The sequence below is a fragment of the Pseudomonas sp. p1(2021b) genome (genome assembly GCF_020151015.1).
Taxonomy (GTDB): Bacteria; Pseudomonadota; Gammaproteobacteria; order Pseudomonadales; family Pseudomonadaceae; genus Aquipseudomonas; species Aquipseudomonas putida_K.
Window position 1 is genome coordinate 1,716,919 of the sequence record NZ_CP083746.1, and the last position, 115,343, is coordinate 1,832,261.

Consider the following 115,343-nt stretch of genomic DNA (forward strand, 5'->3'; position numbering starts at 1 on the left):
GCCGACCCGTTCAGCCGTGAGGGCGGGCGTTTGTACCGTACGGGCGACCTGGTGCGCCTGCGCACCGATGGCCTGGTGGAATATATCGGGCGGGCCGACCAACAGGTGAAGATCCGCGGCTTCCGCATCGAGCTGGGCGAGATCGAGAGCCGCCTGCGGGAACATGCTGATGTGGCCGAGGCGGTGGTGCTGGCGCTGGACCTGCCGGGTGGCAAGCAACTGGTGGGCTACCTTGTCTGCCCACAGGCCGACGCCGACCAGGATGCCCAGGCCAGTCTGCGCGAGGCGGTCAAGGCCCATGCCCGGCAGCACCTGCCGGACTACATGGTGCCCACGCACCTGGTGCTGTTGGGCAGCCTGCCGCTGATGGGCAACGGCAAGCTCGACCGCCGAGCCTTGCCCATGCCGGACCTTGCCCTGGCGCATCAGCAGTACCAGGCCCCGGCCAACGCGTTGGAGCAGCAACTGGCGCAGGTCTGGGGTGAGGTGCTCAACCTCTCCCGGGTAGGCGTTCACGACAACTTCTTCGAGCTTGGCGGCGACTCGATCCTGTCGATCCAGGTGGTCAGCCGCGCGCGCCAACTGGGCCTGCATTTCACCCCTCGGGACCTGTTCCAGCACCAGACCATCCAGACCCTGGCCGCGGTGGTCAGCCGCAGCGAGCGCATTAGTCAGGTCGAGCAGGGCCCGCGCCAGGGGCGCAGTGCCTTGACGCCGATCCAGCACTGGTTCTTCGACAGTGGAGTCACCCAGCCCCAGCATTGGAACCAGGCGGTGTTGCTGGACATCCGCCAGCCGTTGCAGGTCGAGGTACTGGAGCGCGCCCTGGGGGCCTTGCTGGCGCACCACGACAGCCTGCGCCTGCGCTTCACCCAGGCCGGTGGCCAGTGGCAGGCCGAGTATGCCCAGCCGGCCACGCATCAGTTGCTGTGGCTCGCCACCGTGGCCGATCTGGATGACTGCCAGGCCCTGTACACCGATGTGCAACGCAGCCTCGACCTGGCCGAGGGGCCGCTGCTGCGTGCCTTGCTGGTCAGCGACGGGCAGGGCGCCCAGCGCCTGCTGCTGGTGATCCATCACTTGGTGGTGGATGGCGTGTCCTGGCGCGTGCTGCTCGAAGACCTGCAGGCGCTCTACCGAGGCCAACCCCTGGCCGCCAAGACCCACACCCTGGGCGACTGGGCCGCACGCCTGGCCAGCTATGCCAGCAGCGACTCGCTGCGTGACGAGCTCGATTGGTGGCAAGGCCAGCTGGGCACCGCCCGCCGTGAGTTGCCGTGCGACCACCCGCAGGGCGGCAATCTCTATCGCCATGCACGTACCCTGACCATCAACCTGGACGTGGCGCAGACCCGCCAACTGCTGCAGCAGGCACCCGCGGCGTACCACACCCAGGTCAACGACCTGTTGCTTACCGCCCTGGCGCGTACCTTGTGCCGCTGGAGCGGTTACAGTGAGGTGTTGGTGCAACTGGAGGGCCATGGCCGCGACGGGCTGTTCGAGGATATGGACTTGACCCGCAGCGTCGGCTGGTTCACCAATGCCTACCCACTGTGCCTGAAACCTCAGGCCGGCGACGACGACCTGGCCCGTGCCGGCTCCATCAAGGCCATCAAGGAGCAGCTGCGCCAGGTGCCGCACAAGGGGCTGGGTCATGGCGTGCTGCGCTACCTGGCCGACGATGCCGGGCGAGAGGCCATGGCCGCGTTGCCCCAGGCGCGGGTCACGTTCAACTACCTGGGCCAGTTCGACCAGCAATTCGACGACGCGGCGCTGTTCCAGCCGCTGGATGTACCGGCCGGCCTGGCCCACGACCTGGATGCGCCGTTGCCCAACTGGCTCGGCATCGATGGCCAGGTGTATGGCGGTGCGCTGCAATTGCGCTGGACCTTCAGCGCCGAACGCTACGAAGAGGCGACCATCGCCGCGCTGGCCGACGCCTATCGCCAGGAATTGCTGGCCTTGGTCGCCCACTGCCTGGCCGATGGCAACGGCAGCTTCACGCCGTCCGACTTCCCGCTGGCGCAACTGACTCAGGCTCAGATCGACGCCTTGCCGGTACCGGCGGCCAAGATCGAAGACGTCTACCCGTTGACGCCGATGCAGGAGGGCCTGCTGCTGCACACACTGCTGGAGCCGGGCACGGGTATCTACTACATGCAAGACCGCTACCGCATCGACAGCGCCCTGGACCCCGAGCGCTTCGCCCAGGCCTGGCAGGCCGTGGTGGCGCGCCACGAGGCCCTGCGCGCGTCGTTCAGCTGGAATGCGGGCGAATCGATGCTGCAGATCATCCATAAGCCGGGCCACACGCCGGTTGACTACCAGGACTGGCGCGGCCTGGATACGCCGGCACAGGAGGCGCGCCTGCAAGCCTTGCACAGGCAGGAGCGCGAGGCCGGCTTCGACCTGCTGCGCGAGGCGCCTTTCCACCTGCGCCTGGTGCGGGTCGCCGATGCGCGCTACTGGTTCATGATGAGCAACCACCACATCCTCATCGATGCCTGGTGCCGCTCGTTGCTGATGAACGATTTCTTCGAGATCTACCAGGCCCTGGGCGAAGGCCGCCAGGCCCAGTTGCCGGTGCCGCCGCGCTACCGCGACTACATCGGCTGGCTGCAGCGCCAGGACCCGGACGAGGCGCGCCAGTGGTGGCAGCGCAACCTGGCCGGCTTCGAGCGTGCCACGGCCCTCCCCAGCGACCGGCCACTGCGCCATGACCACGCTGGTAACGGCATGGTCGTCGGTGACTGCCATACCCGCCTGGACGTACGCGATGGGGTGCGGCTGCGCGAACTCGCCCAGGCCCATCAACTGACCGTCAACACCTTCGCCCAGGCGGCCTGGGCCCTGGTGCTGGCCAGCTACAGCGGCGAGCGCGACGTGGTCTTCGGCGTCACCGTGGCCGGGCGCCCGGTGAGCCTGCCACAGATGCAGCGCACGGTCGGGTTGTTCATCAACAGCGTCGCCTTGCGTGTGCAACTGCCCGAACCGGGCCAACGGCAAAGCGTGCGCCAGTGGCTGCAAGGCCTGCTGGCGTGCAACATGGAGCTGCGTGAGCATGAATACCTGCCGCTGGTGGCGATCCAGGACTGCAGCGAGCTGCCCAAGGGCCAGCCGCTGTTCGACAGCCTGTTCGTGTTCGAGAACGCACCGGTGGAAACGGCGGTGCTGGACCATGCCCAGCACCTCAATGCCAGCTCCGATTCGGGCCGCACCCACACCAACTTCCCGTTGACCGCGGTGTGCTACCCCGGCGACGACCTGGGCTTGCACCTGTCGTTCGACCAGCGCTATTTCGACTTCCCGACCGTCGAGCGCCTGCTGGCCGACTTCAAGCGCCTGCTGCTGGCACTGGTGGATGGGTTCGACGGCGAGGTGGCCGAGCTGGCGCTGCTAGGCCAGCAACAACAGCGCTTCCTGCTGGAGGACTGCAACCGTACCGAGCAGGCCTATCCGCTAGCGCAGAGCTACGTGGCGTTGTTCGAGGCGCAGGTCGCGGCGCACCCGCAGCGCACCGTTGCCCGCTGCCTGGACGCAAGCTACGACTATGCCGGGCTGAACCTTGCCGCCAACCGCCTGGGCCATGCCCTGGTGGCCGCCGGCGTGGGCATCGACCAGCCAGTGGCGCTGCTGGCCGAGCGGAGCCTGGCATTGCTGGGCATGATCATCGGCAGCTTCAAGGCCGGCGCCGGTTACCTGCCGCTGGACCCAGGCCTGCCCTCGGCGCGCCTGCAACGCATCGTCGAGCTCAGCCGCACGCCGGTACTGGTGTGCTCGGCGGCCTGTGTCGAGCAGGCCCGGCAACTGCTGGACGAGGTCGGCGGTGCGGTACGCCCGAAGCTGCTGGTCTGGGAGCAGGTGCAAGCCAGCCAGGTCGCCAGCCACAACCCGGGCATCCACAGTGCGCCGGACAACCTGGCCTACGTGATCTATACCTCCGGCTCCACCGGCCTGCCCAAAGGCGTGATGGTCGAACAACGCGGCATGCTCAACAACCAGCTGAGCAAGGTGCCGTACCTCACGCTCGACGCACGGGACGTGATCGCCCAGACCGCCTCCCAGAGCTTCGACATCTCGGTCTGGCAGTTCCTCGCCGCGCCGCTGTTCGGCGCTCGGGTGGAAATCGTGCCGAACAGCATCGCCCAGGACCCGCAAGGGCTGCTGGCACACGTGCAGGCCACCGGCATCACGGTGCTGGAGAGCGTGCCGTCGCTGATCCAGGGCATGTTGGCCAACGAGCAGCAAGACCTGGGCGACCTGCGCTGGATGCTGCCGACCGGCGAAGCCATGCCGCCTGAGCTGGCGGCCCAATGGCTGCAACGCTATCCGGGCATCGGCCTGGTCAACGCCTACGGCCCGGCGGAGTGCTCGGACGATGTGGCGTTCTTCCGGGTCGATGCGGCGTCCACCCAGGGCAGCTACCTGCCGATCGGCATGCCGACCGACAACAACCGCCTGTACCTGCTCGACGCGGTCCAGACGCTGGTGCCGGTGGGGGCGGTAGGTGAGCTGTGCGTCGCCGGGACGGGTGTCGGGCGTGGCTATGTGGGCGACCCGGTGCGCACCGCGCTGGCGTTCGTGCCGCATCCCTACGGCGAGCCGGGCGAGCGGCTGTATCGCACCGGTGACCTGGCCAGGCGCCGCGCCGACGGTGTGCTCGAATACGTGGGCCGTATCGACCACCAGGTGAAGATCCGCGGTTATCGGATCGAGCTGGGCGAGATCGAGGCGCGCCTGCATGAGCAGGTTGAGGTCCGCGATGCGGCGGTAGGCGTGCAGGAGGGCACCAACGGCAAGCACCTGGTGGGTTATTTGGTGGCGCACCCGCATGTCACGGCTGACGCTGCACTGCTGGAACAGCTCAAGCAACGCCTGCGCGCAGAGCTTCCGGAGTACATGGTGCCGCTGCATTGGGCCTGGCTCGATAGCCTGCCACACAACGCCAACGGCAAACTCGACCGCAAGGCCCTGCCAGCCATCGACATCGGCAGCCAGCACAGCCAGGCCTACCTGGCGCCGCGAGACGCGCTGGAGCAAACCCTGGCCGGGATCTGGGCCGACGTGCTCAAGGCCGAACGGGTTGGGGTGCGCGACAACTTCTTCGAGTTGGGCGGGCATTCATTGCTGGCCACCCAGATTGCGTCGCGGGTGCAGAAGCAGTTGCAGTTGAACGTGCCACTGCGGGCGATGTTCGAGTGCAGTACGGTGGAAGCATTGGCCGACTACGTGCGGGGGCTGGAGGCGCGCGTGCTGGACGATGACAAGGTCGACCGGCTCAGTGACCTGATGGCGGAGCTGGAGGGAGTGTAAGCGCCTTGTCCACCCTTGTAGGGGCTTGTCCCGCGATTGGGCGGCCCTGCCATTGCGGCTGCATGGCAAGGGCTTTGCCCTTGATCGCGGGACAAGCCCGCTCCCACAAGGGGCCGCGTTGAAGCGGATGGTCAGCGCTTGCCCAGGATTTGCCCCAGCATCTCCGGCCGTGGCGCCCCTTGCTGGCTCTGCAGGCGACCTTGCTCATCCTGGTAGAAGATCGCCGGCGTCGCCGCCAGGCCCATCTCTTCCATCAGCGCCAGGTTGCCCTCCAACTGTTTGCGCACCGCCTCGGGGATGTTCTCCAGCGGCTTGAGGGTGCTGGCCTTGCCGGCCTTCTCATGTTGCTGCAGTGCCTTGGCCGGGTCCTTGGCGGCCAGCAGCGCCGCCGACTTGCCAGGGCTGTCTTCGCGGATGATGCCGACCATGATGTGGCGCAGTTGCACCTTGCCCGACTCGACCCAAGGCCGTGCCTGCTGCCAGAACATGTTGCAGTAGGGGCAGTTGGGGTCGCTGAACAGGTACACCGTGCGGGGCGCATCGGCCTTGCCGTCGGCGATCCAGGCGGTCTTTTCCATCTTTGCCCAGATGGCCTTGCTCATTGGGGCGTATACCAGTTTTTCCAACGGTTCGGCGCTCAGGTCCTTGCCCTGTTCGTCGAACAGGCTGCCCACCAGTACGTGCTTGCCGTCGGGGGTCAGGTACAGGGCGATGCCGTTGTTCTGATAAGCGGCGGCATAGCCCTTGAGGCCATTGGGCGCATCGAAGCTGCCCTTGATCTCGGCGCCCTTGGCTTGCAGTTGCTGGATCGCCTTGGGCAGCGCCTCGGCGTGCAACGCGGGGGCGGCGAGCAGGCCAAGGGCCAGGGGCAGGAGGGCATTCAATCGCATGTCAGTTTCCTTGTGCGGCGGGGGCAGGCGCAGTGGCCTGCTCGAAAGGTTCCAGGGCGCGGTGCAGGCTGGCGCGAGATAGCTCGCCCAGGTGGCTGCCGATCAGGCGTCCGTCGGCGGTGTAGAACAGGGTGGTGGGCAAGGCCATGGAGCCGACCCGTTCGGCCAGCTGCCCGGTGCCGTCGAACAGCACGTGGGTCAGGCTCAGGCCGGTGGTGGCGAGGAAGGTGCTGACGTTTTCCGGCGTTTCGCCCTGATTGACGAACAGGAAGGTCACGTGCGGGTAGTCATCCTGCGCTTGTTGCAGCACCGGCATCTCGCGGCGGCAGGGCGGGCACCAGGTGGCCCAGATGTTGATTACCAGCGGCGTACCACGGTAGGCGTGCAAGGCCACGGATTGTCCGGCGGCATTGCGCAGGCTCAACGCCGGCAGCTCGGTGCCCTTGCTGTACAGGTGGCTGCCGAGGCTGGCCAGCCCCCAGAACAGGGCACCGCTGAACAATGCCCAGCCCAGCGGGCGGCGCAACCCAGGGTGGCGTCGGTACTGCCACAAGGCACCGGCAACGATGCCGGCCAGGCCGGCCCAGGGCAGGAAGCCGCCGTCGCGGATATCGATGATCTGCAGCGGCTCCTCGCGGAACATCGGCCAGTAGGCCATCACGAAACCGAGGCGGGCGCACACCAGCCCCAACAGGAACAGGTTGAACAACGCCGACTCGGGGTTTTCGCCACCGCGCCGGGCCACCCACCAGCCGACCACGCTGGCCACGCACAGGGCCGCGAGCAACAGCAGGTGGTTGAGGGCCATGGTCAGCGGCCCCAGGGTCACGCTCAGCATCAGCCTTGGCTCCTGGTCTGGGCCCAGTGTCGTTGGAATGCGTCGGCGTCCACCTCGCCGGTGATGCGCCGGGCCCGGCGCTCGTCGCCTTCCGGGCCGATCCAGATCAGGCTGGGCGGGCCTGGCACCTGGTAGCGTTGCAGCAGTTCGCGGCTGGCGGGTGTATCGGCGGTGACGTCCAGGCGTATCAGGTGTACCTCGGCGAGGCCGGCCAGGACATCAGGGCGGGCGAACACCTGCTTTTCCATCACCTTGCACGACACGCACCAGTCGGCATAGTAGTCCAGCATCACCCATTGGCCACGTGCCTTGGCGGCGTCCAGCTCACGTTGCAGCGCCTGGGGCTGGCTGACGGTGACGAAGGCATCCTCGGCCTTGGCCGCCGCGCTTGGCGTGCTGCCCCCGGCGAAGGGGTGCAAGGGTTGCCAGAGGTCATCGCCACCGGCCGCCGCACCGACCAGCAGCAGGCCACCCCAGAGCGCGCCGAGCAGCGGCACCGCACGCAAGGCCGGCAGGCGCTGCAGGGCCGGCCAGGCCGCCCAGGCCAGGGCGATCAGCCAGGCGCCGCTCAGGGCCAGCAGCAACGGGGCTGGCAACAGGCTGCGCAGGGTGTACAGGGCCATGGCCAGGAAGACGAAGCCGAACAGCCCCTTGACCCGATTCATCCAGGCGCCCGGGCGCGGCAGGTAGCGGTTGCCGACGGTGACCAGCAACAGCAACGGCGCGCCCGTGCCCAGGCCCAGGCTGAACAGCACCAGCGCGCCCTGCAGCACGTCGCCGCTCTGGGCGATGTACAGCAGCGCCCCGGCCAACGGTGCCGTCATGCAGGGGCCCATGAGCAGGCCGGACAGCGCCCCGAGCAAGGCCGCGCCATACACATTGCCGCCACGGGTGCCCTGGCCGGCCCGGTCGAGGCGGTCGCGCAGGGCGGTGGGCAGCTGCAACTCGAAGGCGCCGAACATCGGCAGGGCAAGGATGACGAACAAGCCCGCCAGGCTGCCCAGCAACCAGGGTTGCTGCAGCCAGGCCTGCAAGCTGGCGCCGAGCAGGGCGGCGACCACCCCGAGGGCGGCGTACACCAGGGCCATGCTCAGCACATAGACCCCGGCCAGCAGCCAGCCGCGGCGGGCGCTGGCACCATTGCCCAGCACCAGCCCGGCGAGAATCGGCAGCATCGGCAAGGAGCAGGGCGTGAAGGCCAGCAGCAGGCCCAGCCCGAAGAAGGCTGCCAGGCTCCAGGCCAGGCTGGCCTGCTGCAGGCCGCTGGCCAGGGCCTGGTCGCTGGCCTGGTCGGCTACCGGGGCGGCCTGGCCGCCGAGGTCGATGGCCGTGGTCTGCGGCGGGTAGCACAGGCCAGCGTCGGCGCAGCCCTGCCAGCCCAGGCGCAACTGGCCTTGGGCGCCTGCGGGTATCAGCAACTCGAGCTGGTGGCGGTAGACCGCGCTGTCGCCGAAGAACTCGTCGTGGTGATTCTCGGCGGCAGGCAAGGCGGGGTGCTGGCCAGGTGCAAGGCCATCGAACTTCAGGCGCTTCTGGTAGAGGTAGTAGCCGTCCTTGATCTGGAAATGCAAGCGCATCTGGCCATCGGGCAGGCGGTCATGGGAGAGGACGAAGGCCTCGTTGACCGGCAGGAAGTCGGGCTTGGTCTCGAAGGGGTTGGCCTGCAGAGGCCCCGCCAGGAGGAATGTCAGGAAGAGCAGGAGGACGCGCATGTCTTCGCCTTGGCAATGCATGGAATGGCGCCATGCTGGCCTGGGACGATTAACCCAAGGTTAACCCTGAGGTGGCGGGGCAGATTGGCCGAGCAGAAACAGAGGATAGCCTGCAATCCTGTAGGCGCGGGCTTGCCCCAAGCTAGTGCGCTTGCTCGTCGCCGAGTTCATAGGGCTCGAGCTCGCTTAGTTGGGAAAGCAGCACCAGATGTTCTACGGCCTTCAGCTTTTCAAGGTGCTCGAGGCGGCCTGGCCCTCCCAGCATCAAGGCAGGAACGAACCCATACATTTCGTCAGGCCTGAGAACGCCCAGCTTTTCCTTGGCCGAGTCGAATAGCTCATTGAAGTCAAGATACGCTTGGTCAAATGACAGGAGGAACGACCGAAAGGCTCTATTCATAGCGTGTGGCGATCTCTCGGCTGGATCATAAGTGTATCGAGAGACATTGCAGAAAATACAAAGTGATGGCCCCGATTTTTCGCCCCATAAGTACAAGTCGCCAAATGCGCTACGCGCGATGACATGATAGGTATCAGTCATTTCGAGCGCTGAGCTTTGCATCCAGCTGGTGAGTACGTTTTCGTACTCTTGAGGGTTGACCATCCACAGGATTCCCTCTCCGTAGCCACACCACCATGCTCTGCCCAGAACTGAAGTAGTTGGTCGGGTAATATACCTTCATACCGGCTGATGCTAGAAGGCGGAACCTCCTGTCGAAGCATCGGTTCGCCAGTGGTTTCAAGTAATATCGAATATATCTCGTCCATAGTGTTTCTTCGCCAGCACTTATGCGGTTTTTATATTCAGGAATGTTGGTTTCCCTTCTTGCTTCCGGCTATCAGGTCTGGGTTGTGGGGTGCTACCAGCGTGCTCATCGTTTCTTTTTGCTCTTTCGGCTGCAATACGGGGGTGTTATGTGATGACGGCTGCGTTCATTCGTTCAGCTCCTTGTTGTATGTTTAGAAGTCGGAGAAGCTGTAGGGCTCGATATTGCAAAGCTGAGATAATAGCACCAGATGTTCGATCGCTTTCAGCTTTTCAAGATTCTCGAAACGAATGGGGCCGCCAAACACCAAGGCTGGAACAAAGCCGTACATCTCATCCGGGCCCAGTATGCCGAGACGATGTTTGGCGGGCTCGAACATGTCATCAAAATCATTAGAGTCTAAGTCTCTAGAGTCGAAAAAATTCTGCACCTCTCTGTCCATGTCAGCTGCCGATTAACCTGCCTATCGCCAAAATCAGAGATAGCGTCCCGTCCACTCGCACGGAGGACAGGGTTTTGCAAGGCTGCGAGCGTTGACACCGTCTCCTTAGCTTGCATTTCTGAAAGCTTTCTTGCTTCACGCGGTCCCATCGTTTTCGAAAAATCCAATGCCTTTGCAAATCCAGCCCGATGAATCGCTCGTCTCGTGAGTGGAACGGAACGTCTATGTCGATTGCCAAGTGAGAAGGGAGGGATATTTGAACGACTCGCGACTCGCTAGTGCTCAAATCAATTGAGAATAAGGGGAGCGGTTCCAGAATCCCCTAAGAAGGAAGGCGAAGAGCCTACCTTCAATAGGGACGGATGAAGGCCTGTCCCAGAGAGACTGCAGTGTATCCATGCTGGGTCCTTAGTCATTCTGCTTTGTTAACTTGGTTTTGAAATCGGAAAGTAATGAGTCACCTTTTTGCGTTAAAGATTCGAGCGAAACCATTACTGGGAAGTCGTCGAAAGTTAAGTGAAATATCTCCTGTTCAATGGTGATCTCCCAAACTCTTATGTCGATAGAGTCCGATTTTTTTTCAAGCCTACCATTAAGCAGGTTAAGTATTTCTTTCGCATAATCTGGAAAGTCCTCCCAGTTTATGCTTGAGGTCAAATTCAGGCAGGCCCTGCCAGAATGCATTGTATCTATATTCAAGGCGTCCAGCTTAACGTTGTTCATTAAAATAGATCTCCACCGCCGGAGCGAGTTGCGCTCTCAATGATTTGTTCAGAAGATTTGCCTTTTTCAATAAGCCATTCAAATGTAGGTCCAAGTTTGTCTCCGTACTTCCCCATGTTGCGCTCGTCAATCACTTTTAATAGATCTTGGGGTGTGAATTCCCTGTATTTCAACTTGATGGCTGTGCGAGAGGAGTGGGCGAACTTAGCAATTGCTTCGATGTTCGTGTTTGACGCTTTCATGGCACCTATGCGTTGTTGTAGCTCGAATACTTCTCTTACATATAGCTGTCTCAATGCGGGAAGATTTCCGAAATCGCCATCAGCTCTAAATCGTACGTTATCCCATTTCGGAGCTTCTAGTCCACTTAGTGGTTTTGCTCTGATGAAGACCTGGCTGGAAGGTGGTTGCAGCTCTGGGTGTGCCAGTATTGCAGTCTGGTTCTTTTCTAGCCAAGTTATTAGCTCTCTGTTTTTTGCTTCGGATTTAAGCTTTAGGACTCTGGATGCAATGCTTTCCATGCTGTTGGAAATGCCTGAGCTTAATGAGCCGCGTAATAGATATGCAACGATCGCAGTAAGTAGCAGTTTTATTAGTTGTTCCTGGCCTCTGGCCAACTGGTTGGCAGCTTGGCTTACCATCTGCTCTCTGCGATTTGCAGAGCCTCCTGTCGGATCAAGTCCGCTAGGTATACCATCTTCGGAATGCCAAGCAGTAACAATGCCTTCCTGCAGTGTGGCGAGGCAACTGGGTATTCCCACGAGAAAATATTCAGTGATTGCTGATAAGCCTAAGCTAAGAAGTATAAGGCTGCCAATTTCCAGGCCAATCGCACCTCCTGCAACTGCGCCAGGCGCTGCTCCCACACCAAAAGCCATAGCGCCGAAAGCGCCACCTATAGTAGAACCAACTGTGATACTGCCACCAAGAATTAGCGAGACTTCTGTAGCAAGTTTTCGAAGTATATTGAGTATCTGGTCTATGTTAATGACAGACCAGTGCTGTCTGACTCTTTCTAGGAATATAGGTTCTGCGCGATAAAATGCCTCGCGCACAGCATCAATTCGATTTCCACCTAAGCTCCCGTAGGTTCGATCGAATTGATAACTTAGGCGGCGTGTAAAACCATTCCAATCCTGGCTGTTTTCGTGCCAGGAGGTCTGAATGCTTTGATTTAATTCGCCAAATTTTGTTTCCAGGTTTCGCTCTATTTCGTCCCATGTAGGAATTTGGTTCAAGAAGTCCATTTTAATCCGTCTTCCTTAAAGCATACTGGTTAAACTGATTGGCGCTTACCGAATCGAGTTTTAGTGCCAGTTAGAGATGGCTAAATCGTGGCTGATACAAATTTAAAGGCCCTCAATCTTTCAACCTTAAATCTAATGCGTATCCGTCAGGTGTGCAAATGTGTGCGTCGGTGATGCCCAGGGCGATTTCTCAGCGTGGCGAGAAGCTAACAAGTATTATCGACGGTGGTCATGCGCACAAGGTTCAATTTGGGGTAAAACTGGTAGGTCAGTCAAACGGCCGCTTCCATGCCCTTCTCTATGGGCGTGTGTAAGCGAGTTCCCAGTATTTCCTTGAGCGAACATTCCAGAGGGCCGCGGTAGGACCAAGCTCATTTCTCCCAGTGTATCCGTCGACATGTGTATCGGGCTCCGACTGCTTCGTTAGATGTGGGCCGAGGTCGCTGTCGAGCCGGGCAAAGTCACGCCGTTGCTGGTTGCGACAGTTTTAATTCTCTAGCGCTTGGCGCCAAAGCTGCATTTTTGCAAGTTGCGACAGCTTTGCGCTTCATCCAAACGAGGCAGGGGCCCGCGAAAACCGGGGGCGATTTGGACAGTTTTAATTCTCTAAACTCACCCATTTTATCGTTTATGCGACGTTCGATCTGCTGCCATGAGGGCACCCAATGCCACAACCCCATTCGCTGTCTCCCTGACAACCCGCTGTTCAGGGCGACATCACATCACGCATCCAAGGTGACTATTTCCGGGTTGTATGTAGGATGTTTCCGCTTTGTATTGGCAGGGAAATGATTCTTTACAGGCTGTGCTGGTTGCAGGCCCGAATGGGCATGGGCCTATCGTGTCGCCCGTTGCATAATCGTCTCTTAATCCACCCAGGGTGCAATGTCAGCCTCACCTACCGGGAGCCTCTCCAATGCACGTATTGCTCTGCGAGGACGACGACCTGATCGCCAGCGGCATCTGCGCCGGCCTCACTGCCCAGGGCCTGACCGTGGATCGGGTGGCCAGCGCCTCGGCTGCCCAGGCCTTGCTGCAGGCCGCGCAGTTCGACGTGATGATCCTCGACCTCGGCCTGCCCGATGAAGATGGCCTGAAGCTGTTGCGCCGCCTGCGCCAGCAGGGTGTGACGCTGCCGGTGCTGGTGCTCACCGCGCGCGATGCGGTCACCGACCGGGTCGATGGGCTGCAGGCCGGGGCCGACGACTACCTGCTCAAGCCCTTCGACCTGCGCGAGCTCGCAGCGCGCCTGCACACGCTGTTGCGTCGAGTGGCCGGGCGGGCGGTGAATGTCATCGAGCATGGCCCGCTGCGCTACGACCCGAGCAGTTGCGAGGCCACCCTGGCTGGCCAGGCCGTGGACCTGTCGCGCCGCGAGCAGGCGCTGCTCCAGGCATTGCTGCAGAACCCCGGGCGGGTGCTGTCCAGCGAGCAGCTCAAGGACTGCGTGTACGGCTTCAGCGACGAAGTCGAGAGCAACGCCCTGAACGTCCATATCCACCATTTGCGGCGCAAGCTGGGCAACAGCATCGTCGAGACCGTCCGCGGCCTGGGCTATCGTCTTGGCCCGGCCCAGGCCCCGCAGGGCGCCACACCATGAGCTTGCGCGCGCGCCTGACGCTGATCCTCGGCATCGCCTTCGTCATCATCTGGGCGCTGGCCGCCGCGTGGATGCTGCGCGACCTGCGCCAGCAGATGATGTTTTCCCTCGACCAGCGCCTGGTGGCTTCGGCACGCATGGTTGCCGGGTTGATCGAGCAATTGCCGCAGCCGCTGGCGAGCAAGGGCCAGGACGCGCATTTTTCCGCCGACCAGCTCAGTGTGCCGGACGGCATGGCCTGCCAGGTCAGTTCCCTGCGCGGCGAGATCCTGGCCAGCAATCACAAGCACGACGGTGCCATGGACGACCAGCGCAGCGGCTTCCGTGACCAGACCATCGACGGCGCGCTCTGGCGCACCTTCACCTACAACCACGGGGATGTGCGGATCACCACCGCCGACCGCCATCAGGAACGCGAGGCGCTCAACCGCTCGATACTGCTGGCTGCCTCGGCGCCGGTGTTGATGGCTTTGCTCGGCAGCCTGGGGTTATTGTGGATCGGCGTGGGCAAGGGCCTGGAGCCACTCAACCGGATGCGCGATGCCCTGCGCCGGCGCCGTGCCGACAGCGTCGAGCCGTTGCAGGTGGCTGGCATGCCCAGCGAGTTGCAGCCCTTGCTCGAAACCCAGAACCAGTTGTTCCTGCGCATCGCCCAGACCATTGAGCGCGAGCGCCGCCTCACCGACGACGCCGCCCACGAACTGCGCAGCCCGCTGACCGCGATCAAGACCCACCTGCAGGTGGCCCGCATGACCGACGGCGCGGTGCGCGAGCAGGCGCTGGAACATGCCGAGCAGGGTACCGACCGCATGCACCGCACCCTGGAGCAATTGCTGATGCTGGCGCGGGTGGAAGGCAGCCTGTCGTTCGACGATGGCGTGCAGTGCAGCGCCGAGCAGGTGGCGCGCCAGGCGGTCCAGGATGCCGGCGGTGGCGACAACCGGCGCATCGTGGTGCGCCTGCCGGAGGAGGCTACGCGCGTCTACCTGGGCATGCCAGCGCCGCTGGCGGTGGCGGCGTTGCGCAACCTGCTGGACAACGCCCTGCGCCATGGCGGCGACGCAGCCGTGGAACTGGAAGTGCAGATGGCTGACGGGCAGGTGGGCTTCATGGTCCGCGACCATGGGCCCGGGATCGCCGAGGAAGACATGCAGCACCTGACCGAGCGCTTCTGGCGCCACGACCAGAGCGGCGGCTGCGGCCTGGGGTTGGCGATCGTCCAGGCCATCGTCCAGCGTTGTGCCGGCAGCCTGCGTTTCGAAAACCCTGGCGATGGTTTGCGTGTCTGGCTGCAGGTGCCGGCGCGCCAGGGCAACTGAGCCCTGCCCGCAGTCTGTGGAGGATCACCCCAACCTCTGTGGGAGCGGGTTCACCCGCGAAGACCCACCCTGCAATCTCAAATCAACCGGTAAATCCTCGCCCCGCTGACGCGTTCTCCAAGCGACAACCACCCGACACACATCCGGTTACAGGGAGCGTGGCGGGGCATATTCGCTTGCTTGCGAGGATTTTCCGATGTCGACCGCTTCCAGACTTGCCCAGACCCTGCCGCCCAGCGCCCCGCAGGCGTTGTATGAATTCGAGGATTCGCCCCTGTTGTTGCGCCAGCAGCGACAGGAGTCCAACGCCCGCAGCTACCCGCGGCGCATCCCCTTGGCGCTCAAGCGTGCCCGTGGGATTCATGTGGAAGACGTCGAGGGCCGCCAGTTCATCGATTGCCTGGCTGGCGCGGGCACCCTGGCCCTGGGCCACAACCACCCGGTGGTGATCGAGGCGATCCAGCAAGTACTGGCCGATGAGCTGCCCCTGCATACCCTGGACTTGACCACCCCAGTCAAGGACCGCTTTGTCCAGGACCTGTTCGGCCTGCTGCCCGAGGCCCTGCGCCGCGACGCGAAAATCCAGTTCTGCGGGCCGACCGGCACCGATGCGGTGGAGGCTGCGCTGAAACTGGTGCGCACGGCCACCGGGCGCAGCACGGTGCTGGCGTTCCAGGGGGCTTACCACGGCATGTCCCAGGGCGCGTTGAGCCTGATGGGCAGCCTGGGGCCGAAGCAACCCTTGGCGGCCCTGCTGGGCAATGGCGTGCAGTTCATGCCGTACCCCTACGACTACCGCTGCCCGTTCGGCCTGGGCGGCGAGGCGGGCGTACGGGCGAACCTGCAATACCTGGAGAACCTGTTGTGCGACCCGGAGGCCGGTGTGGCGCTGCCGGCGGCGGTGATCGTCGAGGTGGTGCAAGGCGAGGGCGGCGTGATCCCGGCGGACATCCAATGGCTGCGCGGCCTGCGAGCCATCACCGAGCGGGCGGGCGTGGCGCTGATCGTCGATGAGATCCAGAGCGGCTTCGCCCGTACCGGGCGGATGTTCGCCTTCGAGCACGCCGGTATCGTGCCGGACGTGGTGACGCTGTCCAAGGCCATCGGTGGCAGCTTGCCACTGGCGGTGGTGGTCTACCGTGACTGGCTGGACACCTGGCAGCCAGGCGCCCATGCCGGAACCTTCCGTGGCAACCAGATGGCCATGGCGGCTGGCTCTGCGGTGATGGGCTACCTGGTCGAGCATCGCCTGGCCGAACATGCCGAGGCCATGGGCCAGCGCTTGCGCAATCACCTGTTGGGCCTGCAGCAGGACTATTCGCAACTGGGGGATGTCCGTGGGCGTGGCCTGATGCTGGGGGTGGAACTGGTGGACCCGGCTGGCGAGCGGGACGCGCTGGGGCATCCACCTACCAGCCGGGCCCTGGCGCCGAAGGTGCAGCGCGAATGCCTGAGGCGTGGGCTGATCCTCGAGCTGGGCGGGCGTCATGGCGCGGTGGTGCGCTTCCTGCCGCCGTTGATCATCAGTGCCGAACAGGTCGACGAAGTGGCCGGGCGGTTTGCCGAGGCGGTGAGGGCGGCGGTGGCTGTGGGATGAGTGAAGAGGGGGCCGCCGTGCGGCCCTTTCGCGGGGCAAGCCCGCTCCTACAAGGGGATTGCGCAGCGCTCTTTCAATCGAACGTCCTGCCGGCGCGCCAATACCCCATCAAGGCCAGGCAGTCGCGCCCAAGCCCTCGCTCCTTGACCAGGTAGCGGCGAATGTCCATGACCGCCGCTGACTCGCCGGCGATCCAGGCGTGGAATTCGCTTCCCTCGCTGCGGCCGTGCTCCCAGAGAAGGCTGCGTTCGATATTCACCTCTTCCAGTTTCACCGCACCTGCCGTGCCGCACGGTAGGCTGGCCAATTCGCGTATCGCGTGGCGTATGGCCTGGCCGTGCTCGCAACGCAGCAGGTCGCGAGGCAACCAATGCACCTGTGCTGTGGGGCTGTGGCGCAACGGCAGGCAGTCGGCCTCCAGCGGTACTTCGATGAAGGCCTGCACTGCCAGCGCCGGGCGGGTGTCGGCCAGTTGCTCGAGGATGCCGGCCAGGGCCGGCAAGGCAGTTTCGTCGCCCATCAGGAGCACGTGCCGGGCGCTGTGTGGTGGTTTCCATTCATAACCGCCGGGGTCGCCTTCATAGGCCAGGTTCGGCGCCACCATCTGCAGCCGATCGCCAATGCGCGCCTGGGTTGCCCAGGTCGAGGCCGGGCCATTGATGCCATGCAGGACGAAATCCACATCGACCTCCAGCGCGTCGCGGCGCAGGGCGCGTATGGTGTAGGTGCGCATCGGCGGGGTGTGCTCGGGCGCCAGCCCCTGGCGCGCCTGTTGCCAATGGCCATCCTTGGGTAACCGGGGCGGCTGCCCGGCGGGCGTGGAGAAGAACAGCTTGACGCGTTGATCGGGGGCCAGAGTCGTCATTTGCGCCACATCGTCACCGGTGAAGACGAACCGGCGCAGGGAAGGGCTCAGTGGCTCGATGCCCTTGAGTTCGATATCGAACAGTCGATAGGCCGTGGCCTTCGGTCGCAGCAGGCGGGAGAGGAGGGATGTCATGGTCGGTGCCTCTGGTAGACGGAGTCCTGGAAGGAACGAGCCGGCCTGGCCCTGAATTAAGGCAGTAAATTTCCCGTCCCAGGTTACGTCTTAGCTTGGATAGAAACCGCAGCGTGGCAGGAACGGATAGAGGCGCAATGACCATTTCCCGACGAGGATTCATCGCAGGCCTGGCAGTCGCGGGGGCGACCGGTGCGGCGGCCTACTATGCGCACAAGGCATTGAACCATGACCCCGATGACGACATCGTCACGCCAGGCGAGGCCAGCGTGGAACTGGCCGACTATGCCGGACAGGTGTTGGCCGACCGTCTGCGGGGCATTTGGGATCTTCGTTTCGAAGGCGCCGAGGCGGGCCTCGACGGTCTGCCGGTGGCTGGTGTCGAACTGTTCCTCGATGTTGCCACCAAGGGCCGGGGCCTGCGTGGTTTCGTCGACACCGGCGAGCGCTTGCGCGGTGAAGGGGTGGCCCATTACCGCGTCCTGGGCGACCTGGTGGGGGCGTCCGCTGCCCAGGTGCGCTGGCGCTTGCTGAACCGGCACGGTGGCCCGAGCTATGAATGCGTGGCCAGCCTCGACGAGGTCTGGGGCAGCTTCGCCAATGCCGGCAGCGGCACCCTCAGTGGCCGGCTGCAGCGCTTGGACCGACCTTTGACGCTGCCGGTCGCCGACAGCCGCTTCGTGGCGGTCAAGCGCCTGTTTCCCGAAGCGCGGGAGCGCATCGCCTATACGCCACAGATGCAGGCATGGGTGGTCAGCGCCGAGCACCGCCTGTTCCACCAGCTCTGGCATGCGACCCGGGACAAATGGCACCGGCTGTCCGACAAGCAGCGCGGTGCCTTGCGTGGCCTGGGCTGGCAGCCCGGCCCGCGTGACCATGAGCGCGATGCCAGGGGGCCGCACAAGCACCGCAACGGCTCGGGGGTCGATTTCCTGTTCATGCACCGGCACATGCTCGATGCGGCGCGTCGCCTGCAGGATTTGCCGTCCTGGTCGCACTTCCCGCTGCCGCAGCCGAGCGTGGAATTCGACCGTGTGGGTTTTGCCCGCTACCACGAGAACCAAGACGGCTGCTGCGTGCCACCCAGTTGGCAGGCACCGGGCGATGACGCCTATGGGCAATGGGTCTCGGCGATCAAGGCCAGTGAAACCTTCTGCAGCAATTTCCAGGTCTGGGAGTCGCAGTACCAGGACCCGCGGTACCTGTCGAAGCTGAGCCTGGGTGCGCTCGGTTCCGAGATGGAGATGACCCTGCACGACTGGCTGCACATGTGCTGGGCCTCGGTGCCGCGCGACCCGATCAATGGTGCCCCGGTGCCGTTCGCCCGTGACCCCGCCGATTTCGCCGCGCGCTGGTTCGGCGCCGAGAACGATTTTCTCGGCGACCCGTTCTCGTCCCATGTCAACCCGGTGTTCTGGGGCTTCCATGGCTGGATCGACGACCGTATCGAGGACTGGTACCGCGCCCATGAACGGTACCACCCCGGCCAGGTACGGCGCCTGGAGGTCAATGGCGTGAAATGGTTCGCGCCAGGGCGCTGGGTCGAGGTCGACGACCCCTGGCTGGGGCCGGACACCCATGGTTGCAGCACCCTGCCGGGCACGCGCCCTGGCAAGTCGGTGGAGATGGATGTGGAGACCATGAAGCTGGCGCTGCGCATCACCTTTGGCGAGGACGACAAGCTGGGTGAGCTGGTGCGCCGGGTGCCGCGTCGGCCCTGGTATGCGAGACACCTGTCGTTGAAGAATATCGTTGCTTGATGGCTGGGGGCGCTTTGCGCCCCTTTCGCGGGGCAAGCCCGCTCCTACAGAGTATTGTGTCGGCCTTGTGGAAGCGGGCTTGCCCTTATCGAACCTGCCAACCACCCCCCAGGGCTTTGTACAGCGCCACGCTGCCCTGCAGCCGGGCCAGGTGCAGCGCTGCCTGCTGGTCCTGGGCGTCATACAAGGTGCGCTGGGTCTGGAGCACGCTGAGCAGGGTCTCGGCACCTGCGCCGTAGCGTTGCCGGGCCAGTTCGAAGGCGATGCGCGCCTGGTGCACTTCCTCGTCCTGCCATTGGCGCTGGCGGTCCACGCCAGCGATGGCATTGAGCGCCCGCTCGACATCCGAGAAGCCGGCCAGGATGCTGCTGCGGTAGTTTTCCAGCAGCTCCTGCCGTTCGGCACGGGCCAGGTCCCGGGAGGCGCGCAGGCGGCCATTGTCGAAAACCGGTGCCAGCAATCCCGCGGTCAAGGTGTAGAAGGGGCTGCCGAGGATATCGGTGAAGGTCCGCGCACCACTGCCCAGGTCGGCACCGAGCGTGAACCTGGGCAGCATGGCGGCCCGGGCAACCTGCACGTTGGCATTGGCGGCCGCCAGGCGCGCCTCGGCGGCGGCGATGTCCGGGCGCCGACCGAGCAGGTCGCTGGGCACACCACTGCCGATCCGTGGCCATTGCAGGGCGAGGATCGACTCGGCACTGGCCGGCAGGCGCTGCACCGGGTCGCCAAGCAAGGTGGCGAGGGTCACGCGGCTGTCTTGCCACTGCTGCTCGAGCAGCGGCAACTGCTGCGCTTGGGCTGCCACCAGGCTGCGTTGCTGGGCCAGTTCGAGGCGGGTGGCCGAACCTGAACGTTCGCGCGCTTCGACCAGCCGCAGCACATCACGGGCGTTCTCCAGGTTCAGGCGGGCGATGCGCAGCCGCTCCTGCAAGGCCGCGCCGAGCAGGTAGGTGTCGGCCACCGCGCTGGTGAGCGTCAGCTCGACGGTCTGGCGATCGAAGCGGCTGGCGTCGAGCTCATGCAAGGCGCTGTCGCGTGCCGCGCGCAGCCCACCCCAGAAGTCGATCTCGTAGCTGGCGCTAAGGCGCGTGCCGAAGGAGGTGCTGGTACGCTCGCGGCTGCTGGCGTCGAGCGTGTCGTTGCCATCGCCGTGCAGCAGGTGCTGGCGACTGGCCGCCAGGCGCATCTGCAGTTCCGGCAGCAGCGGCGCGCCCGCCGCTACGGCCCGGGCCTGGGCCTGGCGTACGCGTGCGCTGGCGGCGGCGAGGTCGTGGCTGTTGTGACGGGCTCGCTCGATCAGGCGGCCCAGCTCCGGGCTGGCGAAGGCTTGCCACCAGGCTGCATCCGGCAGGGGCAGGGCGCTGTCGAAGGCCGCGGCCTGCCAGCTCGCCGGTGGGGCGATGCCGGCACTGGGCGGCGGTTGGGCGCTGCAGGCCGCCAGGGCCAGGCTCAGGGTCAACAGGCTGATGCGGGTTGGCAATGTCATAGGTCACACGCTGGTAAGGGCTTTGACCGGGTCGAGGCGGGCAGCCTTGCGGGCCGGCATGAAGCCGAACACCACGCCGGTGATGGCGGCGCAGGCGAAGGCGCCGAGGATGGCAGGCAGGGAGAAGGCCACGGCGATCCCGGCGAGCATCAACCCGCCGCCGATGCACAACGCGAGCAGGATGCCGGTCACGCCACCGACCATCGACAGCATCACCGCCTCGCTGAGGAACTGGCGCAGGATGTCGCGCTGGCGCGCGCCGGTGGCCATGCGGATGCCGATCTCGCGGGTGCGCTCGCGCACGGTCATGAGCATGATGTTCATCACGCCGATACCGCCTACCAACAGCGAGATGGCGGCGATGGCACCGAGCATCAGCGACAGGCTGTTCTGCGTGCGTGCCTCGGCCTGGATCAGTGCGGCATCGTTGGTCAGTTCGAAATCCCGCTTGCCCTGGTGGCGCTGGCGCAACAGCCGGTCGATGGCGGCCTCGGTGTCGTTGACCTGCGAGGAGTCCAGGGCGGCGATGGTGACGTACTCAGGCTCGTAGCGGCCGAACAGGCGGATGGCCGCGGCCGAGTAGGGCACCACGATGCGCCCGTCGCTGTCCTGATCGCCCGAGCTTGCGCCCTTGCCGGCGAGGATGCCGACCACCTGGAACGGCACGTTGCCGATCAGCAAATACTGGCCGAGCGGGTCGCGCTGACTGTCGAGCATCTTCTCGCGCACCTTCTGGCCGATCACGGCCACCGCCGCGCCGCTGGCTTCGTCGGCTTCGCTGAAGAAGCTGCCCTCGACTACCGGCCAGTTGAAGATCTCGGGGAACCAGGTGTTGTTGCCGCCGACGTAGAACTGCTGGCTGTTGTTGCCATGGCGCACCATCAGCTTCTCGCCGATCACCGGCATGATGCGCTTGACCTGCGGCAGTTCGCCGATCGCGGCAACGTCATCGAGGGTGACGACGCCCGCCGGTTCGCCCAGGCTCGCCGGCTTGCCGTTGAGGTAGAGGATGTTCGAGCCGAACGCGGCCATCTGCGCCATGACCTGGCGCTTGCTGCCTTCGCCCACGGCCAGCATCACCACCACCGAGGCGACGCCGATGACGATGCCGAGCAGGGTCAGGGCCGTGCGCAAGCGACTGATCCACATCATCCGCCATGCCGCCTGCAATGCCTCGAACAGTTCGCCCTTCCAGGCGCCACGCTGGGTGGCGCCGCAGTCCAGGCGCTGGCGCAGCGCCTCGGCCTGCAGCCCAGGGCGCGTATCGCCCAGGTTTTGTCCTGAGGCGCAGTCACTGGTCTTGAGGCCATCGCGGATCTCGATGACCCGGTGCGCCCGTGCTGCCACCTCGCGGTCGTGGGTAATGAGGATGATCACATGGCCCTGGCCGGCCAGCTCGTCGAGCAGCGCCATGACCTCGGCACCGCTGTGGCTGTCCAAGGCACCGGTGGGCTCGTCGGCAAGGATGATATGGCCGCCGTTCATCAGGGCCCGGGCAATCGACACCCGCTGCTGCTGGCCGCCGGACAGCTGGTGCGGGCGGTTGCCGGTACGGCTGGCCAGGCCCAGGCGTTGCAGCAATGCCGTGGCGCGCGCATGACGCTGGGCGGCAGGCGTGCCGGCATAGATCGCCGGCATCTCGACGTTCTCCTGGGCCGAGCCGGACGGGATCAGGTGGTAACCCTGGAACACGAAGCCGAAGGCCTCGCGGCGCAGCCAGGCCAGCTCGTCGCCGTCGAGCTCGGCGACGTCCTTGCCAGCGAAACGGTAGCAGCCGCTGGACGGGCGGTCGAGGCAGCCGAGGATGTTCATCAAGGTCGACTTGCCTGAACCGGAGGCGCCAACGATGGCGACGAAATCGCCCGGGTAGATGCTCAGGCTGATGCCGCGCAGTACCTCGACCTCAGGGGTGTCGATGCCGCCGTAGGTCTTGCGGATGTCGATCAGTTCGATCAGTGGCGTTGGCATTCAACCTCCGCTGGCCACTGGCGCGCCGATGACCAGGTGCTCGCCCTCGCGCAGGCCGTCGAGGATCTGCACCCGCAGGCGGTCACTCAGCCCCGTGCGCACCTGGCGCTGTTCGACCTTGCCGTCGCTGCCCAGTACCTGCGCCAGGCGCAGGCCATCTCCGTCGGTGTCGTCCAGGGCGGCCAGCGGTGCGGTAAGGACCTGCCGGGCCTGGCCTGCGACGAAGAACACCTGGGTGGTCATCTCTGCCATCAGCGCGCCATCGGGGTTGTCGACATCCAGCAGCACGGTGTACTGCACCACTTTGCTGCCGGTGGTGCCGGCGCCGGCGCTGGCCGGGCTGCCGCCGCCCTGGCTGGCCTGGTCCAATGGCTTGGGTGGGATCGGCAGAATCTGCCGGACGGTGCTGGTCCAGCGCCGCTTGCCGCCGGCCAGGGTGGTGAAATAGGCGGTCATGCCGGGCTGGACCTTGCCGATGTCGGCTTCCGACACCTGGGCCCAGACAGTCATCGGCGAGAGCTTGGCGATGCGCAGGATCAACGGCGTCTGCTGCTGGGCATTGAGTGTCTGGCCTTCCCGGGCGTCCACCGCCACCACGGTACCGGCCATGGGCGCATAGATGCGCGTGTAGCCCAGCTCGGCCTCGTCGCTGCGCAGGCTGGCCTGGGCCTGGCGGATCTGCGCCTGGTACCTGTCGATGCGGGCCTGGGTCACTTTGAGCTGGGCCTGCGCCGTTTGCAGGTCCTCGGCCCGGGTGGCACCGGCCGCGGCCAGGTCGCGTTGGCGCTTGTACTGCTGGCCGGCCAGCTGGTACTGGGCGCGTTGCTCGGCCAGCTGGGCCTTGAGGTTGTCGATCGAATAGCGCCCGGCGTCGAGCCGGGCCTGCTGGGTGGAAGGGTCGATCTCCACCAGCAACTGGCCCTGGCGCACCGCGTCGCCCACTTCCACGTGCAATTTGCGGATCTGCCCGGAGGCCTGGGCACCCACATCGACATAGCGCCGAGGCTGCAGGGTGCCCAGGGCGGTCACGCTGCTTTCGATGTCGGCGCGGGTGACCGCCACGGTGCTGACCGGCTGTGCGCCGAAGGGCAGGGACTTCCAGGCCAGCAGGCCGCCCAGGCCAAGCAGGCCCAGGCCACCGAACAAGATACGACGGCGGGTGGTGGTCAAACGTCTCATCGGAGCTTCCAGCCAGAAATAATGGCCATGCGCCGTCAATCAGGGAGCGCAAGGAGGTCACCGATAGACGAAGGCCACATGGCGGGATTTAACCGACCGGCTCACTGTTGCTGAGAATCATTATAATTTGTAAGATGCCGCGCTGATATCACGCTGTCCCGTGGGCCGGTCTACTTAGTGTCGAGCAGGGAAATGCCAGGTACCGTCGTGGAACATTACTATCGTGAGCTGGTGAGTTTCCTTTGCGCGCGCCTGGGCAATCGCCAGGCGGCAGAGGATGTCGCCCATGATGCCTACCTGAGGGTGCTGGAGCGGGCCGACGCCCAGCGCATCGAGCACCCGCGCGCCTTTCTCTATCGCACCGCCTTGAACCTGGTGGTCGATCGCCACCGGCGCCATCAGGTGCGCCAGGCCGAGCCGCTGGAAGTGCTCGACACCGATGAGCGCTGGCACGGCCCGGGGTTGTCCCAGCGTATGCAGTTGGACCAGCGCCTGGAATTGATGCAGCGCGCCCTGGGCGAGCTCAGCGGGCCGTGCCGGGACAGCTTCCTGCTGCGCAAGCTCGAAGGCCTGTCGCACCAGCAGATCGCCGAGCGCCTGGGCATTTCCCGCAGCCTGGTGGAAAAGCACATCGTCAACGCCATGAAACACTGCCGCGTGCGCATGCGCCAATGGGAATCCTGAGGGCGCGCCAGCATGCGTATCAGCCCTGTTACACCCTGGGAATGGCCCGAAAATTCCCCTGGCCGGCGACTTGATTTCTCTGCGTTTCACGACAACTATCAAGAAAGACCCCCACCAAGGCACCGCCCTGGCGGTTGCCTGCACTGGCGCAGTAATGGTCAGGGATGTCCCCCAACACCTTGTTGCCCAGGTCCAGACGATGCCAAACAAGACCCTGCGCATCCTCATCGCCGATGAGCACCCGTGCCAGCGCTTGCAACTGGAAAAGATGCTCAATGGCTTGGGCTATTACCGCATTGCCCCGGTGGACACCTTCGAGGACCTGCAACGCCTGGTGCAGAGTGCGCTGCAGCCGTTCCACCTGCTGATCGGCAGCATCGAGCTGGCCAGCCACGCCGGTGTCGACCTGGTGCGTTTCTGCCGTTGCAGCGCGCAGATCCAGCATGCCCTGCTGTACCACTCCCAACACCCGAAGCTGCCCGCAGTGCCCCAGGCGCAGCGCCAGGCGGTCAGCATCAGCCTGCCCCAGGTGCCGGACGACGAAGCCTTGCAATCGTTCATGGCGATCATCGATGAGCCGGCCTTGGTGGGGCAGGTGCCCCTGTCGCCAAGGTTGTCCCATGGGGCGCTCGGTTTCGGCCGGCGGATGAACTTCGGCCACACGGTATTCAGCCGCTCGACCTGAGTCGCGTGGGGCAGACGGCAGGCATTTGTTATCCTCTTGCCCTTTGCCGATCTGCGGAAACCTTGCCATGACTGCCATCGATACCGCCCGCCAGCCCCGGTTCAGCCGTGGCGACCACAGGACCCTGGGCCTGGCGGCGCTGGGCGGCGCGCTGGAAATCTACGATTTCATCATCTTCGTGTTCTTTGCCCTGACCTTGAGCCAGCTGTTCTTCCCTCCGGAAATGCCCGAGTGGTTGCGGCTGCTGCAGAGCTTCGGGATCTTCGTCACCGGCTACCTGGCCCGCCCCCTGGGCGGCATCCTCATGGCCCACTTCGCCGACCACCTGGGGCGCAAGCGGGTGTTCAGCCTGAGCATCCTGATGATGGCCTTGCCTTGCCTGCTGATCGGGGTGATGCCTACCTATGCCGATATCGGCTATGCCGCGCCGTTGATCCTGCTGGCCTTGCGGATCCTCCAGGGGGCGGCGGTCGGTGGCGAGGTGCCCAGTGCCTGGACCTTCGTCGCCGAGCACGCCCCCCATGGCCGGCGCGGCTATGCCTTGGGCTTCCTGCAGGCCGGGTTGACCTTCGGCTACCTGCTCGGTGCCCTCACCGCGACCTTGCTGGCCCGCGTGTACAGCGCGCAGGAAATACTCGATTACGCCTGGCGCTACCCGTTCCTGCTGGGCGGTGTGTTCGGCGTCATCGGCGTATGGCTGCGCCGCTGGCTGAGCGAAACCCCGGTATTCCTGGCCCTGCGCGAGCGTCAGGAACAGCCGGTGGCCTTCCCGCTGCGCAGCGTGCTGGGCGAGCATCGCCGGGCATTGGTCCCGGCGGCGCTGCTGACCTGTGTGCTGACCTCTGCGGTGGTGGTGCTGGTGGTCATCACACCGACCGTGATGCAGCAACGTTTCGGCATCGCTGCCGGGCACACCTTCGCCTTGAGCAGCGTGGGTATCGTCTTTCTCAATATCGGCTGCGTGCTGGCGGGGATGCTGGTCGATCGCATCGGTGCCTGGCGTGCGCTGATGCTCTACAGCCTGTTGCTGCCCCTGGGCATCGGAGCGCTGTACGCCAGCCTGGTCGGGCAGGCAGGTTGGATCTGGCTGGCCTATGCGCTGGCCGGTTTGTCTTGTGGCGTGGTAGGGGTGGTGCCGTCGGTGATGGTCGGGTTGTTCCCCGCGCAGATCCGGGTGTCGGGCATCTCGTTCACCTACAACGTGGCCTATGCCCTGTGGGCCAGCACCACCCCGTTGGCATTGATTGCGTTGATGCCGTGGAGCCCCTGGGTGTGTGTCGGCTTCTGTCTGCTGATGGGCCTGGTCGGTGCGCTCACCGCCTGGTATTTCGGGCGCCGTGAACTGCTGGGCTTTGCCGCCGAGCCGGTGCCGATCATGTGTGGTGACAAATGAGGCGCTAAGGGGGCGCCAGTGGTGAGGCAGACTTCCGGGTGCAGGCTATTGGAATAACCTATTAGCTAAAAACAACCTGGAAGGTTAATTTCTCATGGAAAAGAGAACGCCTCATTGCCCGCTGGAGCGGGTGAGAACACTGGTTGCTGCCGGCCGGGTAATGCCTACGGCGAGTGCATTGAGGGGCGCTCTGGCCCTTGGGCTGGATTATCAAGCGATGCTCGAAGTGATCCAGTCGTTAGAGCGTAGGGACTTCTTCAAGAGCATGACGAGCTTTGCCGATCACCGGATCTGGCAAGACGTATATCGTCCACGGACAGGCGTCGGCTACGTTTACCTCAAATTGTCAGTGATCGACGACGTGCTCATCGTATCCTTCAAGGAGCTTTAAAACATGAAATGTCCGATTTGCGGTGGAGCAAAACTTGTCCCGGGCACTCAGGACATGCCGTACCGTTACCAAGGCGCGTCGACCCTGATCGAGAAGGTGAGGGGTGATTACTGCCCAGCCTGTGGGGAGGCGGTGCTCAGCCATGGCGAAGCGCAGCGCGTCAGCGACGTGATGTCGGCCTTCAATCGCCAAGTCAATGCCGCACGTGTCGATCCGGGTTTCATCACCGCAGTGCGCAAGAAATTCGACCTGGACCAGCGCGAAGCGGGTGAAATCTTCGGCGGTGGCGTCAACGCTTTTTCCCGATATGAAAACGGCAAGACCAGGCCGCCGGTCGCCCTGGTAAAACTGTTCAAGTTGCTGGACCGGCATCCTGAACTGTTCGAGGAAATCAGGACGGCGTAGGAATGGCCTTGTGCCGCGAAAGGGACGCCAAGCGACCCTGGCGATCAGGCAGGGTTTTTGAACCCCCTGAGGCCGCGTTGCGACCCTTTCGCGGCCAGGCTGCACCTACATGATTGCGTCAGCCAGGTTCGAATGAAAAAGCCCCCGAAACCGGGGGCTTTTTCATTGCTGCGAGGGCAGGGCGCTTACATGTTCGGGTAGTTCGGCCCGCCTGCACCTTCAGGGGTGACCCAGGTGATGTTCTGGGCCGGGTCCTTGATGTCGCAGGTCTTGCAGTGCACACAGTTCTGCGCGTTGATCTGGAAGCGCTTGCTGCCGTCTTCCTGGGTGACCACCTCGTATACACCCGCCGGGCAATAGCGCTGGGCTGGCTCGTCGTACAGCGGCAGGTTGCTGGCGATCGGCACGTTCGGGTCGGCCAGCTTCAGGTGGCAGGGTTGTTCCTCTTCATGGTTGGTGCTGGAGAGGAACACCGAGCTGAGCTTGTCGAAGCTGAGCTTGCCGTCCGGTTTCGGGTAGTCGATCTTTTTCGAATCCGCCGCGAGCTTGAGGCAGGCGTAGTCCGGTTTGGTGTCGTGCAGGGTGAATGGCAGCTTGCCGCCGAACCAGTTCTGGTCGACATAGTTGAAGGCCGCGCCGAAGATCGGGCCGAACTTGTGCATGGCCGGGCCGAAGTTGCGGCTGGCGTACAGCTCTTCGTACAGCCAGCTGGCCTTGAAGGCGCTGACATAGCCGTTGAGCGTATCGCCACCTTCGCCACCGGCGAGCAGGGCGTCGGCCACCGCGTCGGCAGCGAGCATGCCGGACTTCATCGCGGTGTGGCTGCCCTTGATCTTGGCGAAGTTCAGGGTACCCAGGTCGCAGCCGATCAGCGCGCCGCCATTGAAGACCATCTTCGGCAGCGAGTTCAGGCCGCCCTTGCAGATGGCGCGAGCACCGTAGCTGATGCGCTTGCCGCCTTCGAGGTACTGGCTGATCACCGGGTGATGCTTCAGGCGCTGGAACTCGTCGAACGGCGACAGGTATGGGTTGGCGTAGGAAAGGTCGACGATCAGGCCGACCACCACCTGGTTGTTTTCCAGGTGATAGAGGAAGGAGCCGCCCGTGTTCTCGGCGCTCATCACATCCAGTGGCCAGCCGGCGGTGTGCACCACCAGGCCTTGCTCGTGCTTGGCCGGGTCGATTTCCCAGATTTCCTTCAGGCCGATGCCGTAGTGCTGCACGTCGGCTTCGCTGTCGAGGTTGAAGCGCTTGATCAACTGTTTGCCGATATGGCCACGGCAGCCTTCGGCGAACAGGGTGTACTTGGCGCGCAGTTCCATGCCCGGCGTGTACAGGCCGTCCTTGGGGTTGCCTTCGCGGTCGACACCCAGGTCGCCGGTGATGATGCCGCGGACCACGCCATTCTCGTCGAACAGCGCCTCCTGGGCAGCGAAGCCCGGGTAGATCTCCACGCCCAGGTTCTCGGCCTGCTGGGCCAGCCAGCGGCACAGGTTGCCCAAGGAAATGATGTAGTTGCCCTGGTTGTGCATGGTCTTGGGCACGAACAGGTCTGGGACCTTGGTCGAGCTGGCGGCATCCTTGAGCACATAGATGTCGTCGCGCTTGACCTCGGTGTTCAGCGGCGCGCCGAGTTCCTTCCAGTCGGGGAACAGCTCGTTCAGGGCGCGGGGCTCGAAGACCGCGCCGGAGAGGATGTGGGCGCCCACCTCGGAGCCTTTCTCGACCACGCAGACGCTGATCTCGTTACCGGCTTCGGCGGCCTTCTGCTTCAGGCGGCAGGCGGCGGACAGGCCTGCCGGACCTGCGCCGACGATGACCACGTCGAATTCCATGTATTCGCGTTCCACTGGTTCTCTCCTACTCAAGGCTCATCGCTGTTGCTTGTCTTGTCTTTTTGGGTGATGGAGGGTCATGCACGGCTGTGTAAGCTGTAGCTTCGTGGATGACGGACTACACCGCTTTGTCTTGGCCGCGCATTATATCTACACCACTTGGCGGGTCCAATACAAACGTTTGTTTGAATTTGCCGGAGCCCAGTAAAATCACTGGGACGCAGCTGGAGGCTGGCCGATTTGCCGTATTGACCGGATTGGGTGTTACGGTCAAGATACGAGCGGTTTTACGCTCGCCGTAGGCTGACCGCCGGGCGCAGGCGCACCCCTAAAGACCAGGCGTGGAGCAGGGTTTTCGGGCCGAATCCGGTTTTGTAGTGGAGTCTACACGCCACGACAGGAAATGACCCGTGGGTTTTGCCTGTGGAGTCGATACAAGACTGTTCGGTCATAGGAAATATCGTGCAGCCAGGAACGTTTTTAGAGGTGCCCTTGTACCCACGCGCAATCGCCGGGCCCGCCCCAGGCGACATTCTTTTCACCGGAGAGTAACGAGGAATCCATGAAGGTTCTTGTAGCTGTCAAACGAGTGGTCGACTACAACGTCAAGGTTCGCGTCAAGGCGGACAACTCCGGCGTCGACCTTGCAAACGTCAAGATGTCCATGAACCCCTTCTGCGAGATCGCCGTCGAAGAAGCCGTACGCCTGAAAGAGAAGGGCGTGGCCACCGAGATCGTCGCCGTTGCCGTCGGCCCGACCGCAGCCCAAGAGCAGCTGCGTACCGCCCTGGCCCTGGGTGCCGACCGCGCCATCCTGGTCGAAACCGCCGAAGAGCTGAACTCCCTGGCTGTGGCCAAGGCCCTCAAGGCCCTTGTCGATAAAGAGCAGCCGCAGCTGGTCATCCTCGGCAAGCAGGCCATCGACAGCGACAACAACCAGACCGGCCAGATGCTGGCCGCGCTGACTGGCTACGCGCAAGGCACCTTCGCCTCCAAGGTGGAAGTCGCCGGCGACAAGCTGAACGTGACCCGCGAGATCGATGGCGGCCTGCAGACCGTCGCGCTGAACCTGCCGGCGATCGTCACCACCGACCTGCGCCTGAACGAACCGCGCTACGCGTCGCTGCCGAACATCATGAAGGCCAAGAAGAAGCCGCTGGAGACTGTCACTCCAGACGCGCTGGGCGTCTCCACCGCTTCTACCACCAAGACCCTGAAAGTCGAAGCCCCGGCTGCTCGCAGCGCAGGCATCAAGGTCAAGTCGGTGGCCGAACTGGTCGAGAAACTGAAGAACGAGGCGAAGGTAATCTAAATGACTATCCTGGTTGTCGCTGAACACGAAAACGGAGCCGTTGCCCCGGCCACCCTGAACACTGTTGCCGCTGCCGCCAAGATCGGTGGTGATATCCACGTGCTGGTCGCAGGCCAGAACGTCGGCGGCGTCGCCGAAGCCGCTGCCAAGATCGCCGGCGTTGCCAAGGTGCTGGTCGCGGACAATGCCGCCTACGCCCACGCCCTGCCGGAAAACGTGGCACCGCTGGTTGCCGAGCTGGGCAAGGGCTACAGCCATGTGCTGGCCCCGGCCACCACCAATGGCAAGAACATCCTGCCGCGCGTTGCCGCGCTGCTGGACGTCGACCAGATCTCCGAGATCATCTCGGTCGAATCGGCCGACACCTTCAAGCGTCCGATCTATGCCGGTAACGCCATCGCGACCGTGCAATCCAGCGCTGCGGTCAAGGTCATCACCGTTCGCGCCACCGGCTTCGACGCCGTGGCCGCCGAAGGTGGCTCGGCTGCTGTCGAGGCTGTCGGCGCCGTCCACGACGCGGGCAAGTCCGCCTTCGTCGGCGAAGAGCTGGCCAAGTCCGACCGTCCGGAACTGACCGCTGCCAAGATCGTCGTGTCCGGCGGCCGTGGTATGGGTAACGGTGACAACTTCAAACACCTGTACGCCCTGGCCGACAAGCTCGGCGCTGCCGTCGGTGCCTCGCGCGCCGCGGTCGATGCAGGCTTCGTGCCCAACGACATGCAGGTCGGCCAGACCGGCAAGATCGTTGCGCCGCAGTTGTACATCGCCGTCGGTATCTCCGGTGCGATCCAACACCTGGCAGGCATGAAGGACTCCAAGGTGATCGTCGCGATCAACAAGGACGAAGAGGCGCCGATCTTCCAGGTGGCCGACTACGGCCTGGTCGCCGACCTGTTCGAAGCGGTTCCGGAGCTGGAAAAGCTGGTCTGATCCGCCTGCTTCACTTATAAAGAAGCCCGGCCCTTGCAAGGGGGCCGGGCTTTTTTTCTGGTTGCAAGGAGTAACGCATGGAGTTTCGCAAAGCGGGCAGGGCGCTGGCCTGCATGGCGGCGTTGTTGTCGCCCATGGCGCTGGCGGCAGGCAAGTGCGAACGCCTGGTGGCGACCGGCAGCCCGGATGCGCCGCCCTATTCCTGGCAAGACCCGAAGGACCCCAGGCACCTGATCGGTGCCAACGTCGACCTGCTGCGCCAGGTTGCCGGCGAGCTTGGCGTGTCGGTGGAGGTGCTGCACGCTGGCAAGCGCGACCAGGCCCTGGAGGAGGTGCGCAGCGGGCGCATGGACCTGCTGATCGACACCCCGATGCAGATCGACCAGCTCAGCGCGCTGGACTATATCCACCCGCCGTTGCAGCTCAATGAATACCTGGTCTGGACCCGGCACGACGGCAACGTGGTGTTCGATGGCCCTGCGGACCTTGCGCAATACCGCGGCAGCCTCTCTGAGCGGGCTCGCCTGACCCCGGCGTTCGAGGCGTTCGCCAAGGCCCAGCTCAAGCTGGAGCCTGCGCAGAACCTGACCCAGGCCTTCCAGAAGCTGGTGCTGGGCCAGGTCGACTACGTGCTGGCCGGGCGTTACGCCGGCATGGGCATGGTCCAGGGCCTGGGCATGGGCAACGAACTGATCGCCCGCGGCCTGCCTGTGGATCGCCCCGGCTTGTACTTGGCCGTGTCGCACAACTCGGCCTGCAATGACGCCTGGCTGCGCGGACAACTGGCGAAAAAACTGACAGAATTGCCGATCTCCGGGGCGTCCCAGACCGTGCTGCAGCGTAATGTCGAACGCTGGAAGGCGCAGATGCAGGCGCCGCTGGACGCCCCCAAACAGTAGGAAGACTGCGTGAGAACCCAACCCCTGATCCTTGCCCTGGCCGTGCTCGGCCTGGCTGGCTGTGCCAATGACCCGGCGCCCAACGAACAGATGCGTCTGTCCGAGCAGGCCCTCGAGCAGGCCCGGGCCGTCGGTGCCACCGAGCAGGTGGCGGAACTGAAGCTGGCCGAAGACAAACTGGCCCGGGCCAAGAGCGACATGCTCACCGAGGACTACCGCGATGCCCGCCTGCGCGCCGAACAGGCCGAGCTGGATGCGCGCCTGGCCGAGGCACGGGTGCTGACCCAGAAAAGCGAAGAGCAGCTCGATGTGCTGCAGTCGCGGGTCAAGCGCCTGCGCAAGCAACTGGAGGTGCAGCCATGATGCGCACGTCTTCGATGGCTGCGCTGGCACTGCTGGCGCTGGTCGGGTTGCAGGGCTGTGCCAGCCAGCGCAGCGAATCTGCGCTGAACGAGGCCAATGTCGCCTTCCAGAAGGTCAAGGACGATTCCGATGTACTGCGCAGCGCGCCGCGGGACGTGATTCGCGCGGGTGAGTCGCTGGCTCGCGCCGAGCGCCTTTCCAGCTACATCGGCACCGGCTCCGATGTGCGTCACTACGCCTACCTGAGCAAGCGCTACAGCGAGATCGCCAGTGAGCATGCCAAGCTGGCGTTGAACCAGGAGCGCCTGGCCAAGCTGGACCTGGAGCGTCAACGCCTGCAGTTGGCTCTGCGCGAGGCCAAGCTGGCCAGCGTGCAGCAGCAAGGCAAATGGGTCGAGGCGCAGATCGCTGCGTTGACCTCCGAGCAGAGCGACCGTGGCCTGGTCATGACCCTGGGAGACGTGCTGTTCGACACCGGCCGCGCAGAGCTCAAGACATCCGCCAGCCGTACCGTGCTCAAGCTGGTCCAGTTCCTCCAGCTCAACCCACGCCGGGTGGTGCGGGTCGAAGGCTATACCGACAGCACCGGTGCGCCCCAGGATAACCTCAAGCTGTCCCGTGACCGCGCCCAGGCGGTGGCCGACATGCTGGTGGACCTGGGTGTCGACGACACGCGCATCCAGGTCGAAGGCTACGGGGACCAGTACCCGATCGACGCCAATGCCTCCGAACGTGGTCGGGCGCAGAACCGCCGGGTGGAAATCGTCTTTTCCGACGACAAGGGCAAGCTCGCGCCTGCACGTTGATGCCGGCTCACTCCCTGTAGGAGCGGGCTTGCCCCGCGAACAAGGGCGCAGCCCTTGCCGTGCAACTGCGATGGCAGGGGCGCCCCAATCGCGGGACAAGCCCGCTCTCATAGAACAACGCATAACTCATTGATTTGACAAGGCCTGTAGGAGCGGGCTTGTCCCGCGATCAAGGGCGAAGCCCTTGCCATACAGCCGCGGCGATTGGGCCGGCCCAATCGCGGGACAAGTCGGACCGCCGCACCGCCACTCCTACAGAAGAAGGCGGCGCTAGCCACTTGTTCTCTGCGCGACAGCGCAGCCCAAAGGGCTGGGTGATCTCCCACAGGGACAGTGCTATCCGGTGGTTCTGTGCGTGGCGCAACCATTGGTCCGCAGCACTTCTGTCCCCGATGCGTTCGTCGGCGGCTGTTTGGTTCGTTGATTCTGTAGCTATTACTCGGCTGTACGGTTGACTATTCTGCAATCTGTCCCAGTACACTTGGCAACTGTTACGGTATTCTGACTCCGCTTTGAGTCGCACAAGAACAACGAACCCGTCAGCGTTTCGAGAGCTACCATGACCAACCTGCTGCTGTACCAGCGCATTGCCCAGCAACTGGCCGATGATATCCGTCGGGGCGTCTACCAGCCCGGCGAGCGCGTACCCTCGGTACGCAAGATGAGCGCCCAGCTCAACGTCAGCCATGCCACGGTACTGCAGGCCTATGCCAACCTCGAGGACCAGGGCCTGATCCGCGCGCGGCCGCAGTCAGGCTACTACGTGCACCAGACCCCCGCACTGACCGCGCAGACCCCGGAGATCGCCAGGGTCGAGCGGCCCGGGCTGGTCACCCGGGCGAGCATCATCCAGCAGGTACTGACCGAGGCGCGGCGGGACGGCGTATTCCCGTTCGGCGCGGCGGTGCCGCATGTAGACTACCTGCCGGTGCGCGCGCTGCATCAGCAATTGGCCAAGGTCACGCGCTTCCACAGCCCGCGGGCCTTCAGCTACATGTTCAGCCCCGGCTTCGAGCCGTTGCGTCGGCAGATCGCCATCCGCATGCGGGATGCCGGCGTGTTGGTCGACCCGCGCGAAGTGGTGGTGACCCATGGCTGCGTCGATGCCTTGCAGATGTCGTTGCGGGTACTGACCCGCCCCGGTGATCTGATCGCCGCCGAATCGCCCACGTATTATGGCCTGCTGCAACTGGCCGACCTGCTGGGGCTGAAGGTGATCGAAATTCCCAGCGACCCTTCCACCGGCATCAGCCTGGAAGCCCTGCAGTTGGCGGCCAACCAATGGTCGATCAAGGCGCTGGTGCTGACCCCGCGCCTGAGCAACCCCTTGGGCGGCACCATCCCGGAAGACCGGCAGAAACAACTGCTGCGCCTGGCATCGGACTTCGATATCCAGATCGTCGAGGATGATATCTATGGCGAGCTGATGTTCGAACAGGGGCGTACCAAGGCGCTCAAGGCCTTCGATCGGCTGGACCGGGTGATTTATTGCTCGAGCTTCTCCAAGACCTTGTCACCTGGGGTGCGTGTGGGTTGGATGATCGCCGGCCGCTACCAGGATGAGATCCAGCGCCTGCAGACCTTCACCACCCACTCGGCCTGTAGCGTGACGCAAATGGGCGTCGCCGCCTATCTGGAGAACGGCGGCTACGACCGCCACCTGCGTTACATCCGTCAGGAATATCGCAAGAACCTCAGTGCGTATCAGCTGGCGGTGCAGCAGCACTTCCCGGAAGGCACGCAGATGACCCGACCGACTGGCGGCTTCATCCTCTGGGTCAGCCTGCCTGGGCGGGTCAATACCCAGGAATTGCACGTGCGTGCGCTGGAGCAAGGCATCAGCATCGCGCCAGGGTTGATCTTCAGCAATACCGAGCAGTTCAACCACTGCGTGCGTCTCAACTGTGGTATCCCCTGGAACAAGGAATCCGAGCGGGCGGTGATGACCTTGGGGCTGTTGGCCCAGCAATTGTGCAAGGCGTCGACCGGGTCACTGCTGTAGGCTTGCCAGCTGTCACCGGAACAGGGAGCATAGGCATCTTTCCACCATGCTCTCGATGTCCATGAAAGCGCTGCGCTCTCTTGTCCTTTTGCTGTGCCTGGCGCCCCTGTGGCTGGCCAGTGGCCTGTCCCATGCCGCCCAGTCGACCGCCCAGCCCTCGGCCCATACGCAGGCCGCTTCGCCCAAGCCGGTGCGCAAGCAGGCGGCGCACAAGCCCAAGGCGGCGACCAAGGCGCCTGTCCGCGCCAAGTCGAAGTCCTCGGTCAGGGCGGCGCGCAAGAAACCTCTTGCCAAGTCGGTGACCCAGCCCCTGCCCAAGCCGAAACTGGACCTGAGCCTGCCGGCTTCGATGGTAGAGAACCTCGAGCCGGAGGTGGGCGACCCGGTTGCGCGACGCAAACCGTTGCTGCCTTCGATGTTTCCGAGCAAGCCTGTCAGCGATGACAGCCCGTTCCAGCTCAATGGGCGGCTGATCAACAACGAGATGCAGCTGCAGCTTCGCAACGACAGCCGTCATGACGTGGAAGGCGCGGCCATCGATTTCGAGTTTCGTCAGTAGCGCGTGCAACTGACTGCCGGGTCACGGCACATTTCATCCGTTTCGCAATTTCAAACGTATGTTTGAGCGGTTACTATCCAGGGACGTTCGTCCCGTTTTGCTCCTGGGAGTCCTGTTTTCATGAAATGCCGAGAGGGTTGTGGCGCCTGCTGCATAGCACCTTCGATCAGCTCGCCGATGCCGCGTATGCCCCAGGGCAAGCCGGCAGGCGAGCGCTGCCTGCACCTGACCGCGGCCAACCTCTGCGAACTGTTCGGCAAGCCTGAACGCCCGTCGGTCTGCGGTGGTTTCAAGGCCGATGTGGAGGTGTGCGGCAGCGATCGCGACGAGGCGATCAGGATTCTCGGCTGGTTGGAGCAGATGACGGCGGCGTGACAGGTTGGATCTTCGACAACAAGGAACAAGACGATGAGATCGATCAAGCGTATTGCACTGCTGTGTGGCATGGGCGTCCTGCTGTCGCCGGCAGCCTGGGCCGAGAACTGGCAGGTGGCCAAGGACGAGGACGGCATCAAGGTTTCCCTCAGTGAAGTGCCGGGCTCGAAATACAAGGCCTACCAGGGCGTTACCGTGATCAAGGCGCCGCTGGCCAAGGTCAAGGCATTGCAGGAGGACGTGGCCGGCGCCTGCAAGTGGATTCACGAATGCAAGGCGCAGAAGCTGCTCAAGCAGGAAGGCGACCAGAGCTGGACCTATACCCAGTTCAATACCCCTTGGCCGGTCACGCCGCGCGACTCGATCCTGCACGTGACCACCACCCAGCAAGCCGATGGCAGCCTGACCCGCACGCTCGAGGGGCAGCCGAAATACCTGCCTGAAGAAAAGGGTTTCGTGCGGGTGGCCCAGGTCCAGGGCTTCTGGAAGCTCGTGCCCAAGGGCGACAGCACCGAAGTGACGTACCAGGTGCATACCGAGCCTGGCGGCAGCGTGCCCTCGTGGCTGGCCAACAAGTTCGTGGTCGATGCCCCGTTCAATACGCTCAAGGGCTTGCGTACCTTGGCCGAGAAGCCTTGATGGCGCGTTGATAGCTTCCCATCGCCTGTTCTGGCCAATCGCCGGCAAGCCGGCTCCCGCACTATGGCGGTGGCTGTGAAAACAGCGCAGGGCAGGTGGGAGCTGGCTAGCCCTCGCGCAATACTGTCAGCGGGCTGGCATTGAGAGCCCGGCGGGTCCCGACCACGCCGGCTCCGCCTACCAGCAAGGCACCCGCCAGCGGCAACAGCAGCAGCCAGGGGTGTGGCGTCCAGGCCAGGTCGAAGGCGTACCGGTACAGCACCCCGGTAATCACCTCGCACCCCAGCGCCGCCAGCAATCCGCTCACCGCCCCGAGCAGGCCGAATTCGATCCGCCTCGCCTTGACCAGCAACGGCCGTGCGGCCCCCAGTGCCCGCAGCAACGCGCCTTGGCGAATGCGTTCGTCGAGGGTCGCCTGGAGCCCCGCGAACAACACCGCCAACCCGGCTGCGAGCACGAACAACAGTACATACTCCACCGCCAGGGTGACCTGGGCCAGGATGCTGCGCAGCTGCGCCAGCAAGGCATCGACCTGAAGAATGGTCACGGCTGGAAACGCCCGTGACAGGGCGACCACTTCGGCGTCATGCCCCTGTGCCAGATAGAAGCTGGTCAGGTACGTGGTGGGCAGGCCCTGCAAGGTGCCGGGCTGGAAGATCATGTAGAAGTTGGGCTGGAAGCTGTCCCAATGCACCGTGCGCAGGCTGCTGACCCGTGCCTGGCGCTGCTGGCCGCCGATATCGAAATCGAGGACATCACCGAGCTTGAGCTTGAGGCTTTCGGCCAGCTGCGCCTCCACCGAAACCCCAGGCAGCCCGTCGTTGTCCGGTGGGGCGTTCCACCAGGCCCCGGCGCTCAGGGCGTTACCCTGGGGCAGTTCGGCAGCCCAGGTCAGGCTGAGGTCGCGCTGCACGGCGCGCTCGCCGGCGGACTCCTTGCTCACCAACTGGCGTACCGGCTGCCCGTTGATCTGGGTCAGGCGACCTGGGACCACCGGGTACAAGGGCGCCGAGCTGGCATTGATCGCTTGCAGGCGCTGGGCGAAGGGTTCGCGCTCGCCAGGCAGGATATTCAGGGCGAAATGGTTGGGTGCATCCTTGGGCAGCTGTGCCTGCCAGGTGTCGAGCAACTCGCCACGCAGCAGGGCGACCACGGCCATGGCCAGCAGGATCAGGCCGAAGGCCAGGGCCTGGCCTGCCGCAGCCAAGGGATGGCGCAACAACTGGCCCAGGCCCAGGCGCCAGGGCAGTGGAGCACCGGCCAGCAGGCGACGCAGGCTGCGCAGGCCGAGCAACAGTAGGCCGCCGAGCAGCAAGGCGGCAAGCAGACCACCGCCGAGCAAAGCGAAGGTCAGCAGCAGGTCGAGGCTCAAACGCCACATGATCAGGCCCAGGGCGAGCAGGGCGGCGCCGTACACCAGCCAGCTGCTCGGCGGCATCGGCAACAGGTCGCGGCGCAGCACCCGCAGCGGTGGCACACGCCCAAGGGCGGCCAAGGGTGGCAGGGCGAAACCGGCCAGGGCCACCAGGCCGGTGCCGATCCCGGCCAAGGCGGGCGCGACGCCGCCGGGCGGTACCTCCCCCGGAACCAGGCCATGCAACAGTGCGAACAGGCCCAGTTGCGCCAGCCAGCCGAGCAGGGCGCCGACCAGGGTCGCCACCAGGCCCAGCATGGCCAGTTGCAGGCAATACAGGCCCAGCGCCTGGTGGCGTGACAGCCCCAGGCAGCGCAACAGTGCGCTGGCGTCCAGGCGGCGGGCGGCGTAGCGGCTGGCCGACAGGGCCACGGCAACGCCCGCCAGCAGCACCGCCACCAGGCTGGCCATGTTCAGGTAGCGCTCGGCCTTGCCCAGGGCACCGCCGATCTGCCGGTTGCCGTCGCGGGTGTCGAGCAGGCGCTGGTTGGCTGCCAGGCCTTTTTCCAGCCCTTGCCGGTACTGCATCAACGCTTGCGGTGTACCGCGCCACAGCTCGCGGTAGCTGACCCGGCTGCCGGGCTGTATCACGCCCGTCGCTTCCAGGTCGGCGATGTTCATCAGCACCCGGGGCGTCAGGCTGTAGAAGTTGCCGGCGCGGTCCGGCTCGTAGGTCAGTACCCGGGTCATGCGCAAGGTCTTGCTGCCGACATCGATGCTGTCGCCAATCGACAGCCCCAGCGCCACCAGCAGGCGCGCCTCTACCCAGGCCTCGCCGGGCGCGGGGCCGCCCCCCGGGGTTTGCGCGCCGTAGGGCGTGGCGGCACTGCGCAGTTGGCCGCGCAAGGGGTAGGCCGTGTCGGCGGCCTTGACGCTCGACAGCTCGATGCCGGAGTCCGCGCCGACCACGCTGGTGAATTCCACCACCTGTGCACGGTGCAACCCAGCGGCCTTGCCAGCGGCAATCTGGTCTTCGCGCGCCGGGGAGCTGCCTTGCAGGACCAGGTCGGCACCGAGGAATTCGCTGGCGCGCAGTTGCATGGCGCCGTTCAGGCGCGCCCCGAAATAGCCGATGGCCGTACTGGCCGCCACGGCGACCAGCAGGGCGAAGAACAGCACCCGCACTTCGTTGGCGCGGGCATCGCGCAGCAACTGGCGCAGGGCCAGGCCGACCAGGCGGGAAAAGGACAGGCGGGTCATCAGGGCTCCAGGGGCGCCACCAGGCGGCCGGCATCCAGGCGGATCAGGCGACGGCAGCGCTGGGCCAGGCGCTCATCGTGGGTGACCAGCACCAGGGTGGTGCCGCGTTCCTTGTTCAGTTCGAACAACAGGTCGCTGATGCGTTCCCCGGTGTGGCTGTCGAGGTTGCCGGTGGGCTCGTCGGCGAACAGCACGGCCGGCTGGGCAGCGAAGGCCCGGGCGATTGCCACGCGCTGCTGCTCGCCACCGGACAACTGCCGCGGCGTATGGCTCAGGCGCTTGCCCAGGCCAACCCGCTCCAGCAGGCTGCGGGCATGCTCGCGGGCATCGCGGCGGCCGTCCAGCTCCAGCGGCAGCATGACGTTCTCGAGCGCATTGAGGCTGTCGAGCAACTGGAACGACTGGAACACGAAGCCTACATGCTCGGCCCGTACCCGGGCGCGCTGGTCCTCGTCCAGGGTGCCCAGGTCGTGGCCGGCGAGGATGACCTTGCCGGCGCTGGGCCGGTCGAGGCCGGCGAGCAGGCCGAGCAGGGTCGACTTGCCGGAGCCCGAGGCGCCGACGATGGCCAGGCTATCGCCTTGCTCAAGGGAGAGGGAAAGCGCGTGCAGGATGGTCAGGTCGCCTTCCGCGCTGGGGACCACTTTGCTAAGGTGCTGCGCAACGAGAATGCTGGGGCCCATGGAGAATCCGATGCGAGTGTGGTGGTTGAGTGCCGGTCTGGCCCTGTATTGCCTGGCCCAGACTGCGGCGGCGGGTACACTGCTGGTCGTCGGGGATAGTATCAGCGCCGGTTTTGGCCTGGATACCCGCCTGGGGTGGGTGGCCCTGTTGCAGCAGAAGCTCAAGGAGGAGGGGTTTGACGATCGGGTGGTCAATGCCTCGATCAGTGGCGATACCAGCGCAGGCGGCCAGGCGCGGCTGCCGGCGCTGCTTGCAGCCCACCAGCCGAGCTTGGTGGTGCTGGAGCTGGGCGGCAACGATGGGCTGCGTGGCCAGCCGCCGCAGCAATTGCAACAAAATCTTGCCTCGATGATCGACCAGGCCCGCGAGGCCGGTGCCAAGGTGGTGTTGCTGGGCATGCGCCTGCCGCCCAATTATGGCGTGCGCTACACCCAGGCGTTCGCCCAGGTCTACGAGCAGCTGTCGACCCAGAAACAGGTGCCGCTGGTGCCGTTCTTCCTCGAAGGTGTCGGTGGCGTGCCGCAGATGATGCAGGCCGATGGCATCCATCCGGCCCAGGCTGCGCAGCAGCGCTTGCTGGAAAATGCCTGGCCGGCGATAAAACCGCTGTTGTGACGCTTTTATCGGGAGCGGGTTTCGGCTAATGTTGCGCCCCCCGTTCCGAGAGCCCCCGATGCCACGCCCCGCCTGGTCCTTGTATGCCTATCAACTGATCGAGCCCGATGAGCAGCTCGACCTGTTCGCCTGCCAGGAGGTTCGCGTTCACCTGGTGGCTCGCCAGCTCGAGCTGGGCGTGCCGGCCGACCGCACTTTGTGCGGCGGCCTTCTGCCTGCGCAACCGCGTTGGTCCGGGGTGGAGCGCTCGGTCTATCGCGATGGCCGCCTGTGCCCGTTGTGCCGGGCAATCCTCGATGCCCAGCGGCGCGGCATGCGCCCGGTGTGGCCGGAACTCTGAGCGCCTTCCATCATCTGAAGCGCAGACGCCTCCCGCTTGTACCAGCGCAGGTGTACAATCGATTCTCTTGACCTCTCTTTCGAAGGATTTACCGGATGTTGCCGCGCCTTCCCGCCGTCACCCGTAGCCTCTCCCTGGCCGCCCTGCTGGTAGCGGGGCCCACCGTTGCGCTGGAGTTGCCGTTGCCACCTCCCGGTGAAGACATCGTCGGTCAGGTGCAGGTGATCAAGGCCAAGTACGAGGACACCTTTGCCGACATCGGCACTGCCAATGACCTTGGCTACACCGAGATGATCGCGGCCAACCCGGGCGTCGACCCGTGGCTGCCGGGCGCCGGCACCGAAATCATCCTGCCGACCCGCTATATCCTGCCACCGGGGCCTCGTGAAGGCATCGTCATCAACCTGGCCGAGTACCGTCTGTATTACTACCCGAAAGGGCAGAACGTGGTGCACACCTTCCCGCTGGGTATCGGGCGCGAAGGTTGGGGTTCGCCGATCGCCAACACCAAGATCACTGCCAAGACCCCGAACCCGACCTGGACACCGCCGGCCTCGATCCGTGCCGAGCATGCCGCCGATGGTGACATCCTGCCGGCCGTGGTGCCTGCCGGGCCGGACAACCCGCTGGGGCCGTTCAAGTTCACCCTGGGCGTGCCGGGCTACCTGATCCATGGCTCGAACAAGAAGTTCGGTATCGGCATGCGTACCAGCCACGGTTGCTTCCGCATGCTCAATAACAATGTACTGGAACTGTCCAAGATGGTGCCGGTGGGCACGCCGGTGCGCATCATCAACGAGCCCTACAAGTTCGGCATCAGTGGCGGCAAGGTCTATCTCGAGGCCCACACGCCATTGGACGATCATGGCGATCCGTCGGTGGTGGATAAACACACCGCTGTCATCAATGCCTTGCTCAAGCGCGAAGACCTGGCCAACAACCTGCGCATGAACTGGGACATGGTGCGCGATGTGGTGGCAGCCGAAGATGGCATGCCCGTGGAAATCGCTGTACCGGTCAGCGGGCAAGCGGCGCCGATGGTATCGAGCATTCCGCCGGAGCTGCAGTAACGACGTTGTGTTTAACGCCGGGCCGGTGTCCGGTTAAACCCGCTCCAGCGAGGCCTGCCTTAGTGCAGGCCTTGTTCGTTTTTGCGCTGTGCTTTTCACCCCGGCAATAAAAAAGCCGACCCACTAGTGGGTCGGCTCCATAACAATCCGTGAGGATTATTACTTACGGCTGGCTTTGTCCAGCATGCGCAGAGCGCGCTCGTTGGCTTCGTCAGCGGTCTGCTGAGCCTTCTGAGCGGCAGCCAGAGCGTCATCAGCCTTACGGTAGGCTTCATCGGCACGGGCTTGAGCGCGAGCTGCTGCGTCTTCGGTAGCAGTCAGGCGAGCTTCGGTTTCTTTGGAGACGCTGCTGCAACCGGTAGCCAGAACTGCGGCCAGGGCCAGAGCAGAGAATTTCAGAACGTTGTTCATCGTGTTCCCCTTCAAGGACTTTCTATTAAATAGCCATCTCTCGGAAAAGAGAAACTGGCCGGCGTACATAGTACCCATTACTTGTAGTAAGTAAACTGACTGAGCGCAAGAACTGCAAAAAAAATGTTGCCGGAGGGGAGAAGGTGACAACCTTTGTATGGGCACTGTGAAAATTTTGCGCAGCCTTCGCAAATGATTGTGTTGCAGAAACTTTTTGTTGAACTAAAGGTGACTTTAACGGTCGACCAGCGTCTTAGGCCTACAACAAACCGGGGCCGTTGCAAAACGGCTCGAGGCACGCCTTGGGCATTTTTACCCGCTGCCACCTTGAGCAATCCTGCTTGTGGCGCCTACTATTTGTAGGTGCCCATGCTGCAGAACGATTCGGATCGCCTGGCGGTCCAAGGGGGCAGGGGTGGCGTAGAGGTTCCTCCGCCGGAAAAACCATCGGTAAAGGTAAGGGTCTGCCGACAAGACCTGCGAGGAGTAGTGATGAGTGAAGCGTTGACCATCCACCATGACCAGGCCGGTCATCAGTTCGAGACCAATGTGGACGGTCACCGGGCTTACCTGACGTACATGGACCTGGGCAAGCAGACGCTGGATATCTATCGCACCTTCGTGCCCAATGCCCTGCGTGGGCGGGGGATCGCCGCTGCCTTGACCGAAAAGGCCCTGGAATATGCCGAACAGATGGGCTACACGGTGATTCCGTCCTGCTCGTACGTGGAGCGTTACATGGAACGCCAGCAGCGCCATTCGAGCAAGGCCTGAACCAGGTTGGTTCCACGAATATGAAAACGCCGGGCATTGCCCGGCGTTTTCGTTGCAGCGAGGTGTCAGCCGCGTTGACGCTGGGGCAGGACGTCCTTGAGCTTGGCGCGCATGCTGCGCAGGGCCTTCTCGGTGGCGCTCCAGTCGATACAGGCATCGGTGATGGAGACGCCGTACTGCAGTTCGCCCAGGTCCTTCGGAATCGCCTGGCAGCCCCAGTTCAGGTGGCTTTCGACCATCAGGCCGATGATCGACTGGTTGCCTTCGAGGATCTGATTGGCGACGTTCTCCATCACCAACGGCTGCAAGGCAGGGTCTTTGTTGGAGTTGGCGTGGCTGCAGTCGACCATGATGTTGGGCTTGATCTTGGCCTTGGCCAGGTCCTGTTCGCACAGTGCGACGCTGACCGAATCATAGTTCGGCTTGCCGTTGCCACCACGCAGCACCACGTGGCCGTAGGCGTTGCCCTTGGTGGTGACGATGGACACGCCACCTTCCTGGTTGATGCCCAGGAAGCGGTGCGGCTTGGACACCGATTGCAGGGCGTTGATGGCCACGGTCAGGCCGCCATCGGTGCCGTTCTTGAAGCCGACCGCCGAGGACAGGCCCGAGGCCATTTCCCGGTGGGTCTGGGATTCGGTGGTGCGGGCGCCGATGGCCGACCAACTGATCAGGTCCTGCAGGTACTGCGGGGAGATCGGGTCGAGGGCTTCGGTGGCGGTTGGCAGGCCCATTTCGGCCAGGTCAAGCAACAGCTTGCGACCGATGTGCAGGCCGTCCTGGATCTTGAAGGAGTCATCCAGGTACGGGTCGTTGATCAGGCCCTTCCAGCCGACGGTGGTGCGCGGCTTCTCGAAGTACACGCGCATCACCAGGTACAAGGTGTCGGACACCTCTTCAGCCAGCACCTTCAGGCGCTCGGCATATTCATGGGCGGCCTTGATGTCATGGATGGAGCAGGGGCCAACCACGACGAACAGTCGATGGTCCTTGCCGTCGAGGATATTGCGCACCACTTCACGGCCGGCAGTCACGGTCTGCAGGGCCTGGGCGCTGAGGGGAAGTTCCTTCTTGAGCTGATCAGGGGTGATCAAGGTCTCGTTGGAGGCAACGTTAAGGTCGTCGATCGGTAAATCAGCCATCGTGTTACTCGTCAGGTCACGGGTGCCGGCCGCCAGCCCCGTGCGGCCCAGCAGCAAGATTGTTCGCAACGGGGAGCCGAACCTTAGCGCGTTACAAGGTGGCTCGACAATGGGCTGACCCCTGTCGTCACGGGGTTTTTACCGTCAAAGCGACTTTTCATCGCCAAGTGGCGCCCGACGGGCCTGCGCCACCCCCTTCCCATCCCCGGCCGCCCGTGGCGCCAGCGCGCCGGATGGCGCGGGCGGCGTTGTATGGCGCTGCTAAGCTGAACCTTGCTCTGCCGTTGCGGCAGTCGAGGAGGTCGAATGATCCATTCCATGCTGTATGCCACCGACCTCGGGGTATACGCGCCTTTTGTCATGCAACACGCCTTGGCCCTGGCGCGGACCTTCAATGCAGAGCTGTATGTGATCCATGCGGTCGAACCCATGGGGCAGTTCGCTGAGTCCCTGCTGCAGAGCTACCTCGACGAGCAGACCTTGGACGCCCTGCACAGCGAAGGCGTGAATACGGTCCTGGCCAACATCGAACAGCGGGTGCTGGAGAATTTTCGCGACGAGTTGGGCGAGGAGGCGGACCTGGCCTTGATCCGTGCAGTCAGGGTGCGCCAGGGCGACCCGGCCCAGGTGATCATCGAGCAGACCCGGCGGCTGAATGTCGATCTGCTGATCTTCGGCAGCCACAGCCAGGGGGCGGGGGTGGATGTACCGATTGGTCGAACGGCGGCGCGGTTGCTGCAACTGTCGCCTGTGCCCGTCTACATGGTGCCGCTGGCCCAGCATTTAGGGCGTAGGAAAGGGTGAGGACGGGGTGGGTCGAATCCGTGGCATGTAACAAAATAGTTCTAGATTTATTTCGAGAACCACTAATATAGTTATATCTCGTCGCTGCCAGCTGCCGGTGACCTACCGCTGATCCGAGGGAAACCTATGAAGCTTCAACAACTGCGCTACATCTGGGAAGTGGCGCACCATGACCTCAACGTCTCCGCGACAGCGCAGAGCCTCTATACCTCCCAGCCCGGGATCAGCAAACAGATCCGCCTGCTCGAGGACGAGCTCGGCGTCGAAGTCTTCGCCCGCAGCGGCAAGCACCTGACCCGCGTCACGCCAGCGGGGGAACGCATCATCAACACCGCAGGCGAGATCCTGCGCAAGGTCGAGAGCATCAAGCAGATTGCCCAGGAATTCTCCAACGAGAAGAAGGGCACCCTGTCCATCGCCACCACCCACACCCAGGCGCGCTATGCGTTGCCGCCGGTGATCAGCAACTTCATCAAGCAATACCCGGAAGTGGCCCTGCACATGCACCAGGGCTCGCCGATGCAGATCGCCGAGATGGCCGCCGACGGTACCGTCGACTTCGCCATCGCCACCGAGGCGTTGGAGTTGTTCGGCGACCTGATCATGATGCCTTGCTATAAATGGAACCGTTGCGTGGTCGTGCCCCAGGGCCACCCCCTGACCAAGCTGCCGAAGCTGACCCTCGAGGCGGTCGCCGAATACCCGATCGTCACTTACGTATTCGGTTTCACCGGCCGCTCGAAGCTTGACGAAGCCTTCAACCATCGCGGCCTGACGCCCAAGGTGGTGTTCACCGCAGCCGATGCCGACGTCATCAAGACCTATGTGCGCCTGGGCCTGGGTGTGGGCATCGTGGCCAAGATGGCCGTGGACACCAAGCTCGACAGCGACTTGGTGGCCTTGGATGCCAGCGAGCTGTTCGAGGCCAGCATCACCAAGATCGGTTTCCGTCGTGGCACCTTCCTACGCGGCTTCATGTGCGACTTCATCGAGAAGTTCGCTCCGCACCTGACCCGCGAGGTGATGGCCAAGGCGATCCAGTGTCATAACAAGCAGGAGCTTGAAGACCTGTTCGAAGGTGTCGAGCTGCCGGTGCACTGATCTGGCATTCCGGGGCTGCTTTGCAGCCCTTTCGCGGCACAAGGCCGCTCCTACACCTGTGGGAGCGGCCTTGTGCCGTGATGGGGCGCGAAGCGACCCCGCTGACTTATGCCTTGGTTATCAGGTTGCCGGCGTGCAATCCGCATTCCTTCTGGGTGGACTCTTCCCACCACCAACGCCCTTCGCGCTCGTGCTGGTTCGGCAGCACAGGTCGGGTGCAGGGCTCGCAGCCGATGCTGATGAAGCCGCGCTCATGCAGGCTGTTGTAGGGCAGCTCGAGCATGCGGATATAACCCCAGACTTCCTCGCTGGTCATCTGCGCCAGCGGGTTGAACTTGTACAGGGTGCGCTCGGGCGTGGAGAACGCCGAGTCCACTTCCAGCACGGCCACCTGGCTGCGGGTGCCTGGGCTCTGGTCGCGGCGCTGGCCGGTGGCCCAAGCGCTCACGGTGGCCAGCTTGCGACGCAGCGGCTCGATCTTGCGGATACCGCAGCACTCACCGTGGCCGTCCTTGTAGAAGCTGAACAGGCCCTTTTCCTTGACGAAGGGGTCGAGCTTGTCGCGGTCGGGGCTGAGGATCTCGATCGGCAGGTTGTACTGCTCGCGCACCTGGTCGATGAAGCGGTAGGTCTCCGGGTGCAGTCGGCCGGTATCGAGGCTGAATACCTTGACCTGCTTGTTCAGCTTCCAGGCCATGTCGACCAGCACCACGTCCTCGGCGCCGCTGAACGAGATCCACAGGTCGTCACCGAAGTGTTCGAAGGCGAGCTTGAGGATGTCCTGGGGGGACTTGCTGGCATAGGTCGCGGCCAGGGCGGCGACGTCGAAGGGTTGGCTCATCAGGCGGTTTCCATCGGGTGAGTGGCGCTGTGCGCTCGTAATGGGCTGATGGTAACAAAAAATGGCTTCGGCAGTGTCTGTCCAGGCGCTATCGCCGGCAAGCCGGCGATTGGGCCGGAGGCGTCGAATCACAGACGCTGCAAGGTTTCCATCAACACCCGCACCTTGGCGATGGATTCCTCGTACTCGGCTTCCCAGTCGGAATCGGCCACCACCGCGCCGCCGCCCCAGCAGCTGACCTGCCCACCCTTGACCAGCAGGCTGCGGATGGCGATGGAGCTGTCCATTTCGCCGCGCACGTCCACATACAGCAGCGAACCGCAATACAGCGCGCGGCGCGTGGGCTCCAGCTCGTCGATGATCTGCATGGCGCGGATCTTCGGTGCCCCGGTGATCGAGCCGCCGGGGAAGCTGTCGCCGATCAGGTCCAGAGCGTCCTTGCCAGCGGCCAGGCGGCCGGTGATGCTGCTGACCAGATGGTGGACATTGGGGTAGCTCTCCAGGCTGAACAGCTCGGGCACCTTCACCGAGCCGATCTCGCAGGTGCGCCCCAGGTCGTTGCGCAGCAGGTCGACGATCATCAGGTTTTCCGAACGGTCCTTCGGGCTTGCCTGCAGCTCGGCGGCGTTGCGTGCGTCTTCCTGTGGGTCGCTGGCGCGGGGGCGGGTGCCCTTGATCGGCCGGGTTTCTACCTGGCCCTGGCTGACCTGGATGAAGCGTTCCGGCGAAAAACTCAGCAGTGCGCTGCCGTCGGCCAGCTGCTGGTAGCCGGAGAACGGCGTGGGGCAGACCTTGCGCAAGGCCTGGTAGGCCCGCCACGGGTCGCCCTGGCAGGGGGCGCGAAAGCGCTGGGTCAGGTTGATCTGGTAGCAATCGCCGGCCTGGATGTACTGCTGGACCCTGTCGAACGCGCTGCGGTACTGCGCTGGCTGCAGATCGCCGCGCATGGGCGCCAGCAAACGGAAGTCGCCGCCTTCCACGGCGTTGGGGGCCTCGAACAGCTGGACCAGGCGTTGGCGCTCGCTGTTGGCAAGGCTTGGGTGGAACACCAGTTGCGTGGTGGCGAGCGTGTGATCGCTGATCAGCGCCCAGGCGTACAGGCCCAGCTGGGCGTCGGGCAGGCCGAGGTCGTCGCTGGCCAGGCTCGGCAGTTGCTCCAGGCGCCGACCGAAATCGTAGCTCAGGTAGCCGATCAGGCCGCCCGCGAAGGGCAGCTCGATGCCGCCTGGCAGCTGCGCATGGCCCAGCTGGGCCAGGGCTTCTCGCAGGCGTTGCAGGTAGGCCCGGCCGTCTTCCCTGGGCTGGGCTTGCAGGTGCTGCAATGGCCAGGCACTGAGCAGGTCGAAGCGGCCGCGCTCGGCGCCGGGGCGGGCGCTGTCGAGCAGGATCGCGCCGGGCGCCTGGCGCAGGCGGGCGAAGTAATGGGCGGGGTCGGGCTGGTAGGGCAGGGGGTGGAGCGTACAGGTTGGCATCAGAGTGGGCGGCGATGACAAAGCGAGGAGGGGATTGTATTCGCCTGGAAGGAAGCGGGCCAGCGCTGGCTGCGGCCTTTGTGGCAGAGAGAGCCAGTACAATCGCGGGACAAGCCCGCTCCCACAGGATCAGCGCAGCTTTCAAGCGCGGCGCGGTACCTGTGGGAGCGGGCTTGTCCCGCGATTGGGCCCTGGGGGTCAGTGCGAGTGAACGTGCCCGAACATCCCTTGCGATACCCGCACGCGCTGCTCGGCGTCTTCCTTCACGCCATCCTTGGCCAGCGCTTCCAGGTGTGCCTCGATGGCATGGGTGCGCTGGGTCAGGCCGCAGTCGTTGGCGATCTGGATGTTCAGGCCGGGGCGGGCGTTGAGCTCGAGGATCAACGGGCCCTTGTCCTGGTCCAGGACCATGTCCACGCCGATATAGCCCAGCCCACACAACTCATAGCAGCTGGCAGCCAGCTTCATGAAGCCGTCCCAGTTCGGCAACTGCACGCCATCCACTGCATTGGTGGTGTCCGGGTGCTTGCTGATAATCTTGTTCAGCCAGGTGCCGCGCAGGGTCACGCCGGTGGCCAGGTCCACACCCACGCCGATGGCGCCCTGGTGCAGGTTGGCCTTGCCGCCGGACTGGCGCGTCGGCAGGCGCAGCATGGCCATCACCGGGTAGCCCATCAGCACGATGATGCGGATGTCCGGCACGCCTTCATAGCTGATGCTCTTGAAGATCTGGTCCGGGGTCACCCGGTACTCGATGAGTGCGCGGTCGCGGTGCCCGCCCAACGAGTACAGGCCGGTCAGGATGCTGGAGATCTGGTGCTCGATCTCCTCGTGGCTGATGATCTTGCCCGAGACCGTGCGGTAACGGTCCTCGAAGCGGTCGGCGATGACCATGATGCCGTCACCGCCAGCCCCCTGGGCCGGCTTGATGACGAAATCGTTACGCCCGCCGATGATCTGCTCGAGCTTGTCGATTTCCTTCTCGGTCTCGATGATGCCGTACATCTCCGGCACATGGATACCGGCCTTGAGCGCACGCTCCTTGGTGATGATCTTGTCGTCGACGATCGGGTACAGGTGGCGCTTGTTGTACTTCAGGACGTAGTCCGCATTGCGCCGATTGATACCCATGATGCCCCGGGCCTCCAGGGCTTTCCAGGTCTTGATCAGTCCGAACATCAAGCGTCAGCCTTCACGAAAGCCTTGAAGCGAACGAGCTCGGTCAGGCGGTAGCCGCGGTAGCGGCCCATCGCCAGCATGAAGCCCACCAGGATCAGCAGTACGGCAGGGAAGGTGAAGACGAAGTACACCAGTTCAGGCACGCTCATCAGCAAGTGTGCGATGGACGCGGCGAACAGCGTGCCGATGGCCACCTTCATGGCATGGCCGCCGCCACGCTCTTCCCAGGTGATCGACAGGCGCTCGATGGTCATGGTCAGGATCACCATGGGGAACAGGGCCACCGACAGGCCGCGCTCCAGGCCCAGCTTGTGGCTGAACAGGCTGATGGCAGCGATCAGTACCACCACGAAGGTCAGCACCACCGACAAGCGCGGCAGCATCTGCAGCTTCAGGTGTTCAAGGTAGGAGCGCAGCGACAGGCCCAGGGCCGTGATCACCGTGAACAGCACGATGCCGAAGCCCAGCTGGGTTTCACGGAAGGCCAGGGCGACCAGTACCGGGGTGAAGGTACCGAGGGTCTGCAGGCCGATCAGGTTGCGCAGCACCAGGATGACCAGTACGCCGATCGGGATCATCACCATGATCATGAAGGTCTGCTGGGTCTGCAGGGGCAGGCCGTACAGCGAATATTCGAGGAAGTCGGCGTCGGTGTTCTCGTCGGTCAGCTTGGCCAGGCGGATGGCGTTCATCTCGCTGTTGTTCATGCTGAAGGTGACATTGGCTTTCTTGCCGCCATCGACGGTGATCAGGTTGTCATCGCCGGTCCACCACAGCAGGCGGTCGCTGGGCAGGCCCTGTTCGCCGGTGTCCGGGTTGAAGTACAGCCAGTCGTTGCCGTTGAAGCTGCGCAGCCACAGTTCAGGCGTTTGCGGGGTGTCGGCGACCAGGCGGATGGTGTGGACCTTTTCCATCGGCACGTGGGCGATCGACAGCAGCAGGTCGATGACCTGGGCCTTCTTCATGGACGAGGTGTCGCCGGCCAGCAGCAGCTTGACGTTGTCGTCGTTGAGGTTGTTGACCCGCTTGATGGTCTCGCTGACGAAGGTTTCGACGTCTGCCGAGTGTTGGCGGATCGGTGCCATCAGGGCTTCGGCGGCGATCTTCTCGGGGCCTTCCAGGGCCAGGCTGTCGCGGAAGGTCGGCCCTTTGACCGTGGCCTTCTCGCTGCTGTAGCGCTTGGTCAGCACCAGGCGGTAGTAGAGCGTCTGGTTACCACTGGCGCGGCGTGCCGACCAGGTCACCTTGCGGTTGCCGTCGGCCCGGTTGACGCTCACCCCGTAGTTGTTGGAGATGAAGCTCTCGTTGAGGCTCACGTAGTCACGGTTCAGCGGCGGCACGAACATCTGCACCTTGACCGGGTCCTTCGGGTTGGCGACGAATTCGACCTTGGCGTCGATGTTCCACAGGTCGTCGGTCGCGTCTTCGGTCACCGGGATGCCGAGGATGAAGATCTGGTAGGCCGTGACCAGCACGCCCAGGAGCACCAGTACGGTGATCAGGACTTTCAGGTGAAGGGTAAGAGAGCGCATCGGGTTTACTCTGCGGTGGGAGCTTTGGTGGCGCAGGCGGGTTTGCCGGCCGCGTATTTAAGGCTTGGATCGACCAGGGCGTCAAAATGCTTGAGCGCCTCGGAGCCGATCAACAGCGGGAACTGGAAGGCGCTGCGGTCGGTGAGGTTGACCTCGATGGTGCGCAGTGCCTGGCCCATGCAGATATCCAGTTCGATGACCGGGCGGGCCGTGTAGGCCTTGCCCTCGTCAGGATTGTAGTCACCGGCGCGCCGCTTGATCTTGCTGACGCGGGCCAATGGCCGTTCGATCGGGTGCGAATGGGCGGCGTCGATGGCCAGGTAAAAACGTACCCAACTTTCGCCGTTGCGCTTGAAGCGCTTGATGTCGCGTGCGCTCAGCGACGCGGTCTTGGCACCGGTGTCGAGCTTGGCCGCCACTTCCAGGTCGAGGTCGGAAAGGCGGGCGTATTCGTTCAGACCGTAGACGGTCTTTTCCGCCGCCTGGCCAAGGGCCGGCAGCAGGGCGAGGCAGAACAGCAATGAAGCGGGTGTAAGTCTCATAAATCCTGGCGCGGTGCTGTGCGGGTTCGGGGCAAGGCGACTGGCAAGTACTGCGCAAGCATCCTCGTTCATCTGTCAACACCTCAGGGGGTGGCAGACACACTATCCATACTCCCTTGGGAAGCGCGGCATTCTATCACGCCAACGTTTCGACGCCAGCGCGCCGCGATCTGACAGCGAGCGGGCTGTTTAAGTTCGTTCTTAGACAATTGTCGACAATGTTGATTTTGTCTTTGACTAAGCTCCTGCATTTGGCTAGCTTTTGCGCTATCGAAACACAAGGTGTCGACAATCATGCGGGATGCCACCCAGGCTGTGCTGCCCACGACGGATGATTCCGAAACGCTATCGGAGAACGTCTTCCGGCGTATCCAGGCCGCCATCGTAAAGGGCGAGATCGCCCCGGGCAGCAAGATCTCCGAACCGGAGCTGGCCCGTACCTACGGTATCAGCCGTGGCCCATTGCGCGAGGCCATCCATCGCCTGGAGGGCCAGCGCCTGCTGGTGCGGGTACCCCACGTTGGCGCCCGAGTGGTGTCGCTCAACCATGCCGAGCTGATCGAGCTGTACGAAATCCGCGAATCCCTGGAAGGCATGGCCTGCCGCCTGGCCGCCGAGCGCATGAGCCTGGCCGATATCGACGAGCTGCGCCGGGTGCTCGACACCCACGAGCGCGATGCCGCCTTCCAGGCCGGTGTTGGCTACTACCAGCAAGAAGGCGATTTCGACTTCCACTACCGGATCATCCAGGGCAGCGGCAACCAGACCCTGGTCAAGATGCTCTGCGGCGAGCTGTACCAACTGGTGCGCATGTACCGCATCCAGTTCTCCGCCACGCCCAACCGCCCGCACCAGGCCTTCGCCGAGCATCACCGCATTCTCGACGCCATCGCCGACCGTGACGGCGAGCTGGCCGAACTCCTGATGCGTCGCCACATCGGCGCGTCCAAACGCAACATCGAGCGCCACTACCAAGGCGTCGACAACAATAGCCCACGAGGTGAGTCATGACTGTGAAGAGCACGCCCGGCCAGCGTTTCCGTGACGCGGTTGCCGCCGAACATCCGTTGCAAGTGGTAGGGGCCATCAATGCCAACCACGCCCTGCTGGCCAAGCGCGCTGGTTTCAAGGCCATCTACCTCTCCGGTGGCGGTGTCGCGGCCGGCTCCCTGGGCCTGCCAGACCTGGGCATCAGCGGCCTGGATGACGTGCTGACCGACGTGCGCCGCATCACTGATGTGTGCGACCTGCCGCTGCTGGTGGACGTGGACACCGGCTTCGGTGCCTCGGCCTTCAACGTGGCGCGTACCGTGCGCTCGATGATCAAGTTCGGCGCCGCCGCCATTCATATCGAGGACCAGGTTGGTGCCAAGCGCTGCGGCCACCGCCCGAACAAGGAAATCGTCTCCCAGCAGGAAATGGTCGACCGCATCAAGGCTGCGGTGGATGCCCGTACCGACGACAGCTTCGTGATCATGGCGCGCACCGACGCCCTGGCCGTCGAAGGCCTGAACGCCGCCCTGGACCGTGCCGCCGCATGTATCGAGGCGGGCGCCGATATGATCTTCCCGGAAGCGATCACCGAGCTTTCGATGTACAAGACCTTCGCCGATCGGGTAAAGGCACCGATCCTGGCCAACATCACCGAGTTCGGCGCGACCCCGCTGTACACCACCGAAGAGCTGGCCTCGGTCGACGTCTCGCTGGTGCTGTACCCGCTGTCGGCCTTCCGCGCCATGAACAAGGCTGCCGAGAACGTCTACACCGCGTTGCGCCGCGACGGTACCCAGAAGAACGTGATCGATACCATGCAGACCCGCATGGAGCTCTACGATGCCATCGGCTACCACGCCTTCGAGCAGAGCCTCGATGCGTTGTTCGCCCAGAAGAAAGGTTGAGCCTGTGATGGCCTCATCGCCGGCAAGCCGGCGATAGGGCTGGACCGTCCACCTGGGTTTAGCCAGCAAGATTCGATAACAAATTCAAGAAAGGAGAACACACCATGGCCGAAGCAAAAGTACTCAGTGGCGCGGGCCTGCGTGGCCAGGTGGCCGGGCAGACCGCGCTGTCGACCGTGGGCCAGGCCGGTGCCGGCCTGACCTACCGTGGCTACGACGTCCGCGACCTGGCGGCCGGTGCCGAATTCGAGGAAGTGGCCTACCTGCTGCTGTACGGCGAGCTGCCGAGCCAGGCCGAGCTGGACGACTACAAGCGCAAGCTCAAGGGCCTACGCGACCTGCCCCAGGCGCTCAAGGAAGTGCTCGAGCGCATCCCGCGCGACGCCCACCCGATGGATGTGATGCGCACCGGTTGTTCGGTGCTCGGCACCCTGGAGCCGGAACTGACCTTCGAGCAGCAGCGCGAGAAGACCGACCGCCTGCTGGCCGTGTTCCCGGCGATCATGTGCTACTGGTACCGCTTCACCCACCACGGTGTGCGCATCGACTGCACCAGCAACGAAGACACCCTCGGCGGCCACTTCCTGCACCTGTTGCACGGCAAGAAACCGAGCGAGCTGCACGTCAAGGTGATGAACGTCTCGCTGATCCTCTACGCCGAGCACGAATTCAACGCCTCGACCTTCACCGCCCGCGTCTGTGCCTCGACCCTGTCGGACCTGTACTCGTGCATCACCGCCGCCATCGGTTCGCTGCGCGGCCCGCTGCACGGCGGCGCCAACGAGGCCGCCATGGAGTTGATCGAGCGCTTCCAGAGCCCGCAGGAGGCCGTGGCCGAGCTGCTGCGCATGCTCGAGCGCAAGGACAAGATCATGGGCTTCGGCCATGCGATCTACAAGGAGTCCGATCCGCGCAACGAGGTGATCAAGGGCTGGTCCAAGCAGTTGGCCGACCAGGTGGGCGACAAGGTCTTGTACCCGGTCTCCGAGGCCATCGACAAGACCATGTGGGAGCAGAAGCGCCTGTTCCCCAACGCCGACTTCTACCATGCCTCGGCGTACCACTTCATGGGCATCCCGACCAAGCTGTTCACCCCGATCTTCGTCTGCTCGCGCCTGACCGGCTGGGCCGCGCATGTCTTCGAGCAGCGTGCCAACAACCGCATCATCCGCCCGAGCGCCGAATATGTCGGCGTCGAGCAGCGCAAGTTCGTGCCGATCGAGCAGCGCTGAGCTGAAACCGCAGGGGCTGCCTTGCAGCCCTTTCGCGGCACAAGGCCGCTCCTACAAGGACGGCGCAATACCTGTAGGAGCGGCCTTGTGCCGCGAAAGGGGCGCGTAGCGCCCTCGTGGCCAGACCTGCATTCCGAACACCGTGACCGAGCCGGATAACGATATGAACACCGCATTCCGCAAGCCCCTGCCAGGCACCGACCTGGACTACTTCGATGCCCGTGCGGCGGTCGAGGCGATCAAGCCCGGCGCGTACGACGGGTTGCCCTATACGTCCCGCGTGCTGGCCGAGAACCTGGTGCGCCGTTGCGACCCCGCCACCCTCGATGCGTCCCTCGGGCAACTGATCGAGCGCAAGCGCGACCTCGACTTCCCCTGGTTCCCGGCGCGCGTGGTGTGCCATGACATCCTCGGCCAGACCGCCCTGGTGGACCTGGCCGGCCTGCGCGATGCCATCGCCGACAAGGGCGGCGACCCGGCCCAGGTCAACCCGGTGGTGCCGGTCCAGTTGATCGTCGACCACTCCCTGGCCGTGGAGTGCGGCGGCTTCGACCCACAGGCCTTCGAGAAGAACCGCGCCATCGAAGACCGTCGCAACGAAGACCGCTTCCACTTCATCAACTGGACCAAGAAGGCGTTCAAGAACGTCGATGTGATCCAGCCGGGCAACGGCATCATGCACCAGATCAACCTGGAGAAGATGTCGCCGGTGGTCCACAGCGACCGTGGCGTGGCCTACCCGGACACCTGCGTCGGCACCGACAGCCACACCCCGCACGTCGATGCGCTGGGTGTGATCGCCATCGGCGTCGGCGGGCTGGAGGCCGAGAACGTCATGCTCGGCCGCGCCTCGTGGATGCGCCTGCCGGAAATCGTCGGCGTCGAGCTGACCGGCAAGCTGCAGCCGAACATCACGGCCACCGACCTGGTCTTGGCCCTGACCGAATTCCTGCGCAAGCAGAAGGTGGTCGGCGCGTACCTCGAGTTCTACGGTGAAGGCGCTCGCGCCTTGACCCTGGGCGACCGCGCCACCATCTCCAACATGGCCCCCGAATACGGCGCCACTGCGGCGATGTTCGCCATCGACCAGCAGACCATCGACTACCTCAAGCTGACCGGCCGCGAAGAGCAGCAGGTCAAGCTGGTGGAAACCTATGCCAAAGCCACGGGCCTGTGGGCCGACAGCCTGGGCCAGGTCGAGTACGAGCGCGTGCTGCGCTTCGAGCTCTCCAGCGTGGTGCGCAACATGGCCGGCCCGTCCAACCCGCACGCCCGTGTCGCCACCAGCGACCTGGCCGCCAAGGGCATTGCCGGTGCCTGGGAAGAAGTGCCTGGCCAGATGCCGGACGGCGCGGTGATCATCGCCGCCATTACCAGCTGCACCAACACCAGCAACCCACGCAACGTGATCGCGGCAGGCCTGCTGGCGCGCAACGCCAACAAGCTGGGCCTGGCGCGCAAGCCTTGGGTGAAATCCTCCCTGGCGCCTGGTTCCAAGGCCGTGCAGCTGTACCTGGAAGAGGCGGGGCTGGAAAAGGAGCTGGAGCGACTGGGCTTTGGCATCGTCGCCTTCGCCTGCACCACCTGCAACGGTATGTCCGGCGCGCTCGACCCGAAGATCCAGCAGGAAATCATCGACCGCGACCTGTATGCCACCGCCGTGCTGTCGGGCAACCGCAACTTCGACGGGCGCATCCACCCGTACGCCAAGCAGGCCTTCCTCGCGTCGCCACCTCTGGTGGTGGCCTATGCCATCGCCGGCACCATCCGCTTCGACATCGAGAAGGATGTGCTGGGCGTGGTGGATGGCAAGGAAATCCGCCTCAAGGACATCTGGCCGAGCGATGAAGAGATCGATGCGGTGGTGCGTGCGGCGGTCAAGCCCGAGCAGTTCCGCAAGGTCTACATCCCGATGTTCGCTATCGAGGAGGACAAGGGGCCGAAGGTGGCGCCGCTGTACGAATGGCGCCCGATGAGCACCTACATCCGCCGTCCGCCCTACTGGGAAGGAGCCCTGGCCGGCGAGCGTACCCTGCGCGGCATGCGCCCGTTGGCGGTGCTGCCGGACAATATCACCACCGACCACCTGTCACCTTCGAACGCGATCATGGCCAACAGCGCCGCAGGCGAGTACCTGGCGAAGATGGGCCTGCCGGAGGAGGACTTCAACTCCTACGCGACCCACCGTGGCGACCACCTGACCGCCCAACGCGCGACCTTCGCCAACCCCAAGCTGTTCAACGAGATGGTGCGCAACGAAGACGGCAGCGTGAAGCAAGGTTCGCTGGCGCGCATCGAGCCGGAAGGCAAGGTGACGCGCATGTGGGAGGCGATCGAGACCTACATGCAGCGCAAGCAGCCGCTGATCATCGTCGCTGGTGCCGACTACGGCCAGGGCTCGTCCCGTGACTGGGCAGCCAAGGGCGTGCGCCTGGCGGGTGTCGAAGCGATCGTCGCCGAAGGCTTCGAGCGCATCCACCGCACCAACCTGGTGGGCATGGGCGTGCTGCCGTTGGAGTTCCAGCCGGGCACCAACCGCAAGACCTTGGAGCTGGACGGCAGCGAAACCTACGACGTGCTGGGTGCGCGCACGCCGCGGGCGACCCTGACGCTGGTCATCACCCGGCGCAACGGCGAGCGGGTCGAGGTGCCGGTGACCTGCCGCCTGGATACCGCCGAAGAAGTGTCGATCTACGAGGCGGGCGGGGTGTTGCAGCGCTTTGCCCAGGATTTCCTCGAAGGCACTGCCTAATCAAGAGCAGCGCGATCCTCTGTGGGAGCGGGTTTACCCGCGAATGCGTCAGCAGATACAACATTGTTTTCTGATCGGACGCTTTCGCGGGTGAACCCGCTCCCACAGGGGGCTGCGCAAGACAGGAATTGAACATGGCACATGTACCGCAAGTAAAGATTCCCGCCACCTACATCCGTGGCGGCACCAGCAAAGGCGTATTCTTCCGCCTGCAGGACCTGCCCGAACGTGCCCAGCAACCCGGGCCTGCCCGTGACGCCCTGTTGCTGCGGGTAATCGGCAGCCCCGACCCCTACGCCAAGCAGATCGACGGCATGGGCGGTGCCACCTCCAGCACCAGCAAGACCGTGATCCTCTCGCGCAGCACCCGTCCGGAGCATGACGTCGACTACCTGTTCGGCCAGGTCGCCATCGACAAGGCCTTCGTCGACTGGAGCGGAAACTGCGGCAACCTGTCAGCCGCCGTTGGTTCCTTCGCCATCAGCGCCGGCTTGGTGGATGCGGCGCGCATCCCGCACAACGGCATCGCCACGGTGCGCATCTGGCAGGCCAACATCGGCAAGACCATCATCGCCCATGTGCCGATCACCGAAGGCGAAGTGCAGGAGACCGGTGACTTCGAGCTGGACGGTGTGACCTTCCCGGCCGCCGAAGTGCAATTGGAGTTCCTCGACCCGGCCGCCGACGAAGACGGCGACGGTGGCGCCATGTTCCCCACCGGCAACCTGGTGGACGACCTTCAGGTGCCGGGCGTCGGGACGTTCAAGGCAACGCTGATCAACGCCGGTATCCCGACCATTTTCGTCAATGCGGCCGACATCGGCTATACCGGTACCGAGTTGCAGGACGCGATCAACGGCGACCCTGCCGCGCTTGCCCGTTTCGAGAGCATTCGCGCCCATGGCGCCGTGCGCATGGGCTTGATCGAACACATCGACCAGGCTGCCGGGCGTCAGCACACGCCCAAGGTGGCCTTCGTCGCGCCGCCGACCGCCTACACTGCTTCCAGCGGCAAGCAGGTCGAAGCCGCTGACATCGACCTGCTGGTGCGGGCGCTGTCGATGGGCAAGCTGCACCACGCGATGATGGGCACCGCGGCGGTGGCCATCGGTACGGCGGCAGCGATCCCCGGCACGCTGGTCAACCTCGCTGCCGGCGGGGGCGAGCGCAGCGCCGTGCGCTTCGGCCACCCATCCGGCACCTTGCGCGTCGGCGCCGAGGCGCGCAAGGTGGACGGTGAATGGACCGTGACTAAAGCGATCATGAGCCGCAGCGCTCGCGTGTTGATGGAGGGTTGGGTACGCGTACCTGGCGATAGTTTCTAACACGCACCTGGTGCTCGGCTTTTATTGAGAGGGGCCGCTTTGTGGCCCATCGCGGGGCAAGCCCGCTCCCACAGGTACGCTGCAGCCGTGAGAGTAGCGGTGTACTTGTGGGAGCGGGCTTGTCCCGCGATGGGCTGCAAGGCAGCCCCTCACTCCCAGGGAGCCAGACAATGAGCGCCAACGTAGACCTCAATGACCGCCCGGATTACGACCGGGTGCTGCAGACCATCGCCGACTATGTGCTCGACTACCGCGTCGAGTCGGTCGAGGCCCTGGACACCGCGCGCAACTGCCTGATGGACACATTGGGCTGTGGCTTACTGGCGCTGCGCTTCCCTGAATGCACCAAGCACCTCGGCCCGCTGGTCGAAGGTACCGTAGTCCCACACGGTGCGCGGGTACCTGGCACTTCCTACCGCCTGGATCCGGTCAAGGCGGCCTGGGACATCGGCTGCACCGTGCGTTGGCTGGACTACAACGACACGTGGCTCGCTGCCGAATGGGCGCACCCTTCGGATAACCTCGGCGGCATCCTCGCGGTCGCCGATCACCTTTCCCAGAAGCGCGTGGCCGACGGCGAGCCGCCCCTGACCATGCGTACCGTGCTCGAGGCTATGGTCATGGCCCACGAGATCCAGGGTGTGCTGGCGCTGGAGAACGCCTTCAACCGAGTCGGCCTCGACCATGTGGTGCTGGTCAAGGTCGCTTCCACCGCAGTGTGCGCACGGCTCATGGGGGCCAATCGCGAACAGATGCTCTCGGCCTTGTCCCATGCCTTCGTCGATGGCCAGGCGCTGCGCACCTACCGTCATGCGCCCAATGCCGGCTCGCGCAAGTCTTGGGCAGCCGGTGATGCTTCCAGCCGCGGCGTGCGCCTGGCCGATATTGCCATGCGTGGCGAGATGGGCGTGCCTGGCGTGCTGACGGCGCCGCAATGGGGCTTCTACGATGTGTCCTTCAGCCACACCAATAAAGACCTGGCGCTCAAGCCCGCCGAGCAGCGGATATTGCACCTGCCACAGCCGTTCGGCAGCTATGTGATGGAGAACGTGCTGTTCAAGATCAGCTTCCCGGCGGAATTCCACGCCCAGACGGCCTGCGAGGCCGCGGTGGCCTTGCACCCCCAGGTGCGCAATCGCCTGCATGAAGTCGACCGCATCGTCATCAATACCAACGAATCGGCGATACGCATCATTTCCAAGGTCGGCCCGTTGGCCAACGCGGCCGACCGCGATCATTGCCTGCAGTACATGGTTGCCGTGCCGCTGATCTTCGGTGACCTGGTGGCCGAGTACTACGAAGATGCCTTCCACGCGGTGCACCCGAGCATCGACCGGTTGCGCGAGAAGATGGAAGTCGTCGAGGAGCCGCGGTTCAGCCGCGAGTACCTGGAGGCGGACAAGCGTTCCATTGCCAATGGCCTGCAGGTGTTCTTCAAGGACGGCACCCATACCGAGCAGGTGGTGGTGGAGTACCCGATCGGGCATCGGCGTCGGCGCGGGGAGGGGATACCGTTGCTGGAGGCCAAGTTCCGGGAAAACCTGGCGACGCGGTTTGCCCGTCAGCGTTGCGATGAAATCTTTGCCTTGTGCAAGGATCAGGCGCGGTTGGAAGGGACGGCGGTGCAGCGGTTCGTCGATCTATTCGTCATTTGAGGGCGGCCATGCTGGCCCAATCGCGGGACAAGCCCCCACAGGTGCGGCGTCGCTCCCAGGTAGGTACTGACCTGTGCGGGTTTGTCCCGCGATTGGCCCGGCATGGCCCACAAAAAAGCCCCGGCATCGCTGCCGGGGCTTTCGTTTACAGCGTACTGCTCAGCTTACGCCTGGACCACTGGGATCTTGGCGTTGGCTGCCGCTTCGCGGAACTCGGCGATCTGGTCGAAGCTCAGGTAGCGGTAGACGTCGGCAGCCATGCTGTCGATGTCCTTGGCGTACTGCAGGTACTCTTCGACGGTCGGCAGTTTGCCGAGGATCGAGGCAACCGCGGCCAGCTCGGCCGAAGCCAGGTAGACATTGGTAGCGTCGCCCAGGCGGTTCGGGAAGTTACGGGTCGAGGTGGAGACCACGGTCGAACCGGTCTGCACACGTGCCTGGTTACCCATGCACAGCGAGCAGCCTGGCATTTCCATGCGCGCACCGGCCTTGCCGTAGATGCCGTAGTAGCCTTCCTCGGTCAGCTGGTGGGCATCCATCTTGGTTGGCGGGGCCAGCCACAGACGGGTCGGGATACCGCCCTTGACCTTGTCCAGCAGCTTGCCGGCAGCGCGGAAGTGGCCGATGTTGGTCATGCACGAACCGATGAACACTTCGTCGATCTTGTCGCCGGCAACGGTGGACAGCAGGCGGGCGTCGTCCGGGTCGTTCGGCGCGCAGAGCACAGGCTCCTTGACGTCGGCCAGGTCGATCTCGATGACCGCGGCGTACTCGGCATCGGCGTCGGCGGACAGCAGCTGCGGCTTGGCCAGCCAGGCTTCCATCGCCTGGGCGCGGCGCTCCAGGGTGCGGGCGTCACCGTAGCCTTCGCTGATCATCCAGCGCAGCAGGGTGATGTTGGACTTCAGGTACTCGGCGATCGACTCTTCCGGCAGCTTGATGGTGCAACCGGCAGCGGAACGCTCGGCCGAGGCGTCGGACAGCTCGAAGGCTTGTTCGACGGTCAGCTCGTTGAGGCCTTCGATCTCCAGGATGCGGCCGGAGAAGATGTTCTTCTTGCCCTTCTTCTCGACAGTCAGCAGGCCCTGCTGGATGGCGTAGTAAGGGATGGCGTGGACCAGGTCACGCAGGGTGATGCCAGGCTGCAGCTTGCCCTTGAAGCGAACCAGGACCGACTCCGGCATGTCCAGCGGCATGACGCCGGTGGCGGCGGCGAAGGCCACCAGGCCGGAACCGGCCGGGAAGGAAATGCCGATCGGGAAGCGGGTGTGCGAGTCGCCGCCGGTGCCGACGGTGTCAGGCAGCAGCATGCGGTTCAGCCAGCTGTGGATGATGCCGTCGCCTGGACGCAGGGACACGCCGCCACGGGTGCGGATGAAATCCGGCAGGGTGTGGTGGGTGGTGACATCGATCGGCTTCGGATAGGCCGCGGTGTGGCAGAACGACTGCATGACCAGGTCGGCGGAGAAGCCCAGGCACGCCAGGTCCTTCAGCTCGTCGCGGGTCATCGGGCCGGTGGTGTCCTGGGATCCGACGGTGGTCATCTTCGGCTCGCAGTAGGCACCCGGGCGCACGCCCTGGCCTTCCGGCAGACCGCAGGCGCGGCCGACCATCTTCTGGGCCAGGGTGAAGCCCTTGCCGGTGTCGGCAGGCTGCTCTGGCTTCTTGAACAGGTCGGAAGCACCCAGGCCCAGTTCGGCACGGGCCTTCTCGGTCAGGCCGCGGCCGACGATCAGCGGGATACGGCCGCCAGCGCGGACTTCGTCGAGCAGGACTTCGGTCTTCAGTTCGAAGGTGGTGACCAGCTCGTCGCTACCATGACGACGGACTTCGCCCTTGAACGGATAGACGTCGATGACGTCACCCATGGCCAGGTTGGTGCAGTCGAATTCGATCGGCAGGGCGCCGGCGTCTTCCATGGTGTTGTAGAAGATCGGGGCGATCTTGGTGCCGAAGCAGAAGCCACCGGCGCGCTTGTTCGGCACGTACGGGATATCGTCGCCGAAGAACCACAGCACCGAGTTGGTGGCCGATTTACGCGAGGAGCCGGTGCCGACCACGTCGCCGACGTAGGCGACCGGGAAGCCTTTGGCCTTGACCGCTTCGATCTGGGCCAGTGGGCCGACCGAGCCTGGCTGCTGGGGTTCGATGCCGTCGCGGGCCATCTTCAGCATGGCCAGGGCGTGCAGCGGGATGTCAGGGCGCGACCAGGCGTCCGGGGCAGGGGACAGGTCGTCGGTGTTGGTTTCGCCAGGCACCTTGAACACGGTCAGGGTGTACTTGTCGGCGATGGCTGGGCGGGCGGTGAACCACTCGCCGGCAGCCCAGGATTCCAGGACGGCCTTGGCATTGGCGTTGCCGGCCTTGGCTTTCTCGGCCACGTCGTGGAAGGCATCGAACATCAGCAGGGTGTGCTTGAGCTGTTCGGCCGCGACGGCGCCCAGTTCGGCGTCATCCAGCAGCGCAACCAGCGTTTCGATGTTGTAGCCGCCCTGCATGGTACCCAGCAGTTCGGTGGCGTGCTTGCGGTCGATCAGCGGCGACTTGGCTTCGCCCTTGGCGACAGCGGAGAGGAAAGCGGCCTTGACGTAGGCGGCTTCGTCGACCCCTGGGGGAACGCGGTGGGTGATCAGGTCTACGAGGAAGGCTTCTTCGCCGGCCGGCGGGTTCTTCAGCAGCTCGACCAGGCCTGCAGTTTGTTCGGCGTTCAGCGGCTGGGGCACGATGCCCAGGGCGGCACGCTCTTCGATGTGTTTGCGGTAGGCTTCAAGCACAGTTATTACCCTCATCAGTGGTCCCTAAAGGGAGTCCGGGACGCTCATCCAGCATTCCCCGCACCCATGCGCAATCACGGCTTTTTGGGCCGCCCAGCCAGGGTCGCGGAGAATCCTTACAGAAGCTGCTTTCAAAGTTTTACGCCTGTAGAACGGTGAGCTGATGAGGGCTGGCGCGGGCCATGCACGGTGGCATGCCCCGGCCAACGCCGTTCTACCGGATGAACTGTGCTCGTGACGCTTTGAAAACAGCTTCCAACGGACATTGGTGCCTTGAAAAGGCGGTGTGATTCTACGGTAAAAACGGGACGAAAGTAAGGCGGCATATGTGACTTTAACGAGTGACCCTGGTTAGACAAAGGGCTAACATGGGCCGGTGTCCCGCCGTAAAGCCATCGCTCCTATATGTCCAACCAATCCATCAAGACGCCTTGCGTCGGCCTCTGCTCCACGGTCTATGGCGACCTGGTATGCCGCGGCTGCAAGCGCTTCCACCATGAAGTGATCCACTGGAACAGCTACGACGAGGACGAGAAGCGCGCCGTCTGGCTGCGCCTGGAACACCTGTTGGTGCAGGTGATGATGGCCAAGCTGGAGGTGTTCGACAAAACGCGCCTGCGTCAGCAACTGGAGCAGCGCTCCATCCGCTTTCTGGCGCACCAGTCCGAGTATTGCTGGGCCTACCAGTTGATCGCGCGCGGCGCCCGCATGATCCGCGACCTGGAGGCATACGGCATGGTCTTGTTGCCGGAGTTTCGCGATTGGGAGTTGCCGCAGTTGCGTGATGCCATCGACCGGGAGTTCTTCCTGCTCTCCGAGGCCCATTACCAGCGTTACATCGCGCCGTCGTTCCTCCACAGCGCCCTGGGCTAGGGGCGGCTTGCGCGAGCCGGTGAGGGGCTGGCGGAGATGACGGCGCGGGGCGCGGCTCACTCGCCGCTGTATTCGCAACCGCTGGTGCAGGTCTCGTGGATGCGGACCTTGGACAGCTCAGGCAGCAGCGGCTTGACCTGGTCCCAGATCCATTTGGCGATCACTTCGCTGGTGGGGTTTTCCAGGCCCGGGATGTCGTTCAGGTAGTTGTGGTCCAGCTGCTCGTAGATCGGCTTGAAGATCGCCTTGATCTCGGCGAAGTCGCGGATCCAGCCGGTATGCGGATCGAGCGGGCCGGTCAGGTGCAGGCCGACCTTGAACGAGTGGCCATGCAGGCGACCGCACTTGTGTCCGGCTGGGACGTTGGGCAGGCGGTGGGCCGATTCGAACGTAAATTCCTTGAAGATTTCCACGCTGTAGGACTCTTGAAAACAATGCTGGCCGGCAGTTTACCAGCATGCTCGTTACAAGGCTTGCAGCCGTTCGTGCAACCGCCCGGTGGCGATCAGCTCCAGACGCGTTGTAAAGGCGAAGTAACTGCAGACTGCGCTATCATCCCCCCGGCCTGTTTTCAGGTTCAATTAAGGACAACTGGTTAGTCTTTGCCCGTAGACAACTTGTACATCTCGATGGAGAGAGCCCAATGAAAACCTTGACTGCCCTGTTCACTGCCGCCGTGCTTGCCCTGGGTGCCAACGTTGCCCTGGCCAAGGATGTCCAGCCTGACGAAGTGATCAAGCTGGTGAATGCCAAGACCATCAAGTCCTTGGACGAACTCAAGGCCGCCGCCGTGGCCAAGCACCCAGGCGCCACCGTGACCGATTCGGAGCTCGAGGACGAGTACGGCCGCTACATCTACAAGGTCGAGCTGCGTGACAGCCAGAACGTCGAATGGGACGTGGACCTGGACGCCAAGACTGGTGAAGTCCTCAAGGACGAACGAGACAGCTGATGACCGATCTACCGCGAACGGTGCGCTACCTGGCGTTTGCGCTGTTGGCCGCCTGTTCGCTGGCCGCTGCACGTGACCTCGATCAGGATGAAGCCCTGGAGCTGCGGCAAAAGGGCATCATCCTGCCGCTGGAACAACTGCTCGAATCCGCCTTGGGGCGCTACCCCGGGGCGCGCCTTCTGGAAGCGGAGCTCGAAGAAAAGCACGAGCGCTACGAGTACGAGGTGGAACTGCTGACACCCGATGGCGTGGTCCGCGAGATCAAGCTGGACGCCCGCAACGGAATGCTGCTCAAAGACGAGGAAGACGACTGAATGCGCCTGCTGCTTGTCGAGGACAATGTCCCCTTGGCCGACGAACTGACCGTCAGCCTGCAGCGCCAGGGCTATGCCGTGGACTGGCTGGCGGATGGCCGCGATGCGGTGTACCAGGGCCAGAGCGAACCCTACGACCTGATCATCCTTGACCTCGGCCTGCCGGGGTTGCCCGGGCTCGACGTGCTGGCCCGATGGCGTGCCGCCAACCTGGCCACGCCGGTGCTGATCCTCACCGCGCGCGGCTCCTGGGCCGAGCGGATCGAAGGGCTCAAAGCCGGGGCCGACGACTACCTGACCAAACCCTTCCACCCCGAGGAGCTGCAGCTGCGCATCCAGGCGTTGTTGCGCCGCGCCCGTGGGCTGGCCAACCAGCCCACCCTCGAAGCGGCCGGCCTGCAGCTGGACGAAGGCCGCCAGTGTGTCAGCCGCGATGGCGTCGATATCCAGCTGACCGCCGCCGAGTTCCGCCTGCTGCGCTATTTCATGCTGCATCCGCAACAGGTGCTGTCCAAGAGCCACCTCGCCGAGCATCTCTATGACGGCGAGACCGAGCGCGATTCCAACGTCTTGGAGGTGCATGTCAACCACCTGCGACGCAAGCTGGGCCGCAGCGTGATCGAAACGCGACGCGGCCAGGGCTACGTATATGCCGGGAGCGCCGCGTGAAGTCGATCCAGGCGCGCCTGAGCCTTGGCCTGGTGGCGGTGCTGGTGGTGGTCGGGCTGGTCCTGGCCCAGCTGACCCTGTGGCTGTTCGAGGTCGGCCTGCAGCGCTACCTGGAGGCTGGCCTGCGCAAGGAAAGCGAGAACCTGCTGGTGGCGCTGGTACGCGGGCCCGCGGGGTTGCAACTGGACGAGCGGAGGATTTCCGCCGCCTACCAGCGCCCGTTTTCCGGTTACTACTTTCGCATCGACTTCGACCAGGGTACCTGGCGTTCCCGTTCGCTGTGGGACCTGGACATGCCCAAGCCGGCGGCGCCGGGCCTGGAGGACAGCCATGAGCTGGGGCCGGAAGGTCAGCAGCTGCTGGCCCTGCGCGCCGACTACCGGCGGCTGGGCCAGGATATTTCGATCAGTGTGGCCCAGGACTATTCGCCGATACGCGACGGCTTTCGGCGCATGCAGCAGATCGGCCTGGGCATGGGCTTGGTAGCCCTGCTGCTGGTGCTGGTATTGCAGCGCATCACCGTGACCCGGTCGTTGCGCCCGCTGGAGCGCGCCCGCCAGCAGATCGCCCAGTTGCAGCAAGGCCAGCGCTCGCAGCTCGACGCCCAGGTGCCCAGCGAGCTGCAACCCTTGGTGGACCAGATCAACCACTTGCTGGCCCATACCGAGGACAGCCTGCGCCGTTCGCGCAATGCCCTGGGCAATCTCGGCCATGCCCTGAAGACCCCTCTGGCGGTGCTGCTCAGCCTGGCCGCCAGCGAACGGTTGAAAGACCTGCCGGATGTTCGCGAGCCATTGCGTGAACAACTGGAGCAGATCCAGCAGCGCTTGTCCCGTGAACTCAACCGCGCACGCCTGGCCGGCGATGCGCTGCCAGGCGCCCAGTTCGACTGCGACGCCGAATTGCCCGGGCTGCTGGCCACGCTCGGGATGATCCACGGCGAAGGCCTGCAGCTTGCGCGCGACGTGCCGCCCGGGCTGTTGCTGCCGTGGGATCGCGAAGACCTGCTGGAGCTGCTCGGCAACCTGCTGGACAACGCCTGCAAGTGGGCCGACAGCGAGGTGCGCCTGGGCATCGCGCCGAGCGCCGATGGCTACCAGCTGTGGGTGGACGACGATGGCCCCGGCATTCCCGAGCAGGCACGCCTGCAGGTGCTCGAGCGCGGCTCTCGGCTGGACGAGCAGGTCGACGGGCATGGCCTGGGGCTTGGCATCGTGCGCGATATCGTCGAGGCCTGGGGCGGCACCCTGGCGCTGCTGGAAAGCCCCATGGGCGGCCTGCGGGTCAGCATCGACCTGCCGCGCAAGGGGCGTTGACGCTCGGCATCGCCCAGTGGCCAATCGCAGGGCAAGTCCGCTCCTGCAAGGTGCGGCGTTGCCGCCCAAATCGGTGCGGCACTACAAAAAAATTGCAGTCCAGCCGCATTTTTTTGAATTGGCCCCTTGCCAGCCCACCCGGCACAATCGCCGCCATGAAACCTCCCGGTTTCCATCTCCACGGACGGAATCATTAAGCTATTGCCATCCGCAATACCGGGCCCAGGCCGATTTGGCCGGGCTTTCTTTTTAACCAGAAGAACACGATCGATCGCCTTGATGTCTGCCTCGCGTCCTGAAAGCCGTTTGCAGCGCCTGCTGCCTGCTCCCTTGAACATCCCCCCCAAAGAATGGCTGCGTGCCGGTCTCGGTGCGCTACTCGGCCTGTTCCTGGCCGGCACCCTGTGTAGCATGGTCTTTGGCCCCTCGGTCGCCTTGCATCTGCTCGGCCCGCTGGCCGCCTCGGCGGTGCTGGTGTTCGCCGTGCATTCCGGCCCGCTGGCCCAGCCCTGGCCGGTACTGGGCAGCTATGCCGTGGCCGGTGCGGTGGGCCTGGCCATGCGTCATGGCTTCGGCGCCGAGCTGTGGGTGGCCGCAGCCGCCCTGGGCGTGTCGATCCTGCTGATGTGCCTGCTGCGCTGCCTGCACCCGCCCGGTGGCGCGGTGGCGGCTGGCGCGGTGCTGGCCGACCCAGGCCTGGTGGCGCTGGGCAACCATCTGCTCGAGCCGATCCTGTTGCACGCGCTGATCCTGGTCACGGTGGGGGTGTGCTACAACCGCCTAACCGGCGTGCGCTACCCCAAGGGGCCGTTGCCACGCAAGGACCTGCACCACACCCACGACCCGCTGCCCAGCGAGCGGGTAGGGGTGAACAGCGAAGACCTGGATGTGGCTCTGGAAGAACTGGGCGAGTTCGTCGACGTCACCCGCGATGAACTCGAACGTATCATCCTGGCCACCGAGCAGCATGCCTTGCAACGCAGCTTGGGCGGCATCACCGCGGCCTCGGTGATGTCCCGCGACGTGCAGTTCGCTTCGCCGGCCACCACCCTGGAGCAGGCCTGGAAGATGCTTTCGAGCCATCACCTCAAGACCCTGCCGGTGCTCGACAGCGGCCGCCTGGTGGGCATCGTCAGCTTGAGCGACCTGGTGGGCCCGGCCATGGCCCGTGCGCGCTTCAGCTGGCGAGGGATGTTCCGCCGCCAAGCGGTACGAATGGAACAGGTGATGAGCCGGCGGGTGATCAGCGTCAGCAGCCAGCACCCGCTGGATCGCTTGTTGCCGCTGCTCAGCGACCACGGCCTGCATTGCCTGCCGGTGCTGGATGACGATCATCTGGTGGGGGTGATCACCCAGACCGACCTGATCGCCGGCCTCAAGCGGCATCTGCTCAATGCCGCCGCGCAACGTTCAGATAACCGGGTCCCAGCGCTGTGACCAATCGCTGTCGCCGGCTGCCACCAGCCGGCGCAGCACGCTGAAGGCCTGTTGCAGGGCTTCGCTGTCACGCTTGCGGGCATAGACCAGGAAGGTCGGGTAGGTGAACTCCGGCGCCTGCGGCACCCGCTCGACCACCCCGCGCTCCAGGTAGGCCTGCACCACCCGGGTGCGGAAGTAGCCGCTGCCGCCCTGGTCGAGGATGAACTGCAGCGCCAGCGGGCCGAGGTTGAAGCTCAGTGCCGGGCGCGCGCAGTCGGGCAGGGCCGCGTCGTGCTGGCGGCGGAAGGCCTCGCCCCAGTCGATGTAGATGTAAGGGTCGGGGTGGCCGACCCGGCGCACGCGGATCAGCTTTTCCTCCATCAACTGCTCCACCTGCAACCCAGGGCCGTAGGTCGGCTGGTACACCAGCGCAGCGTCGAGCAGGCCCATCTCCACCTTGCGCAGCAATGACTCGCCGTCGCTCACTTCGCTGCGAATGGCATGGCTGGGCAGTTCATGGTGCAGCGCGCTGACCCAGTCGAGCATCATCGGGTTGGCCAGGCTCACTTCGCCGCCTACGTGCAGCACTTGCCGGCAGCCCTGGGGCAGCGGCAGGTCGCGGCGCGCTGCTTCCCAGGTCTGCACCATCTGGTTGGCGTAGATCACGAAGGCCTCGCCATCGCTGGTCAAGCTGGCGCCGTTGCGGCTGCGCACGAACAACTGGCAGCCCAGTTGCTGCTCCAGGCGCTGCACCCTTGCGGTGATTGCCGTCTGCGACACGAACAGGCGTTCGGCGGCGGCGACCAGGCTGCCGCAGCGCACGATTTCCAGGAAGGTACGGGCCTGATCGATATCCATTGAAACGGCTCTGTGGCTGACGGGAGGCCTATTCTAGGCGTTTGCACCGCAATGGGGCGACTGCCCCGTGCAATCTTGCATATCGGTTGCGACTTAAGTCCGATGGCGAGGGTGGGGTAGCGGTCCATACTCCAGGTTCGCCCTTCAATAACAACAAGTATCGGGTTGCAGACCACCATGACCTACCAGCACAGCTACGCCCATTCCATCGCCGACCCCGCCGCCTTCTGGGCCGAACAGGCCGACCACCTGGCCTGGTACCGCAAGCCCTCGCTGACCCTGCAGGACAACCCCGACGGTACCCACCGCTGGTTCGCCGATGGCCGCCTGAACAGCTGCTACCTGGCCCTGGATCACCAGATCGAGCAAGGTCGGGGCGAGCAGGTGGCGCTGATCTACGACTCGCCCGTGACCGGCGTGCAACAGACGTTCACCTACAACCAGTTGCGCGACGAAGTGGCACGCCTGGCAGGTCTGCTGCGACAGCTGGGTGTGAGCAAGGGGGATGGCGTGATCATCTACATGCCCATGGTGCCCCAGGCGGCCATGGCCATGCTGGCCTGTGCACGGATCGGTGCGGTGCATTCGGTGGTGTTCGGCGGCTTTGCTGCCAACGAGCTGGCCTTGCGTATCGACGATGCCCGGCCCGCGCTGCTGCTCACCGCGTCCTGCGGGCTGGAGTTCGACCGGGTGATCGAATACAAGCCGCTGGTCGACCGCGCGCTGCAACTGGCCAGGCACCAGCCGCGCCACGTGCTGGTGCTGCAGCGCCCCCAGGCGCGTGCCAGCTTGCAGCCAGGGCGCGACCTGGACTGGCACGCGGCGTTGGCCGGTGTCGAGCCGGTGCCGCCGGTGGAACTGGAGGCTGGTGACCCGCTGTACATCATGTACACCTCCGGCACCACCGGCAAACCCAAGGGCATCGTGCGCGAGAACGGCGGCAATGCCGTCGCGCTGTGCTATGCCATGCGCCATGTCTACGGAATGCAGGCCGGTGACGTGTGGTGGGGGATTTCCGACGTGGGCTGGGTGGTCGGCCATTCGCTGATCGTCTACGGGCCGCTGATGAGCGGCTGCACCACGGTCTTCTACGAAGGCAAGCCGATCCGCACGCCGGACGCATCGGCCTACTGGCGCGTGGTGGAGCAGTACAAGGTCAACGGCCTGTTCTGTGCGCCCACCGCCATGCGCGCGATCCGCAAGGAAGACCCAGAAGGTGAGCTCATCCGCCGCCACGACCTGAGCTCGCTGCGCCAGCTGTTCCTGGCTGGGGAGAAGCTCGACTCCAGTACCCATCAATGGCTGGAGCGTGTCAGCGGCAAGGCGGTACACGACCATTGGTGGCAAACCGAAACCGGCTGGCCGGTCACCGCACCTTGCGCAGGTCTGGAAGGCAGCGCAGCGCGCCCGGGGTCGAGCAACCGCGCGGTGCCGGGTTACCACGTGCAGGTGCTCGACGACGAAGGCCGACCACTGGGGCCGAACCAGCAGGGCGCCATCGTCATTGCGCTGCCCTTGCCGCCAGGTTGCAGCCAGACCTTGTGGGGTGACCATGCGCGCTATCTGCAGGCCTATCTACAGAGCTATCCGGGCTACTACCACACCGGCGACGGTGGCTACCTGGACGAGGATGGCTTCGTCTACATCATGGGGCGCACCGACGATGTGATCAACGTCTCCGGCCATCGCCTGTCCACCGGTGAGATGGAGGACCTGGTGGCGCGCCACCCGGCGGTGGCCGAGTGCGCGGTGATCGGCGTGCATGACCAGATCAAGGGCCAGGTGCCCTTGGCGCTGGTGGTGCTCAAGGATGGCGAGGGTGTCACCGAGCAGCAATTGCAGGCCGAGCTGGTGGCCAACGTGCGTGAGCAGATCGGCGCGCTGGCTTGCTTCAACCAGGTGCGCCTCGTTAAACGCCTGCCCAAGACTCGCTCGGGCAAGATCCTGCGGGCCGTATTGCGCAAGATTGCCGACGGGCAGGACTACGTGCCGCCGTCGACCCTGGACGACCCGGCAGTGCTGGGAGAAATCGAAGGCGTGCTGGCGGACTTGCCCCGGGCAGGATGATGAAGGGCATACCACTTCTGTAGAGCGGGGCTTGCTCCGCGATTGCTTTTATAAGCTGAACTTGTTTTTGAAATACGATAAATCGATTTTCCTTATTTTTTCCAACTTGCTTCCATGCATGCCAAGGATCACTCCTAAAAACAACGGACAAAAACCAGGAGCCACATCATGCGTTACGCACATCCGGGTACCGAAGGCGCGAAAATCACCTTCAAGAGCCGCTACGGCAACTACATCGGCGGTGAGTTCGTTCCTCCGGTCAAGGGTGAATACTTCACCAACACCTCGCCGGTGAACGGCCAGCCGATCGCCGAATTCCCCCGTTCCACCGCCGAGGACATCGACAAGGCCCTCGACGCCGCCCACGCCGCCGCCGATGCCTGGGGCCGCACCTCGGTGCAAGACCGCTCGAATGTGCTGCTGCGCATCGCCGACCGCATCGAACAGAACCTGGAAATCCTGGCCATCACCGAGACCTGGGACAACGGCAAGCCGATCCGTGAAACCCTCAACGCCGACATCCCTCTGGCCGTGGACCACTTCCGCTACTTCGCCGGCTGCATCCGCGCCCAGGAAGGCGGCGCCGCCGAGATCAACGAAAACACCGTGGCCTACCACATCCACGAGCCGCTGGGCGTGGTCGGGCAGATCATCCCGTGGAACTTCCCGCTGTTGATGGCCGCCTGGAAGCTGGCCCCGGCCCTGGCCGCCGGCAACTGCGTGGTGCTCAAGCCTGCCGAGCAGACCCCGCTGGGCATCACCGTGCTGCTCGAGCTGATCGGCGACCTGCTGCCCAAGGGCGTGCTCAACGTGGTGCAAGGCTTCGGCCGCGAGGCCGGCGAGGCCCTGGCCACCAGCAAGCGCATCGCCAAGATCGCCTTCACCGGCTCCACGCCAGTGGGCTCGCACATCATGAAATGCGCCGCCGAGAACATCATCCCGTCCACCGTGGAGCTGGGCGGCAAGTCGCCGAACGTGTACTTCGAGGACATCATGCAGGCCGAGCCGGCCTTCATCGACAAGGCCGCCGAAGGCATGGTGCTGGCGTTCTTCAACCAGGGCGAGGTGTGCACCTGCCCATCGCGTGCGCTGGTCCAGGAGTCGATCTACGACGAATTCATGCAGGTGGTGATGAAGAAGGTCCTGCAGATCAAGCGCGGCGACCCGCTGGACACCGACACCATGGTTGGCGCCCAGGCCTCGCAGCAACAGTTCGAGAAAATCCTCTCCTACCTGGAGATCGCCCAGAAGGAAGGCGCCGAGCTGCTGACCGGGGGCAAGGTGGAGAAACTCGAAGGCAGCTTGGCCACCGGCTATTACATCCAGCCGACCCTGCTCAAGGGCAACAACCGCATGCGCGTGTTCCAGGAGGAGATCTTCGGCCCGGTGGTCAGCGTCACCACCTTCAAGGACGAGGCCGAGGCCCTGGCCATCGCCAACGACACCGAGTTCGGCCTCGGCGCAGGCGTCTGGACCCGTGACATCAACCGCGCCTACCGCATGGGCCGCGGCATCAAGGCCGGCCGCGTATGGACCAACTGCTACCACCTGTACCCGGCCCATGCCGCGTTCGGGGGCTACAAGAAATCCGGCGTGGGCCGTGAGACGCACAAGATGATGCTCGACCACTACCAGCAGACCAAGAACCTGCTGGTGAGCTACGACATCAATCCGTTGGGCTTCTTCTAAACGGGCATCGCGGGGCCAGCCCGTTCCTACAGGTGGCAGCACGTTCCCTGTAGGAACGGCCTTGTGCCGCGATGGGCCGCGCAGCGGCCCCCACTATTTGTTGTGGCGCTCCAACTGCCGCTCGATCATGTACTTCACCGCCAGGCGGCGCTCCTTGAGCCGATGCAGGTCATCGTCACTGACATTGCCAGCCGAGATCGCTTCGGCGGCCAGCACCTGGTTGTCGATGTCCATGTATTCATCCAGCAACCGGTCCAGCTCCTTGTCCTGTTGGCGCCGCTGCTGGACGATTTCGCGGGGGTAGTGAAGGTCCTGGTAGAGGTCATGGGAAACTGGCATGGCGCCCTCCTTGTGATGCGCAGGCTTTGCTTACCTGATTGGAATGAAGGAAGTCGCGGTTGTTGAAGCGAGGCCGGGAAAATGCGACGGATGGCAATGCCACGGCTGATCGAAACCAAGGGGAAAGGACTAACTTGCTGTTTTAAGGCATTTTTTTTCACCTTGGGGGTTCCCAGGTGAGAAGACTGTTGGTATAGTGCCGGCCATTCCAGCACAGCGACCCAGCGTTGTTGTCAGTGAGTCTTCAGAGCGACAGTGCGCAGGCATTCGTCGTATCCGATACAGGGGCGTCGCCAAGCGGTAAGGCAGCAGGTTTTGATCCTGCCATGCGTTGGTTCGAATCCAGCCGCCCCTGCCATTTTTCTCTTCCTTGTTCTCGTCATTCCTTTGCGTTCAGACGTTACTTTCCTTTCTCGTCTTCCAGTCTGCCTTGTGGCGTCAATCCGTCCGCATCGCGGGACAAGCCCGCTCCTACAAAGGGCAACGCTGACCCTGTAGGAGCGGGCTTGTCCCGCGATTGCGTCAGGTCATTCAGCGCAGATCCTTGACCATCTTCCCCAAGGTCTCCAGTACAGCACCTGCCAGCGCCTTGGAGCGTTCACCCGACCACCCGGTGACGGGGTTGGGCGCATCGTCATGGTCCTTGAACGGCATTTCCAAGGTCAGTGACAGGCAGTCATAAGCCTGGCCCACGGCGTTGCACGCCAAGGTCATGTTGGCCTGGCCCGGTTCGTCGCGGGTATAGCCGTGCACGGTCTGGAAGTCTGGCGTCACGCTGCACAGCGTGCTGCGGAACTGCTCCTCGAGCTTCGCCAGGCGCGGGGTGTAGCCGGGGTTACCCTCGCAGGCGGCGGTGAACACATGGGGGATTTCCTCGTCGCCATGGACGTCGATGAAGGCATCCACCCCGTACTGCTTCATCTGCGATTGGGCGAAGAACACCTCGGGGCTGAACTCGACACTGGCGTCTTGCCAGGCGCGGTTGAGGTCCTTGCCCTTGAAGTTGGTGCGCAGGTGGCCCAGGAAGGCGCCGTCGGGGTTCATGTTGGGGATCAGGTACAGGTCGGCCTCGGCCAGCAGCGCCTGGACGGTACCATCATTGGCGTGCAGGCGGTCGATCACGCCCTCCATGAACCACTCGGCCATGTGCTCGCCTGGGTGCTGCTGGGCGATCAGCCAGATCTTGCGCTTGCCGGCTGCGCCATCGCCTGCACGCAGCAGTGGGATATCGCGACCTTGCACACTGCGCCCGCAGGCCAGCAATTCGACGCCGGGCAATTGCCTGGCGCGTTCGATCAATTGATTGTGGCGTGCGCGCGGGTAGGGTTCGAAATAGGCGAACCAGGCCTGTTCCTGCTGTGCTGCGAATTCGAAGCTCAGCGCCTTGCCGTCGAACTGGCTGGGTACGCGGAACCAGGTCTGCTGGTCGTAGGAGGCCACGGCGTGGTAGCCGGCCCAGGCATTCTTGTAGGAGGACTGATGGGCGTTGTCCAGGCTGAAGCGGTGGGTCTGGCCTGGTGTCAGGCCGCTGGCCTTGAAGTGGAACCACTGGAAGTGGCCGCTATGGGTGTCGGGACGGATGGCCAGGTGCACCCGGGTCGGGTCGCTGGTGTCCAGTACCTGAATGTTGCCGGAATCGAAATCGCAGTCGATGTGCAGCGGGGACAGCGTCACGGTCATTGCCAGGCTCCTGTGGCTTTGTTGTGTCGCTACTGTACACCTGCCGGTGTAATGCCTGGGCAGTGAATTTACCGAAACACCTGTAGGAGCAGCCTTGCGCCGCTACAAGGGATAGAGGCCCAGTACGAGGAGCGCAGCGGCACCGAGGCCGACGGCAATCGAACACCCACCCAGCGACAGCGCCGCCCGGCCATGCCGGTACCAGCCGTCATGGCCCAGCTGGCGAGCCGGGGCGAGCAGGCTGCGCCAGCGCAGTTCGGTGTCGTGGAAAGCGCGCAGGTGCTCGGGGGCGGCATCCAGCCAGCGGCGGAAGTCGATGCGTTCGCTGGCGGTGGCTTGCGGGCTTTGCAAGCGTACGTACCATTGGCCAGCGATGCAGGCCAGGGCATCGCCTGAAGCGCACGTAACCTGCAGCGCCTGGTTCATGTGACGTTCTATCGCCAGCAGGGACAAATCAAGGTGTTCGGCGATATCGGCGAAGCCGAGCCGGTCGAGGCGGCTGAGCAGGAAGACTTGCTGCACGCGACGCGGCAGGCGCTTGAGCCGATGGAGCAGGGCGCCTTCGGCGGCAGAGTGGAGGACGGAAGTGCCCTGTTCAACGGGCAATAGCAGACGGGGCATGGACAGCTCCTTGCTCGATGGGGGAGGGGGCATCATCCATGATGCGCAAGCAGCTTAATCTTAACGATAGTGATTCTCAAGTGCTGATTGCGCAAAACGTTGTTACAGCCGTTCACGAATTGACACACCTTTGCTATCATCGCGGCCATCATGCGGTAATCGATCTTCATTAGCCTGAAGAGCCAAAAAAAAGACCCGGCAAAAAGCCGGGTCAAAAACCGTGATTAGCCTGATGAGGAGATAATCTGAGAGTCCGACCTAAGGGCTTCCAGGTTATCCAGCGGGTCTCGCGACCTGCTGAGTGCAATAATAATCGTTATCATTTGCCAGTCAAATGAATTTTCACCTATCCGGTAAAAAATTTTGCCGGTGCGCTTCCTTTTCCCGGCAACCGGGGGTATCGCTGCCGGGCGGCGATCACGACTCTCCTTATTTCTCTTCCTTCAGTGCCGCCTGCTCGTGTTCCAGCAGTGCCCGGGCCATGTTCACCATATGCATCAAGGCAAACATCACCTCGCGGGTCATGCCCTCGGGTTGGTGGGTGGCGGTTTCGTGCGCGGTGGCCGAGGCGCAGCGCAACAGCGCCAGTGCATGATTGTGGGCCTGCCTGGCCGTCACCCCGTTGTGCAGGGTCCAGATCTTGTTGTCCAGACTGGGGCGCGGCGGAGCTGGGTTGAGGTAGTAATCGAGCGCACGGCGGGCGGCTTCGCTGTCGAGATCTGTTTCTTCGTTTTTCGATGGTTTCATCCTGATACCTGCTCACTGTCACTACGGAGTGGTGAATACGGAGCATAGGTCAATCTGTATTATTTATCTAAAGCAAGATAATTCAGAATGTGTATTGATGCGCTGGATCCAGCCCGTATTGTTCTCGGCCATGGAAAACTGGAATGAATTTCTCGCGCGCTACAAGCGTGAACATGGCCTTAACCAACTGGAACTCGCCGAACGCCTCGGGATGACCCAAGGCGGCGTGGGCCACTGGTTACGTGGCACCCGCAGGCCTACCTTGGCGACCATCAATGAAAAATTGGAAAAGCTCGGGCTGGTCTATCTCAAAGCCCAGGTCATGGTGGTAGAGCGTGGCCTGTTGCGTGAGCCCCCGGGCGTCTATGCGCCAGAGCGCTCCCTTTCATCCGAGGCGCTGCGTTATGCCAGTTTCCGCTTTCCGGTCCTGGCCTGGGCGGACCTGCAAGGGGCTTTGCCTGACGCTGTCGAAGCGACCGAACAGACCGACTACATGCCGGCCGGCAATGCATTCTGGCTGCCTGTTGAAAACGATTCGATGAACGCGGCAAGCGGAATGAGTGTGCCCCAGGGCATGCTCATTCTGGTGGATACGGGCCTCGAGCCGGTGCCCGGCAAGCTGGTGATTGCCCGGCAGCCGGGCAAGGCGGCGGTACTCAGGCAACTAATCGAGGAGGGCGGAGAGCGCATGCTCAGGCCCCTGAATACGCGGTATCCGACCGTTCTGTGTGAGGACGGGTGCGAGTTTCTTGGGGTGGTCGTGCGGGTGCACGGTAAGTTCTAGATCGCTGGGGCTGCTTTGCAGCCCAATCGCCGGCTTGCCGGCGATTGGGCCGCGCGGCGGCCCTTTGCATCAGTCGGCCAGTTCCACCAGCACCGTGCCCTCGCTGACCATATCCCCCTCCTGGCAGAACAGGGCCTTGACCGTGCCGCCGTGAGGCGCGCGGATGCTGTGCTCCATTTTCATCGCCTCCAGCACCACCAGCGCGGTACCGGTCTCGACCACCTGACCTGGCTCGACCAACACCCGTACGATGCTGCCGTTCATGGGTGCGCCCAGGCCGCCCTGGTGGCTGTGGCTCGCTTCGGCTTCGGCGATGGGGTCGAAGGCGCTCACTGCATGCATTTCCCCGTCCCATTGCAGGTACAGGGTGCCATCACGGCGGATGGCCAGGTAACGACGGCGCACGCCATCCACATCGTGGCACAGCTGTTCGCCGTCCAGGTGCCAGGTCGACGGCGCATTGTGTTCCAACGCGACCGCCTGGTCCTGCCCGCTGCTGACCAGATGCAGGCTGCTGCGTGCTGCCACGCCCAGGCGCAGGCCGTCGCGTCGGGCCCAGGGCGAGGCGGGGTCGTCGTGACGCTGGTGCGCTGGGTTCCCTTGCAGCCAGGCTTCCGCGGCCGCTTGCCAGAACGTCGCCGGTAGTGCGTTCGGTGCAGGCAGCAATTCGGCCTGGTGGCGCGGGATGAAACCAGTATCCAGTTCCGCGGCGGCAAAGGCTGGGTGGGCCAGGATACGGCGCAGGAAGGCGATGTTGGTCTTCAATCCGCCGATGGCGAATTCGTCGAGCATGGCCAGCAGGCGCAGGCGGGCTTGCTCGCGGTCCTGGCCCCAGGCGATCAGCTTGCCCAGCATCGGGTCGTAGAAGGGCGAGACCACATCGCCCTCGCTGACGCCGCTGTCCACCCGGCGGCCCTCGCCGGGTGCCGACTCGCGGTACAGCGCCAGGGTGCCGGTGGCAGGCAGGAACTCGTTGGCCGGGTCTTCCGCGTACAGGCGCACCTCGATGGCATGGCCGATCAGCGGCACTTGGTCCTGGGTGATCGGCAGCGGCTCGCCGCAGGCCACGCGGATCTGCCAGGCCACCAGGTCCAGGCCGGTGATGGCCTCGGTGACCGGGTGCTCCACCTGCAGGCGCGTGTTCATTTCCATGAAGAAGAACTCGCCGCGGGCATCGAGCAGGAACTCGACGGTGCCTGCCCCGACGTAGCCGATGGCCTGGGCGGCGCGCACGGCAGCCTCGCCCATGGCCTTGCGTAGCTCAGGGGACAACCCTGGGGCCGGGGCTTCCTCGACCACCTTCTGGTGGCGGCGCTGGATCGAGCAGTCGCGCTCGTTGAGGTACAGGCAGTTGCCGTGTTGGTCGGCGAACACCTGGATCTCCACATGGCGCGGTTTGAGCACGTACTTTTCCACCAGCATGCGCGCATCGCCGAACGACGACTGCGCCTCACGCTGCGCCGAGGCCAGGGCGTCGGCCAACTGGCTTTCGTCCTCGACCACCTTCATGCCCTTGCCGCCACCGCCGGCGCTGGCCTTGAGCAGCACCGGGTAGCCGATGCGCTCGGCGGCGGCGCGGAAGGTGTCCAGGTCCTGGGCTTCACCGTGGTAGCCCGGTACCAGCGGCACGCCTGCAGCTTCCATCAGCGCCTTGGCTGCCGACTTGCTGCCCATGGCATCGATGGCGCTGGCAGGCGGGCCGAGGAAGATCAGCCCGGCCTGTTCGATGGCACGGGCGAAGCCTGCGTTCTCGGAGAGGAAGCCATAGCCTGGGTGGATGGCCTGGGCGCCGCTGGCCTTGACTGCCGCCAGCAGCTTGTCGATCACCAGGTAGCTCTCGGCAGCCTTGGTGCCGCCCAGGTCGATGCGGATGTCGGCTTCGCGGCTGTGGCGGGCGTCACGGTCGGTGGCGCTGTGCACGGCCACGGTGGTCAGGCCCATGGCCTTGGCGGTGCGCATGACCCGGCAGGCGATCTCGCCGCGGTTGGCGACCAGCAGGGTGGTCAGGGTAGGGCGGCTCATGGGCGCGGCTCCTTGTTGTCTTGCCAGGCGGGGCGGCGTTTTTCCAGGAAGGCGCGCAGGCCCTCCTGGCCTTCGGGGCTGACGCGGATGCGGGCGATGGTGTTCTCGCAGTAGCGGCGCAGCGCCGGGCTCAGCTCGCCGTCGTCCACCTCGCGCAGCAGGTCCTTGGTGGCGCGCAGGGCCTGGGGGCTGTTCTGCAGCAGGTTGTCCACCCAGGCCTCGACTTGGGCATCGAGTTCGGCGGCCGGGTAGACCTCGGCCAGCAGGCCCAGCTCGCGGGCACGCAGGCCGCTGAAGCGTTCGGCGGTCAGCGCGTAGCGCCGCGCGGCGCGCTCGCCGATGGCCTTGACCACGAACGGGCTGATCACCGCCGGGGCCAGGCCGATGCGCACTTCCGACAGGCACAGCTGGGCATCCTCGGCACCGATGGCCATGTCGCAGCAGCTGATCAGGCCCAGGGCACCGCCGAAGGCCGCGCCTTGCACCACGGCCAGGGTCGGCGCCTTGAGGCGGTGCAGGGCGTACATCAGTTCGCCCAGTTCATGGGCATCGTCCAGGTTGGTGTTGAAGTCCAGCTGCGCCGACTGCTGCATCCAGGCCAGGTCGGCGCCGGCGCTGAAGTGCCGGCCACGGCCGCGCAGCAGCACGAAACGCAGGCTGGCATCCTCGGCGAGCCGGTCGAGGGCGACGATCAGCTCGCGGATCATCTGCGCGTTGAAGGCGTTGTTCTTGTCTTCGCGGCTCAGCCACAGGGTGGCGAAGCCGCGAGGGTCCTTGATCACTTCCAGGGTGCTGAAATCGCTCATGGGTCACATCCGGAAAATGCCGAAGCGGCTCTGTTCGATCGGGGCGTTCAGCGCGGCGGACAACGCCAGGCCAAGCACGTCGCGGGTCTGGGCGGGGTCGATGACGCCGTCGTCCCACAGCCTTGCGCTGGAATAGTAGGGGTGGCCCTGGCGCTCGTACTGGTCGAGGATCGGCTGCTTGAGCCTGGCCTCTTCCTCGGCGCTGAAGGCGGTACCGGCCCGCTCGCTCTGCTCGCGCTTGACCTGGGCCAGCACGCCAGCAGCCTGCTCGGCACCCATCACGCCGATGCGTGCGTTGGGCCACATCCACAGGAAGCGCGGGTCGTAGGCGCGGCCGCACATGCCGTAGTTGCCGGCACCGAAGCTGCCGCCGATGATCACCGTGAACTTCGGCACCTGGGCGCAGGCCACCGCGGTCACCAGCTTGGCGCCATGCTTGGCGATGCCACCTTCTTCGTATTTCTTGCCGACCATGAAGCCTGTGATGTTCTGCAGGAACAGCAGCGGGATACCGCGCTGGCAGGCCAGCTCGATGAAGTGCGCGCCTTTTTGCGCAGCTTCCGCGAAGAGGATGCCATTGTTGGCCAAGATCGCCACCGGGTAGCCGTGCAGGTGGGCGAAGCCGCATACCAGGGTGGTGCCGAACAGTGCCTTGAACTCATCGAACACCGAGCCGTCGACCAGGCGCGCGATCACTTCGCGGACATCGAACGGCTGCTTGGCATCGGCGGGCACCACGCCATACAGTTCCTCGGCGTCGTACAGCGGGGCGACCGGCGCCTGGCGCTGCAGTTTGCCGAGCTTGTGCCAGTTGAGGTTGGCCACGCAGCGCCGGGCCAGGGCCAGGGCGTGCTCGTCGTTGTCGGCATAGTGGTCGGCCACACCGCTGGTGCGGCAGTGCACATCGGCGCCGCCCAGGTCCTCGGCGCTCACCACCTCGCCGGTGGCAGCCTTCACCAAGGGGGGACCGGCGAGGAAGATGGTCGCCTGCTGGCGCACCATGATCGCTTCGTCGGCCATGGCCGGCACATAGGCGCCGCCTGCGGTGCACGAGCCCATTACCACGGCGATCTGTGGAATGCCCAGGGCGCTCATGTTGGCCTGGTTGAAGAAGATCCGCCCGAAGTGCTCACGGTCGGGGAAGACCTCGTCCTGGCGGGGCAGGTTGGCCCCGCCGGAATCCACCAGGTAGATGCATGGCAGGCGATTCTGCAAGGCGATGGCCTGGGCACGCAGGTGCTTCTTCACCGTCAGCGGGTAGTAGGAGCCGCCTTTGACCGTGGCATCGTTGGCCACGACCATGCACTCCACCCCTTCGATGCGGCCGATGCCGGCGATCACACCGGCGGCGGGCACGTCTTCGCCGTAGACCTCATGGGCGGCCAACTGGCCGATCTCGAGGAATGGCGAGCCCGGGTCGAGCAGCCGGTCGATGCGCTCACGCGGCAGTAGCTTGCCCCGCGAGGTGTGCCGCTCCTGGGCCTTCGGGCCGCCGCCCTGGGCGACGTGGGCGAGCAGGGTGCGCAGGGCCTGGACCTGTTTGCGCATGGCCGCACTGTTGGTGGCGAATTCCGCCGAGCGCGGGTTGATCTGGGTGTGCAAGGTAGCCATTGGCGCCGGTTCCTCGTGCTCAGCGGGTTTCGTTGAACAGTTCGCGACCGATCAGCATCCGGCGGATCTCGCTGGTGCCGGCGCCGATCTCGTACAGCTTGGCGTCGCGCAACAGGCGGCCGGCCGGGAATTCGTTGATGTAGCCGTTGCCGCCCAGAATCTGGATCGCTTCCAGGGCCATCTGGGTGGCGCGCTCGGCCGTGTAGAGGATCACCCCGGCGGCGTCCTTGCGGGTGGTCTCGCTGCGGTCGCAGGCCTGGGCCACCGCATACAGGTAGGCGCGGCTGGCGTTGAGCTGGGTGTACATGTCGGCGATCTTGCCCTGGATCAGTTGGAACTCGCCGATGCTCTGGCCGAACTGCTTGCGGTCATGGATGTAGGGCACCACCAGGTCCATGCAGGCCTGCATGATCCCGGTCGGGCCGCCGGAGAGCACCACACGCTCGTAGTCCAGGCCACTCATCAGTACCCGTACGCCACCGTTGAGCTGGCCGAGGATGTTCTCTTCGGGCACTTCCACGCCATCGAAGAACAGCTCGCAGGTGTTGGAGCCGCGCATGCCCAGCTTGTCGAACTTGTTGCTGCGCGAGAAGCCCTTCCAGTCACGCTCGACGATGAATGCGGTGATGCCGTGGGGGCCCTTGTCCAGGTCGGTCTTGGCGTAGATCACGTAGGTGTTGGCGTCGGGGCCGTTGGTGATCCAGGTCTTGCTGCCGTTGAGCACGTAGCGGTCGCCGCGCTTCTCGGCGCGCAGCTTCATCGATACCACGTCGGAGCCGGCGTTGGGTTCGCTCATGGCCAGGGCGCCGATGTGCTCGCCGCTGATCAGCTTGGGCAGGTATTTCTGCTTCTGCTCATGGGTGCCGTTGCGGTTGATCTGGTTGACGCACAGGTTGGAGTGGGCGCCATAGGACAGGGCCACCGAGGCCGAGCCACGGCTGATTTCTTCCATCGATACCACGTGGGCCAGGTAGCCCAGGCCCGCGCCGCCGTATTCCTCCGGCACGGTGATGCCCAGCAGGCCCATGTCGCCGAACTTGCGCCACATGTCGGCGGGGAACAGGTTGTCTTGGTCGATCTGCGCGGCGCGTGGGGCCAGCTCGGCGGCAACGAAGGTGCGCACCTGGTCACGAAGCATGTCGATGGTTTCGCCGAGGGCGAAGTTCAGGGTGGGGTAATGCATGCGGGGGCACCTTCTTGTTCTTGAAATAAGGGGACGTTGCACCGTCTCCTGTAGGAGCGGGCTTGCCCCGCGATTGCGGCAGCCGGCGCGACATCGTGGCCTGGCCTGACGCAATCGCGGGGCAAGCCCGCTCCTACAGGGTAGGTGCAAACCTGGCGTTCGTTTTTCACCTTTACGTTAACGTAAACCTGGCTTTGGAGGCTGTCAATCGGCTCGTGACCTTTACGTTAACGTAAATCTGCGCCAGAGTAGCCGCGCTTGCTTCAGTCATGCCCAGAACAACCACAAGAAGGGACACCCATGAGTCAACCAAGCTATACCCGCGGTCGCCAGGACTGCCCGTTGTTGACCCAGACCATCGGCCAGGCCTTCGACGCCACCGTGGCCCGCAACCCCGACGGCGAAGCCCTGGTGGTGCGGCACCAGGGCCTACGCTACAGCTGGCGTGCGCTGGCCGGGCAGGTCGATTGCCATGCACGCGCGCTCATGGCGCTGGGCGTGCAGGTCGGCGACCGGGTCGGGATCTGGGCGCCCAACTGCGCCCAGTGGTGCATCCTGCAGCTGGCCAGCGCCAAGGTCGGCGCGATCCTGGTCAATATCAACCCGGCCTACCGGGTCGGTGAACTGGAATACGTGCTGCGCCAGTCCGGTTGCAGCTGGCTGGTCTGTGCCGATGCCTTCAAAACCTCCGACTACCACGCCATGGTCCTGGACTTGGCCCCCGAGCTTGCTACCTGCACCCTCGGCCAGCTGGCCTGCGAGCGGCTCCCGGCGTTGCGTGGGGTGATCAGCCTGGCAGCGAACCCGCCGGCCGGCTTCCTGCCCTGGGGCCACTTGGCCGAGCGGGCAGGGCAGTGCGCCCCTGAAGCCTTCGAGGCCCGCCAGCGCAGCCTGCAGTTCGACCAGCCGGTGAACATCCAGTACACCTCCGGCACCACCGGTGCGCCCAAGGGGGCCACGCTCAGCCACTACAACATCCTCAACAACGGCTACATGGTCGGTGAAAGCCTGGGCCTGACCGAGCGCGACCGCATGGTGATCCCGGTACCGCTGTATCACTGCTTCGGCATGGTCATGGCCAATCTGGGCTGCGTCACCCATGGCAGCACCATGATCTACCCCAACGATGCCTTCGACCCGGGCCTGACCTTGCAGGCCGTGGCCGAGGAGCGTGCCAGTATCCTTTACGGGGTGCCGACCATGTTCATCGCCATGCTCGACCATCCCGGCCGCGCCGGGTTGGACCTGTCCAGCCTGCGCAGCGGCATCATGGCCGGCGCCACCTGCCCGATCGAGGTCATGCGCCGGGTGATCGACCAAATGCACATGGCCCAGGTACAGATCGCCTACGGCATGACCGAGACCAGCCCGGTGTCGCTGCAGACCGGCCCGGACGATGAGCTGGAGCTGCGCGTGACCACGGTCGGCCGCACCCAGCCGCAACTGGAAAGCAAGCTGGTGGACGAGCACGGCACTATCGTCCCGCGGGGCGAAATCGGCGAACTGTGCACCCGCGGCTACAGCGTCATGCTCGGCTATTGGGGCAACCCCCAGGCCACCCAGGACGCCATCGACCCGGCCGGCTGGATGCACAGCGGCGACCTGGCGGTGATGGACGAGCAGGGCTACGTGCGCATCGTCGGGCGCAACAAGGACATGATCATTCGGGGTGGGGAGAACATCTACCCGCGCGAGCTCGAGGAGTTCTTCTACACCCACCCGGCGGTGGCCGACGCCCAGGTGATCGGCATCCCCTGCAGCCGGTATGGGGAAGAGGTGGTCGCCTGGATCAAGCTGCACCCCGGGCACAGCGTGACCGCCGAGCAGCTGCAGCAGTGGTGCAAGGCGCGCATCGCCCATTTCAAGGTGCCGCGCCATTACCGCTTCGTCGACGAGTTCCCGATGACGGTGACCGGCAAGGTGCAGAAGTTCCGCATGCGCGAGATCAGCATCGCCGAGATCAAGCTGTAACCTGATCCTGTTATCACCGGTTCTGAGGGGCGGGTTTACCCGCGAAAGGTCCAGTGAGTTTACCGACGCATTCGCGGGTAAACCCGCTCCCACAAGGTATACCGCGCCTGTACTTGTCTATCCTTTGCCTTTCACCGGCGGCTCCTCGCTCGGCGGGTCGCCCACCGGCGGCGGTGGGCCCGGCTTGGTCGGCTCCTCGGGGTCTTCCTCGGGCTCCGGCGGCGGTAGGGTCGGGTCGTCGATGTTCGGGTCCGGCGTCTCCGGTGGAATGGGAATACTCATGGCCAGGCCTCCCAGGGGAAATACAGCGTCGTTGCAGGCTTTGACCCGGCCCCGCGCCGTTCGCTCAATTTTTTTGAACCCCCGGCAGCTCCCACGGCTCTGAACCCTTACCGCCACTGCAAAAGGGAGCAAGGTTCGATGTCAGGTAATGAGCCCTTCGAAAGCGTGCCCATGGCCAACGACCACCCGGACCAGGCCATCAGCCTGTCCCAGGCGTTGCTGGCGCCACGTATCGTGATCGAGGACACCCAGCCCGTACTCGATGCCGGCACCTTCGCCACCAAGGCGGTGCGCGGCCAGCCGGTGGCGGTGAGCAGCAAGGTCTATACCGATGGCCATGACCGCCTGGCGGTGACCCTGCACTGGCGCCAGGCCCACAGCCGGCGCTGGCACTGCACGCCGATGCACTCGCCGGGCAACGACCTGTGGCTGGCCGAATTCACGCCTCTGGAACTGGGCCTGCACCTGTTCAGCATCGAAGCCTGGATCGACCCCTTCGCCACCTACTGCCATGACTTGGAGAAGAAGTACCACGCCGGCGTCGATGTCACGCTCGAGCTGGAGGAGGGCCGGCTGCTGCTGGGCAAGGGCATCGAGCGCAGCGATGGCCTGCTGCGCGAACAGCTCGAGCAGGTGCAGCAGCGCCTGCCGACCTTGGCTTCGGATGACCAGGTGGCCTTGCTGCTGCGGGCCGATACCGCCTTGCTGATGAGCGAGGCCGAGCACCGCAGCTACCTGACCCGCAGCGCCGAATTCCCGGTGGACGTGGACCGTGAACAAGCCTTGTTCGCCAGCTGGTACGAACTGTTCCCACGCTCCATCACCGACAGCCCCGAGCGCCACGGCACGTTCAACGACGTGCACCACCGCCTGCCGATGATTCGCGACATGGGCTTCGACGTGCTGTACTTCCCGCCGATCCACCCCATCGGCAACAAGCACCGCAAGGGCCGCAACAATGCCCTGCAGGCCGAGCCGGGCGACCCGGGCAGCCCCTATGCCATTGGCAGCCGCGACGGTGGCCATGATGCCATCCACCCGCAGCTGGGCAGCCGCGAGGACTTCCGGCGCCTGGTGGCCGCTGCCGCCGAGCATGGCCTGGAGATCGCCCTGGACTTCGCCATTCAGTGCTCCCAGGACCACCCCTGGCTCACCGAGCACCCCGGCTGGTTCAGTTGGCGCCCAGACGGCACCATCCGCTACGCCGAGAACCCGCCGAAGAAATACCAGGACATCGTCAACGTCGATTTCTATGCCGCCGAGGCCGTGCCATCGCTGTGGCTGGCCCTGCGCGACGTGGTGGTCGGCTGGGTGGAGGAGGGCGTGCGCACCTTCCGCGTCGACAATCCGCACACCAAGCCGCTGCCGTTCTGGCAATGGCTGATCGCCAATGTACGCAGCCGCTACCCGGACGTGATCTTCCTCGCCGAGGCTTTCACCCGCCCGGCGATGATGGCGCGCCTGGGCAAGGTCGGCTACGCCCAGAGCTACACCTACTTCACCTGGCGCAACACCAAGCAGGAGCTGCGCGAGTACCTCCAAGAGCTCAACCAGCTGCCATGGCGCCATTGCTACCGGCCGAACTTCTTCGTCAACACGCCGGACATCAACCCCTACTTCCTGCAGACCAGCGGGCGTGCCGGTTTTCTCATTCGCGCTGCCCTGGCGACCATGGGCTCTGGGCTGTGGGGCATGTATTCGGGCTTCGAGCTGTGCGAGGGCACGCCGTTGCCGGGCAAGGAGGAGTACCTGGATTCGGAGAAGTACGAGATCCGTCCGCGGGACTTCACCCAGCCGGGCAACATCGTCGCCGAGATCGCCCAGCTCAACCGCATCCGGCGACAGAACCGCGCCCTGCAGACCCACTTGGGCATCGAGTTCTTCAACTGCTGGAACGACAACATCCTGTACTTCGGCAAGCGCACCCCGGAGCGCGACAACTATATCCTGGTGGCCGTGAGCCTGGACCCGCACAACGCCCAGGAGGCGCACTTCGAGTTACCGCTGTGGGAGCTGGGGCTGGACGACAATGCCGATACCCTCGGCGAGGACCTGATGAATGGCCACCGCTGGACCTGGCACGGCAAGACCCAATGGATGCGCATCGAACCCTGGCATCTGCCGTTCGGGATCTGGCGAATCGAAAAGCCCCGCTAACTGTTGTAGGAGCGGCCTCGTGCCGCGAAAGGGCTGCGCGGCAGCCCCAGACATTTGTCATGTCGCCGAGATCCTGGGGCCGCTTCGCGCCCCTTTCGCGGCACAAGGCCGCTCCTACCGGGGGCGCGCCGAACCTGGAATCGGAAGGAGTCGCCCATGGCCAAGCGTTCCCGCCCACAAGCCTTCATCGACGACCCGCTGTGGTACAAGGACGCGGTGATCTACCAGTTGCACGTGAAATCGTTCTTCGACGCCAACAACGACGGCATCGGTGATTTCGCCGGGTTGATGAGCAAGCTCGACTACATCGCCGACCTGGGCGTCAACACCCTTTGGCTGCTGCCGTTCTACCCCTCGCCACGGCGCGACGACGGCTACGACATCGCCGAATACAAAGCCGTGCACCCCGACTACGGCAGCATGGCCGACGCCCGGCGCTTCATCGCCGAGGCCCACAAGCGCGGCCTGCGGGTGATCACCGAGTTGGTCATCAACCACACCTCCGACCAGCACCCCTGGTTCCAGCGCGCCCGCCACGCCAAGCGCGGCAGCAAGGCCCGGGACTTCTATGTGTGGTCGGACGACGACCAGAAATACGACGGCACGCGGATCATCTTCCTCGACACCGAGAAGTCCAACTGGACCTGGGACCCGGTCGCTGGCCAATACTTCTGGCACCGCTTCTACTCCCACCAGCCGGACCTGAACTTCGACAACCCGCAGGTGATGAAGGCGGTGATCGGCGTGATGCGCTTCTGGCTCGACCTGGGCGTCGATGGCCTGCGCCTGGACGCCATTCCCTACCTGATCGAGCGCGACGGCACCAACAACGAGAACCTGCCCGAGACCCACGCGGTGCTCAAGGCCATCCGCGCCGAGATCGACGCCAACTACCCCGACCGCATGCTCCTGGCCGAAGCCAACCAGTGGCCTGAGGACACTCGGCCCTATTTCGGCGAGGGTGACGGCGACGAATGCCACATGGCCTTCCATTTCCCATTGATGCCGCGCATGTACATGGCCCTGGCCATGGAAGACCGCTTCCCCATCACCGACATCCTGCGCCAGACCCCGGAGATCCCCGCCAACTGCCAGTGGGCGATCTTCCTGCGCAACCACGATGAGCTCACCCTCGAAATGGTCACCGACCGCGAGCGCGACTACCTGTGGAACTACTACGCCGAGGACCGCCGCGCGCGTATCAACCTGGGCATCCGCCGGCGCCTGGCGCCGCTGCTGCAGCGTGACCGCAGGCGTATCGAGCTGCTCACCAGCCTGCTATTGTCCATGCCGGGCACCCCGACCCTGTACTACGGCGACGAACTGGGCATGGGCGACAACATCTACCTGGGCGACCGCGACGGCGTGCGCACACCGATGCAGTGGTCGCCGGACCGTAATGGCGGCTTCTCCCGTGCCGACCCCCAGCGCCTGGTGCTGCCGCCGATCATGGACCCGCTCTACGGCTACCAGACCGTCAACGTCGAGGCCCAGTCCCACGACCCACACTCGCTGCTCAACTGGAACCGGCGCCTGCTGGCCGTGCGCAAGCAGCAGAAGGCCTTCGGTCGGGGCACCCTGAAGATGCTTACCCCCAGCAACCGGCGCATCCTCGCCTACATCCGCGAGTACACCGATGCCGAGGGCAATACCGAGATCGTGCTGTGCGTGGCCAACGTCTCTCGCGCCGCCCAGGCCGCCGAGCTGGACCTGGCCCCGTATGCCGACAAGGTCCCGGTGGAGATGCTCGGCGGCAGCGCCTTCCCGCCCATCGGCCAGCTGCCGTTCCTGCTGACCTTGCCGCCCTACGGCTTCTACTGGTTCCTGCTGGCCTCGCGCGACCGCATGCCCAGCTGGCACCTGGAGCCCGCCGAAGGCCTGCCGGAGCTGACCACCCTGGTACTGCGCAAGCGCATGGAAGAGCTGCTCGAAGCGCCCTCCAACGAAACCTTGCAAACCACCATCCTGCCCCAGTACCTGCCCAAGCGCCGCTGGTTCGCCGGTAAGCAGGGGCCGATCGACCAGGTGTGCCTGAGCTATGGGGTTCGCCTGGCCACGGCCACCACGCCGGTGCTGCTCAGCGAGCTGGAAGTGCACAGTGACGGTGCCGTGCAGCATTACCAGCTGCCGTTCGGCCTGCTGCCCGAAGAGCAGATCAACAGTGCCTTGCCGCAGCAATTGGCATTGTCGCGGGTGCGTCGTGGCCGCCAGGTAGGCCTGATCACCGACGCCTTCGTGCTCGAGCCGTTCATTCGTGCCGTGCTGAGCAACTGCCAGGCCGGCACCCGCCTGGCCTGTGGCGCCGGCGAACTGCGCTTCGACTGCACCGCCCAGCTGGCCACTCTGGAGCTCAACGAAGACAGCGAAGTGCGCTACCTCAGTGCCGAGCAGTCCAACAGCTCGGTGGTGGTGGGCGGCAGCCTCGTGCTCAAGCTGATCCGCCGGGTCAACCCGGGCGTTCACCCGGAGCTGGAAATGAGCGCCTACCTGACCGCTGCCGGCTTCGGCAATATCTCGCCGCTGCTGGCGTGGGTCAGCCGCGTGGACGAGCAGGGCCAGCCGCACCTGCTGATGATTGCCCAGGGCTACCTGAACAACCAGGGCGATGCCTGGGAGTGGACGCAGAATACCCTCGAGCGTGCCGTGCGCGACGAGATGGAGCCTTCCACCGTCGAGCCCGAGGCGCACACCGATGCCTTGGCCGAACTCACAGGTTTTGCCGCCTTGCTTGGCCAGCGCCTGGGCGAAATGCACCTGTTGCTGGCCGCTCCCAGCGACGATGCGGCGTTCCAGCCACGTCCCAGCAGCGAACAGGACTGCGCCCGCTGGAGCACGCAGATCAGCGCCGAGCTGGCTCACGCATTGGACCTGCTGGCCCAGCATCGCGATGGCCTCGACAGCGACAGCCAGGCCCTGGTCGACGACCTGCTGCAACAGCGCGACGGCCTGGCCCAGCACGTCGACACCCTGGCCCGTCAGGCCCAGGGCGGCCTGTTGATGCGCGTACACGGCGACCTGCACCTGGGCCAGGTGCTGGTGGTGCAGGGCGATGCCTACCTGATCGATTTCGAAGGCGAACCGGCGCGGCCGCTGGAGGAGCGACGCGCCAAGCACAGCCCGTACAAGGATGTCAGCGGTGTGCTGCGTTCGTTCGACTATGCTGCAGCGATGATCCTGCGCAGCGCCTCGGCAGTGGACCTGTCCGATGCGGCGCGCCAGGCCCGGCAGCGAGTCGCCCGGCAGTACCTGCACCAGTCGCGGCATGCCTTCGTCGAGGCCTATGGCCTGGCCACCGCTGCCATGCCCCATGCCTGGGAGCAGGCCGAAGGCGAGCGCGCCGCGCTGGAGCTGTTCTGCCTGGAAAAAGCCGCCTATGAAATCACCTACGAAGCCGAGAACCGTCCGGGCTGGCTGGCCGTGCCTTTGCATGGGCTGCATGGGCTGATCAGCACCTGGGGCGAAGCATGAGTCCGATATCCAGGGCGTCGCTGCGCGCCCCAATCGCGGGGCGCGAAGTGGCCCTCAACTAACGACCCAAAACATCTGGAAGGGTAAAAAGATGAATGCAATCACGCGTGAAAACGGCGGCCTTCGGCAACGGGACCTGGATGCCCTGGCCCGCGCCGAGCACGCCGACCCGTTCGCGGTATTGGGCCCGCACGGCGATGGTGCAGGTGGCCTGTTCGTCCGCGCCTTCCTGCCCAACGCCCTCAATGCCCGCGTGCTGGCCCGCCACGATGGGCGCGTGCTGGCCGAGATGGAGCAGGGCAGCCTGCCGGGGCTGTTCACCGCACACCTGGAGGAAGCCCACCCGTACCTGTTGCAGATCGGCTGGGCCGGTGGCGAGCAGGTCACCGAGGACCCCTACAGCTTCGGCCCGCAACTGGGCGAGATGGACCTTTACCTGTTCGCCGAAGGCAACCACCGCGACCTTTCCGGGCGCTTCGGCGCCCAGCCGATGCACGCCGACGGCGTCGACGGGGTGTGCTTCTCGGTGTGGGCGCCGAATGCGCGGCGGGTGTCGGTGGTGGGCGACTTCAACAACTGGGACGGCCGTCGCCACCCCATGCGCCTGCGCCACGATGCCGGTGTCTGGGAGCTGTTCGTACCGCGCCTGGGCGTGGGCGAGGCCTACAAGTTCGAGGTGCTCGGCCGCGATGGCGTGTTGCCGCTCAAGGCCGACCCCCTGGCCCGTGCCACCGAGCTGCCGCCCAGCACCGCCTCCAAGGTGGCCGCGGCGCTCAGCCACTCTTGGCAGGATCACGAGTGGATGCAGCAGCGCGCCGAGCGCCACGCCTACCGGGCACCGCTGTCGATCTACGAACTGCACGCCGGGTCCTGGCGTTGCGAGCTGGACGACGCCGGTGAGATCGCACGCTTCTACAACTGGCGGGAACTGGCCGAGCGCCTGGTGCCCTATGTGCAGGATCTGGGGTTCACCCATATCGAGCTGCTGCCGATCATGGAGCACCCCTTCGGCGGTTCCTGGGGCTACCAGCCGCTGTCGCTGTTCGCCCCCACGTCCCGCTATGGAACTGCCGAGGACTTCGCGGCCTTCGTCGATGCCTGTCACCAGGGCGGCATCGGAGTGATCCTCGACTGGGTTCCGGCGCATTTCCCCACCGACGAGCATGGCCTTGCCCGTTTCGACGGCACGGCGTTGTACGAGTACGACAACCCCCTGGAAGGTTTCCACCAAGACTGGAATACACTGATCTACAACCTTGGCCGCAACGAAGTGCGCGGCTTCATGCTGGCCTCGGCCTTGCACTGGCTCAAGTACTTCCACATCGACGGCCTGCGGGTCGATGCCGTGGCCTCGATGCTCTATCGCGACTACTCGCGCAAGGCCGGCGAATGGGTGCCCAACCGCCACGGCGGGCGCGAGAACCTGGAAGCCATCGACTTCATCCGCCACCTCAATACCGTGGCGGCCCACGAGGCGCCGGGGGCGCTGATCATCGCCGAGGAGTCCACCGCCTGGCCGGGGGTGAGCCAGCCGGTGCAGCAGGGCGGGCTGGGCTTTGCCTACAAATGGAACATGGGCTGGATGCACGACACCCTGCACTACATCCAGAACGACCCGGTGCACCGCGCCTACCATCACAACGAGATGAGCTTCGGGCTGATCTATGCCTACTCCGAACATTTCATCCTGCCCATTTCCCATGACGAGGTGGTGCACGGTAAGCATTCGCTGATCGACAAGATGCCGGGCGACCGCTGGCAGAAGTTCGCCAACCTGCGCGCCTACCTGGCGTTCATGTGGGCACACCCGGGCAAGAAGCTGCTGTTCATGGGCTGCGAGTTCGGCCAGTGGCGCGAGTGGAACCACGATCACCAGTTGGACTGGTACTTGCTGCAATACCCCGAGCACCAAGGGGTGCAGCGCCTGGTCGCGGACCTCAACCGCCTGTACCGCGAACTGCCCGCCCTGCACGAGCAGGACTGCCAGCCCCAGGGCTTCCAGTGGCTGATCGGCGACGATGCGCACAACAGTGTGTATGCCTGGCTGCGCTGGAGCAGCGCCGGCGAGCCGCTGCTGGTGGTGGCCAACTTCACCCCGGTGCCGCGCGAAGGCTATCGGATCGGTGTGCCGTTCGGCGAGCGCTGGCGGGAGCTGCTCAACAGCGATGCCGAGCTGTACGCCGGCACCAATGTCGGCAACCTGGGGGCGGTGGCCAGCGAGCAGATGCCCAGCCATGGGCAGCCGCTGTCGCTGGCGCTGAACCTGCCGCCGCTCGGTGTGCTGGTGATGAAGCCGGCTTGACGTTCGGTCGCCCTCTGTGGGAGGCGACCGATTGGCGCCGATCCTGTAGGAGCGGCGGTGCGGCGGTCCGACTTGTCCCGCGATGGCGTCAGGCCGGGTAACGGCAGTGCCCGAGCTGACGCCATCGCGCAAGCCCGCTCCCACAAAAGAGCCTGCCAGTCTCACACCAAAGCGCCTGCCAGCCTTACCAGCGCATCCTCACCCCCAGGCTGCCGATCAGGCCGTTCAGGTCATTGCCATCCACATCGCTGCTGTAGTCGGCGCTGACGAATAGCGCCACCTTCGGCGTCACCCGTGCCACCAACCCCAAACCCAGGTCCACGGTGGTGGAGTAGCGGGAGCTGGAGATCTTGTCCACCTGGTCCAGCTTCACAGTGTCGGCATTGCTGAAGTCGTACCAGACGTTGGTCCGCACATAGGGTTCGATCGGCATCCCGCGCACTTCGTAGCGGCCCGACAGCTTGGCGCCGACCCGGCCGCTCCAGCTCGGCTGGCTGTCGAAGGCCTGCAAAGTCTCTTCCTGTGCCCGGTTGCTGGGGAAAAATTGCTGGTTGATCAACTGCGCCTGGGGCTCGATCACCCAACCGCCTCCCAGGCCGATGGGATAGCCGCCTTCGACCGAGAAGGTCACCGCATGGCCGCTGTCGTCCAAACGCTGACCGTTCTCGGCGCGGCCATTGACGTCGATACGCGTGCCCATGGCCACGGCATCGACATGCCAGCCCTGTTCATGGGTCATGCTCCAGTACACCCCCAGGCTCTCGCCGCTGAGGTTGACGGCGTTCTTCTGCTTGTCGCCGAGCAACCGGCGCATGCCGTTGAAGCTGGTCTGCAGGTTGTTGTGGCCGACGAAGAACCCGGCGCGGTGCACATGGCCTTCGCCGGTTTCACGCACGAACAGGTCCGGGCCGATCACCAATTGCTGGCTGGGCGCCTCCAATTGTGCCGGTACCTGGGCGCCGGGCCGGGCAGGCCCTGGGAAGAACTGCGCCCATTGGCTGGCAACCAGATCCGGAGCCGGTTGCCGGTGGCGTTCGCCCATGCGCTCGGAAAACGCGTTCAGCGTGCCCAGGCCCAGGCCGCCGGCGGTCACCGGTTCCAGGGACAGCTGGGGTACCGCTGGCGGTTGCAGAAAACTGTCGAAAGGCATGCCCTCCTGCAGTTCGAGCGCGAAGGTTTCCACCGGGGTTGCCAGGAGCAGCGACGTGGAAACCGCGCAGAAAATCGCGTCGAAGCGCAAAGGATTCGAGGTTCTTTTCATGGCGGATCTCCTTTTGTTGTTGTGTGGGTGTGTTGGGCTGCCCTAGCGATCGGGTCCCGTTGCCCTTTACGACACAAAACAGAGGGCGACCGAGACCATCGCACCCGCCATCACGCGTGCGCACAAAGGCGCGTGCTAGAGGGCTGGCACGAGTTTTTACGTCTTGTTATAGAGTTCAGCTAAGGAGAGGTCGCAGCTTGCGTCAAGAAACGGTGAAAGATCCGTGAAGGCGATATCGAGCGATCTAATGCCTTGATTCGCAGGGAAATACCTGGGGGTATATCAGTCATTCTTCTTTCCCGGCGACCGGCTATGCCGAATCATTGCTAGAGCCGCACCTCCACGGCCAGTGGCAGGTGGTCCGACAGGTGCGTCCAGGGTTTGTGCCCAAGGATCCTGGGCGCATGGCTTTCGGCGTTGCGCAGGTAGATGCGGTCCAGGCGCAGCAAGGGCAGGCGCGCCGGGTAGGTGCGGGCAAGCAGGCCATGGTGGCGCTCGAAGGCCTCGTGCAGGTCGCGGTGGCGGCCCAGGGTGCGGTTGCCACGCAACTGCCAGTCGTTGAAATCGCCAGCGATGATCACCGGTTCATCGGCCGGCAGGCTATCGAGCAGCCGGCGCAGCAAGTGCAGCTGTTTCTGCCGGTGGCTTTCGAGCAGCGACAGGTGCACGCAGATGGCATGCACCGGGCGCTGGCCCGGCACATCGAGGATGCAGTGCAACAGGCCACGGCGCTCGGGGCCAGTGATCGACACGTCGAGGTTGCGGTGTTCGATGATCGGGTATTTCGACAGCAAGGCGTTGCCATGGTGGCCGTCGGGGTACACCGCGTTGCGGCCGTAGGCGAAGTCGCTCCACATGCTGTCGGCGAGAAATTCGTACTGCGAGGTCTGCGGCCAGCCGGGGTAGCGGGCGGCATGGCGGTCGTGGCTGCCGAGCACTTCCTGGAGGAAGACGATATCGGCCTGGGTGCTGCGCACCGCCTCGCGCAACTCCGGCAGGATGAAGCGCCGGTTGAAGGCGGTGAAGCCTTTGTGGGTGTTCACGGTCAGCACCCGCACCCGACTCACGGTGGGGGCCTGGCTGACACTGACGAAACCTGGACTGCCGGCTTCGGGGTTCACGGCGTCTCCTGGAAAATGCCTACCTTCGGATCACCACATAACCCTGTGAGAGATCACCCAGCCCTTTGGGCTGCGCTGTCGCGCAGAGAACAAGTGGCTAGCGCCGCCTTCTTCTGTAGGAGCGGGCTTGTCCCGCGATTGGGCCGGCCCAGCCGCCGCGGCTGTATGGCAAGGGCTTCGCCCTTGATCGCGGGACAAGCCCGCTCCTACAGGCCTTGTCAAATCAATGAGTTATGCGTTGTTCTATGAGAGGGGGCTCCCACAGGGTTATGTGACGGCCGTTCTAGAGTCTAGGACCAAACCCGGCCATTGGGGTTCACTCTTCGTCGCGTTGCAACGCCATCAGCAACACCGAGCGCCCCTTGACCTCGAACACCGTGTCGAATGCCAGGTGCTGCGGCTTGCGCATCTGCGGCCGGTCGGTGTCGACCAGGCAGCTCCAGTAGTCGCCTTCGGGCACCGACGGCAGGTGGAACGGCACGGTGTCATGGTAGGCGTTGACGATCAGCAGCAAGGTCGCCTCGGCCCCTGGCCTGGCGATGCCGCTGACTTGGGCGCGGCCATCCATGAGCATGCCCAGGCAGCGGCCGTGGGGGTCTTCCCATTGCTCCACGCTCATTTCGCTGCCGTCCGGAGCCAGCCAGGTGACATCCTTGACCCCGATCGCTTCGTTGTAGTCGCCGACCAGGAAGCGTGAACGGCGCAGCACCGGGTAGGCCAGGCGCAGGCGGGTCAGGCGCTTGACGAAGGCCAGCAGCTCGGTGCCGTCCTGGTCCAGGTCCCAGTTGATCCAGCCGATCTCGCTGTCCTGGCAGTAGGCGTTGTTGTTGCCATGTTGGGTGCGGCTGAATTCGTCGCCGGCGACGATCATCGGTGTGCCCTGGGCCAGCAGCAGGGTGGCGAAGAAGTTGCGCATCTGGCGCATGCGCAGGGCATTGATGCCGGGGTCGTCGGTGGGCCCTTCGACGCCGCAGTTCCACGACAGGTTGTTGTCGGTACCGTCCTGGTTGTTCTCGTCGTTGTCTTCGTTGTGCTTGTCGTTGTACGAGACCAGGTCGCGCAGGGTGAAGCCGTCATGGGCGGTGACGAAGTTGACCGAGGCGTAGGGCCGCCTGCCACGGTTGTTGAACAGGTCGCCCGAGGCGGTCATGCGTGCGGCGAAGTCGGCCAGCTGGCCCTCGTCGCCTTTCCAGAACGCCCGTACGGTGTCGCGGAAGCGGTCGTTCCACTCGGCCCAACCCGGTGCGAAGTTGCCCACCTGGTAGCCGCCGGGGCCGCAGTCCCAGGGCTCGGCGATCAGCTTGACCTGGCGCAGCAGCGGGTCCTGGCGGCAGGCCACGAGGAAGCTGTGGCGCTCGCTGTAGCCCTCGTGGTAGCGGCCGAGGATGGTGGCCAGGTCGAAGCGGAAGCCGTCGACATGCATTTCCCCGGCCCAGTAGCGCAGCGAGTCGGTGACCAGCTGCAGTACGCAGGGGTGGCTCAAGTCCAGGGTGTTGCCGGTGCCGGAGTCGTTGATGTAGTAGCGTTTGTCATCGGGCATCAGCCGGTAGTAGGAAGCGTTGTCGATGCCGCGCATCGACAAAGTCGGGCCCAGTTCGTTGCCTTCGGCGGTGTGGTTGTAGACCACGTCCAGGATCAGCTCCAGGCCCGCGTCGTGCAGGTGCGCGACCATCTCCTTGAACTCGGCGATCTTGCCGCTGGCCAGGTACTTGGGGTGCGGTGCGAAGAAGGCGATGCTGTTGTAGCCCCAGTAGTTGTTCAGGCCTTTTTGCAACAGGTGCTGGTCGTTGACGAAGGCGTGTATCGGCAACAGCTCGATGGACGAGACACCGAGGTCTTTGATGTGCTTGAGCAGCTCATCGTTGGCCAGGCCTGCGAAGGTCCCTCGGTGTTCTTCGGGCACGGCCGGGTGGCGCATGCTGATGCCACGGGTGTGGGCCTCGTAGAGGATGGTGCGCTCCCAGGGGATCTGCACGCGCTGGTCGCGGCCCCAGGTGAAGGCCGGGTCGATGACCTTGCATTTGGGCACGAAGGGCGCGCTGTCGCGTTCATCGAACGAGAGGTCGCCATCGGGGTGGCCGATGGTGTAGCCGAACAGCGCCTCGGACCATTTCAGGCTGCCCACCAGTTGCTTGGCGTAGGGGTCGATCAACAGCTTGTTGGGGTTGAAGCGGTGGCCGTTTTCCGGCTCGTAGGGGCCGTGCACCCGGTAGCCGTAGACCAGCCCGGGATGCGCGTCGGGCAGGTAGCCATGGTAGATCTCGTCGGTGTATTCGGGCAGCTCGATGCGTTCGAGTTCCTGTTCGCCGCTGGAGTCGAACAGGCACAGCTCGACCTTGGTGGCGTTGGCCGAGAACAGGGCGAAGTTGACGCCCAGGCCGTCCCAGGTGGCGCCCAGGGGGAAGGGCAAGCCTTCACGAATGCGCGATGGGGCGACGGAGCGGGTTTTCTTTGGGGTACGGGGGCTCATGGCGGTCCTCTTCAAGCCGGGTGGACGGGAATCCTTCCTGGTCTGACCCGGTCGCCGACACGCCGGCTCCCACGGCTATGGTGGCAGGTGGGAGCCGGCTTGCCGGCGATTGGCCGGGGCAGGTACTTCGGGGCGCAGGTCAACCCGCCGCTGGCTTCTTCACTGCCCGAGGTTTCTTGGCTGCCGCCGGCTTCTGCACCGGCGCCGTGCTCTTGGCCAACTCGTCCTTGGGCTTGGCCGCCGCCTTCTTGCGCGGTGCGGCCTTGGGTGCCAGGGCCTCGGCCTCGGCGAGCTTGCGCGCCATGTCCCAATGGCGCTCCTCCTGGCCTGCAGGTTTACCCTCCGACTCCCAGATCTGGTAGGCGAATTCGCGGATACGTTTTTCATCGACGCTCATCATGACGCTCCTGATGCTCAAGATTGTTGTATCAACAGGTTGACCGGAAACTCTGCCAGCACGGTGCTCAAACTCAGCTCCCTTGAAGGGCTGACAGCGGTGCTGGAAAAAAGTCCCGAGCAAGTGGCAGGTGACAAGGCGAACGGCAGGATCACCCGGGTGTCGTCCCAGTTCTGCGCCGGGATCAGCGGGAGGGAGGCGTTGCCCAGCAGCGCGCTGGGCAGGCGCGGCACCACCACGACGGCCTGGGCGTCTTCGCCCAGGCGGGCGAAGGCCAGGACCTTGTCGGCATGCCGGCCCTGCACGGCCAGTGGCAGGTAGGCGCCGCGCTGGAACAGGTCAGGGTGGGCCTGGCGGCAGTCCAGCACCCGCGCGATCAGTGCCTGCTTGATGCGCCCGTCGCGCCAGTGCATCAGCAGCTCGGCCAAGGGCAGGCTGTCGCCCAAGCTGGCCCGTCGCGCGGCGTAGTCCACTGGGCGGCGGTTGTCCGGGTCGACCAGGCTCAGGTCCCAGAACTCGTTGCCCTGGTACAGGTCCGGCACGCCCGGGGTGGTCATGCGCAGCAGGCACTGGGCCAGGCCATTGAGTGCACCTGGGCAGGCGATGCGTTGCGCGGCCTCGTGCACAGAGTGGCGCAGTTGCTGGTTTTCAGGTGCCAGCAACAGGCCGTCGACATAGGCTGCACAGGCCTGTTCGTAGGCGTCGTTCGGCGCGCTCCAGCTGCTGCGCAGCTTGGCTTCGCGCAGGGCCTTCTGCTGCCACTGGCGCAGGCGCTCGGCGTATTGCTGCAGGGCTGTGGTGTCATGCAGGTCCAGGCCCAGGGGCCAGCTGCCGAGCAGGGTCTGGAACAGCAGCAGCTCGTCCGCCGGGCTCGGTGCCGGGCCATCGCCCAGGGCCTGACGCAGCGGTGTGGCCAGCTCGCTCCAATGCTCGACCCGGCTGGCCAGCCAGGGCCCGAGTTCGCTGAGCACCGCCAGCCGGGCGCGACAGTCCTCGCCGCGCTTGTGGTCGTGGGTGGCGGTGGCCAGCAGGTTGTCCGGGAAGTCCCGCAGGCGGCGTTGTGCTTCGTTGTGGAAGGCCTGCGGCGGTGCGCTGAAACGCTCGGCCTCGAAGCCCACGTCGTTGCGCGACAACAGCCGGCCGGAGCGGTAGAAGACGGTGTCCTCCACGGCCTTGGCGGCGCTGGGCGCGGTCAGTTGTTGGAAGCGTACGCAGGCATGGCGCAGGTGCTTGCGTGGACGACCCGGCGGCAGCTGGCGCCAGGGTTGGCCGCCGAGCCAGCGCTCGAGGTGCTCGAGCAGCGGCCAGTCCGCCTCGGCCAGGCTTTGCCGGGCAGCGGCCAGGGCCTGCTGGAAGAAAGCCTCGTCTTCGCTGGGGCGGCCGCAGGCATTGATGTAGGTCCGGTACACCGGGTAGTGCTCGACCAAGGCCTGCAAGGCCCGGCGGATGGCGCCCAGGGTCAGGTCGCGGGTCATCAGGTCGTCGCGCGCCACCTGCAGCAGGGCCTGGGCCACCGACTCGCAGTCGCCGGCCAGGCTGGCGTTGAGCACCAAGTGCCGGGCCTGACGGACTTCTTCGGCGAAGTCCGGGCGTTCGCTCACCGTGCTCCACAGCTCGGTCAGCGGCGCCTCACCGGCCGGATCGTGCTGCAGCAGCGAGACCTGGTTCATGAATTCGTAGCCGGTGGTGCCGTCGGTGCGCCAGTCGCGGTGCAGGTGTTCGCCGGCGCCGAGGATCTTCTCCACGTAGATCGGGAAGTGCTCGACGTCCGCTTGCAAGGGCCGGCGTGCCAGCAGGCTGTCGACCCGGCGGCGCAGCTTGCGGCAATACTGGCGCGGGTCGGCCAGGCCGTCGATATGGTCGATGCGCAGGCCGTCCACCAGGCCGCGCTCGATCAGCTCGAACAGCTTGGCGTGGGTGGCTTCGAACACCACCGCCCGTTCCACCCGCAGGCCGCCGAGCTCGTTGATGTCGAAGAAACGCCGCCAGTTGATATCGTCGGCTGCAGTGCGCCAGCTGGCCAGGCGGTAGGTCTGGCGCTCCAGCAGCAGGTGCAGGCGCTTGAAGCCCGCCTCGGTGCGGCTGTCGAAGGCGGCCAGGGCACTGTCCAGGCTAGCGCCCTGGCGCACCCGCCGCGCCAGTTCCGCCTGCAGGGGCAGGGCATCGGCCAACGGGTCGGCGGCCTCGTGCAGGGCCGCGAAATGCTGCGCCAGGGCTTGCACTTGCGGGTGCTCGCTGTGGGCCAGGATGCGCCCGTAGTCCAGCGGGCAGATGGGGAAACGGTGCTCGTAGTGGGCCACCTGCAACAGGCCCTGCTCGGGCTCGAAGGTCAGGGGCAGTTCGCCGTTCTGCAGGGCCACGCCATAGTCATTGCCCAGAAATGGCAGCAGCAGTTGGCCGGCCAGCAACGGGTCGCTGGAGTGCCACTGGATATCGAAGAATTCGGCATAGGGGCTGCGTCGGCCCCAGGCCAGCAGGCTCTGCCACCAGGGGTTGTCGGCACCGCCCACGGCCATATGGTTGGATACCGTGTCCAGAACCAAGCCCATGCCGTGCTGGCGCAGGGCAGCGACCAGGCGCTCAAGCGCTGCCTCGCCGCCAAGCTCGGGGTTGACCTGGGTCGGATCGACCACATCGTAGCCATGGCGTGAGCCGGCCCGGGCCTTGAGAATCGGCGAGGCGTACACATGGCTGATGCCCAGTTGGGCAAAGTAGGGCACCAGCGGCACGGCATCATCGAGGGTGAAGTCACTGTGCAGTTGCAGACGTAGCGTGGCGGTCAACGGTTTCATCGGTCACGCTCCCAGGCTTGCTCGCGGGCCTGGGCCAGCAGCTCCAGGCGACGTGCGGCGTCTTCGTCGTCCAGCAGCTCGCGCACCGGGCGGGCGAAGCGGCGGCGCCAGTTGGGGTGGCCGTCGGTGGTGCCGGGCAGGTTGGGTTGCTCGTCGCAGCCGAGCAGGTCCTCCAGCGGCACCAGCACCAGCGGGGCACGGGTATGGCCGACGTAGCGGATGGCGGCGTCGATCAGGGCATCGTCGTCAGCCAGGGCACCATAGTTCTGTTCCAGGGTGCGGCGCAGGCCATCGCGCTCCAGCTGGCGGGTGTGCCGCCAGCGTAGCTCGGCGGCAGCATCGACCAGCTGCAAGCGGTGGCTCCAGTCGATGTCGCGGGCCTGCAACCAGCCGGCCAGCGGCGCCAAATCATGGGTACCGGTGGTGGCCAGGGCATTGTCCGGCCAATCGAGGATGGGCTTGAAGTGCCCGGGCGGTTCCTGCTCGAACGGCAGCACGCGCATACCCAGCACCGCCTTGGCAGCCAGGGTCTCGCGCAGGCCTTCCGGTACCGTGCCCAGGTCTTCGCCGAGGATCACCGCCTGGTGGCGTACCGATTCCAGGGCCAGCAGGCGCAGCAGGTCGTCCAGCGGGTAGTTCAGGTAGGCCCCTTCGCTGGGCCGGGAGCCGCGAGGGATCAGCCACAACCGGCGCAGCCCCATGACATGGTCGATGCGCAGGCCGCCGGCGTGGGCCAGGTTGGCCCGCAACATCTCGATGAAGGCGCGGTAGCCGTTGCGCTTGAGGCCCTCCGGGGAGAATGCGCAGATGCCCCAGTCCTGGCCCAGGCGGTTGAGGATATCCGGTGGTGCGCCGACCTTGAGGTCGGCCAGCAATTCGTCCTGGCGGCTCCAGGCCTGGCTGCCGGCGCCGTCGGCTCCCACGGCCAGGTCGGCGATCAGGCCCACGGCCATGCCGTTGCCGCGCGCGGCTTCCTGGGCACGCTGCAGGCCGCGCTCGGTGAGCCACTGGCAGAAGGCATGGAAATTCACCTGTTCGCGATGGCTGTCGGTGAACGCCTCTACTTCGGGGTGGTAGGGGTCATGCCAGGCAGCTGGCCAGTTGCGCCAGTCGGCGCCCAGGCCGCGTGCGGCCGCCTCGGCCTGCAGCACCTGGAAACGGCAATGGTGCGCCAGGGCCTGGCCGCCGGCTTCGCGGAAGCTGTCGAAATCGCTATGCAGCGGGTGGTTGCCCTGGCTGAAGTCCCGGTACAGGGCTTGCAGCAAGCGGTGTCGGGCATCGGCAGCGCGGGGCCAGTCCACCAAGGGCTGGCTTTGTAGCTCGTCCAGGGTCTGTTGCAGGTCGCAGGCCTCGATGGCCATGCGCACCTCGCGTTCGCCGAGCAGGGCTGCCGGGCTGGCATAGAGCTCGTTGAGCAGCAGGCGGCTGGAAGGGGAATAGGGGCTGTAGTGACGCTGGTCCACTGCCGAGAGGGCGTGTATCGGGCTGATGGCCAGGGCGTCGGCGCCCCGTTCGGCGGCCGCCCGCGCCAGCTGCTCCAGGGCCATGCAGTCGCCATAGCCGCCGTCACCCGGGCGGCGCAGGCTGTACAGCTGCACCGACAGGCCCCAACAGCGCGGTGGCGGCTGGTCGACGGCATCTTCCAGGGCATGGCAGCGCGGTGGTGCCACGGCGAGGGTGAAGCGGTGCTCGCCGAGGCTGAGCTGGTGATAACCGATGGGGAGCTCGCCCGGCAGGCGGGCCTGGCTGTCCAGGGAGAGGGATCGCGTGCTCCCGTCTTCCAAGGTGCAGTTCAATGTGCTGCCTGGGTCGAAATAGCGTGCCAGGTCCAGGGGCTGGCCGAGGTCGGCGGTGAGCAGCGGTGGCAAGTGGTCGCGGTCTTCGGCCTGATCCAGGGCCAGCAGGCTGGCGGCGATGTCGGCTTCATCGCCGGCCGGGTGGCCAAGGCCGGCGAGCACCTTGCGCAGCACCTCGTCGCTGACCTGTTGCGGGCGGGCGTTGGCGTCGATCCAGTCGCGGGCCAGGCCCACCCGGGCGGCCAGTCGGTGCAGGGGTAGGTCGCTCATGGCGTCTCCTGGCCAGGGGGCAGCAGGCTGGCCACGCAACTGTGCGCGGGCAGGGTGGTGTCGTGGTGCGCGGTGTCGCTGCTGTCGAACAGCCAATGCTGGACGGGCGGCAGGGCCACCGCTTGCGCCTGGGCGGCGAGGTTGAGGTCGATGCGCAGCTCGCTGCCATCCCCCAGGCGCCAGCGCGCGGTCAGGGCGTACTCGCCCAGCACCTCGGCACCCAGGGCGCGGCTGCCGGGCAGGTGCGGCGCGATATGGCGGTGGCGCAGGGCCAACAGGCGCTGGTACAGGCCATGCCAGCCGGCCAGCACGTCCTGTGCGGTGGGCCGCGAGGTGTCGAAGGTCGTCTGGGCATTGGGGTCGGGAATGCGTGCGCGTGCTTGCGGGTCGGCGAAGGCGGCGAAGTGGGCGAACTCGGCACGGCGGCCTTCGCGTACGGCGTCGGCCAGTTCGTCGTGGTGATCGGTGAAGAACAGGAACGGTTGCCGGCTGCCTTCTTCGTCGCCCATGAACAACAGCGGAATCATCGGCGCCAGCAGCAACAGGCCAGTGGCCGCGCGCAGGGCCTGGGGTGGGCAAAGGCGGGTGAGGCGTTCGCCCAGGGCGCGGTTGCCGACCTGGTCGTGGTTTTGCAGGAACAGCACGAAAGCGCTGGGCGCCAGGTGGCCGCTGGGTTCGCCCCGGGGCGTGCCGTGGCGGTTGGGCTGGCCCTGGAACACGAAGCCTTCGCTCAAGGCTCGGGCGAGCTGTTCGATAGGGCGGTCTTTATAGTCGGCGTAGTAGCCCTCGGTTTCGCCGGTCAGCAGGACGTGCAGGGCGTTGTGGCCGTCATCGTTCCACTGGGCGTCGAAGCCGTGCGTCAGGAGCGAGGCCTGGTTGTGCTCATTCTCGAGCACCAGCCAGGTATGGCGGGTGTCGGCCCCTGTCGCTGCCCGGACACGCGCCGCCAGCTCCACCAGGAAATCGGGCTGGTCGATGGCATGCACTGCATCCAGCCGCAGGCCGTCGAAGCGGTAGTCGCACAGCCACATCAATGCATTCTGGATAAAGTATTCGCGCACTTGGGGCCTGCGGAAATCGATGGCCGCGCCCCAGGGCGTGTGGCGGTCCTCGCGGAAGAATCCGCTGGCATATTCATGCAGGTAGTTGCCGTCGGGCCCGAGGTGGTTGTAGACCACATCGAGAATCACCATCAGGCCAAGGCCGTGGGCCTGGTCAATCAACGCGCACAGTTCGGCCGGGCTGCCATAGGTGTGCTGCGGGGCGAACGGCAGCACGCCGTCATAACCCCAATTGCGTTCGCCCGGAAACTGCCCCACAGGCATCAGCTCGATGGCCGTGATGCCCAGTTCGGCCAGGCGCGGCAATTGCCGGGCGACGCCGGCGTAGCCGCCGAGCAGGCCGACATGCAGCTCCTGGATCACCGCCTCGTGCCAGGGGCGTCCCTGCCAAGGGTGCTGCCAGGCGTAGCTGGCCATGTCCACCACCTGGCTGGGCCCATGGACCCCTTCGGGTTGGTAGCGCGACGCCGGGTCGGCTACTTCCAGTCGGTCGTCGATTCGATAGCGATAGCGGCTGCCCGCCTGGCAGGGAGCCAGGCCGGTGAACCAGCCATCCCCCTCCGGCAGCAGCTCGATCGCCGGTTGTCGTTCCAGCTGCAAGCTCACGCTGCGCGCATCCGGCGCCCAGAGGGCGAAGCGCGCCGACGTGGCGTCCAGCAAGTGTGCGCCATGCCTGTGCATCTTCGGTGCCCCCGCTCAGTAGTGGCCGACGTGGGCCTGGCAGACCAGCTCCTCGTACAGCCGGGCGTAGGGTTCCACCGCCTGGCACCAGTTGAACGGCTGGGTCATGGCCAGGCAGCGCATGGCGTTGAGCAGGTCCTTCTTTGCATATACATAGAAGGCCCGGGCCAGCGCCTCGCGGTAGCTGTCCACCGTGGACTCGTCGAACAAGAAGCCCGTGACGCCATTTTCGATGGTGTCCGCCAGGCCACCGGTGTTGCGCGCCACTGGCAGCGAGCCGAAGCGCTGCGCATACATCTGGCTCAGGCCGCACGGCTCGTAGCGTGACGGCATGAGCAGGAAGTCGCTACCAGCGAACATGCGCCGGGCGTCGGTTTCGTTGAAGCCGATGCGCACGCCCACACGGCCCGGGTAGCGCAGGGCCAGCTCGCGCATGGCCTGTTCTTCTTCCGGTTCGCCACGGCCGATGATCGCGATCTGGCCTCCTTGGCTGACGATGTAGTCGGCCACGCCCAGGGTCAGGTCCAGGCCTTTCTGGTAGACCAGGCGCGAGACCACGGCGAACAACGGCCCTTCGGATGCCTCAAGTTGGAACAGCTCGCGCACTTGTTGTGCATTGCGCGCCTTGCCGTCCCAGTCGTTGAGGCTGAAGTTGTGCTCCAGGTGCTTGTCGGTGGCCGAGTCCCAGCTTTCGTCGATACCGTTGGGGATGCCGCCGAGCAGGCCTTGCTGGGCCTTGCTGGCCAGGAAACCGTCCAGCCCGCAGCCGAATGCCGGGGTGGTGATCTCACGGGCGTAGGTGGCACTCACCGTGGTGATGTGGCTGGAGTAGGCCAGGCCCGCCTTGAGGAACGACAGCTTGCCGTAGAACTCCATGCCTTCCTGTTGCAAGGCATGGTCGGGAATGGCCAGTTCCGGGCAGCAGCCGCGGCTGAACACGCCTTGGTAGGCCAGGTTGTGGATGGTGAACAAAGTCGGGGTATTCAGGCCGCGCCAGTGCATGTAGGCCGGTGCCAGGCCAGCAGGCCAGTCGTGGGCGTGCACCAGGTCGGGGCGCCAGTGGATCATGCCTTCGCCAGCGGCGATTTCCGCGGCGGCCAGGCCCAGGCGGGCGAAGCGGATGTGGTTGTCGGGCCAGTCACGGCCATTGTTGGCACCATAGGGCGTGCCGTCGCGCTGGTACAGCTCGGGGCAGAGCAACACATAGATGACCAGGCCATCGGGCAGGTCCATGCGCCCGATCTTGCACGGCGGCAGGGCCGCATGGCCGCCGAGTTCGCCGACGATATGGATGGGGTTGTCGCTTTCCACCACCTGGCGGTAGCCAGGGATCAGTACGCGCACGTCATGCAACTGGGAGAGGGCCCGTGGCAGGGCCGAAGACACATCGCCAAGCCCGCCGGTCTTGACCAGGTCGGCGATTTCCGAGGTCACGAACAGGATCTTGCGTTTATGGAGGTTATGACGCCGCTGGGCGCCAGGTGCCTTGGCTGTCGTGGCGAAGTCCGGCAGGAGCGGTTCGCGGTTGTCCGGGTTGAATGTGTCTACGTGAGGCTCGACAGCGGCACTGATCATACTTCTCTCCGTCCCTTGTGTCGGGTGGCTGGGCACCCTTTGCGTTATGTCGTGTTGGTTCTCTCTGGTTCGTACGTCTTCGTAGTGCGTTCCTTGCCCCGGAGCCGTGCGCGCAAGCGCACCGTGCAATCGGCATTCCAGCCGAAGGCAGTTGGACTGTGTGGGGTGGGTGGGCCGAGGCTGGGGTCGTCCCGTTGCTCTGGCCTACTTAATTCCTGACCTGCCGCTTTATTGGAAAGTTTCGATTTTTTTCCGTCCGGTTACCCAGGCGGTTTGGCAGGCGGAATCCCGAGTGTAGGAGAGGTTGCGTTACAAATGTGACCCGCTGGTCACTTCGGTGACGACCGTAGGTCTGCGCAAACGTTGGCGGGTTGTTACCAGATGTGAATAGCTTGAGAGGGGCGTTGCCTGGGGGATCGAGCGCCGCGCGGGCGGCGCTGGACCTCACCAACGGCGAAGCTGTTACGGTGGACGAGTTGTACTAGAAGTGGGAGCCCGAAAAGCCCCCACGCCAAGGGAGGGGATGACTCAGAGGCTGATAGCTTTGTCTTCGCAGCGCGCCTGCTCCAGCAGCAGGTTCAACTGGGCGACCTGCTGGCGCAGTTGGTCGCGTTCATCTTTCAGGCGGCGCAGCTCGTCACGGCGCACGGTGACATAGAGGGTCTGGGTTGGAGTAGCAGGCATCAATGTACCCATGTAAACACCTCGCAATTCTGGACGTTTTTTTGGGGAGCGGGCGAGCCCGCCAATGTGCCGGTACTGGCAACACACCGTTCTAGGTTGAACACGACTCCCTATCGACGAGTGTTCCTTACAAGGGTAGACGCTCGTGCGGCGGGCATTCTGAATTCTTTTCCTGGCCTTGGGAACTTTTTTGTTTATCGTTGTCGCCCCGTTCGTCGGTGAACCCTCGGACGGAGTGCTGGACTAATCTGAACACCTGAACCGCGTTGTCATCCATTTACCAAGGGGAGCTTCGGCACATGCAACTGGGAATCGTCGGGCTGGGCCGCATGGGCGGCAATATCGCGAGAAGGCTGATGCTCGCAGGGCACCGGACCGTGGTGCATGACCGTAACCGCGATGCGGTCGTGGCATTGGAGGGCGAGGGCGCCCAAGGGGCCCACGACCTGGGTGCCCTGGTACAGAAGCTCAAGGCCCCGCGTGCCGTATGGGTGATGCTGCCGGCCGGCGAGCCCACCGAGCAGACCATTGCCCAGCTGGCCGAACTGCTGGAGCCGGGCGATGCGATCATCGACGGCGGCAACACCTTCTACAAGGACGACATGCGCCGCGCCAGCGAACTGGCCAAGCGCAGCCTGCACTACCTCGACGTCGGCACCTCCGGTGGCGTGTGGGGCCTGGAGCGTGGCTACTGCATGATGATCGGCGGCGAGAAGGCGGTGTTCGAGCGCCTGGAGCCGCTATTCAAGGCCCTGGCCCCGGGCGTGGGCGACATCCCTCGGACCCAGGGCCGTGAAGGCGAGCCGGGCCGCGCCGAGCATGGCTATATCCACGCAGGCCCTGCTGGTGCCGGGCACTACGTGAAAATGGTGCACAACGGCATCGAATACGGCCTGATGCAGGCCTACGCCGAGGGCTTCGACCTGCTGCGCAGCAAAGGCGGCCCGGAGCTGCCCGAAGACCAGCGCTTCGACCTCGACGTGGCCGAGATCGCCGAAGTGTGGCGCCGTGGCAGCGTGGTCACCTCCTGGCTGCTCGACCTCACCGCCGATGCCCTGGTGGCCGACCCGCAGCTGGCGCGCTTCAGTGGCTCGGTGTCCGACAGCGGGGAAGGCCGCTGGACCATCGACGCCGCCGTCGAACAGGCCGTGCCGGTGCCGGTGCTGTCCAGTGCGCTGTTCGCCCGCTTCCGTTCCCGCCAGCAGCAAGGGACCTACGGCGACAAGATCCTCTCGGCCATGCGCCTGGGCTTTGGCGGCCACGTCGAGAAAGGCAAATGAAGCCACAGAAGATTCCCGCCGCGCCGCCGTGCACCTTGTTCCTGTTCGGCGCCAACGGCGACCTGGTCAAGCGCCTGCTGATGCCGGCGCTGTACAACCTCAGCCGCGATGGCCTGCTGGACCGCAACCTGCGTATCGTCGGCGTGGACCACAACCCGGCCACCGCGCAGGCGTTCGCCGACCGCCTGCATGATTTCATGGCCGAGCGCGACAAGGGCGAAGGCGCCAACAAATGCCTGGATGACAAGCGCTGGGCACGCCTTGCCAAGCGCCTGGACTACCAGACCGGCGATTTCCTCGACCCCGCCACTTATGCCGCCATCGCCCGGCGCATCGACAAGACCGCCCACGGCAATGCCATCTTCTACCTGGCCACTTCGCCGCGCTTCTTCCCCGAAGTGGCGCAGCGCCTGGGCGATGCCGGCCTGCTGGACGAGTCCGGCGGCGGCTTTCGCCGGGTCGTGGTGGAAAAGCCCTTCGGCACCGACCTTGCCAGCGCCGAAGCCCTGAACGCCTGCCTGCTGGGGGTGATGACCGAGCGGCAGATCTACCGGATCGACCATTACCTGGGCAAGGAGACGGTGCAGAACATCCTGGTCAGCCGCTTCTCCAACGGCCTGTTCGAGTCGTTCTGGAACAACCACTACATCGACCATATCCAGATCACCGCCGCCGAAACCGTCGGCGTCGAGACCCGCGGTGCCTTCTACGACAACACCGGCGCCCTGCGCGACATGGTGCCCAATCACCTGTTCCAGTTGCTGGCGATGGTCGCCATGGAGCCCCCGGCCGCATTCGCCGCCGACGCCGTGCGCAGCGAGAAGGCCAAGGTGATCGGCGCCATCCGCCCCTGGTCGCAGAAGATGGCGCTGAAGAACTCCGTGCGCGGCCAGTACGTGGCCGGCAAGCAAGGCCGCAAGCGCCTGGCGGGTTACCGGCAGGAGCCCAACGTGGCCCCCGACAGCCGCACCGAGACCTATGTGGCCTTGAAGGTGATGATCGACAACTGGCGCTGGGCCGGCGTGCCGTTCTACCTGCGCACCGGCAAGCGCATGAGCGTGCGCGACACCGAAATCGCCATCTGCTTCAAGCCCGCGCCCTATGCCCAGTTCCGCGAGTCGGAGCTGGAGCGGCCCAAGCCCAACTACCTGAAGATCCAGATCCAGCCCAACGAGGGCATGTGGTTCGACCTGCAGGCCAAGCGCCCGGGCCCCGAGCTGGTGATGGAGAACGTCGAGCTGGGCTTCGCCTACAAGGACTTCTTCCAGATGACCCCGGCGACCGGCTACGAGACGCTGATCTACGACTGTCTCACCGGCGACCAGACCCTGTTCCAGCGTGCCGACAACATCGAGAACGGTTGGCGCGCGGTGCAGCCGTTCCTGGATGCCTGGGCCAGCGGCGGCGAGGTGCATGAATACGCCGCCGGCGAGGATGGCCCTGAGGCGGGCAACGAGCTGCTTACGCGTGACAAGCGGGAGTGGCATACCTTGGGTTGATGCCTCGTCCGTACTGGGACAGGCCCACACACAGGGGGGCGCCGGACCTGTAGGAGCGGGCTTGTCCCGCGATCAGGGCGCATGCCGCCCCGGAATGCGCAGTCCAACAAAGGAGCCCCCATGCCAGCCCCGATCGAAGACTACGCCCTATTGGGCAACTGCCGCAGCGCCGCCCTGGTCAGCCGCGACGGTTCATTGGACTGGTTGTGCCTGCCACGTTTCGATGCCCCGGCAGTCTTCGCCGCGCTGCTGGGCAACGAGGAAAACGGCCGCTGGCGCCTGGCCCCCTGCGACCTGGTGGAAACCACCCACCGGCGCTACCTCGACGACACCCTGATCCTGGAAACCACCTACACCACCGCCAGCGGTCGTGCCCGCGTTCTGGATTTCATGCCGCTGGGCGAGCACAGCGCCGTGGTCCGCATGGTCGAAGGCCTGGCCGGCGAAACCGGCTTCGAGATGGACTTGGTGCTGCGCTTCGACTACGGCCGCAGCGTGCCCTGGGTGGAAAGGATCGACCCCCTGACCCTGAGTGCCGTCGCCGGCCCAGACCGCCTCATCCTGCGCAGTACCGAGCCCGTCCATTCCCACGACCACCACAGCGTTTGTCGCTTCCGCGTCCACGCCGGTCAACGCCAGGTGTTCAGCCTGCGCCATCAGCTGTCGCACCTGCCCCCGCAGCCGGACTTCGATGTCGACCAGGCCCTGGAAAACAGCCATACCCAATGGCAGGCCTTCGCTGCCCGCTGCCCCGACGTCGGCCCCTGGACGGCCCTGGTCCGCCGCTCTCTGCTGACCCTCAAGGCCCTGACCTACGCCCCTACCGGTGGCATGGTCGCCGCTGCTACCACCTCCTTGCCTGAGCGCATCGGCGGCGAGCGCAACTGGGACTACCGCTACTGCTGGCTACGCGACGCCACCATGACCCTGCTGGCGCTGATGAACCTCGGCTATTTCGACGAAGCCCAGGCCTGGCGCGAATGGCTGCTGCGCTCGGTGGCCGGCAACCCGGAACAGATGCAAATCATGTACGGCCTGGCCGGTGAGCGCGACCTGCCGGAATTCACCCTGCCGTGGCTCAGTGGCTACGAACAGTCCCGGCCCGTTCGCATCGGCAACGCCGCCGCCCAACAGCTGCAATTGGATATCTACGGCGAACTTGCCGACGCCATGACCCAGGCCATTCGTGGCGGCCTGCCCCGGCACCCGCGCAGCTCCGCCATCGCCCGCCTGATCCTGCCGTACCTGGAGCGCATCTGGCGCGAGCCTGACGAGGGCCTCTGGGAAGTGCGTGGCGGGCGGCAGCACTTCGTGCATTCCAAGGTCATGGCCTGGGTCGCCTTCGACCGCGCCGCGAGCCTTGCCGAAACCACCGAGGAGGACCGCGAGCGCGGGCGGCACTACCGGCAGGTGGCCGATGAGATTCACCGCGAAGTCTGCCAGCAGGGGCTCGACGCCAAACGCCAATGCTTCGTGCAGGCCTACGGCTCGACGGAGGTGGACGCCAGCTTGCTGCAGATCGCCTTGACCGGTTTTCTGCCGGCGGAGGATCCACGCTTCCTACGCACGTTGGCGGAAATCGAAAAGCGCCTGCTGCGCAACGGTTTGCTGCTGCGCTACGACAGCGACCGCTGCAGTGACGGGCTGACACCGGGGGAGGGGACGTTCCTGGTGTGCTCGTTCTGGCTGGCGGATGTGTACGTGCTGCTGGGCCGGCAGGAAGAGGCGCGGGCGCTGTATGAGCGGTTGGCGGGGCTGTGCAACGACGTCGGTCTGTTGGCTGAGCAGTACGACCCGGTGGGCAAGCGCATGCTCGGCAATTTCCCGCAGGCGTTCAGCCATATCGGGATCATCAATACCGCGCTGAACCTGCACCGGGCGCAGTGTCCGGTGCGGGATCGGGCGAGTTGCAGCTGAACCTGCCGCACCGCCGCTCACACCGAAGGCTGGGGCAGTTCGACGGAACGACGCGGTTTCGCATGTCGTCTGAACAGACAGGCATTCGAGACCAGGAGGAGTAGCCCCGCTCATGAACGTGTTCATCGGCTGTGCCGGTTGGAGCGTACCCAGCGCCTATGCCGAGGTGTTTGCGCAGGCGGGCAGCCATCTGCAGCGCTACGCCGCGAGGTTGGGGGCGGTGGAGATCAACAGCTCGTTCTACCGCCCGCACAAGCCCCAGACCTACGCCCGCTGGGCCGCCTCGGTGCCTGATCATTTTCGCTTCTCGGTGAAGATGCCCAGGGCGATCACCCATGAGCAGCGCCTGCACGCCAGCGATGCATTGCTCGATGCATTTCTCGAACAGTGCGGGGAGCTGGGCGAACGCCTGGGCTGCCTGTTGGTGCAGTTGCCGCCTTCGTTGCGATACGAACCACAGGTCGCCCGGCGCTTCTTCGAAGCGGTACGCAGGCGCCATACCGGGCCGCTGGCGTTGGAGCCACGGCACGCGTCATGGCAGTGCGCAGGGCCGTTGCTGACCGATCTACAGATCGCCCAGGTGGCCGCCAGCCCCGCGCGTTTCGAAAGCGATGCCCAGCCCGGCGGATGGCCAGGGCTGATCTATTGGCGTTTGCATGGTGAACCACGGATCTACTACAGCGACTACGCCGAGGCCTACCTGCAGCGCCTGGCCGCAGAGCTTCGAGCGAGCCGCGCGGCGAACGTGCCGACCTGGTGCATTTTCGACAACACCGCCGGCGGTGCCGCCTTGGGGAATGCCCTGGCGCTGCAGGACCGCCTGGACATGTCCCGATGAACGACATGCCGGACAAGGTATTCACCGTGGGGCATTCGACCCGGTCGATCGAAGCCTTCGTCGCATTGATGCGCAGCTTCGGCGTGCAGGTGGTGGTCGACATCAGGACGGTTCCCCGGTCCCGTACCAACCCGCAGTACAACCTGGACGTGTTACCTGGCTTACTACAGCAGGAGGGCATGGATCACCGCCGGATCGCGGCGTTGGGCGGGCTGCGCAAGAAATCGAAGACCGTTGCGCCGCACACCAATGGGTTGTGGCGCAACCGCAGCTTTCACAACTATGCCGACCATGCGTTGGGTGCCGAGTTCGCCGCGGGGCTGGATGAGCTGATCGAGCTCAGTGAAGCCCGGCGCTGCGCGATCATGTGTTCCGAGGCGGTCTGGTGGCGTTGTCATCGGCGCATCGTCGCCGATCATCTGCTGGTACGGGGAATCGAGGTCATGCACATCATGGACATCGGCAAGGCCACCCGGGCGCAGCTGACGCCAGGTGCCGAGGTTCATGGCTTGAAGGTCGAATATCCGCTCCCATAGAAGAACGCGCACTACGCGCTGATTTTGCAGATCCCTGTAGGAGCTGGCGACAGCCTGCGATGGGCCGCAAAGCGGCCCCTTAAGTCTGGAAGGCTCCACCATTTGAAGGCTTGGGGCTGCTTTGCAGCCCATCGCAGGCTGTCGCCAGCTCCTACCGAGATTGCGCCGCTCTCAAGACGTGCGAAAACACTGTGGGCTTACCGGCGATGGGCCCAGCCTCAGCCAGCCAGGCTGGCGTTGTCGATCACGAACCGATACTTCACCTCGCCCCGCAGCATCCGTTCGTAGGCCTCGTTGATCTGCTCGGCACGCACCAGTTCGATATCCGCGACGATGCCATGCTCGGCGCAGAAATCGAGCATCTCCTGGGTCTCGGGAATGCCGCCGATCATCGAACCGGCCAGGGTGCGGCGCTTCATGATCAGGTTGAAGACGTTGGGCGAGGAGTGCGGCGAGGCTGGCGCGCCCACCAGGGTCATCGCCCCGTCGCGCTTGAGCAGGACCAGGAAGGCATCCAGGTCATGGGGCGCTGCGACCGTGTTGAGGATGAAGTCGAAGCTCTGGGCATGGGCGGCCATCTGCTGCGCATCACGCGACACCACCACCTCGTCCGCGCCCAGCGCCAGGGCCGCTTCGCGCTTGTTCTCGGAGGTGGTGAACGCCACCACATGGGCACCCATGGCGTGGGCCAGCTTGATCCCCATGTGTCCCAGGCCGCCGATACCGACCACGCCGACCTTCTTGCCTGGCCCGGCATTCCAATGGCGCAGCGGCGAATAGGTGGTGATCCCCGCGCACAGCAGCGGCGCCACCGCCGCCAGTTGCGCTTCGGGGTGGCCGATGCGCAGCACGTAGCGTTCATGCACGACGATGGCCTCGGAATAACCGCCCAGCGTCCAGCCCGGGGCATCCGGGGTCGGGAAGTTGTAGGTGCCGACCATGCCGTCGCAGTAGTTCTCCAGGCCTGCGTCGCAGTCATCGCAGTGCTTGCAACTGTCGACGATGCAGCCCACGCCGACCAGGTCGCCTGGCTTGAACGAGGCGACGTGTGCACCGACTGCCGTCACGCGGCCGACGATCTCGTGGCCCGGCACGCAGGGGTAGTGGGTGCCTTCCCACTCGGAGCGCGCCTGGTGAAGGTCTGAATGGCAGATGCCGC

The 115,343-nt window shown here is 64.8% G+C and carries 90 protein-coding genes, 1 tRNA gene and 2 pseudogenes (2 of these 93 only partly in view); 50 read left to right on the top strand and 43 right to left on the bottom strand.

Annotation, left to right across the window (positions count from 1 at the left end; all coding sequences use genetic code 11):
• A protein-coding gene (locus K8374_RS07945; RefSeq protein WP_224458568.1) for a non-ribosomal peptide synthetase crosses the window boundary here: on the top strand, positions 1–5,313 show its end. Its footprint begins 7,632 nt before the window's first position; only the last 5,313 of its 12,945 coding nucleotides appear in the window; its start codon lies beyond the left edge, outside the window; its stop codon occupies positions 5,311–5,313.
• A 131-nt stretch (positions 5,314–5,444) separates the two neighbouring features.
• Here K8374_RS07945 and dsbG read toward each other — a convergent pair whose 3' ends face one another.
• The 7 genes and pseudogenes from dsbG to K8374_RS07980 all read right to left on the bottom strand — a co-directional run bounded on the left by dsbG (position 5,445) and on the right by K8374_RS07980 (position 11,932).
• Positions 5,445–6,203 (bottom strand): thiol:disulfide interchange protein DsbG, encoded by a 759-nt coding sequence (gene dsbG, locus K8374_RS07950; RefSeq protein ID WP_224458569.1) that lies wholly within the window; start codon positions 6,201–6,203, stop codon positions 5,445–5,447.
• Between the two features lies 1 nt (position 6,204).
• A complete protein-coding gene (locus tag K8374_RS07955) occupies positions 6,205–7,041 on the bottom strand; it encodes a TlpA family protein disulfide reductase (RefSeq protein ID WP_224458570.1) in 837 nt (278 codons plus the stop codon).
• Entirely contained in the window at positions 7,041–8,753 is a 1,713-nt protein-coding gene (gene dsbD / locus K8374_RS07960; RefSeq protein ID WP_224458571.1) for a protein-disulfide reductase DsbD, read from the bottom strand. Before dsbD ends, K8374_RS07955 begins: the two co-directional genes overlap by 1 nt.
• A gap of 142 nt (positions 8,754–8,895) precedes the next feature.
• Positions 8,896–9,521 (bottom strand): annotated as a pseudogene (locus K8374_RS07965) (GAD-like domain-containing protein).
• A gap of 192 nt (positions 9,522–9,713) precedes the next feature.
• Positions 9,714–9,968 (bottom strand): annotated as a pseudogene (locus K8374_RS07970) (T6SS immunity protein Tdi1 domain-containing protein); the annotation flags it as partial.
• Between the two features lie 402 nt (positions 9,969–10,370).
• Positions 10,371–10,685, bottom strand: coding sequence for a DUF3630 family protein (locus tag K8374_RS07975; RefSeq protein ID WP_224458572.1), 315 nt, complete (start codon positions 10,683–10,685; stop codon positions 10,371–10,373).
• Positions 10,685–11,932 (bottom strand): DUF6861 domain-containing protein, encoded by a 1,248-nt coding sequence (locus K8374_RS07980; protein ID WP_224458573.1) that lies wholly within the window; start codon positions 11,930–11,932, stop codon positions 10,685–10,687. The genes K8374_RS07975 and K8374_RS07980 overlap by 1 nt, the downstream gene beginning before the upstream one ends.
• 916 nt (positions 11,933–12,848) lie before the next feature.
• Between K8374_RS07980 and K8374_RS07985 the strand changes: the two genes are divergently transcribed.
• The 3 genes from K8374_RS07985 (at position 12,849) to K8374_RS07995 (ending at position 16,448) form a co-directional block, all read left to right on the top strand.
• Positions 12,849–13,532, top strand: coding sequence for a response regulator transcription factor (locus tag K8374_RS07985; RefSeq protein WP_224458574.1), 684 nt, complete (start codon positions 12,849–12,851; stop codon positions 13,530–13,532).
• The gene (locus tag K8374_RS07990) at positions 13,529–14,851 is read left to right on the top strand and encodes an ATP-binding protein (protein WP_224458575.1); all 1,323 of its coding nucleotides are present in this window, start codon (positions 13,529–13,531) and stop codon (positions 14,849–14,851) included. The genes K8374_RS07985 and K8374_RS07990 overlap by 4 nt, the downstream gene beginning before the upstream one ends.
• A 196-nt stretch (positions 14,852–15,047) precedes the next feature.
• Complete coding sequence (locus K8374_RS07995; RefSeq protein WP_224458576.1) at positions 15,048–16,448, top strand: aspartate aminotransferase family protein; 1,401 nt, start codon at positions 15,048–15,050, stop codon at positions 16,446–16,448.
• 73 nt (positions 16,449–16,521) lie between these two features.
• On the opposite strand, the gene K8374_RS08000 is transcribed toward K8374_RS07995, so the two are convergent.
• Complete coding sequence (locus K8374_RS08000; RefSeq protein ID WP_224458577.1) at positions 16,522–17,448, bottom strand: siderophore-interacting protein; 927 nt, start codon at positions 17,446–17,448, stop codon at positions 16,522–16,524.
• 137 nt (positions 17,449–17,585) lie between these two features.
• On the opposite strand from K8374_RS08000, the gene K8374_RS08005 reads away from it, so the two are divergent.
• Positions 17,586–19,208, top strand: coding sequence for a twin-arginine translocation signal domain-containing protein (locus K8374_RS08005; RefSeq protein WP_224458578.1), 1,623 nt, complete (start codon positions 17,586–17,588; stop codon positions 19,206–19,208).
• 85 nt (positions 19,209–19,293) lie between these two features.
• Here the strand turns inward: K8374_RS08005 and K8374_RS08010 are convergent, their stop codons facing one another.
• The 3 genes from K8374_RS08010 to K8374_RS08020 are packed head-to-tail and all read right to left on the bottom strand — an operon-like array spanning position 19,294 to position 23,841.
• On the bottom strand, positions 19,294–20,694 hold the full coding sequence (locus K8374_RS08010) for an efflux transporter outer membrane subunit (protein WP_224458579.1): 1,401 nt from the start codon (positions 20,692–20,694) through the stop codon (positions 19,294–19,296).
• A 3-nt stretch (positions 20,695–20,697) separates the two neighbouring features.
• Complete coding sequence (locus tag K8374_RS08015; RefSeq protein WP_224458580.1) at positions 20,698–22,662, bottom strand: MacB family efflux pump subunit; 1,965 nt, start codon at positions 22,660–22,662, stop codon at positions 20,698–20,700.
• Positions 22,663–23,841, bottom strand: a complete 1,179-nt coding sequence (locus tag K8374_RS08020; protein ID WP_224458581.1) for an efflux RND transporter periplasmic adaptor subunit — start codon at positions 23,839–23,841, stop codon at positions 22,663–22,665.
• A 207-nt stretch (positions 23,842–24,048) separates the two neighbouring features.
• On the opposite strand from K8374_RS08020, the gene K8374_RS08025 reads away from it, so the two are divergent.
• The 5 genes from K8374_RS08025 to K8374_RS08045 all read left to right on the top strand — a co-directional run bounded on the left by K8374_RS08025 (position 24,049) and on the right by K8374_RS08045 (position 27,399).
• Positions 24,049–24,525, top strand: coding sequence for a sigma-70 family RNA polymerase sigma factor (locus K8374_RS08025; RefSeq protein WP_084854853.1), 477 nt, complete (start codon positions 24,049–24,051; stop codon positions 24,523–24,525).
• A gap of 199 nt (positions 24,526–24,724) precedes the next feature.
• Complete coding sequence (locus K8374_RS08030) at positions 24,725–25,210, top strand: histidine kinase (RefSeq protein ID WP_224458582.1); 486 nt, start codon at positions 24,725–24,727, stop codon at positions 25,208–25,210.
• A 67-nt stretch (positions 25,211–25,277) separates the two neighbouring features.
• A complete protein-coding gene (locus tag K8374_RS08035) occupies positions 25,278–26,603 on the top strand; it encodes an MFS transporter (protein ID WP_224458583.1) in 1,326 nt (441 codons plus the stop codon).
• Between the two features lie 94 nt (positions 26,604–26,697).
• Positions 26,698–26,994, top strand: coding sequence for a type II toxin-antitoxin system MqsR family toxin (locus tag K8374_RS08040; protein ID WP_224458584.1), 297 nt, complete (start codon positions 26,698–26,700; stop codon positions 26,992–26,994).
• A 3-nt stretch (positions 26,995–26,997) separates the two neighbouring features.
• A complete protein-coding gene (locus K8374_RS08045; protein WP_224458585.1) occupies positions 26,998–27,399 on the top strand; it encodes a type II toxin-antitoxin system MqsA family antitoxin in 402 nt (133 codons plus the stop codon).
• Positions 27,400–27,584: 185 nt separating this feature from the next.
• Here K8374_RS08045 and K8374_RS08050 read toward each other — a convergent pair whose 3' ends face one another.
• On the bottom strand, positions 27,585–29,249 hold the full coding sequence (locus K8374_RS08050) for an electron transfer flavoprotein-ubiquinone oxidoreductase (RefSeq protein ID WP_224458586.1): 1,665 nt from the start codon (positions 29,247–29,249) through the stop codon (positions 27,585–27,587).
• A gap of 547 nt (positions 29,250–29,796) precedes the next feature.
• Here K8374_RS08050 and K8374_RS08055 point away from each other — a divergent pair.
• From K8374_RS08055 to K8374_RS08095, 9 genes are all read left to right on the top strand, one after another.
• Positions 29,797–30,546: an electron transfer flavoprotein subunit beta/FixA family protein gene (locus tag K8374_RS08055; protein WP_196145707.1), complete on the top strand. Its 750-nt coding sequence runs from the start codon at positions 29,797–29,799 to the stop codon at positions 30,544–30,546.
• Complete coding sequence (locus K8374_RS08060; RefSeq protein WP_084854765.1) at positions 30,547–31,476, top strand: electron transfer flavoprotein subunit alpha/FixB family protein; 930 nt, start codon at positions 30,547–30,549, stop codon at positions 31,474–31,476. It abuts the gene before it with no gap.
• Between the two features lie 77 nt (positions 31,477–31,553).
• Entirely contained in the window at positions 31,554–32,375 is an 822-nt protein-coding gene (locus K8374_RS08065) for a substrate-binding periplasmic protein (protein ID WP_224458587.1), read from the top strand.
• A 9-nt stretch (positions 32,376–32,384) separates the two neighbouring features.
• Complete coding sequence (locus K8374_RS08070) at positions 32,385–32,738, top strand: DUF4398 domain-containing protein (protein WP_084854763.1); 354 nt, start codon at positions 32,385–32,387, stop codon at positions 32,736–32,738.
• A complete protein-coding gene (locus tag K8374_RS08075; RefSeq protein WP_224458588.1) occupies positions 32,735–33,544 on the top strand; it encodes an OmpA family protein in 810 nt (269 codons plus the stop codon). Before K8374_RS08070 ends, K8374_RS08075 begins: the two co-directional genes overlap by 4 nt.
• Positions 33,545–34,103: 559 nt before the next feature.
• Positions 34,104–35,546 carry a PLP-dependent aminotransferase family protein gene (locus K8374_RS08080; protein ID WP_224458589.1) on the top strand — a complete coding sequence of 481 codons (1,443 nt, stop codon included), beginning with the start codon at positions 34,104–34,106 and terminating at the stop codon, positions 35,544–35,546.
• A gap of 61 nt (positions 35,547–35,607) precedes the next feature.
• Entirely contained in the window at positions 35,608–36,105 is a 498-nt protein-coding gene (locus tag K8374_RS08085; RefSeq protein WP_224458590.1) for a hypothetical protein, read from the top strand.
• Positions 36,106–36,225: 120 nt separating this feature from the next.
• Positions 36,226–36,480: a YkgJ family cysteine cluster protein gene (locus K8374_RS08090; protein ID WP_224458591.1), complete on the top strand. Its 255-nt coding sequence runs from the start codon at positions 36,226–36,228 to the stop codon at positions 36,478–36,480.
• Positions 36,481–36,513: 33 nt separating this feature from the next.
• Positions 36,514–37,119, top strand: coding sequence for an START domain-containing protein (locus K8374_RS08095; protein ID WP_224458592.1), 606 nt, complete (start codon positions 36,514–36,516; stop codon positions 37,117–37,119).
• Positions 37,120–37,225: 106 nt separating this feature from the next.
• Here K8374_RS08095 and K8374_RS08100 read toward each other — a convergent pair whose 3' ends face one another.
• Both K8374_RS08100 and K8374_RS08105 read right to left on the bottom strand, forming a co-directional pair.
• Positions 37,226–39,733: an ABC transporter permease gene (locus K8374_RS08100; protein ID WP_224458593.1), complete on the bottom strand. Its 2,508-nt coding sequence runs from the start codon at positions 39,731–39,733 to the stop codon at positions 37,226–37,228.
• The gene (locus tag K8374_RS08105) at positions 39,733–40,416 is read right to left on the bottom strand and encodes an ABC transporter ATP-binding protein (protein ID WP_224458594.1); all 684 of its coding nucleotides are present in this window, start codon (positions 40,414–40,416) and stop codon (positions 39,733–39,735) included. Before K8374_RS08105 ends, K8374_RS08100 begins: the two co-directional genes overlap by 1 nt.
• A 10-nt stretch (positions 40,417–40,426) precedes the next feature.
• On the opposite strand from K8374_RS08105, the gene K8374_RS08110 reads away from it, so the two are divergent.
• From K8374_RS08110 to K8374_RS08120, 3 genes are all read left to right on the top strand, one after another.
• Positions 40,427–41,032, top strand: a complete 606-nt coding sequence (locus K8374_RS08110) for an arylesterase (protein WP_084854755.1) — start codon at positions 40,427–40,429, stop codon at positions 41,030–41,032.
• 58 nt (positions 41,033–41,090) lie between these two features.
• Positions 41,091–41,372 carry a hypothetical protein gene (locus tag K8374_RS08115; protein WP_084854754.1) on the top strand — a complete coding sequence of 94 codons (282 nt, stop codon included), beginning with the start codon at positions 41,091–41,093 and terminating at the stop codon, positions 41,370–41,372.
• A 95-nt stretch (positions 41,373–41,467) separates the two neighbouring features.
• Positions 41,468–42,442, top strand: a complete 975-nt coding sequence (locus tag K8374_RS08120; protein ID WP_224458595.1) for a L,D-transpeptidase family protein — start codon at positions 41,468–41,470, stop codon at positions 42,440–42,442.
• Between the two features lie 159 nt (positions 42,443–42,601).
• Here K8374_RS08120 and oprI read toward each other — a convergent pair whose 3' ends face one another.
• A complete protein-coding gene (oprI, locus tag K8374_RS08125) occupies positions 42,602–42,853 on the bottom strand; it encodes an outer membrane lipoprotei OprI (protein ID WP_003259780.1) in 252 nt (83 codons plus the stop codon).
• 492 nt (positions 42,854–43,345) lie between these two features.
• Here oprI and K8374_RS08130 point away from each other — a divergent pair, with 492 nt between their 5' ends.
• Positions 43,346–43,627: a GNAT family N-acetyltransferase gene (locus tag K8374_RS08130; RefSeq protein WP_084854752.1), complete on the top strand. Its 282-nt coding sequence runs from the start codon at positions 43,346–43,348 to the stop codon at positions 43,625–43,627.
• 65 nt (positions 43,628–43,692) lie between these two features.
• On the opposite strand, the gene K8374_RS08135 is transcribed toward K8374_RS08130, so the two are convergent.
• A complete protein-coding gene (locus tag K8374_RS08135; RefSeq protein ID WP_084854751.1) occupies positions 43,693–44,769 on the bottom strand; it encodes a 3-deoxy-7-phosphoheptulonate synthase in 1,077 nt (358 codons plus the stop codon).
• A 306-nt stretch (positions 44,770–45,075) separates the two neighbouring features.
• On the opposite strand from K8374_RS08135, the gene K8374_RS08140 reads away from it, so the two are divergent.
• Positions 45,076–45,573 (top strand): universal stress protein, encoded by a 498-nt coding sequence (locus K8374_RS08140; RefSeq protein ID WP_084854750.1) that lies wholly within the window; start codon positions 45,076–45,078, stop codon positions 45,571–45,573.
• 126 nt (positions 45,574–45,699) lie between these two features.
• On the top strand, positions 45,700–46,674 hold the full coding sequence (gene cysB, locus K8374_RS08145; RefSeq protein WP_084854749.1) for an HTH-type transcriptional regulator CysB: 975 nt from the start codon (positions 45,700–45,702) through the stop codon (positions 46,672–46,674).
• Between the two features lie 106 nt (positions 46,675–46,780).
• Here the strand turns inward: cysB and K8374_RS08150 are convergent, their stop codons facing one another.
• The 5 genes from K8374_RS08150 to K8374_RS08170 form a co-directional block, all read right to left on the bottom strand.
• Positions 46,781–47,515 carry a phosphoadenylyl-sulfate reductase gene (locus K8374_RS08150; RefSeq protein WP_224458596.1) on the bottom strand — a complete coding sequence of 245 codons (735 nt, stop codon included), beginning with the start codon at positions 47,513–47,515 and terminating at the stop codon, positions 46,781–46,783.
• 128 nt (positions 47,516–47,643) lie between these two features.
• Positions 47,644–48,987 (bottom strand): aminodeoxychorismate synthase component I, encoded by a 1,344-nt coding sequence (gene pabB / locus K8374_RS08155; protein WP_224458597.1) that lies wholly within the window; start codon positions 48,985–48,987, stop codon positions 47,644–47,646.
• Positions 48,988–49,185: 198 nt separating this feature from the next.
• A complete protein-coding gene (locus K8374_RS08160; protein WP_224458598.1) occupies positions 49,186–50,166 on the bottom strand; it encodes an alpha-L-glutamate ligase-like protein in 981 nt (326 codons plus the stop codon).
• Positions 50,166–51,698 carry an inactive transglutaminase family protein gene (locus K8374_RS08165; protein ID WP_084855441.1) on the bottom strand — a complete coding sequence of 511 codons (1,533 nt, stop codon included), beginning with the start codon at positions 51,696–51,698 and terminating at the stop codon, positions 50,166–50,168. The genes K8374_RS08160 and K8374_RS08165 overlap by 1 nt, the downstream gene beginning before the upstream one ends.
• 5 nt (positions 51,699–51,703) lie before the next feature.
• On the bottom strand, positions 51,704–52,240 hold the full coding sequence (locus tag K8374_RS08170) for an ATP-dependent zinc protease (protein WP_084855440.1): 537 nt from the start codon (positions 52,238–52,240) through the stop codon (positions 51,704–51,706).
• A 294-nt stretch (positions 52,241–52,534) separates the two neighbouring features.
• Between K8374_RS08170 and K8374_RS08175 the strand changes: the two genes are divergently transcribed.
• From K8374_RS08175 to prpD, 6 genes are all read left to right on the top strand, one after another.
• Positions 52,535–53,251, top strand: a complete 717-nt coding sequence (locus K8374_RS08175) for a GntR family transcriptional regulator (RefSeq protein WP_224458599.1) — start codon at positions 52,535–52,537, stop codon at positions 53,249–53,251.
• Entirely contained in the window at positions 53,248–54,138 is an 891-nt protein-coding gene (gene prpB, locus K8374_RS08180) for a methylisocitrate lyase (RefSeq protein ID WP_224458600.1), read from the top strand. The genes K8374_RS08175 and prpB overlap by 4 nt, the downstream gene beginning before the upstream one ends.
• Positions 54,139–54,242: 104 nt before the next feature.
• The gene (gene prpC / locus K8374_RS08185) at positions 54,243–55,370 is read left to right on the top strand and encodes a 2-methylcitrate synthase (RefSeq protein WP_224458601.1); all 1,128 of its coding nucleotides are present in this window, start codon (positions 54,243–54,245) and stop codon (positions 55,368–55,370) included.
• A gap of 163 nt (positions 55,371–55,533) precedes the next feature.
• Entirely contained in the window at positions 55,534–58,122 is a 2,589-nt protein-coding gene (gene acnD / locus K8374_RS08190; RefSeq protein ID WP_224458602.1) for a Fe/S-dependent 2-methylisocitrate dehydratase AcnD, read from the top strand.
• A 134-nt stretch (positions 58,123–58,256) separates the two neighbouring features.
• On the top strand, positions 58,257–59,447 hold the full coding sequence (gene prpF, locus K8374_RS08195) for a 2-methylaconitate cis-trans isomerase PrpF (protein WP_224458603.1): 1,191 nt from the start codon (positions 58,257–58,259) through the stop codon (positions 59,445–59,447).
• Between the two features lie 170 nt (positions 59,448–59,617).
• Positions 59,618–61,102 carry a 2-methylcitrate dehydratase gene (gene prpD, locus K8374_RS08200; protein WP_224458604.1) on the top strand — a complete coding sequence of 495 codons (1,485 nt, stop codon included), beginning with the start codon at positions 59,618–59,620 and terminating at the stop codon, positions 61,100–61,102.
• A gap of 164 nt (positions 61,103–61,266) precedes the next feature.
• Here the strand turns inward: prpD and acnB are convergent, their stop codons facing one another.
• Positions 61,267–63,876, bottom strand: a complete 2,610-nt coding sequence (gene acnB / locus K8374_RS08205) for a bifunctional aconitate hydratase 2/2-methylisocitrate dehydratase (protein ID WP_224459291.1) — start codon at positions 63,874–63,876, stop codon at positions 61,267–61,269.
• 405 nt (positions 63,877–64,281) lie between these two features.
• Here acnB and K8374_RS08210 point away from each other — a divergent pair, with 405 nt between their 5' ends.
• On the top strand, positions 64,282–64,749 hold the full coding sequence (locus K8374_RS08210) for a DUF1289 domain-containing protein (RefSeq protein ID WP_224458605.1): 468 nt from the start codon (positions 64,282–64,284) through the stop codon (positions 64,747–64,749).
• Between the two features lie 56 nt (positions 64,750–64,805).
• Here the strand turns inward: K8374_RS08210 and queD are convergent, their stop codons facing one another.
• On the bottom strand, positions 64,806–65,162 hold the full coding sequence (queD, locus tag K8374_RS08215) for a 6-carboxytetrahydropterin synthase QueD (protein ID WP_224458606.1): 357 nt from the start codon (positions 65,160–65,162) through the stop codon (positions 64,806–64,808).
• A 230-nt stretch (positions 65,163–65,392) separates the two neighbouring features.
• Between queD and K8374_RS08220 the strand changes: the two genes are divergently transcribed.
• The 5 genes from K8374_RS08220 (at position 65,393) to K8374_RS08240 (ending at position 69,437) form a co-directional block, all read left to right on the top strand.
• Positions 65,393–65,701, top strand: a complete 309-nt coding sequence (locus tag K8374_RS08220) for a PepSY domain-containing protein (RefSeq protein ID WP_224458607.1) — start codon at positions 65,393–65,395, stop codon at positions 65,699–65,701.
• Positions 65,701–66,015: a PepSY domain-containing protein gene (locus K8374_RS08225; RefSeq protein ID WP_224458608.1), complete on the top strand. Its 315-nt coding sequence runs from the start codon at positions 65,701–65,703 to the stop codon at positions 66,013–66,015. The genes K8374_RS08220 and K8374_RS08225 overlap by 1 nt, the downstream gene beginning before the upstream one ends.
• Entirely contained in the window at positions 66,016–66,684 is a 669-nt protein-coding gene (locus tag K8374_RS08230) for a response regulator transcription factor (protein ID WP_224458609.1), read from the top strand. It begins immediately after the preceding gene.
• The gene (locus tag K8374_RS08235) at positions 66,681–68,000 is read left to right on the top strand and encodes a sensor histidine kinase (protein WP_224458610.1); all 1,320 of its coding nucleotides are present in this window, start codon (positions 66,681–66,683) and stop codon (positions 67,998–68,000) included. The genes K8374_RS08230 and K8374_RS08235 overlap by 4 nt, the downstream gene beginning before the upstream one ends.
• A gap of 279 nt (positions 68,001–68,279) precedes the next feature.
• Positions 68,280–69,437 (top strand): HPP family protein, encoded by a 1,158-nt coding sequence (locus tag K8374_RS08240; protein WP_224458611.1) that lies wholly within the window; start codon positions 68,280–68,282, stop codon positions 69,435–69,437.
• On the opposite strand, the gene K8374_RS08245 is transcribed toward K8374_RS08240, so the two are convergent.
• Entirely contained in the window at positions 69,411–70,277 is an 867-nt protein-coding gene (locus K8374_RS08245; RefSeq protein ID WP_224458612.1) for a LysR family transcriptional regulator, read from the bottom strand. The two genes, K8374_RS08240 and K8374_RS08245, sit on opposite strands and share 27 nt — an antisense overlap.
• 177 nt (positions 70,278–70,454) lie before the next feature.
• Here K8374_RS08245 and K8374_RS08250 point away from each other — a divergent pair, with 177 nt between their 5' ends.
• Positions 70,455–72,344, top strand: a complete 1,890-nt coding sequence (locus K8374_RS08250; protein WP_224458613.1) for a propionyl-CoA synthetase — start codon at positions 70,455–70,457, stop codon at positions 72,342–72,344.
• 168 nt (positions 72,345–72,512) lie between these two features.
• On the top strand, positions 72,513–74,033 hold the full coding sequence (locus tag K8374_RS08255) for an aldehyde dehydrogenase family protein (RefSeq protein WP_224458614.1): 1,521 nt from the start codon (positions 72,513–72,515) through the stop codon (positions 74,031–74,033).
• Positions 74,034–74,126: 93 nt separating this feature from the next.
• Here the strand turns inward: K8374_RS08255 and K8374_RS08260 are convergent, their stop codons facing one another.
• Positions 74,127–74,372 (bottom strand): DUF465 domain-containing protein, encoded by a 246-nt coding sequence (locus tag K8374_RS08260; RefSeq protein ID WP_224458615.1) that lies wholly within the window; start codon positions 74,370–74,372, stop codon positions 74,127–74,129.
• Between the two features lie 283 nt (positions 74,373–74,655).
• Here K8374_RS08260 and K8374_RS08265 point away from each other — a divergent pair.
• Positions 74,656–74,730, top strand: a tRNA-Gln gene (locus tag K8374_RS08265).
• A 173-nt stretch (positions 74,731–74,903) separates the two neighbouring features.
• Here the strand turns inward: K8374_RS08265 and K8374_RS08270 are convergent.
• The 3 genes from K8374_RS08270 to K8374_RS08280 all read right to left on the bottom strand — a co-directional run bounded on the left by K8374_RS08270 (position 74,904) and on the right by K8374_RS08280 (position 77,420).
• Positions 74,904–76,052, bottom strand: a complete 1,149-nt coding sequence (locus K8374_RS08270) for a M14-type cytosolic carboxypeptidase (protein ID WP_224458616.1) — start codon at positions 76,050–76,052, stop codon at positions 74,904–74,906.
• A 102-nt stretch (positions 76,053–76,154) separates the two neighbouring features.
• Positions 76,155–76,673 (bottom strand): DUF4880 domain-containing protein, encoded by a 519-nt coding sequence (locus K8374_RS08275; RefSeq protein WP_224458617.1) that lies wholly within the window; start codon positions 76,671–76,673, stop codon positions 76,155–76,157.
• Between the two features lie 429 nt (positions 76,674–77,102).
• The gene (locus tag K8374_RS08280) at positions 77,103–77,420 is read right to left on the bottom strand and encodes a hypothetical protein (protein ID WP_224458618.1); all 318 of its coding nucleotides are present in this window, start codon (positions 77,418–77,420) and stop codon (positions 77,103–77,105) included.
• A gap of 130 nt (positions 77,421–77,550) precedes the next feature.
• Between K8374_RS08280 and K8374_RS08285 the strand changes: the two genes are divergently transcribed.
• Positions 77,551–78,204, top strand: coding sequence for a LexA family protein (locus K8374_RS08285; RefSeq protein ID WP_224459292.1), 654 nt, complete (start codon positions 77,551–77,553; stop codon positions 78,202–78,204).
• Positions 78,205–78,273: 69 nt separating this feature from the next.
• On the opposite strand, the gene K8374_RS08290 is transcribed toward K8374_RS08285, so the two are convergent.
• Genes K8374_RS08290 through K8374_RS08305 form a run of 4 tightly spaced genes read right to left on the bottom strand, consistent with a single transcriptional unit; the run spans position 78,274 to position 83,826 of the window.
• Positions 78,274–80,226, bottom strand: a complete 1,953-nt coding sequence (locus K8374_RS08290) for an acetyl/propionyl/methylcrotonyl-CoA carboxylase subunit alpha (protein WP_224458619.1) — start codon at positions 80,224–80,226, stop codon at positions 78,274–78,276.
• Positions 80,223–81,032: a gamma-carboxygeranoyl-CoA hydratase gene (locus K8374_RS08295; RefSeq protein WP_224458620.1), complete on the bottom strand. Its 810-nt coding sequence runs from the start codon at positions 81,030–81,032 to the stop codon at positions 80,223–80,225. Before K8374_RS08295 ends, K8374_RS08290 begins: the two co-directional genes overlap by 4 nt.
• Before the next feature lie 3 nt (positions 81,033–81,035).
• Entirely contained in the window at positions 81,036–82,643 is a 1,608-nt protein-coding gene (locus K8374_RS08300) for a carboxyl transferase domain-containing protein (RefSeq protein WP_224458621.1), read from the bottom strand.
• 19 nt (positions 82,644–82,662) lie between these two features.
• Complete coding sequence (locus tag K8374_RS08305) at positions 82,663–83,826, bottom strand: isovaleryl-CoA dehydrogenase (RefSeq protein WP_224458622.1); 1,164 nt, start codon at positions 83,824–83,826, stop codon at positions 82,663–82,665.
• Between the two features lie 300 nt (positions 83,827–84,126).
• On the opposite strand from K8374_RS08305, the gene K8374_RS08310 reads away from it, so the two are divergent.
• Positions 84,127–85,797 carry an AMP-binding protein gene (locus K8374_RS08310; RefSeq protein ID WP_224458623.1) on the top strand — a complete coding sequence of 557 codons (1,671 nt, stop codon included), beginning with the start codon at positions 84,127–84,129 and terminating at the stop codon, positions 85,795–85,797.
• Positions 85,798–85,914: 117 nt separating this feature from the next.
• Here K8374_RS08310 and K8374_RS08315 read toward each other — a convergent pair whose 3' ends face one another.
• Positions 85,915–86,079, bottom strand: coding sequence for a hypothetical protein (locus K8374_RS08315; RefSeq protein ID WP_172403077.1), 165 nt, complete (start codon positions 86,077–86,079; stop codon positions 85,915–85,917).
• Positions 86,080–86,217: 138 nt separating this feature from the next.
• Between K8374_RS08315 and K8374_RS08320 the strand changes: the two genes are divergently transcribed.
• The 3 genes from K8374_RS08320 (at position 86,218) to glgB (ending at position 94,006) form a co-directional block, all read left to right on the top strand.
• Entirely contained in the window at positions 86,218–88,236 is a 2,019-nt protein-coding gene (locus K8374_RS08320) for an alpha-1,4-glucan--maltose-1-phosphate maltosyltransferase (RefSeq protein ID WP_224458624.1), read from the top strand.
• Between the two features lie 156 nt (positions 88,237–88,392).
• Complete coding sequence (gene treS, locus K8374_RS08325; protein ID WP_224458625.1) at positions 88,393–91,704, top strand: maltose alpha-D-glucosyltransferase; 3,312 nt, start codon at positions 88,393–88,395, stop codon at positions 91,702–91,704.
• 91 nt (positions 91,705–91,795) lie between these two features.
• On the top strand, positions 91,796–94,006 hold the full coding sequence (gene glgB, locus K8374_RS08330) for a 1,4-alpha-glucan branching protein GlgB (protein WP_224458626.1): 2,211 nt from the start codon (positions 91,796–91,798) through the stop codon (positions 94,004–94,006).
• A 184-nt stretch (positions 94,007–94,190) separates the two neighbouring features.
• Here the strand turns inward: glgB and K8374_RS08335 are convergent, their stop codons facing one another.
• From K8374_RS08335 to K8374_RS08375, 9 genes are all read right to left on the bottom strand, one after another.
• Positions 94,191–95,267: an autotransporter outer membrane beta-barrel domain-containing protein gene (locus K8374_RS08335; RefSeq protein ID WP_224458627.1), complete on the bottom strand. Its 1,077-nt coding sequence runs from the start codon at positions 95,265–95,267 to the stop codon at positions 94,191–94,193.
• Positions 95,268–95,593: 326 nt separating this feature from the next.
• Positions 95,594–96,388: an endonuclease/exonuclease/phosphatase family protein gene (locus tag K8374_RS08340; protein WP_224458628.1), complete on the bottom strand. Its 795-nt coding sequence runs from the start codon at positions 96,386–96,388 to the stop codon at positions 95,594–95,596.
• A gap of 316 nt (positions 96,389–96,704) precedes the next feature.
• A complete protein-coding gene (gene glgX, locus K8374_RS08345) occupies positions 96,705–98,858 on the bottom strand; it encodes a glycogen debranching protein GlgX (protein WP_224458629.1) in 2,154 nt (717 codons plus the stop codon).
• A 139-nt stretch (positions 98,859–98,997) separates the two neighbouring features.
• Positions 98,998–99,258, bottom strand: a complete 261-nt coding sequence (locus tag K8374_RS08350) for a DUF2934 domain-containing protein (protein ID WP_084855781.1) — start codon at positions 99,256–99,258, stop codon at positions 98,998–99,000.
• Positions 99,259–99,272: 14 nt separating this feature from the next.
• Complete coding sequence (locus tag K8374_RS08355) at positions 99,273–102,047, bottom strand: malto-oligosyltrehalose synthase (RefSeq protein ID WP_224458630.1); 2,775 nt, start codon at positions 102,045–102,047, stop codon at positions 99,273–99,275.
• Positions 102,044–104,113 carry a 4-alpha-glucanotransferase gene (gene malQ / locus K8374_RS08360; RefSeq protein ID WP_224458631.1) on the bottom strand — a complete coding sequence of 690 codons (2,070 nt, stop codon included), beginning with the start codon at positions 104,111–104,113 and terminating at the stop codon, positions 102,044–102,046. Before malQ ends, K8374_RS08355 begins: the two co-directional genes overlap by 4 nt.
• Positions 104,110–105,855, bottom strand: coding sequence for a malto-oligosyltrehalose trehalohydrolase (gene treZ, locus K8374_RS08365; RefSeq protein WP_224458632.1), 1,746 nt, complete (start codon positions 105,853–105,855; stop codon positions 104,110–104,112). Before treZ ends, malQ begins: the two co-directional genes overlap by 4 nt.
• A gap of 15 nt (positions 105,856–105,870) precedes the next feature.
• The gene (glgA, locus tag K8374_RS08370; protein WP_224458633.1) at positions 105,871–107,430 is read right to left on the bottom strand and encodes a glycogen synthase GlgA; all 1,560 of its coding nucleotides are present in this window, start codon (positions 107,428–107,430) and stop codon (positions 105,871–105,873) included.
• 528 nt (positions 107,431–107,958) lie between these two features.
• Positions 107,959–108,126, bottom strand: coding sequence for a DUF6026 family protein (locus K8374_RS08375; protein WP_172402987.1), 168 nt, complete (start codon positions 108,124–108,126; stop codon positions 107,959–107,961).
• Between the two features lie 287 nt (positions 108,127–108,413).
• On the opposite strand from K8374_RS08375, the gene gnd reads away from it, so the two are divergent.
• From gnd to K8374_RS08400, 5 genes are all read left to right on the top strand, one after another.
• Positions 108,414–109,394, top strand: coding sequence for a phosphogluconate dehydrogenase (NAD(+)-dependent, decarboxylating) (gene gnd / locus K8374_RS08380; protein WP_263498524.1), 981 nt, complete (start codon positions 108,414–108,416; stop codon positions 109,392–109,394).
• Positions 109,391–110,893 (top strand): glucose-6-phosphate dehydrogenase, encoded by a 1,503-nt coding sequence (gene zwf / locus K8374_RS08385; RefSeq protein WP_084855775.1) that lies wholly within the window; start codon positions 109,391–109,393, stop codon positions 110,891–110,893. The genes gnd and zwf overlap by 4 nt, the downstream gene beginning before the upstream one ends.
• 120 nt (positions 110,894–111,013) lie before the next feature.
• Positions 111,014–112,810 carry a glycoside hydrolase family 15 protein gene (locus K8374_RS08390; RefSeq protein ID WP_224458635.1) on the top strand — a complete coding sequence of 599 codons (1,797 nt, stop codon included), beginning with the start codon at positions 111,014–111,016 and terminating at the stop codon, positions 112,808–112,810.
• A 112-nt stretch (positions 112,811–112,922) separates the two neighbouring features.
• Complete coding sequence (locus tag K8374_RS08395) at positions 112,923–113,648, top strand: DUF72 domain-containing protein (protein ID WP_224458636.1); 726 nt, start codon at positions 112,923–112,925, stop codon at positions 113,646–113,648.
• Positions 113,645–114,184, top strand: coding sequence for a DUF488 family protein (locus tag K8374_RS08400; protein ID WP_224458637.1), 540 nt, complete (start codon positions 113,645–113,647; stop codon positions 114,182–114,184). Before K8374_RS08395 ends, K8374_RS08400 begins: the two co-directional genes overlap by 4 nt.
• Before the next feature lie 218 nt (positions 114,185–114,402).
• Here K8374_RS08400 and K8374_RS08405 read toward each other — a convergent pair whose 3' ends face one another.
• A protein-coding gene (locus K8374_RS08405) for an NAD(P)-dependent alcohol dehydrogenase (RefSeq protein ID WP_224458638.1) crosses the window boundary here: on the bottom strand, positions 114,403–115,343 show its 3' portion. The gene runs 109 nt beyond the window's last position; 941 of the gene's 1,050 nt are visible here — the last part of the coding sequence; its start codon lies beyond the right edge, outside the window; it ends in the stop codon at positions 114,403–114,405.

What these genes read in the sequence shown, in the direction of transcription:
- prpD (WP_224458604.1), top strand. Translation starts at nt 59,618, where the DNA reads ATGAGCGCCAACGTAGACCTCAATGACCGCCCGGATTACGACCGGGTG.
- K8374_RS08270 (WP_224458616.1), bottom strand. Translation starts at nt 76,052, where the DNA reads ATGACCGTGACGCTGTCCCCGCTGCACATCGACTGCGATTTCGATTCC.
- K8374_RS08115 (WP_084854754.1), top strand. Translation starts at nt 41,091, where the DNA reads ATGCCACGCCCCGCCTGGTCCTTGTATGCCTATCAACTGATCGAGCCC.
- K8374_RS08060 (WP_084854765.1), top strand. Translation starts at nt 30,547, where the DNA reads ATGACTATCCTGGTTGTCGCTGAACACGAAAACGGAGCCGTTGCCCCG.
- cysB (WP_084854749.1), top strand. Translation starts at nt 45,700, where the DNA reads ATGAAGCTTCAACAACTGCGCTACATCTGGGAAGTGGCGCACCATGAC.
- K8374_RS08220 (WP_224458607.1), top strand. Translation starts at nt 65,393, where the DNA reads ATGAAAACCTTGACTGCCCTGTTCACTGCCGCCGTGCTTGCCCTGGGT.
- K8374_RS08275 (WP_224458617.1), bottom strand. Translation starts at nt 76,673, where the DNA reads ATGCCCCGTCTGCTATTGCCCGTTGAACAGGGCACTTCCGTCCTCCAC.
- K8374_RS08120 (WP_224458595.1), top strand. Translation starts at nt 41,468, where the DNA reads ATGTTGCCGCGCCTTCCCGCCGTCACCCGTAGCCTCTCCCTGGCCGCC.
- K8374_RS07985 (WP_224458574.1), top strand. Translation starts at nt 12,849, where the DNA reads ATGCACGTATTGCTCTGCGAGGACGACGACCTGATCGCCAGCGGCATC.
- dsbD (WP_224458571.1), bottom strand. Translation starts at nt 8,753, where the DNA reads ATGCGCGTCCTCCTGCTCTTCCTGACATTCCTCCTGGCGGGGCCTCTG.
- K8374_RS08140 (WP_084854750.1), top strand. Translation starts at nt 45,076, where the DNA reads ATGATCCATTCCATGCTGTATGCCACCGACCTCGGGGTATACGCGCCT.
- K8374_RS08300 (WP_224458621.1), bottom strand. Translation starts at nt 82,643, where the DNA reads ATGGCTACCTTGCACACCCAGATCAACCCGCGCTCGGCGGAATTCGCC.
- K8374_RS08160 (WP_224458598.1), bottom strand. Translation starts at nt 50,166, where the DNA reads ATGTTCGGACTGATCAAGACCTGGAAAGCCCTGGAGGCCCGGGGCATC.
- glgA (WP_224458633.1), bottom strand. Translation starts at nt 107,430, where the DNA reads ATGATCAGTGCCGCTGTCGAGCCTCACGTAGACACATTCAACCCGGAC.
- K8374_RS08390 (WP_224458635.1), top strand. Translation starts at nt 111,014, where the DNA reads ATGCCAGCCCCGATCGAAGACTACGCCCTATTGGGCAACTGCCGCAGC.
- K8374_RS08075 (WP_224458588.1), top strand. Translation starts at nt 32,735, where the DNA reads ATGATGCGCACGTCTTCGATGGCTGCGCTGGCACTGCTGGCGCTGGTC.
- K8374_RS08130 (WP_084854752.1), top strand. Translation starts at nt 43,346, where the DNA reads ATGAGTGAAGCGTTGACCATCCACCATGACCAGGCCGGTCATCAGTTC.
- K8374_RS08290 (WP_224458619.1), bottom strand. Translation starts at nt 80,226, where the DNA reads ATGAGCCGCCCTACCCTGACCACCCTGCTGGTCGCCAACCGCGGCGAG.
- K8374_RS08000 (WP_224458577.1), bottom strand. Translation starts at nt 17,448, where the DNA reads ATGACATCCCTCCTCTCCCGCCTGCTGCGACCGAAGGCCACGGCCTAT.
- K8374_RS08375 (WP_172402987.1), bottom strand. Translation starts at nt 108,126, where the DNA reads ATGGGTACATTGATGCCTGCTACTCCAACCCAGACCCTCTATGTCACC.
- K8374_RS08040 (WP_224458584.1), top strand. Translation starts at nt 26,698, where the DNA reads ATGGAAAAGAGAACGCCTCATTGCCCGCTGGAGCGGGTGAGAACACTG.
- glgX (WP_224458629.1), bottom strand. Translation starts at nt 98,858, where the DNA reads ATGAGCCCCCGTACCCCAAAGAAAACCCGCTCCGTCGCCCCATCGCGC.
- treZ (WP_224458632.1), bottom strand. Translation starts at nt 105,855, where the DNA reads ATGCACAGGCATGGCGCACACTTGCTGGACGCCACGTCGGCGCGCTTC.
- zwf (WP_084855775.1), top strand. Translation starts at nt 109,391, where the DNA reads ATGAAGCCACAGAAGATTCCCGCCGCGCCGCCGTGCACCTTGTTCCTG.
- K8374_RS08065 (WP_224458587.1), top strand. Translation starts at nt 31,554, where the DNA reads ATGGAGTTTCGCAAAGCGGGCAGGGCGCTGGCCTGCATGGCGGCGTTG.
- K8374_RS08100 (WP_224458593.1), bottom strand. Translation starts at nt 39,733, where the DNA reads ATGACCCGCCTGTCCTTTTCCCGCCTGGTCGGCCTGGCCCTGCGCCAG.
- K8374_RS08240 (WP_224458611.1), top strand. Translation starts at nt 68,280, where the DNA reads ATGTCTGCCTCGCGTCCTGAAAGCCGTTTGCAGCGCCTGCTGCCTGCT.
- K8374_RS08400 (WP_224458637.1), top strand. Translation starts at nt 113,645, where the DNA reads ATGAACGACATGCCGGACAAGGTATTCACCGTGGGGCATTCGACCCGG.
- gnd (WP_263498524.1), top strand. Translation starts at nt 108,414, where the DNA reads ATGCAACTGGGAATCGTCGGGCTGGGCCGCATGGGCGGCAATATCGCG.
- K8374_RS08335 (WP_224458627.1), bottom strand. Translation starts at nt 95,267, where the DNA reads ATGAAAAGAACCTCGAATCCTTTGCGCTTCGACGCGATTTTCTGCGCG.
- prpF (WP_224458603.1), top strand. Translation starts at nt 58,257, where the DNA reads ATGGCACATGTACCGCAAGTAAAGATTCCCGCCACCTACATCCGTGGC.
- K8374_RS08315 (WP_172403077.1), bottom strand. Translation starts at nt 86,079, where the DNA reads ATGAGTATTCCCATTCCACCGGAGACGCCGGACCCGAACATCGACGAC.
- K8374_RS07980 (WP_224458573.1), bottom strand. Translation starts at nt 11,932, where the DNA reads ATGGACTTCTTGAACCAAATTCCTACATGGGACGAAATAGAGCGAAAC.
- K8374_RS08005 (WP_224458578.1), top strand. Translation starts at nt 17,586, where the DNA reads ATGACCATTTCCCGACGAGGATTCATCGCAGGCCTGGCAGTCGCGGGG.
- K8374_RS08350 (WP_084855781.1), bottom strand. Translation starts at nt 99,258, where the DNA reads ATGATGAGCGTCGATGAAAAACGTATCCGCGAATTCGCCTACCAGATC.
- K8374_RS08175 (WP_224458599.1), top strand. Translation starts at nt 52,535, where the DNA reads ATGCGGGATGCCACCCAGGCTGTGCTGCCCACGACGGATGATTCCGAA.
- K8374_RS08090 (WP_224458591.1), top strand. Translation starts at nt 36,226, where the DNA reads ATGAAATGCCGAGAGGGTTGTGGCGCCTGCTGCATAGCACCTTCGATC.
- treS (WP_224458625.1), top strand. Translation starts at nt 88,393, where the DNA reads ATGGCCAAGCGTTCCCGCCCACAAGCCTTCATCGACGACCCGCTGTGG.
- K8374_RS08295 (WP_224458620.1), bottom strand. Translation starts at nt 81,032, where the DNA reads ATGAGCGATTTCAGCACCCTGGAAGTGATCAAGGACCCTCGCGGCTTC.
- K8374_RS08095 (WP_224458592.1), top strand. Translation starts at nt 36,514, where the DNA reads ATGAGATCGATCAAGCGTATTGCACTGCTGTGTGGCATGGGCGTCCTG.
- K8374_RS08355 (WP_224458630.1), bottom strand. Translation starts at nt 102,047, where the DNA reads ATGAAACCGTTGACCGCCACGCTACGTCTGCAACTGCACAGTGACTTC.
- K8374_RS08030 (WP_224458582.1), top strand. Translation starts at nt 24,725, where the DNA reads ATGCCAAACAAGACCCTGCGCATCCTCATCGCCGATGAGCACCCGTGC.
- K8374_RS08010 (WP_224458579.1), bottom strand. Translation starts at nt 20,694, where the DNA reads ATGACATTGCCAACCCGCATCAGCCTGTTGACCCTGAGCCTGGCCCTG.
- K8374_RS08245 (WP_224458612.1), bottom strand. Translation starts at nt 70,277, where the DNA reads ATGGATATCGATCAGGCCCGTACCTTCCTGGAAATCGTGCGCTGCGGC.
- glgB (WP_224458626.1), top strand. Translation starts at nt 91,796, where the DNA reads ATGAATGCAATCACGCGTGAAAACGGCGGCCTTCGGCAACGGGACCTG.
- prpC (WP_224458601.1), top strand. Translation starts at nt 54,243, where the DNA reads ATGGCCGAAGCAAAAGTACTCAGTGGCGCGGGCCTGCGTGGCCAGGTG.
- K8374_RS08280 (WP_224458618.1), bottom strand. Translation starts at nt 77,420, where the DNA reads ATGAAACCATCGAAAAACGAAGAAACAGATCTCGACAGCGAAGCCGCC.
- acnD (WP_224458602.1), top strand. Translation starts at nt 55,534, where the DNA reads ATGAACACCGCATTCCGCAAGCCCCTGCCAGGCACCGACCTGGACTAC.
- K8374_RS08320 (WP_224458624.1), top strand. Translation starts at nt 86,218, where the DNA reads ATGTCAGGTAATGAGCCCTTCGAAAGCGTGCCCATGGCCAACGACCAC.
- pabB (WP_224458597.1), bottom strand. Translation starts at nt 48,987, where the DNA reads ATGCCAACCTGTACGCTCCACCCCCTGCCCTACCAGCCCGACCCCGCC.
- K8374_RS07995 (WP_224458576.1), top strand. Translation starts at nt 15,048, where the DNA reads ATGTCGACCGCTTCCAGACTTGCCCAGACCCTGCCGCCCAGCGCCCCG.
- K8374_RS08150 (WP_224458596.1), bottom strand. Translation starts at nt 47,515, where the DNA reads ATGAGCCAACCCTTCGACGTCGCCGCCCTGGCCGCGACCTATGCCAGC.
- K8374_RS08035 (WP_224458583.1), top strand. Translation starts at nt 25,278, where the DNA reads ATGACTGCCATCGATACCGCCCGCCAGCCCCGGTTCAGCCGTGGCGAC.
- K8374_RS08055 (WP_196145707.1), top strand. Translation starts at nt 29,797, where the DNA reads ATGAAGGTTCTTGTAGCTGTCAAACGAGTGGTCGACTACAACGTCAAG.
- K8374_RS08260 (WP_224458615.1), bottom strand. Translation starts at nt 74,372, where the DNA reads ATGCCAGTTTCCCATGACCTCTACCAGGACCTTCACTACCCCCGCGAA.
- K8374_RS08105 (WP_224458594.1), bottom strand. Translation starts at nt 40,416, where the DNA reads ATGGGCCCCAGCATTCTCGTTGCGCAGCACCTTAGCAAAGTGGTCCCC.
- K8374_RS08170 (WP_084855440.1), bottom strand. Translation starts at nt 52,240, where the DNA reads ATGAGACTTACACCCGCTTCATTGCTGTTCTGCCTCGCCCTGCTGCCG.
- K8374_RS08255 (WP_224458614.1), top strand. Translation starts at nt 72,513, where the DNA reads ATGCGTTACGCACATCCGGGTACCGAAGGCGCGAAAATCACCTTCAAG.
- K8374_RS08310 (WP_224458623.1), top strand. Translation starts at nt 84,127, where the DNA reads ATGAGTCAACCAAGCTATACCCGCGGTCGCCAGGACTGCCCGTTGTTG.
- K8374_RS08225 (WP_224458608.1), top strand. Translation starts at nt 65,701, where the DNA reads ATGACCGATCTACCGCGAACGGTGCGCTACCTGGCGTTTGCGCTGTTG.
- oprI (WP_003259780.1), bottom strand. Translation starts at nt 42,853, where the DNA reads ATGAACAACGTTCTGAAATTCTCTGCTCTGGCCCTGGCCGCAGTTCTG.
- K8374_RS08395 (WP_224458636.1), top strand. Translation starts at nt 112,923, where the DNA reads ATGAACGTGTTCATCGGCTGTGCCGGTTGGAGCGTACCCAGCGCCTAT.
- malQ (WP_224458631.1), bottom strand. Translation starts at nt 104,113, where the DNA reads ATGAGCGACCTACCCCTGCACCGACTGGCCGCCCGGGTGGGCCTGGCC.
- K8374_RS07975 (WP_224458572.1), bottom strand. Translation starts at nt 10,685, where the DNA reads ATGAACAACGTTAAGCTGGACGCCTTGAATATAGATACAATGCATTCT.
- prpB (WP_224458600.1), top strand. Translation starts at nt 53,248, where the DNA reads ATGACTGTGAAGAGCACGCCCGGCCAGCGTTTCCGTGACGCGGTTGCC.
- K8374_RS08165 (WP_084855441.1), bottom strand. Translation starts at nt 51,698, where the DNA reads ATGCGCTCTCTTACCCTTCACCTGAAAGTCCTGATCACCGTACTGGTG.
- K8374_RS07955 (WP_224458570.1), bottom strand. Translation starts at nt 7,041, where the DNA reads ATGCTGAGCGTGACCCTGGGGCCGCTGACCATGGCCCTCAACCACCTG.
- K8374_RS08045 (WP_224458585.1), top strand. Translation starts at nt 26,998, where the DNA reads ATGAAATGTCCGATTTGCGGTGGAGCAAAACTTGTCCCGGGCACTCAG.
- K8374_RS08230 (WP_224458609.1), top strand. Translation starts at nt 66,016, where the DNA reads ATGCGCCTGCTGCTTGTCGAGGACAATGTCCCCTTGGCCGACGAACTG.
- K8374_RS08015 (WP_224458580.1), bottom strand. Translation starts at nt 22,662, where the DNA reads ATGCCAACGCCACTGATCGAACTGATCGACATCCGCAAGACCTACGGC.
- K8374_RS08080 (WP_224458589.1), top strand. Translation starts at nt 34,104, where the DNA reads ATGACCAACCTGCTGCTGTACCAGCGCATTGCCCAGCAACTGGCCGAT.
- K8374_RS08250 (WP_224458613.1), top strand. Translation starts at nt 70,455, where the DNA reads ATGACCTACCAGCACAGCTACGCCCATTCCATCGCCGACCCCGCCGCC.
- dsbG (WP_224458569.1), bottom strand. Translation starts at nt 6,203, where the DNA reads ATGCGATTGAATGCCCTCCTGCCCCTGGCCCTTGGCCTGCTCGCCGCC.
- K8374_RS08285 (WP_224459292.1), top strand. Translation starts at nt 77,551, where the DNA reads ATGGAAAACTGGAATGAATTTCTCGCGCGCTACAAGCGTGAACATGGC.
- K8374_RS08110 (WP_084854755.1), top strand. Translation starts at nt 40,427, where the DNA reads ATGCGAGTGTGGTGGTTGAGTGCCGGTCTGGCCCTGTATTGCCTGGCC.
- K8374_RS08135 (WP_084854751.1), bottom strand. Translation starts at nt 44,769, where the DNA reads ATGGCTGATTTACCGATCGACGACCTTAACGTTGCCTCCAACGAGACC.
- K8374_RS08085 (WP_224458590.1), top strand. Translation starts at nt 35,608, where the DNA reads ATGAAAGCGCTGCGCTCTCTTGTCCTTTTGCTGTGCCTGGCGCCCCTG.
- K8374_RS07990 (WP_224458575.1), top strand. Translation starts at nt 13,529, where the DNA reads ATGAGCTTGCGCGCGCGCCTGACGCTGATCCTCGGCATCGCCTTCGTC.
- K8374_RS08305 (WP_224458622.1), bottom strand. Translation starts at nt 83,826, where the DNA reads ATGCATTACCCCACCCTGAACTTCGCCCTCGGCGAAACCATCGACATG.
- K8374_RS08020 (WP_224458581.1), bottom strand. Translation starts at nt 23,841, where the DNA reads ATGAGACGTTTGACCACCACCCGCCGTCGTATCTTGTTCGGTGGCCTG.
- K8374_RS08210 (WP_224458605.1), top strand. Translation starts at nt 64,282, where the DNA reads ATGTCCAACCAATCCATCAAGACGCCTTGCGTCGGCCTCTGCTCCACG.